Origin of the sequence: Sporosarcina aquimarina (assembly GCF_019748715.1) — a bacterium.
Taxonomy (GTDB): Bacteria; Bacillota; Bacilli; order Bacillales_A; family Planococcaceae; genus Sporosarcina; species Sporosarcina newyorkensis.
The window spans coordinates 1-101,601 of sequence record NZ_JACLBZ010000007.1 but is presented as its reverse complement, the minus strand read 5'-3'; the positions used below and the strand labels follow the sequence as shown (position 1 = coordinate 101,601).

Below are 101,601 nucleotides of genomic sequence, written 5' to 3'. Positions count from 1 at the left end.
ATAAAACTCTAACTTTTAGGGGTCACTACACATTCTGTCGGTTTTTTACATTTATTTAGCTTTTGATGATTTTTGCTTAGCTTTTTTTCGTTCATTACGACGCTTGTCCAATTTAGCCTTATCAATATCGGATTGCTTATTGTATTTAGGCAATACTAATAGTTGAAAAGCGTTCACTGCCAGCAAAGGAAACAGAAGGATGGTTACCCATTCGTCTTTATTTCCTGATGTGACCATTAGAGCTGGCAACCATTCAAGTGTTGTGATCACAATCATAAAGAATAGAGCGGAGATCAGTGCATGTTTTTTCGTCCACTGCGCTTTAAAGTATGCAGTTACCGCAGACACTATAACGAGTGTCAAAAGCAAGAAAATATACAAGAACGTTCTTCCTGTATCTTCCTTCGTTAACTGGAAGCGGAAAAAGACTAAATCAAACAACACAACTGCAATGATCAGGACTTGCACCCAGTTCCACAATGTCAGCGTGCGGAACAGATTGACGCCAAATTGGTGAACTGTTAAATAGGCGAAAAAACCCATCTGCGCAATAACACTCATCGTGAAGCCTAAAAAGATCATCCATAAAAAGGCACCAAGAAATTGCCAAATCTCACCTTCCTGTATATACCCAAAAAAGAAGTCCCAACGTACAATTAACCCGACAATGGCTGTGATACCTCCACCAATGGCCATAGCGCGCAAGAAAAATTTTACCCAATTTCGTATTGTCACAACACTGTTCCCCTTTTATCTTTATTCAACAGAAGACTCCCACCTCTATAGATGGCGAGATGAATGCAGTTTTATTTCCTCTTCAGCGGGTATTCAGACGCTCTCTGAAGAAAATAGTGCCTCCGGCAGAAGGTATCATGGATTTTAAAAGGAGTTAATCGAGCTAACTCGTATCAAAATCCAGACGCAATTATGCCATCGCTTAATTGTTTCATGTCTCACTTAGTGTATCAACGTTCGACAAAAAAATCTATTTCATTGAACGAATCATGCATATTCCCTCTAATATTGTGAACAATAAATGAAAATACAAGTGGAAGGTTGATCGGAATGAAAAAATTGGCAGGCATTTTCCTATTCCTTGTATTCCTAGCGGGTTGCAGCAACGGACAACAGTCAGGTCCGAGTTATGATGAAATGAAAAAAATGATGACGGATGCGATCCAAACGGAAGATGGAAAAAAAGCATTACGCAAATTGATGACAGATCCCGAATTTCGGGAGCTTTTAGTATTGGAACAACCAGAAGTGAAAGAAAGCATTGAGAATGTGCTGCTTTCAAAAGAGGGTGAACAGTTTTGGAAAACCGCATTTGAAGATCCGAAATTTACAGAGTCTATCGCCAAAAGTATGAAAAAGCAGCAAGCAGATATTATGAAGGATTTAATGGGAGATGCATCGTTTCAAAAGGAAATGGAAAAGTTTTTTGGACAGCCAGACATGATGAAGCAAATGGAGAAAGTCGTAAATTCCAGTAAAATGAAAAAAGAAATGGAAAAGGCAGTGGAAGACACGATCAACAGCCCTTTAATGCAAGCGAAATGGCAGCAACTGATCATGAAAGCAGGAAAAGGGACAACAGAAGAGGGCGGAAAAGATGAGAAAGGCGGGAAAGAAGAGAGTGGTGGCGGTGGAGCAGAAGAAAAAGCAGGTGAAGGAGGTCCATAAACCCCTCTCGCCTGCCAACTAATTATTTAGTATTTTTTTCAATCACGGTATCGGCAATTTGTAAATAAATCTGACCAATCGGATGGTCTTCCGCATACACAGAAGGAGCAAATTCCGTGTCGTTCCAATCAGGCTGACCCAGTGGTATTTGACCCAATAGCTCGGTGCGAAGCTCTTCTGACAGACGGACGCCGCCACCTTGTCCAAAGACATATTCCTTTTCCCCGGATGCTTTGGATTTGAACCACGCCATATTCTCGATAACGCCAAGCAATTCATGATCCGTCTGCAAAGCCATCGCACCTGCACGCGCAGCTACAAATGCAGCTGTAGGATGCGGTGTTGTGACAACGATTTCTTTAGATGCCGGAATCATTTGATGGATATCAAGCGCTACATCGCCTGTACCCGGCGGCAAATCAAGCAATAAGTAATCAAGCTCGCCCCACTCAACATCGCGGAAAAACTGATCCAGCACTTTACCAAGCATTGGGCCCCGCCATACAACTGGCGCATTATCTTCCACGAAAAAGCCCATTGAGATGACCTTAACACCAAATCGTTCTACCGGAATGATGCGCTCTTCTCTGACCTCAGGCATAGCCGTGATCCCCATCATGTCGGGAACGCTGAATCCATAAATATCCGCATCGATCAAACCAACTTTCTTACCGCGTCTTGCTAAAGCAACAGCCAAATTGACAGATACTGTCGACTTCCCGACCCCACCTTTACCGGACGCAATCGAAATGAATTCGATGTTGGATAGAGGAGATAAAATATCTTGGGTTTCTGCTTCTGTTACAGTTCCGCGGAATTGCTCGAGAACTTCTTTCGGCAGTTCTTCAAAACGAATTCCTACAGAGTCTGCCCCTGCCTCTTTCAAAACGTCCACTACTTTTGATTGAAGCGTCAATTGCTCACCGGTATTTACTTTTGCAATTGCTACTTTGACACTGACATGCTGCTTTTCAGGCTTAATCGTAACGCCTACAATACCATTTGTTTCTGCCAGTGTTCTATGTAAAAACGGATCTTCCAATGCGCCAATCAATTCACGGACTTGCTGTTCATTAATCACATTCGACACTCCTTACTGATATTATCCAATCTCCCCCCAGTATACCATAATCACTACTCTATCAACCGTCTTTTGACTCACTGTTCTTCTGCATGTTCATATTTCACAATTCCATCCACGATGGCGGCCGCCACCTTTTTCTGATAAGCCTTATCCGCCAATAAACCCCGTTCTTCCGGATTGGATAAAAATCCTGTTTCCACTAAAACGGCAGGGACCGGTACTTTCTTCAGCAAATAGACACCTGTAATTTTCATCGCTTCGCGTTCTGTATTTTTCAGCTGATCACGCAGTTCGTCTTGGATAGAAGTCGCCAACTGTTTTCCTGCCGGGTTGCCATCAGGATGGTAGAATACTTGCGCACCTCGCCAACGCTCTTCTGGAATCGCATTAACGTGAACGCTTATGAACATATCCGGCTTCGATTCGATCGCCATACTTTCCCGCAACTTCAAATCTGCGAATTTACGACTTCGATTTGAAGTGAATTTTTCAGATGGGGCATGTTCAGCAATCGCATCTCCATCTTTTTCCCTCGTCATTTTCACAGTCGCACCTTTTTTTTCAAGTAATTTCTTAACTTCATGGGAGATACTTAAGGTTACATCCTTTTCAATGACATCTTCCGCCGAAGCCCCCCCATCCTCACCGCCATGCCCCGGATCGATTAAAATTTTCACACCACCTAGCTCAGCGGGTGTGAAAAATCCCCGATCTGAAGCTTTCACTCCATACCATACACCTCCTATCGAAAAAAATAACAGCAAGCCTGCCGCAAGCCATTTTTTCATCTCTACACCGCCTTTTTCTTTCACTATACGCTTGGACCTTTCCGGTTATGTCTGCGGGTGAAGGAATTGTTCATTCTGAGAAATGGGTTTGGATCGAGGATGTCAACTTCGATGCGAGGAGACTTCGGTGCTTTCCGAGGCGGGTTGGGCTCAGTGTAAAATGTATTTATAGCCAGGAAGCTCTTTCCCTACTGATCAATCGTGCAATTCAAATTAAAACACCGCCGAGAGATGTTCCTCTCGGCGGTGTTCTACTCATTTATTCAGTTTGCCCTTCCCAAGCCAGCATGCCGCCCGCCATGTTCGTCACATCAAAGCCTTCATCTGCCATAATTTCTTGTGCACGTCCACTTCTTCCGCCTGAACGACAGACTAGAATATAAGGTGTTGTTTGGTCCAAATCATGCATTTCAATAGGAAGATTGCCAAGTGCGATATGTGTGGCACCCGGAATCATACCTTGTGCTACTTCGTCGTCTTCGCGGACATCAATAATATGCAGTTCTTTGCCGCTTTCCAGTTGCTCTTGTACTTCTCTTGCAGTTAATTCTTTCAATGTCATGAGTTACATCCTCCAAATTATCTGATTTACCTTCATTATATCGCCTGTGTAATGATTGTCTATCGAAACGGACTGATGATTTACTGCATCAACTCATTCGGCGTATGGCCCCGATTTTCCCACAGTCTCGTAGTATTGGCAATATCGATAATCACTGGAATATAACGCTCAGCTTTTTCCATAGGTAACTTCAGCCGCCCAAGGAACTCTGACAGTTCTTTTGTGAAATCTCCACCGCTCATTTGCAGATCCAGCACAAGTTCTTCCACTTCTTCCTCAATATCGACCGAATCATCAAGATCCTCTAGCATCATCTTTTTCAGTTGCTCTTGCTGAGGGGTCCGCTGAAAATAAGATTGATCTGTAAACAAGAGAAATTCTTCTGGTTTCGGTACATAATAAGGTTTACCCGCGGCTGCTTGCTCCACTACTTCCTTTTCGTCAAATACATGAATGACTTCTGCCACAAATGCATCTGTATTGACATGAACAAAACGTTCTTCCAATTTCTCAATAACTGCTTGGTTATTCACAAAAGCAATCATGATGTTTAATGAAATCTCTTCTTCGTTATGTTCATTGTATATCTCCGTCGCTTTAGCAAACGGGATTACCCCATATAGGTTCGTACTGGCCGCAATATAGTCCAGCAACAATTCTTCATTATCGACTTTCATCAAAGCCACCCCTCATTCATTTGGTAGACATACTTGTCCGTCAATTGTAACAAAACTACGAAGCGAATGCAGAGGCGTGAGTTTGATTGCATTCAGGAAAAATCCATCTCCTGAAGTTCAATATCGATCAGTTTGTTTGTTTTAATAGAATAAGTGACTTTGACAAACACCGCGAATTCTTTGTCACCTTCCCGCAGCCACAATCGAAACTTTTCAACAGTGGACTCTTTCCTGGACTCACTTCCGATATGCAAGTAATCCATAATATTTGCATGAGGATATTTCATTTGCGTCTCTTGAATCGCGATCCTAGACCATTTAGCATATGAAGGAATCGCTGATTGAGCAACGAGTTCAGTAGGCAGATAAGTGAACATTGAGACACTCGCCATTGAAATTCCAATTACCAAGCTTATTTTTCGAATGATGACGCACACCTCCTTTAGGATAGGATGCGTCATTTGATAAGAATCATTCTGCTCGTTATTTCAATTTCTCCACACTCCCGTTTGAATGAATTCCTTTATACATCACGTCACCTAAAGGCTTATCGCTATAATGGTAGTAGAAAAACACGTCATTGCCTACAGATCGATTGAATCCTATTTCTACACCGCCCGGAGAGTAGGCCTTTATTTTATCGAAGTATTCGTCTTGATCCAAAACGAAATTCAAATACAATTTTTCACTTGAATTAAATTGCAAATCCAATTCACCTATCTCATAAAACTCGTTTTCTTTATTGCCAACAAACTCTTCATCTGTGACAGTCCAACCAAAAAAACCTTTAGATACAGCATAGATCTTAAATCCATCTTTAAAGGGTTTTATGGCCAACTCTTGTTTCTTGCTGATGGCATATCCTACTCCCACTTCGCCTTCTCGGCCTTCTAACGCAGCCCGGGCTGTCGAATTGACTATATACTCATCCCAAATGAAGGATTTGAATAACACAATGCCACAGACGACCAGTAATGCACTTACACTAAGTACATTTTTTCTTTCTTGTGGTTTGCGTTTAGTTTTCGGCATGGCAGTCACTCTCATTTCTCGTTATTCTATGTTCATTGTACAAGTTCTGTAAAAAAATGCATGCTTAATAGATACCTGATTACCAGTATAGGACCTCCCATTCACCAAAGTTATGAGTTGGGTCATCTACGCTATACTCTGTCTTTTTGATTCGCAGATAAAGTCCAAGCCAATTTCATTCTAGACCTAGAAAACTCTACATAGGTATATATGTGAACACAAAAATTAAGACGTGAGGATGGGTGATTCAATGGATGGGAAGTCTCCAAAAGACCATAGGGAGAAAAATTTAAAAAATGAACAGCTAGATGAGTTCCGCGTACAAAACACAGGTAAACCACTGACGACCAATCAATCAAAAAAATTATCAAACGATCAGGAACAATTAAAGGCGGGTGACCGTGGTCCTTCACTACGTCAAGATTTTGAATTCTTTGAGAAGATGACTCATTTCGTCCATGAACCAATACCAGAAAGAAAAGTTCATGCTAGAGGTTACGGAGCCCATGGTGAATTTGAATGTTATCAGTCGATGAAACAATTCACAAAAGCTGGATTCTTACAGGAAGCAGGTAAAAAGACTTCTGTTTTCGTCCGATTTTCTACTGTGCAAGGGAGCAGAGGCTCTAAGGATACGGCAAGGGATTTACGCTGCAAAGGTGTGAAATTTTACACCGAAGAAGGAAATTATGATTTAACTACAATCGCTATGCCTGTATTGGTCAATCAGGACGCCATGAAGTTCCCTGATGTAATGCATGCATACCAACCTGAGCCACGTACCGGGATGCCGACAGCTGCTGGGGCGCATGATAATTTTTGGGATTACGTAGCAAATAACCAAGAAAGTTTTCACATGGTATTGTGGATCATGTCGGATCGAGGCATTCTAAGAAGTTATCGCATGATGGAATCATGGTCGATCAATACGTACTTATTTGTTAATGAACAAGGAGTAGCAACTTTTGTGAGATTTACTTGGAAGCCTGTGCTTGGTGTTCATTCCTTGCTTCAAGACGAGGCACAAAAAATTGGCGGGATTGATCCGGATTTTCATCGGCGAGATCTTAGAGAGGCGATTGACCGTGGTGCATACGCAGAATATGAATTAGGTGTCCAGCTGATTGCGATGGAAGATGAATTCAAATTTGATTTTGATGTCTTAGATCCATCAAAATTTTGGCCAGAAGAACTCGTCCCCGTTCAGCCAATTGGAAAGATGACATTAAACCGTAATGTGGATAATGAATTTGCGGAATTGGAGCAAGTGGCATTCAATCCCGCAAATGTCGTTCCGGGAATTGATTTCTCTAATGATCCCGTCCTGCAAGGAAGATTAATCGCTTATCAAAGTGCCCAATACCATCGTCTTGGCAGCGCAAACTTTCAGGACTTACCCATCAACCGGCCAATCTGTCCGTTCCATAATAATACAAGACAAGGCTTTATGAGGTATCGAATCGATGTAGATCAAGTAAACTATCATGAAAACTCATTAGCTGATAATACTCCATATACTACGCCGCCAGAAGAAGGAGGCTACGAATCCTACCCTAAAAAAATCGATGGGCACGCCATACGGGCACGAAGCAAATCGTTCGATGACTTCTTTACTCAGCCAAGAATCTTTTGGAACAGCCTAACCCCAGTTGAAAAGCAACACACGATTGAAGCATTAAGCTATCAACTTGGAAAAGTGAAAAGTGAATCGGTCCGACAGCAAAACGTCGATATGATAGTAAATGTTGACCAAGAACTGGCTATGATCGTTGCGGATAATATAGGTGTTGATCGTCCAAGTGGCACAAATGTCTCTACCTCAACTAGCTACCCTTCACTTAGTCAGACCAATACACCAAGTTATGCTTATTCATTAAAAGTCGGAGTGTTGATCGGCAATGGTTTTAACAGTAATGAAGTAACCAACGTACTGAATACACTCGAAAAATATGGAGTGTTTGTCGACATCGTCAGTGAAAAACTTGGCACTGTCACAGGTACGGATGGTACGAAGCTCAAAGTAGATGATACATTCCTGACCACGAGCCCTTATTTGCTTGACTCGCTCTATGTCGTTGGCGGCAGCTCCAATAATCAGGCAAAATTTAATTCTGATGTTATGAATTTCATACAGGTCGCATACAAACATTATAAGCCGATCGGTATTGCTTCAACCGGACAGTCGCTTCTTCAAACCTCTGAAGAAAATAATTTAGCAGGTGTCGTTTTTGCGACTAACAACCAAAACTTCGGAGAGGAATTTGTTTCCGCTATCGCCCAGCAACGCTTTTGGAATAGAAAATAAAATCGTCGGGCAGGAAAGAGCAAAACAGAAAGCTTCTCTTTCTATTTTCCATTACTCAACTCGTTTTTTTGCGGAGATAGGAATAATTGCAAAAAGAAAAGACGCAGTCTGAGTTAGTATAATAACTCAGACTGCGCACTTCAATTCGTTATTCAAGATGCTCTGTCAATTTCTTTTGAACATCTTCTTCTATTTTTTTTACGCGTTCATCTTTTAGTTTGCGTCTCGGTTTTGGATGAAACCATTCGATCTCGCCGTTAATAAAAGTCCCTTTATACTCTTCACCTTGAATTTTTAACTTAAACATTTGAAGCGGTCGAGTTTGATTATTGCTTAGGGAACGTTCAATCTCAATAGCATCTACTTCATCCCTGATCCCATGTTCGGATAACAGTTCAAGAACTTCATCCTCTACAGCTTTTACTTCTTCTTCGCCGACATCTTGCTTGGGATGCGGATTAAGCCATTGGATCTCGCCATCATGATAGTCGCCTTTATAATTACGACCGTCTATGATGAGCTTAAACTGGATCCGCTCATACGGCCTGTCTTCAAAAACTTTTTCTACTTCAAAGTCGTCAACCACAGGAACACCTCCCAAAATAGTGTCAAGTTCATCAAAAAACTTTCCTCGCTAAATTCGTATTACTACAATTTCAATATTTTTCAATATTCCTTATTGACTAACGAATCCGTCTTTTTAATGAAAATTAAATCCAAGTATAAAACTGTGAAGGATAAATGTCAAACCAACCGATTATTTAGTAATACCGGTAAAAAAATCTCTACCATCTTTGTAAAGAAGCTAAGTGTTCAAAAAGCAACGGTCCGTTTATATAGTGATACCCTAATTTCTATATTTTAAGCAATTGAGACGACGTTAGAAATACTTAGACTTTCTATACCAAGCATAAAAAGAACCGATTCCCCCTCTTCGTTCAAGGAAAAATCAGCCTTATGCTACTGCAATTCTATTTAATCGAATTCTCGACTCTACAATAAAGTAAAAGAAAATCTCAAACCCTCTATTTGTATTAAAAACTTTTCAACTCAACCACTCGGTGGCACAATCGTTGCATCAGCTTTTCTTCATGACTAACGATGATGATACCCATCTTTCTCTTTTTGGCGATTTCGAGAACAGCATACCAAATCTGAGCTTGCGTAATGGCATCAAGCATTGTTGTCATTTCATCTGCAATTAAAAAATGTGGATTGGACCCCAACGCCCTTGCCACACAAAAGCGTTGTAATTCTCCTCCAGATAACTCGTTAGGCCAACGAGTCAACCATTCCTGCTCAATTCCTAATAAATCTAGCAGTTCAGGGTCTGGCTTCTCCCCTTCACTCAAAACCTTTTCCATTTTCCAACGTGGATTGACTGCTTTTTCTGGATGCTGAAATATCAATTGTACAGGATGAAATCCCCTTGTAGGTACCGGCAAACCTTCAATGGTAATGCTTCCTTCCAGAGGCTTTTCATATCCCGCTAAAATCCGGCAAAAAGTTGTTTTACCACGTCCACTAGGTGCTGTAAGCCCAACAATTTCTCCTGGTTTTACAGTGAAATTGACGCCTTGAAACAGCCAAGGTCCATCGCCATAACGAAAACCGATATTTTTTGCTTCAAGTTGCATGGATGCACCTTACCCTTCCATTCCGAAGTTCGCGCATTTCCGGTTGTGCTAGTTCACATTCAAGGGTTGCTATAGGACAACGCGGGGCAAATAAGCAACCGGATGGTAAATTATTTGGGCGGGGCTGCGAGCCTGGAATTGGTATAAATTCATTTTGTGGCAAGGCCCTCCATAACGCTTTGCTATAAGGATGCCGCAACGCTTCACCATCCCCATTAAAGTTCTCTACAGGGGCGATCTCCACGGTTGTACCTGCATAAAACACAGCAATTTTATCTGCAATCGTTAAAGCGGATTCAATATCATGTGTGATGAGCATAACCGCACATCCATTGTCTGCGAATTCCCTGAAGTTTTCTAATGCCTCTTTGATAACGACTGGATCGAGGCCTGGCGTGGGTTCATCCGCAATAATTACCTTTGCACCACTGACAATAGCTGTGGATAAAAGAGTTCTCCTTGCCATGCCTCCAGAAAGCTGAAATGGGTACATATTTTCAACGCCTGACTTCAAGCGAAGCCGTTCAAAAACCTTGCGTTGTGCCGCAACTGCATCTCCAACTTTTACAGAATTGCGAACTTGATTCCCTACTCGCATCAATGGATCTAAATAGTTCACTGATTGTGGAATAAGTGCAATTTCTGTTCCGCGTAACGAAGCTTGCCGTGCAGCCGTAAGAATTTCTCCGTCATAGCTAATCGTTCCACTAATATTTGCGTTGTTTGGCAAGATTCCAAGAATGGCATGCGCAAGCAAGCTCTTCCCAGAACCACTGGCTCCCACAACTGCTAGTATTTCACCTTCTTCAAGCGTGACATTCAAACTTGAAATGACGTTTACATTTTTTTGTTTCAAACTCTCTGTATACTGATTAAAAGATATCGACAAATTTTCCACTACAAGGATAGACATTCGCTACCTCCTTACCAACCAAATAGGACTACTTGCTTTTCATTATCCTACTCATCTTTATTTCTCATTAGCCCTTGTCGGGTCTATCAGCATACGGAAGTTCTCTCCAATCGTCTCGAAAGTCCGTACAATAATTAGTAAGCAAAGCCCTGGGAAAAAGGCAAGCCACCACATACCCGAAGACAAATACTTCATAGATTCTGATAGAATTATCCCAATAGCTGGCTCATGGGGCGATAGCCCTAACCCTAAAAATGTAACTGCTGCTTCATGTAAGATCACATGGGGAAACATCAACATGAAACCAATTAAGAGTTGTGGAATCAAATGAGGAAAAATATGATGTACAGCAATCCACCAACTGGATTTTCCCATCTGTTGAGAAATCTGAACATATTCTGCTGAGCGGATTTGCATAACCTCTGCTCTAATGACTCGTGCAAGGCTTGGCCAATGAGTTAGCATAAGCCCTATAACAATGCCTTTAAATCCTCCGCCCAATGTAAAAGCAATCAAAATTAACGTTACAAGATGTGGAACACTTAGAAAGAGATCGATGAGCCATGTAATTAGACGATCGGCCATTTTCCCCATTGTTGCAGACACCATACCCAAGACAAGAGCAATTGACGTACTGCCAATTGCTCCAATCAACCCTACCCCCATACTTAAGGAAAGCCCCATAATCGTCCGGGTAAACATATCCCTACCCAGCCAATCTGTACCAAAAAGATGCTTAAGAGAGGGGGGCAAATTTCGTTCATTAAGATTCGTAGCAATTCTTTCTTGATCAAGCATTGCGCCACCTACTACAACACTTAGTAAGATAATTGTCGCAACTACGATTGTAAGAAGCGTCTTCTGTCTTCGATTCAGATAAAACCGTTTCACCTTTTCTTCCTTCGTTCCTATTTTGAGGCCTGGAATCATATTGTTCGACTCTCCCTCGTTCTCGGATCTACAACGTAGTAGATCATATCAGCAATTAGATTTCCTGCAAAAACAAAAATCGTACTAAATAGTACTAACCCTAATAAAAGAGGGACGTCTCCCCTTAAGCCTGCCTCTACTGTCGCTTGTCCAAGACCTGGATATGAAAATACTTGCTCAGCAAGCACCGCTCCACCAAACAGTTCACTAAAAGCGGCAAATTGTAAAGTGATTGCAGGCAAGGCAACATTACGCAAGCCGTGTCTCCAAAATAAGAGAAAGCCACGCTCACCTCTCGCCCTCGCAAACAACACGTAATCACTCGCCAGGACATCTATCAGCTTCTGTCGCGTATGTAAGGCTACATTCGCAACTCCAAGAATGCTAAGTGTCATGGCTGGGAGGATAAGATGCTGTAATCGATCTGCTAATGTGACGTCTTCAGCAAGGACCCCTGTTGGAACACCTAATCCAATTGGGAACCACCCGAGCCACACCGCAAAAACAATCAGCATAAGAAGGCCCATCCAAAAAGTCGGAGTTGAGGCCAATGTATAACAATACCACTTTATAATCCGATCAATCCAAGTATCCTTTTTCATGGCTGACACAACGCCCATGACAAAACCGATAACTCCCGACAATATCCAGGCGGTCAGCATCAGGACAAGCGAGTTCCAAAAGCGCTCTCCGATGATTTCAGACACCGGGCGGCGGAAAATCATTGAAGTTCCCAAGTCACCTGAAAGTAAAGCAGAAAGCCAACTAAAAAACTGCACCATTACAGGTTGATCAAGCCCCCAATACTCAGCAATCTTCTCTCGCTGTTCAGGACTTACCTTTATCATATCAGCACCAACATAAGCTTGAATCGGATCAATTGGGGAGTTCTTTATTAATAAAAAGGATATTAAGCAAATCGCAAATAATAAAGTAAGCATTCTTAAACCCTTCATCAACAGAAACTTACTTATCTTTACACCAATATTTTTGCGCACATTATTTACTCCATTTCCAGTCGGCAATGTTGTCTGTTGCCGGCCAACCATGTCCATGTACATGGATTCGTTGATCTCCGATATCAAGACCATCTTTCACCAAATACAAATGGTCGATGTTAACCAACCATGCCCAAGCGGCATCCCCTTTTCCACTTAAACCGGTCGTACCGTCCCATTGTGCTTTTTTCCAAAACTCGATTGCCTCAGCTTCACTTTTCGCATGAAGGGCCTTCTTGAAGTATTCATCTACTTTGTCATTTTTATAGTAGCCTGTATTATAATACTCGATCCCAGCATTATCGCTGCCATAGATGTTGTATAATTCATGCGGGTCGTGACTTCCCCAACCCATAAGTACAGCCTCGGAATACATTTTCTTACCAATAATATCCCAGCTTCCACCCTCTACTTTAATATTAATACCGAGTGGTTTCATCATATCTGCAACTGCAATGGCAAGAGACTGTCTGATTGTGTCATTTGCTAAATAGTAAAGACTAAATTCAGCTTTCAAAGAGCCATTATCAAGTACTCCATCTCCATCAGAATCTTTCCAACCCGCTTCTTCCAATACCTTACGCGCTCCGTCCAAATCACCATCTTCAATGACTGTATCTGGATTCCACCAAGGAAGCCCATCAACAGAAGTATAGGCAGGTGTTCCGTATCCTTCCAACACACCGTCAATTAACGCTTTCCGATCAACTGCCATATCAATTGCATGACGGATGGCTGGATCCGATGTTACGTCATTCCCGATTGGTAAACCATCTTCAGTGAAATCACCTGACTTCACGTAAGGAAATACGATTCCACGATTGTCCACAGTTTTAACTGTTTCAAGTTTCATGCCAGGTACTTCCTTATTACTAAACGCGGCTGGTATATAGGCAAGATCGACTGTTCCCGCTTGGGCAGCTGCATATGCAGCATCCTCATTTAAAAATACAAAAGTCAATTTGTTAAAATATGGTTTTTCTCCATAGTATTCTGGATTCTTTTTCACAATGATCTGTTGTCCCTTGTCCCACTGTACAAGTTGATAGGGGCCTGAACCAATCGGGTTCTCAGCATAGTCTTCACTGTATGCATGTTGTGGGACGATTCCCGTTGCCACTAGATTGTTTATAAATGTGGATTGCACTTCTTTTAATGTGAATTTCACGGTCGTATCATTAACTGCTTCGACTTTATCCAATACGTTCAAATCAACAACCGACCCACTATTGGCTGCTGTTTCAAATGTGAATACCACATCCCTAGCCGTTAGTGGTTTCCCATCAGAAAAATTGACATCATCGCGCAAATGAACAGTCCAAACTTTACCCTCTTCATCTACTTCATAACTTGTTGCAAGATCATTTACAATGTTTAGTTTGTCATCTCTTTTCAACAATGTACTTTGAAATAGCGGTGAACCATAACGTCCCCAACCGGTTGTCGGATCAAATCCTGTTGCCGGCTCAGAATCAAATGCAAGCACAAGCTCGTCCTTCGGCTTCCCCTCATTCTTCTTATTTTTATCATCCGATTTAGATGAAGAGCAGCCTGCTAACATAAGCGAAATAGATACAGTGGCTATTACGATGAGACTCAAGAATTTCTTTGTCATTTAGTACACTCCTTCTACACGTATTATTTATCTACAATCCTTCATAAAATTGCACATCTGCATTAGGGTTTTATAATTTCAGATCCTATCGAAACCGTAAAATATGATTGTGAACAATTAAATCTGCTCCACAGGAGCCACTGTGAAATTCCCATATGATACACCTTTCAAACTCGTCAGTTTATGACTTAGTTCCTGAATTTCTTTTGCTTTTCCTTTTACAACAATTAGTTCAAGGCAACTATCATGATTCAAATGGAAGTGTGTTGTCGCAAGGATTACATCGTGCACACTATGTTGAATCCTTGTCATCTCTTCAAGTAGATTGCGTTGATGATGGTCATAAAATAATAGTATACTTCCTGCAATTATCTGTTCTCCATCTTCCCATGCTTGCTGAATAATTGCCTCTCGAACAAGATCCCGAACCGCTTCCGAGCGATTTTCATATCCTTTTTTTTTAACTAAATCATCAAACCTCCTAAGTAAGCCCCCTTCCATTGAGATTCCAAATCTCTTTAACGTTGAGTCCTGCATACTGCAACCACCTCTTTTTATTACTATTTTTAACGCAGTAACACATTTATATAGAATCGTAACACGATGATACATAACTGACCATTACTTGGAAGTTTATGTTCTTCTAAATAACCCAATTTAAACCTTTTGTAGAAATCGAATTAAATTTACTTTCTAGGGAATCATTAACGATGTATAGCACGCAAAACGCAACTTTTCATTTACAACAACCAAACAAATAGTTATCCATCATTGTGCTACTTTTCTTTTGTTACGTAACACCTACATGCCTACTAATGTACTCGCTATACACTTTATGTATGTCTCGATGATTGATAATTAATTGCGAATAATTGGGCATGCAATAAATAGAAATCCAACTGCACCCATCTCACAATCTATAAAGTATAGAGTGTTCTGTTGAATAGAGACATAAATCGCAGTAAATCGCCCGACAACTCTTTTCGAATTGTCGGGCATTTTTCTAATACTTCCGTAAAAAACTTGGTTTCGTCTGATACCATTTGTCGCTGATTACATGATGGCAGGCAGAGATGATCCGCTCAATAACTTGTGTATAATTTGCCATTATTCGGATAGTAAAGCCAGGAACAGCAAGCTTGGATAATCCAAATGCAAAATCTCCAGCCTCTTTCTGAATCGTTTCATGCAGGCGATCCAATAAATCATCGTTCGTCTTTTCTCCAACGACAATAAACGAACCTAAATGTGTGTACCCTTCCATAAAACCTAACCCATTCATATGCTGAGATGCCGGATGAAGTTTAATATGATCAAAGACAACTAGCTCGTCTTCCATATATATTTCTGTTTTCAGACGAAGCATATCGTAACTGAACTTTTCCCCTTCTGGCGACCAGCCAGGAGTCAATATATCGGAATACAGCAATGTCGCTCCTTTTTCCATATGTACAATATTTTTTTGATAGTATTTGGCATCTTTATATGCTATCAATGCATCCGGCAAATACTCCAGATAACTACCTTTTTTCATATGAAAGACCGACTCTTGATATACTTGTCTGGTTGGCGTTTTGTATACTTTTGTTGCCGACTGGGTCGTCAATGTCAGTTGCGCCTGTTCATCGAGCGTTATTTCCATGCGGTACCGGTCTCCGTCTAGATAGCCTCCGCCTGGATTCAATAAGTAGTAGCATGGATAACTATAATTATTCAAATAGACAGGGCGCATCACTTTAAACGCACCCTGAAAGTAGACACTTTTCGCCACGGAACGTCCTTGACGATTTTCCATGGCAAGGTCAAGAACGCCTGTCCATTCAGACATCTTGCCCTAGTCCCTTTAATAACGCATGTTTTTTTATCCAATCTACCACTTCAGCCAGTCCTTCATCATCTTTTAAATTGGTGAAGAAGAATGGTTTGTTTCCGCGGAACACTTTTGTATCAGACTCCATTACTTCAAGACTCGCTCCAACATATGGCGCCAAATCTGTTTTATTAATTATAAACAAGTCAGATTTTATCATTCCCTGGCCGCCTTTGCGTGGGATTTTTTCCCCCTGCGCCACGTCGATTATATAGATGGAGAAATCCACAAGCTCTGGGCTGAATGTAGCTGCTAAGTTGTCGCCGCCGCTTTCTACAAAAATCAGTTCAACATCCGGATGATTTTCCTTCAACTCATTAATCGCCGCAAAGTTCATTGACGCATCTTCTCGAATAGCCGTATGCGGACAACCACCTGTTTCTACACCGACGATGCGATCTTCCGGAAGGATGCCGTTTGCAACTAAAAACTTAGCATCTTCTTTCGTATAAATGTCATTCGTGATGACTGCCATACTCACTTCCCCGTTTAAAGCACGGGTGATTTTTTCAACTAACATCGTTTTACCGGCACCAACGGGTCCGCCAACACCTATTTTAATTGGTTCCATTCTAAGCACATCCTTATTCTCAATTAATTTCACGTTTTTCACGAGCTGAAAATACGTATCCCAACTCGCTCGTGCTGCATTTGTGAAAGTTCGAGCCCTGGTGATACGACTCCAAACTCTTCTTCATCTAACTTCATAATTTTATCTGTTGCCTGCTGAAGCTGTTGTTGAAATGCATAAATAATTTTCTGTCCTGCAGTTTGTCCGAGCGGGATTGCCCGCACAGCATTTTGTACGAGACTAACGACTGTCGAATACAAATAATATAAAATCGTCGTTTCCTTCTCTACTTGCAGATGATGCCCTACCATCGTAAAAACAATAGCGGGATGGCCAAAAGCTTGTTTATCACGTATTTTTCGCATGTAGGTGGACAACATCGGTATTTCATAAATTGATTGTGCAATATCCAACATACGGTCACCCATGCGCTGTGTACCATCGCGTGATTCCCGTGCTAAGTTCTGCACAGTCAAAATGCGATCCAATTCCCAAATATCTTCAAGTTCTTCCGCTTCAAGTGCATCATAAGCCAGCCTTACTGCCAAGCCGTCTGCATAAGCGAGCTGTTCATGCACATAAACGTTCAGCCATTCGAAAAATGATTTCGCATCTGTGACAATGTCTTTTTGAATATACGTTTCCAAGCCGAAAGAATGGCTAAAAGAGCCGGTTGGAAAATTGGAGTCGCACAGCTGAAACAAAGACAATGCGTGATTAGTCATGACTATGCCCGATATGACGGAATGCTTTTGCTACTTTTCGTTCTTCTCGCTTGAATGGAATGTCCATTTCTTGCAACAATTCCTCAACCAAATAATCATACTGAACAAGCATATCCTTATCCTCAAACTGAGCTGGCAAATGACGATTTCCAAGCTGATGAGCAATCGTTCCCATTTCAAGCATCGTACGTGGACTGATGACAATTAAATCATCGGAAAGTACGTCGATCAAAATTATATTTTTATCATCCATAAAGAGAATGTCGCCAGCTTCCAAATCACGCGGGTCTTTCAATCGGATGCCGATTTCACGTCCGTGATCTGTTTCTACACGTTGAATTCTTTTCATTAAATGCGCGCTCTCTAGATACACTTTCTCTTTATGTCGTTTTTCAAATTCGTTCGAGTCTAAATCTCTTACGTTCATTACGACTTCTTCTACAATCATTTTCTTCACCTCAAAATAAGAAATAGCGCTGCCCCATCGGCACAACGTCAATCGGATCGCATGTAATAGGTTTTCCATCGATTCTCACTTCGTACGTTTGCGGATCCACGTCAATATGAGGAGTAGCAGTATTCAATTTCATATCTTTTTTCGTAAGATCGCGCATATTGCGTACAGGAAGTACCACTTTTTCGAGTCCAAGCTTTTCTTTAATACCGTTATCGTATGCAACTTGGGAAACAAATGTAATAGAACTTTGCGACAATGCCTTTCCTAGCGTTGCATACATTGGTCGGTAAATCATTGGCTGTGGTGTCGGAATCGTCGCATTGGCATCTCCCATTAAGCTAAAGACCGCCATTCCATTTTTCAAAATCATTTCCGGTTTGACGCCAAAGAATTTCGGATCCCATAGTACAAGGTCGGCCATTTTTCCAACTTCAATTGAGCCAATATACTCGGAAATCCCGTGAGTAATTGCAGGGTTGATCGTATATTTGGCTATATAGCGTTTTACCCGATTATTATCCGAGTACTGACTATCCCCTTCCATAATTCCAAGCTGTTTTTTCATTTTATGGGCTACTTGCCATGTCCGAAGTGCAACTTCACCCACACGCCCCATCGCTTGCGAATCGGAGCTCGTCATGCTGAAGACACCCATATCTTGTAAGACATCTTCCGCCGCAATTGTCTCGTTGCGAATGCGTGAATCAGCAAATGCAATATCTTCTGGAACAGAAGGATTTAAGTTATGAGCAACCATCACCATGTCCAGATGCTCGTCAATCGTGTTGATTGTGTATGGCAATGTTGGATTTGTGGACGCCGGCAATACATTCATCATACCGGCGGATTTGATCAAGTCTGGCGCATGTCCGCCGCCTGCACCTTCTGTATGGTACATATGGATGACACGGCCGTTGATCGCCTTCATCGTATCTTCAAAAAATCCAGCTTCATTTAACGTATCTGCGTGAAGCGCAATTTGCACATCATATTCATCAGCAATCCGTAATGAATGATCAAGTACGGATGGTGTCGCACCCCAATCTTCATGGACTTTCAAACCGATCGCACCAGCGAGTATTTGCTCCGCTAAAGGTCCGCCGGCTGCTGCATGCCCTTTCCCTGTTAAACCGATATTGATTGGTTGCCCCTCTAAAGCCTTGAGCATCGAGTGAAGATGCCAGGCGCCCGGTGTAGCAGTCGTTGCTCTAGATCCATCGCCCGGTCCTGCCCCACCGCCAATCAATGTCGTCGTTCCAGCAGTGAGCGCAACATCAACTTGTCCTGGATTTATAAAATGCACGTGCGTATCAATCGCGCCTGCAGTAATAATTTTACCTTCCCCGGAAATAATTTCCGTGGATGCTCCGATAATAATGTCAACTTTGTCCTGCACGAGCGGGTTACCAGCTTTTCCAATACCAGAAATTTTACCGTCACGAATCGCTAAATCCGCTTTATAAATTCCCGTATAATCAAGGACAACGACATTTGTGATGACCGTATCGGGTACTCGTTCGTCTTCTTCGCGCGTAATGAACGGATGCTGTCCCATTCCATCACGAATGACTTTCCCGCCGCCAAATACAACTTCTTCGCCGTATTTTGTATGATCTTTTTCGATTTGAATGAACAAATCTGTATCTGCCAGGCGGATGGAGTCTCCTGTTGTCGGTCCGTACATTTGTGCATATTGCTCTCTATCCATTTTAAAACTCATTTAACATTCCCGCCTTCCAATGGTCCGTCCACTTCATTATGAAATCCGTAAACTTCTCTTTTTCCAGCATAGTCAATTAATTGCACTTCTTTTTCATCGCCTGGTTCAAAGCGGACAGCAGCGCCGGCTGGAATATTTAATCGTTTGCCGTATGTCTCTTCCCGTCTAAACCTCAGCGCACCATTTACCTCATAAAAATGATAATGAGAACCGACTTGTATTGGCCTGTCCCCTTCATTCACAACGTGAACACGTGTACTTTCTGCCCCTTCATTACAATTAATTGGTTCATCTTTTAAAATATACTCACCTGGGATCATCGCTTCGTCTCCTCTCCATTTCATTAGCAAGTTATCGGATGGGGTTATGCACAGTAACTAGTTTTGTACCATCCGGAAACGTTGCTTCCACTTGAATGTCGTCAATCATCTCGGGAATACCATCCATCACGTCTTCACGAGTTAATATCGTCGCTCCGTAAGCCATAAGATCTGCGACAGTTTTGCCATCTCTAGCGCCTTCCATCACCTCGTATGTAATAAGCGCCATTGCTTCTGGATGATTCAATTTAAGACCTCGTTCTTTACGTCTTCTGGCGACATCGGCAGCCACAACAATCATTAACTTGTCGATTTCACGCGGTAGTAATTGCATCGTTCAACCTCCTGAAATATATGATAGTTTGTAATAGAACTCTTCTCCCTAAATACACTTTAGCAAAAAGCATGAAATATTCCGAATAGTCCGTAAGGCGTTAATAGGCCATACTACTTCTATCGATAAACTTGAACTGTTCCCTTTAAAAGCTCAATTCAGTCAATCTAAAGCAATTAAGTACAGAAAAATTCATTATAACGACAGTATCCCCTTAAGCAAGTTAGCGTAAACGTTGCCACGCTTTAACTTTTAGCTTTAAAAAGACTAATGAGCAGCCATGGAACAGCCGGCCTAGCCGTGAATACAAGTTCGAACTATAAATGTGTTGTAACAAAGTGTTTTATTTAATGGTTTGATCGCAAGTTGATTCGGTTTTGATTCATACATCCGGGAAGGATCGGTGAATCTCTTAGGTATTCGAAACAACTGGAATGGGGGGGATTGTGTCCATTTTCCTCGTCTTAAAAACATGGGAAAGCGGCTTGGAGTTACTGCTACTAATTTATTGTACAGCTTTGCGGCGAAGAATCAAGTGTTCCTGCTTATGAGGGAACCAGTCCGATCGACTACTTGCAGAAGTGGTAAGTAAGGCCGACAAAACAGAATGATCATTCATTTGAATATATACATTAAAAACCCCTCCCAATCATCTCGGGAAGGGCTGCAGAAAATCACTATTAATTTTTTGAGAATATCAAATTCACTTTAAACCTAAAGGAATGTCATACCTTGAAAACATTTTTTCTGACCTGCCCTCTATTGCTCGGAAGGGTTCTATGATGAATCGCTGGCTCATTACTAGCTATAAAATGAAGACCATTCATCCTATCGACCGTTCAATTTCATGGCCATTTTATTTTATACTAGAAGTTTTGTGACCCATCAAAATTTTACTCGTTGAAGCCTTAACGCGTTCAAAACGACAGACACTGAACTAAATGCCATAGCTGCTCCGGCTACCCAAGGGGCTAACAATCCGAGTGCAGCAACCGGAATACCGATTGTATTATAGAAAAAAGCAAAGAATAGATTCTGTTTAATGTTGCGCATTGTTTTCCGGCTCATAATGATAGCGTCTGCAACGCTATTTAAGTCGCCGCGCATGAGGGTGATATCAGCTGCTTCGATTGCAATATCTGTTCCAGTACCAATCGCCATTCCGATATCCGCAAGCGCAAGTGCAGGAGCATCATTGATACCGTCTCCGACCATTGCCACTTTCTTTCCTTGCATCTGTAATTTCTTAATCTCATCGCTTTTCTGCTCTGGAAGGACTTCTGCGATGATATGGCTCAACCCGACTTGTCGTCCGATTGCTTCTGCAGTATGTTGGTTGTCACCCGTTAGCATAATGACATCCAACCCAAGTTCAAGCATTCTTTCAATTGCCTGTTTAGATGTTTTTTTCACAGTATCCGCAACTGCCACGACACCCGCAAGTTTCCCATCAATCGCGATGAGCATCGCTGTCTTTCCTTCTTTCTCCATGTTCTCCATTGTGGATTCCACATCTTGAAGAGCCACATCCCGGCTGTGCATTAACTTTCGTGTCCCGGCAAGCACTTGCTTTCCGGAGACTTTCGCTTCAATTCCATACCCTGGGAGCGTATTGAACCCTTCTGGTTCGATCAATTCGATTCCTTTTTCTTTGATTCCCATTACGATCGCTTGCGCCAATGGGTGTTCGGATTGATTCTCAGCTGATGCAACCAATTGAAGGACTTCCTCTTCTGCAAAGTCTTTCAACACGATGACATCTGTCAACGCTGGCTCGCCTTTCGTCACTGTACCTGTTTTATCCAATACAACTGTGTCGATGAAACGTGTGTTTTCAAGATGTTCTCCGCCTTTGAAAAGCATACCCATTTCAGCTGCTCTACCCGATCCAGCCATAATGGAGGTTGGTGTGGCCAACCCTAACGCACATGGACATGCAATGACCAATATGGAAATGGTCGGAATTAGTGAAGATCTGAAATCGCCAGGCGTTACGACAAAATACCAAATGAAGAATGTCAAAATCGCAATTCCAACGACTATAGGAACGAAGATGCCTGATATTTTATCCGCCAACCGTTGAATTTCCGCCTTTGAGCCTTGTGCTTCTTCAACGACTTTGACGATTTGAGATAATGCACTGTCTTTCCCAACTTTCGTCGCTTTGACCTGTAATGACCCGTTTTTATTGATCGTTGCACCAATGACCGAGTTTCCTGGCACTTTATCGACAGGGATACTTTCACCGGTGATCATTGATTCATCAATTGCCGATTGTCCAGAAATGATTTCTCCGTCGACAGGAATCTTTTCCCCCGGTTTGACGAGGATGATATCGCCAGCTACTACTTCTTCAATCGGCAGTTCTTTTTCAACGCCGTCTTTTAAGACACGTGCTGTTTTTGCTTGCAATCCTAGTAGTTTTTGAATGGCTTGGCTCGTTTTTCCTTTTGCCCTCACTTCGAATAACTTACCTAGGACGATTAGCGTAATAATGACGGCAGATGCTTCAAAATATAGTTCTGGTTCTCCGACACTGCCCCCATTCATCCATTCAAAAGACAAATATAAACTGTAGAAATAAGCTGCACTAGTACCTAATGCCACTAAAACATCCATATTGGCGCTTCTATTTCTTAAGGAAGTAAATGCCCCTTTATAGAATTGAGCACCGACGATAAATTGGACAGGCGTTGCCAAGATCAATTGCACCCAAGGATTCATTAAAAAAGTAGGCAAGTATAGAAAAGATAAAAACTCAAAGTGCGCTACCATTGTCCATAACAGCGGGAGTGTCAGGATTGCCGAAAATATGAATTTCCGGTATTGCTTTTTTATCTCCTGCTCCTTATGATCCAACTTTTCCTTGCCGTTAGATTTTGGAATCAATTCATAGCCCATTTTTTTCACAATTGCCATCATCTCGTTCGGACTTGTTTGACCACCATCATAATCTACAGTCAGTGTTTCAATCGCGAAATTGACAGTCGCCTTAGAAACACCATCCATTTTATTAATCCGTTTTTCTATTTTCGTCGCACAAGCAGCACATGTCATGCCCGAAATATCGAATTCAACTTTGTCTTGAATGATACCATAACCTAATTTTTCGATCCTTGACGTAAAATCATCAATATTTGTTTTTTCCGGATCGTAAACGATTGTCGAACTTTCCAAAGCAAAGTTTACATTCGCCTTTTCGACACCTTCTATTTTGGATAACCCTTTTTCAATCCGGTTTGCGCAAGCTGCACATGTCATCCCATTGATCTTTAAGGTTTTTTCCGTTGTTGCCATTTGTATCCCTCCGATACTTCGTGGGGGTATATAGTTTTGAAAAAAGAAGGATTATACGGTTGTCGTATAATCACTTCTACAGCCGCTTGTACCCCCACATGGTCTAAGCGGAAGACGTTTTATGCCTATTGTTTAAGCAACTTCATAGCCTTGGTCTTCAATCGTCTCTTTGATTTGATTTAAATTCACTTCGTTATCATACTCAACTGTCACTTCTTTATTCGCAAGGTCCACTTTTACTGATGAAACACCGTTCAGTTCACCTACACTTGACTCAATTGAATTCACGCAATGTCCACAAGACATACCTTCTACTTTTAATACTTCTTTCATAATGAAAAACCTCCTGTTTTGTTGTTAATATCAGTACTCCATACTCTGTTCCAGTCTACAATGCTAAATGATTACTTAGTCATCGTTTTCATGACACTCATAAGCTCCTGAATAGCCGCTTCACCATCTTGCCCTTTAATGGCATTGACAACACAATGATGCGTATGGTCTTCCAGTAAAGCTAAGGATACTTTGTTCATTGCCGATTGAATCGCGCTTATCTGATGGAGAATATCCACACAATAACGGTCATTTTCAATCATTTGATGAACACCTCTTACCTGCCCTTCAATACGCTTTAAACGATTTAATAACTGCTGTTTATTCGGCTGTACAGTCTTCTTTGTTGTTTCTGACATACCATCACTCCTCAGAGTTTACTATATACCCCTTACCCCTATATTAACACGCATTTCATGAGAGAGCAATGATATTGTTTTGTTCAATTACATCAATCACTATACTGCTAACAGTTTTTTAATCTCTTCTTCATTCCGTTCGAAACCGATCAGCACTTTCGGTTTGCTTCCAAATCCTATAAAAGACTTTTTCTTGAAAACGAAAGCCGGTACTACCCTCGAGCCACTTAACTTAATAAGTTCTTTCTCCCTTTCCGGTTCTATCGATAAATCATAGTCGATATATGGAATATTGTTTTTCAAAAGAAACGCTTTCGCTTCTTGGCAGTCCGAACATGTCGGTCTTGTATAAAGTTTTAATGTCTTCCCCTCCATAGATCGTTACCTCCTATTATGAGAATCCCTGTCAAGATCATTCATCTTATCTCTATGACATACGCATATACATAAACTTCGCCGTCAAATTGAAACTCTGCCCAAAGTTTGTATTTCCCTGCCTCTGTTAAAACTGTTTTGAATTGAGTTTTGTCATCAGATACTGGATGCACATGGATAAAATGTTCTGCATTTTCATCTAAAATGACAACATGGCCTAATGCGCCTAAATACGGTTCAGGTGTTGCTCCTCTTAAGTCGAATAACAATGAAATATCCTGCCCGGCTTCAATATTATTAGCTTTTAATTCCACTGATTATCCATCTACCATTTTGACAAAGTCTGTGTCAACCTTGAGTTCATTGCCATGGTTTGGATGATACGCGTGCCCGACATGGAGCGTGATTGGCGAAACTGTATAAGATAAGTTTTTTGGAGCGATATCAACAAATACCTTGTAGTCGTTGTCCCTCAATTCTCTTTGCAACATATATACACCGTCTGCTTGCTTCTCGGGGTGCCCATGAATATATTCTTTCAAATCTGCGCTCACAACGATCAAATGCATTTCCTTTTCATGGGAAACACCTAATTCAGGTGCCTTTCCATGTTTGTCTTTCAATTCAATTGTAATGATAGCGTCTCTGTAAGTGACATTTGCTGTCACTTCACTTTCTCCTTGAGCTTTGTATTGGTAGTGGTGATGTTCTGCATGTTGGTCCATCTCGTAGTCCTCCTTGTAAGTTAGTTTCCTGCATCACTCCTTAATATACATACAGTATAGGGGTATACAGTTTATAAAAATATATTACACGATATTCCTTTTTTCAATCACACAAAACTTGGGTGTCAGTTATGAAAAGGAATAGTAGTGTATAGCCACACATTAGTATACCGGTGTAGGGTATGTAAAGTGTTTTGTTTCATTCCCAAAAAAATAGTGACCAGCGCATTACTTCTGGTCACTGATCACATTAATGATGTTGGTGATGGTGGTCTGCTGATACTTCTGGTTTTACCTTACATAAAATTGAATCATCATGCTGATGGGCAGACGTTTCCCACTGAATCGTTACATGATGAATATTTTGGTGTAAAAGATCGTGCTCGATACTACGCAGAAGTTGCTCACTTTCCGCAATGGACATCTGATCATCTACAACTGCGTGACAGGAAAGTGCATTCAGTCCGCTTGTAATGGACCAAACATGCAAATCGTGAGCACTTTGGACGCCTTCCGCACTTTGAATTGTACGGATGACATTATCTATATCTACATTTTGAGGGACGCCTTCCATTAATACATGTAATCCAGACTTTGATACATAGTATCCGCTACGCAAAACGAGTATAGCGACAATGACACTAGCTAACGGATCTGCCCAGCCCCAGCCGAAAAACATCATAAGCAAAGCCGCAGCGATCGCCCCAATAGAGCCTAGCATGTCACTAATAACATGAAGGTAAGCGCCTTTCATGTTCAAATTTCCTTCAACATCGCTGCCGCGCATCATAATCCATGCAACTAAGATATTTATCGCCAAACCGATGCTGCTAACGATTAACATACCTGTCGTCGCAACATCAGGCGGGTTTGCAAAGCGTTTCACCGCTTCAATAAAAATGAACAATGCGATGACAATCAAAGTTGCCCCATTTAATACAGCGGCCAAAATTTCAAATCGCTTATAGCCATACGTTTTGCTTTTATTTGCGACCTTTTCTCCTAACTTAAATGCAATCAGTGCAATCGCTAGTGAAATTGAGTCGCTCAACATATGACCAGCATCTGCCAACAAGGCAAGACTATTCGTCAAAAATCCGCCGATCACTTCCACTATCATATATAAAGTAATGATTAGGAAGGAAATCAATAATACTTTCTTATTTGCACCATGCGTATGGTCGTGTCCATGTTCATGCCCCATTCGATTACCCCCTTCGTGTAATTAATTATGCGTTGCGTGCTCTATCGCCTGTTTCAATAAATTCATAACATGATAATCATCTTCCGAATAGTAAAGTGTTGTTCCTTCCCTCCTGAACTTCACCAGACGTAAATTTTTCAAAAAACGCAATTGATGAGAGACGGATGACTGGCTTAAATTCAGTGTTTCCGCAATATCATTCACTGAATGCTCTTCCTTGCATAATAAATTTAAAATCCGGATTCTTGTTGGATCACTCAATGCCTTAAATGTTTGGGACACGACGAAAAGTGTTTCCTCATCCAAAAGCTGTGTGTCTTCTCTCAAAAACTGTTCTCTATTTTCTTCTTTGTTCAATTTAAATTCCCCCTAACTTTCAATAATTAATTGCTTATATGAGCATATATTCATATATTATGTATAATTTAGTATAGTGTCAATGGAAATACATATTACCCCCTATTTTTATATACCCCAAAAAATAATTTTTTACACTTCAATAAGTTTTAAAGCAGGGTTTAATTGAATAATAATTATTGAATTTTTATACCCAACCGCTGTATTGTATTAATTCATTGTTGGTTATTTAAAAGAAAGATGTGTACAAGCAACATGCATATAGAAGAAAGTGAAATTAGCAGTTGACGGCGGGATATTGCTTGGAGCTAACAATAGGGGAAGGTACCAGGTCTACAAACAATTAGGGGGAACCTGATACCTTTTAGTGTTCATATTTCTACCAGCAGTAAAATCATTAATTTTCAAATGCTTCGGGATAAAATGATTTCGCAAGCATTTCAATTGTAGTGGGGATTCGCACGCCCTCGAAAGTATAATCAAGTGGCATGACCGCAACTCGATCATTTTTGATCGCGTCAATACCCGCTAAGGCAGGGTTGCTAAACAGAACATCTTTCTTTTGCTCGGCCGTCATTTCTCCATAATCCATGATGACGATCACTTTTGGATTCCGTTCAACAACGTCTTCCCAATTAACGGTTGTCCAGTTTTTCGGAATATCACCAAATATATTTTCTCCTCCTGCCAGTCGTATCATTTCGGTCAAAATTGTTTGAGTTGCTGTAAAAGGTATGTCTGTTCCACTGTCATAGATAAAAACACTAACTGGTTCTTCGACTGTTCCAATCTGCTCATCAATCTGTTTACCTACATCTCGAATAGAATGTTGAAGAGACTCGATCAATTCGTCTGCTCTGTCCTCTACCTTAAAAATAAGACCGATATTACGGATATCCTGATAAACATCGTCAAGCGTCGGACCTATGATGTTGGACGACTCGTGAGTATATGTCTTAATACCAAGTTCGTTCAGTTTTTTCACTGAGCCTAGACGCTCTTCTTGGAATAGTGTATCCCAGCCAGCATAGACGAAGTCAGGATCCACTTCCAATAGCACTTCCTTAGAGGGTTGCATCCCACGCGAAACAACAGGAATCCTTGAAAATGCTTCCTCGAATTCGGGTAATACATGATCTGGATTTGCACCAACCGTTCCTGCAATATGTTCTTCCAGTCCCAGTGTCAACATGAGTTCCAGTGTGTGTAAGTCTTGCGTAACCACACGACGAGGCATCTCTTCGTATTGGATCGGCCCATTTTTCGTTTTAACGGAAACGGGTTCATAAACCCCTTCGTTCTTCGATTTGTCTCCATCCGCTTTCGAAGCGGAGGTCTCCATCGTACTGTCGGATTCACCACAAGCTGTCAAGATTGCCATTACCATGATTAAAAACAGCAGCATGTATTTTTTACTCATTGGACGAACTCCTATTCATATTGGTTTTTGTATTACGGCATCCCATGCTTATACCTTGATTGCCTAGTTTTAAGAATCAATAAAACCTCTACTCTCTAACTAAAAAAGCCCAGATATAAAAATCGATTATATCTAGACTTTCCAGTTCTGCTACATCATCTTTAAAAGCTCATTCAAAGCGTTCTGGATAAAAACCTTTCGCCAATGTCTCTAGTCCACTTGGAATTCGAACCGACTGTTCTACATCGGCGTGCTCGATAGTGACATACCGCTTATTTTTGACTGCTGTAACGTCCTGAAGCGATGGATTATTAGAGATCGCATCCATTAACTGCTCAGGTGTCGTTCCGCAACAATAAGCTAACACAATCACCTCGGGATCACGCTCAATTACCTCTTCCCAACTAACTTCTGGCATCCATCCTGTTGACTCACTGAAAATATTTTCTCCGCCTGCTAAACCGACGACATGGGATCGTATCATATCTCCTCCAGTAGTGATAGCAGACCCGCTATCGCCGCCGCCCATATAGAAAACTCTCACAGGCTCTTCGTCACTTATTTTTTCTTGTATCCCCATTACAGTCTCTTTTATTGACTGGATTAATTCATCTCCACGACTTTCAACGCCAAAAATACGGGATACTTCACTAATCTCCTTGTATACCATATTTTCCAAAGTTGCCGGTTTTCCAGCCGCCTCAGGTATATAGGACTTCACCCCACGTTTTTCAAGTTCAGCAGTCGTACCGATTACACTGTCAACAAAAAAGTCGTCTGATCCCATGACAAAATCAGGTTCCTTACTTAGTAACACTTCTTTTGAAGGATACATTTCAGATAAAAGCGGAACTTTCTTCACTTTCTCTTCCAATCCGGGTGCTGCTTTATCCCGTGGAAACGAGTAGCCTACAAGATACTCATCTAATCCGAGTGCCAGCATTAATTCAGCATTATCTTGCATCAACCCAACCGTTCGTTTTGGCGGTTCCGTAAACGTTACCTCCCGACCGAAATTATCTAGCGTTACAGGCTCGTAAGTTTCAGCGCTGTCTGCCTCATTTGTCTGATCATCAGAAGAACCATATTCTATTTTATTGTCCGATTGACCGCATGCAGATAGGATGGCTATCACCATCAGTACACTTAACAATTTCGAATACTTTTTCATCATATGTACACCTCTTCATGTCTTTTAATAGCAGGAGCCGCGTCAGAAAGAAAGGTAATATGTGTCTTTCCGGTTATCGGATGCTGGATGATATGAGTATTTACCCGGAATATTTCTTGTAGTATTGTCTCCGTTAAAACTTCTTCTGGCTGACCTGCAACAGCCAGCTGTCCTTGATTCAACACATATATATGATCGCAATAGACCGAAGCGATATTTAGATCATGAAGAGCCGCTATGACCGTGATATTTAATTTCTTAACCAAGTCCATTAGCTGAAGTTGATGATGAATGTCCAAATGGTTCGTAGGTTCATCCAGTACCAAATATTTCGCTTGCTGGGCGAGAGCTCTCGCTACCATAACTCTTTGTTTTTCCCCGCCGGATAGCGTAGAAATCAGACGATCTCCATAGCTTTCCAGTCCTACTTTTTCAAGCGCCTCTTCTGCAATACGCATGTCTTCAACTGTGTCCGTTTCCATCATCTTCTTATGCGGAGCTCGTCCCATCAGCACGATTTCCATTACTGAAAACTCAAATGTATGCTGCGATTCCTGACTGACTACCGCCATTTTTTGAGCCGTTTTTTTTGCTGATATTTCGTACAGATTTTCACTATCCAATGTAATTTTTCCGCAATCCGGCTTGTTGATCCGGTAAATGCTTTTTAACAGCGTGGATTTTCCGCTTCCGTTCGGACCAATCAGTCCAACAAACTGCCCAGGCTTCACCCGCAAATGAATGTCGGAGATAATCTTCTTTTCCTGTATGCTGGCTGATATGCCTTCAACTGTTATACCCATCGTCAACGACCTCCGAATGAATAGGAACTTCTTCGTAATAACCAAATGAAAAATGGTCCACCGCACAATGCTGTCACCACTCCTATTGGCAGTTCTTCAGGAGCCACTACGAGCCTGGCTACAATATCTGCCCAGATCATAAAGACAGCACCGAATAACGCACTAATCGGCAGCACTCTTTTATGATCTGAACCTACGAGTAGGCGGATCATATGCGGGATCATCAATCCAACAAAGCCGATAGCTCCACTCACTGCAACAAGAACCCCAGTTAGAAGAGAAGTGACGACGATTAATAACTTTCGGAATGCGTCGACGTTAATGCCTAACGTTGCGGCTGTATCTTCTCCCATCAATATGAGGTTTAAAGTACGAGATTGGTACAGCAAAAATGCGAAAACCAACACTACGGCTGTTGCCGGTATAGGCAGAACTGTCCAATTTGCTCCCGCTAAGCTTCCCATCATCCAATACATCGCACTTCGAATACCTTCTTCTTCAGGCGCAGAAAGAACAATGACATTTGTGACAGCGCCTAGGATCATAGATATTGCAATCCCTGCAAGCAACAGGCGTATTGTCGAAATCTGACCACCTACCCGTGCGAATGTATAAACAAAAACAACGGATAAAAATGCTCCTAGAAAAGCAGCAATCGATAGGGCGTATTGACCAAAAAATTGCAACGCTCCAAACAAAATGACGAGTGTCGCACCAACGGAAGCTCCGGATGATACCCCAAGGATGTACGGATCTGCTAAGGAGTTTCTGACAAGCGCCTGAATTCCTACTCCTGCGATAGCCAAACCAGCACCTACTATTCCTCCCAATAAAGCACGAGGAAATCGCAATTCCCATATGATGTTTTGTTGGGCAGTCGACCAGTATGCTGTAACTCCATCCCCTATATAAGGTATATTGGACAACACGATTTTCCAAACCGTTACCATATCAATTGTCACAGGGCCAAGCATAACAGACAGCGTCAGTGACAAGAAAAGACCGAGAGGCAAGATGAACAACAAAATTTTAAAACGTCTTTGATGCTTGTTTTTTTCTTTTTCACTACTATCTATTTTTCTTACCGGTGGTGATTCTATTAATTCACCGTCCCCTTTTGTAGCAGCGAGATTCTTCACTCCCATTACCCCTTCCTACTAACAGGTGTATTGAAAAATTTCCGGTTAACTACTTAATGTTGATGCTCGTGCACATATCCATGCTCTTCCACGTATATACGGAAATTCTCTAAATCCTGCATTCCTGTCGAAGTACCGTCCAAAGCTTGATTCATCCGTTCCAGCAATACTGTCTGTAACTTCGGATGGTAGCCAAAATACTTGGCAATCTCAATTTCCGTTTGTGGATAATACTGCCTAAACTGTTCCGCGTTTCCTTTCATTCGTTCCATTAAGATCCCCGTGAATAAAAAGTACGGCAGCATAATTACTTTTTTTGCACCTAATTCTATACAACGCTCCATTCCTTCCTGCACTGTGGGCGTTGTAACCCCCATAAAAGCATTTTCAATGATTGGTACATTTACTTTCTTTTGTAACAATCCACTAATTTTATAAAAATCCTCTTTCGCATCCAAATCACTGCTACCTCGCCCAATAAAGAGGATAGCTGTATCCTCGTGCTTCTGACTAATATCAAAACCAACTTCAGTAAGTCGTGTCGTTAAGATTTCAATAACCTCATCATGAATACCGATCGTTTGACCATACGTGAACCGAATATCCGGAAACTGCTCTCTTGCATGTTCAATTTCAGCTGGAATATGCAATTTAGAGTGACCTGCATGCAATAATATGATCGGGATCACATGGACTTCACCTGCACCCTTTTCAATACACAGTTGAATTCCATCTTCGATATTCGGCGACGCAAATTCTAAAAAACATGTTTCTACAAGTAAGGATGAATCGATACGCTCTTTCATTTGTTCAACAAATTGGCGGACCTCTTCATTTCCTGCCTCCAACCTACTGCCATGCCCGACAAACAATACAGCTTTTTTCACCGTTCCTCTAGCTTTTCTGTATTTATTTATCCCTTTAAAACGAGATTCACCACGTTTTCGTTCGCCGTGCTCCATTGAATAAATGATCGACTCTTCCTTCACAGTTTCATGAACAATTGCCCGTGCCGTTTCTTCTTTTTGCACGGAATACCATGTTCCTTTTGGATAATCGATGACAACACATTTATCCTTGCAGCGTCCATTACAGCGGGTGCGCGATGTGTGGATATGTTCATCTAAACGATTGGTTCGGATCTCATCACGGATTTGTTGCGTGACCTCTTCAGCCCCGGCGCCCATACATGTATCGCCATTGCAAATGAGTACATGACGTTGCATCTGCGTTAAATTCCATGTTGTCATAAAATATGACCTCCCACTCTCTTAAGATTTTAATAAGCGTCTGGATAGAAACCTTTTGCCAAAATTTCAACTGCTTCTGCTACACGAACACCTTCGGAAGCTGCTGATAATGGCAACGTAACAAATTTCTCATTTTGTACGGCAGGTGTTTGACTTAGTGCTGGATCTGATTTAAGGAAATTAATTTTCTGTTCTACTGTAGTTGAACCATAATCAATTACAACGATCACTTCCGGCTGACGTTCTACCGCATCTTCCTTTGAAACCGTAGCCCAGTTTCCTTCAACATCACCAAAGACGTTATTTCCACCAGCCATTGCTACAAGTGTATTCATGAAGTTCTGCGTTGCTGTAGTCAAATCTGTTTCTCCGCTGTCAAATACCAAAACTTCCAAAGGATCTTTCACTTCTGGCAATTTAGCTGTAATCTCTTCAATGTCTTGATTCATTTGAGTAATTAGTTCTTCACCGCGATCTTCTATACGGAAAACCTTTGCGATATTACGAATGTCTGTATAGATATCTTCCAATGTTGGTGCCACTTTAGTAGAGGACATCTGTAAATAGCTATCAATACCTAACTCTTTTAATTCTTCACGCGTAGCAATACCTTTTTCATTGAATGCACTTGACCAACCACCATATAGAAAGTCTGCTTCTGCTTCGATCACTTGCTCTTTTGATGGATATTGTTCAGCTAATACCGGTACTTTCTCATATGCTTCCTGTAACGGTTCGTAAATTTTATCATCTAAGTAAGCGGTACCGACCATGGATTCTTCCAGACCAAGCGCTAGCATAATTTCTGTTACATGTTGGTTTAATGAAATCGCACTTTTTGGAGCTTCATCGTATTCGATGACAAAATCATCATTGTCGATTACAACCTTATCCGTCTGCTCTGTTTCTCCACTTTTTGCATCGTCTTTCTTTCCTTCTTTTCCTGTATCACTGCTTGAGCATGCTACCAATAAAAGCAACGCTGTTAAAAACATTAGTACACCGATTAATTTCTTTTTCATTTGTCTTCACTTCTCCCAACGTTTTCTGCGTAAAAAAACAAATGCAATTTTTGTGTAAACGGGTTCTTTGAAATACCAGCTTGTACATGGAATACTTGTTTTATGGTTTCTTCTGTCAGTACCTGTTCGGGAGTTCCCTTCATATGGAGGTTCCCTTCATCCATTAAAAGCAATTCATCACAATAGCTAGCCGCTAAATTCAAGTCATGCAATGCTGCTATAATTGTAATGGGTAGCTCTTTCACCAAATCCATTAATTGAAGTTGGTGTTCAATATCAAGATGATTGGTGGGCTCATCTAGAATTAAGATGTTTGCCTGTTGCGCGAGTGCACGCGCGAGCATTACCCGTTTCTTCTCACCGCCGGATAACTGACCGAGCGTTCGGTCTTTTAAGTACAGCACGTCGGCAAGCTTCATGCTTTCTTCAACAATAGCAAAATCTTCTTTGCTGTCCTGTGCAAGCCATTGTTTATACGGCGTTCGCCCCATCATGACTAAATCCTTTACGGTAAAATCAAAGAGTACAGGGGTTTCTTGGCTCACAACCGCCATTTCTTGAGCGATCTTTTTTCGAGTCATCTGCTCCATGTCATTTTCATATAACATCACCTGTCCGCTTGATTGTTTCAAATAGCGGTAGATAATTTTTAACATCGTCGATTTCCCGCTGCCATTCGGACCAATAATCCCAATAAATTTGCCTTGATCCATTGAAAATGAAATGTCATGCAAAATCTGTTTTTCCGGCACAGAGAATGAAATATTTTTCACTTGCAACATCTTTATTCACCATCCCCAAAAGAGTATCGACGGCGTCTAAGCATCCAAATAAAGAAGGGTCCTCCACAAACAGCAGTAATGATTCCAATCGGCATTTCTTCAGGTGCTATCGCCATCCGTGCAACCATATCCGCCCAGACTAAGAAGACGGCACCCATTAATGCACTGATCGGCAGGACGAATTTATAATTTGAACCTACTATCATTCGCACAAGATGAGGAATAATCAATCCGACAAAACCAATACTTCCACTGCTGGCAACTACAACACCTGTTAGCAACGAGACAACCAGGATAATAAAAATTCGAAAACGGTCTAAGTTGATACCAAGTGTCGTAGCTAGTTCTTCACCAAGAAGCAACGCATTCAGTTGGCGATAATTCAATAAAAGCAACAGGAAAACCAAAAGGAACGTAAAAAACGGTATTCCGATCGTTGACCATTTTGCGCCTGCTAAACTGCCAAGCATCCAATGCATAACAGCTTGAATACCGCCTTGTTGTTTTGATGTCACAAGCATGAAGTTTGTAATAGCGGAAAACACCATCGATATCGCAATCCCTGCTAAAAGCAGGCGTATAACAGACGTTCGGCCGTTGACACGAGCCAATAAAAATACGATCACAACAGCGAGGATAGCCCCTAAAAAGGCAGCAAAAGATAACGCATAAGTCCCTAAAAAACTAAATGCGCCAAGTAAAATAACCATTGTTGCACCAACTGATGCTCCAGAAGATACCCCCAAAATATAAGGATCTGCAATAGGGTTCCTAACTAATGCTTGAATCGCCGCGCCACTGATTGCCAGGGCCGCGCCAACAATTGCAGCAAGTATAATTCGAGGTAAGCGGATTTCCCAAATGATAATGTTCTGTGCTTTTGAAGCCGTAGCTTCCACTGGTAAACCAATTTTTGAAAAAAGCACTTCCCAAATAATGCTTGGTGTTATACCAACGGAGCCCACCATCACTGCAAAAGTCATGGAAACAAGCAATCCCGCCAGCAACGCTCCAATTAATAATGTAAATCGTAACCTAGTCATGTGAATTCGAAGGTTCCCAACTAATTATTGCTGCATAGAACGGATGACGGTACACATATTGACCTTCCTCTAGTGTAATAAAAGGTTCAAGTGAGGCTCTCACATGTATCAATTCAAATTGAGGCGATAAGATTTTTTTACTTTGCGCCTCATATAGTTGTTCTAACGTATCGTAACGATAGGTGCGTTCCAGCTTAGTCATTTCACAATCAGCATAAATGCCTAATTGATACAGGATGTTAAGAATGGCAATGTAATCACGACGCGGATATTTAATTTCATAGCCATACTGCTCATCTAAAATGACATAATGCGGCTGAATTGGACCTGTCGTTAAGCCGATGATGGCGCGTTTTTGTGCAAGTGCGTCCATCTTTTTCAATGCTGCTTTCATTTCATACATACGGTAAAAGCAGTTCACTCCAACAACGACATCATGCGGTTCAATTTGCGCTTCTTCCCATTTACTATAAACAAACTGAACAGATGCATCGCTTTCGTAGTATTGTTTTAAATATGCAAGTACGCTTTCAGAACCATCGACAAGCGTTAAACTTTTAACGTCTTCATCTAGTTGGAATGTATAGTTGCCCCAACCCGGTCCAATTTCAATGCAACTGGCGTCTTGTGGAATATGCGGCTTCATTTTTTTATAGATTTTCTTCGCGTAGTCATCTGTTTGCTTATATGTTTTTTTCTTCATGGACTGTGCCCAAAAAGCTTCTTCCAGTTCGTCATCCACCATGCGCTCTGGCATCTTGCCATGCCAATCCAGCATGCCTTCTTTCCAGAACTTTTCGAAATCGATTTGTAAAGGAGACTTCCCCAACTCAAGCTTCGTTCCCGACTCATTCTTCATTGAACCTTCTCCTCAATGCTTCTGTAATCCTGTTGTTACGTTGATTCATCTAGTAATTCATAAACTTTTTCCATATTCAAATGCTTGCGCACATGATGATCCAACATTTCATACGCTTGCTCCCGTCGCTCATAATCAGAAAGTATTTCACCAGAGACTTCTTCTAAGCCTTTTTCCACCCGTATTTGATTGAAATAGTTACGTGTGAACATGCGATTTTGAAAAACTCCGTGTAAATACGTGCCCATCACTTGGTCTGTATAGACGCCATCTTGCCTTCCATTGTCCAGGCAAATGAAGCTTTGTATCGGTCGAGTTGGTGTACTGCGCCCCAAATGAAGCTCAAAGCCTGTCATCTCCTGACCCGCATAGTTCGTACCCTTGACAACTGTTGTTTGTTTTTCATCAACTAACACAGTTTCAATTGGTAACAAGCCTAGCGTGACATACGTCTTGGTCTCATCCTTAATTGCTTGGTTGTCTAAAACCGTTTCGCCAAGCATTTGATAACCTCCGCAAATACCGATAATCTTTTTTCCTTTTCGGGAAAGCTGTATAATCGCTTGCGCCAAACCCGTTTCTTGCAACCATACATAATCACTAACTGTATTCTTCGTCCCAGGTAATATGATGACATCAGGATTTTTTAAATCTTTTAAAGTAGAAACAAAACGCACACCTACATCGGGCTCTTCAAATAATGGATCAAGGTCCGTAAAATTGGAGATTAGAGGAAGTCTAATGACCGCCACATCAATTTCAAACTCTTGATGTTGAGGTTTTTTTAAACGTAAACTTGAAAGAGCCATCGAGTCTTCCGCTTCTATTTGCACATCGAAATATGGAATGACACCAAGTACTTGAATCCCTGTATACTCCTCAAGCCAATCGATGCCGTTTTCGAGTAACTCTTTCATGCCGCGGAACTTATTAATAATGATCCCTTTAACACGTGCACGTTCTTCGTCATCCAATAACATTAAAGTACCGACAAGTGATGCAAATACTCCACCACGTTCTATGTCTGCTACTAAAATAACGGCTGCATCCGTTTCATGTGCCATGCGCATATTGGCGATGTCCCGGCTCTTTAAATTAATTTCGGCCGGGCTTCCAGCGCCTTCCAGTACAAGTACATCATATTCCGCCTCTAAGCGTCGCAACGACTTTCGTACCTCAGGCATCACTTGTTCAACAAACTTTTCGCGATACGACACCGCATCCATGTCGGCAAATGGTTTACCATGTAAAATTACTTCCGACACCATATTGCCTGTCGGTTTCAGTAAAATAGGATTCATGTCAGTCGTGGCATCAATCTTTGCAGCCTCTGCTTGGACACCCTGTGCCCGACCGATTTCTCCGCCGTCTTTCGTGATGTAGGAATTGAGTGCCATATTTTGTGATTTAAATGGTGCGATCCGATATCCGTCGTTCACTAGGATACGGCAGAGAGCAGTACATAAAACACTTTTTCCTACATCTGAAGCAGTCCCTTGAATCATGATGGCTTTCATTAAAATTCAAGACCTTTCATCGCTTGGACATCTTGCTCCGTATAATAATGCTTAGTTGCATCGATTGTTGATACTAAATCGGCTAATGCGAGGAGGGATGGATGTGCAGAGCGACCTGTAATGACTAAGTGCATAGTTTTCGGTCGGTTCTCTATTGCTTCTAGCACTTCTGCTAGAGGTAATACATCGTTCACTGGAAAACGTGTGATGGCTAATGCATTATTCAACTCATCCAGCACCAATACATCTGTCGTTTCGTCTTGGAGCTCTTTTTTTACGGTTTGCCAAGCTTTTGCAAGTGCTTCGCGATGCTCTTCCGGTGTTTTTGTCCATGTGAATCCGATGCCTAATTGCACGGTTTCAACACCAAGTTTCCGCAAAGCAATTTGTTCACCATATGTACGTTCGGGTGATTTAATAAATTGAAAATACTTCACCTTCATACCGCGACCAATTGCACGCAAAGTGACTCCAAGTGAAGCAGTAGTTTTTCCTTTGCCCTCACCTGTATATACTAACAACATTCCTTGTCGTGCCATTTTCAATTCCCCCTTATAGCCAAGTTGTTTTCTCAGCAAATGGTGTACGTTTTTTCGCAGTGATGATTTCTTCTGCCGGGTACCCTATGCAAAGCGTCCCTATTAATTGCTCTTTATCCGATGCACCGATAAACGTATGCAATGCGGTATCATGCACAAGACCAACGCCACGTGTGCGCCATACCATACCTAAACCTAGCTGTTCCGCCATTAACCACATCGACATGATAGCACCACTGACTGCAAAGGTATTATCTTTTGTCGCGCCTTCATCTCCATCCACAATGGCCGAAGTTACTACGATGATAAGCGGCGTTTTGGTGATCGCTTCCATTGAACTTTCCACTAAGTGTGGTTTTGTCGGAAAGCGTTTTTGTAAATAATCAAGTGCTACTTGTTCATAACGTTTTAAGCTGTCGCCTTGCAATACATAAAAATGCCATGGCTCCCGCAGTCGGTCATTTGGTGCATACGTAGCTGCTTCTAGTAATGTCTCGATTTTCTCTCGTTCTACTTCACGTGTTTTAAATTGGCGAATCGCACGGCGTTTCTTTAATGCTTCTAACATTGGTTACGCTCCTTTTCTTCAAACCAGGAAATTTCTTCACGAACATTCACTACATCCCCAACTAAAATCATCGATGGATTCGAAATCTGATGTGCTTGGATTTCTTGTGCAATCGTCGCGAGATTACCTGTGATTGTACGTTGGTTTTCAGTGGTTCCCCATTCAATAACCGCCACAGGGGTTGTTTCACTTTTACCGTTTTTAATTAAGCTTTTTGTAATATGATCAATGTTACCTACACTCATATAAAATGCCACCGTATCAATTTGAGCAAGTGCTGACCAATTTAAAAAGTCCTGCCCTTTTTCAGCACGGCCATGACCAGGAACAATCGCAAAGCTTGCCGCATAGTCACGATGGGTAACCGGTATCCCCGCATATGCTGGTGCAGCAATTCCTGCCGAAATGCCAGGGACGATTTCAAATGGTATATTAGCTTGTCGTAACACTGCAGCTTCCTCCGCACCTCGCCCAAAAACAAACGGATCGCCGCCTTTTAGACGAAGCACCTGCTTGCCTAAATTTGCCTGTTCTACTAACACCCGATGAATTTCATCTTGAATCATTCCATGCTTGCCTGGCTCTTTACCACAATAAATCAGCTCAGCATCCGCTTTCGCATGTTGTAATAATTCAATATTCACTAGACGGTCATACAAAATCACATCTGCTTGTTGAATGCACTCTAATCCTCTAATTGTCAATAGTTTCGGGTCACCAGGACCAGCCCCTACAATATATACAGATCCGCTCACTGTTGTTCTCCTATCCGTTGTTGTAGCCACTCTTCACACTTTTGGTTTTCACCTTGCTCCATCCACTGCAAAAGTTTTGGATCCAGAAGTTCAGCCAGAACTTGTTTTTTTGCGTCTACGCTAAACACTTGTAAGATCTGCTGACGAGCCTCTCTTAAAAAAGACACATACGCTGCGTAGTGGCCTCCGAATTGTTCTGCCAAATCCGTCTTTACTTTACGCGTTAGACCTGGACTGGCCCCAGACGTTGATACGGTCACGACAAATTCTCCACGCCGCACGACTGCCGGATTGATAAAATCTACACGTCCTTTTGCATCCGCACGACTGAGCAATTGCCAATGCTGTGTCGCTTCTTCCACCGCATTGTTTACTTCTTCATCATTTGTAACGGCAAAAACCAATGTAGCATCATCCAAATCAGCTGATTCAAATGCTTTTTCTTTCCATGTCACAAACCCTTCACTAACATACTGTTGAACCGTCTCTGTCACCGATGGGCTAACTACGGTTATCATTGCTTTTGTTGGAAGTAAGGCTTCTATTTTTTGACGTGCTACATGTCCGCCTCCAACAATGACAACCTTTTTATAATCCACATTCATTAACAGCGGAAAATAGTTCATTGCTCTCCCTCCAAACATGCTTTCAACCAATTTTCCACAAGTTGTGGATTTGAAGCAAAATGAAAATGTGTGAAGCCTGCTACAAGATTTTTATGTAAATAGCCTTCTTGCTGAGCGCGAAAACGACCTTTACTAAAATAAGCAGGCGTAGTATGCTCTCCCTCGTATTTCGAGTAGTGGAACTCATGCCCTTTCGCCTGCTCTTCTTCACCAATCAGGAAATTCCCTGAAACACCTGTAATTTCCCTATAACCAAGTGCCGCTCGCTTATCTTGCATACGTACACGTCCTGGAATCACTCCAAGCATGGGAAACACATTTGCCTGGCGATCCACTATTTCTTCTGTTAAGTATATATATCCGCCACATTCGGCTAGAGTCGGCAGTCCACGATTGATTGCGTTTCTTATGGATTCTTTCGCTTGCTCGTTTGCTGACAGTTGCTCTGCAAACTCTTCCGGGAAGCCACCGCCGATATACAACCCTTGCGCTTCATTTGGAACTTCTTCATTTTGTAATGGTGAAAAGAAATGAAGCTTTGCACCATGCGCACGCAATAACTCTAAATTCTCTTCATAATAGAAGTTAAAAGCTGCATCTTTAGCTACTGCAATATGAACCTCTTCTTTTTCAGGTTGAATATCAAAAATCGATGAAGACACTTCTATTCGTTGTGCTTTGGTAATTTCCATCAGTTGATCAATGTCGACAGTTTCCTCAATAGCTGTTGCCAGGCTATCAAAATAGGAATCCAGATCTCCACGTTCAATAGCCGGTACTAAACCTAAATGACGGCTCGGCATAGCTGGAACCGCATCCTTCGGCAAATAGCCGATGACAGGAATTCCACACTCTTTTTCAATCGCTGTTTTGACAATATCAAAATGACTCTTGCTACCTAATTGATTCGCAATTACGCCAACAATATTGGAGCTTTCATCCAACAGTTGGAATCCTTTAACGATCGCTGCCACACTTCTTGCCATACTTGCCGCATTAACGATTAAAATGACAGGACTTTTTGTAATCTCACTTATATCGGCAGCCGATCCTTCATTTGATAATGGGGATTTGCCATCGTAAAAGCCCATCACGCCTTCGATGATCGCTACATCCGCGCCTTGACTCGCTCTTGCGACAATGGCACGAATAACTTCATGTTCCATCATGAAACTATCAATATTTCGAGAGGGGCGTTTGGTGACAGCTGTATGGTACGTCGGGTCAATATAATCGGGACCGCATTTAAAACCTTGTACAGTTAAACCGCGCTTCATCAATGCACGCATAATGCCAATCGTGAATGTCGTTTTTCCTACACCGCTTCCTGTACCGGCCAACACAAATCGATTCATTGTCCTCGCTCCTCAAAATTAACGCGCGCAATGGAGACCGTCACATTGCCACTTTTCTTTTTCTCCAATACCAATTCTTCTGTATTTGCATAGCGTAATGCTGCCGGCTCACTCACACCATACGAACCTGTATACTTAAATACCGTTTCTGATGGATTACGGAGCGGCATTTCATTGAGCTGTTCAGGCGTGTACGTAATAAAAGGCCAATTGTGTTTGGCAGTGAGTGCAAGCAAGCCTTCTTCATCTTTCTTTAAATTGATGGTCGCTACTGCTTTAACGCTTTTCTTACTCAAACGCAACTCAGCTAAGGTTTCGTCTATGACTTGCTCGATCTCTTCGAGTGCCGTCCCGCGATTACAGCCAATACCGAGTACGATGGATTTCGGGCGGTAGATCACTCCATTTTCAAGCAGTACTTCTTCGTCGGAATCGATCAAACGGTCTGTTATAAGTAAAGTTGCATGTGGCTTCGCTTGAATTACTTCTGCTGTCGATGAATAGATTTTCAAGTTCTCTGGCATAGAACGATCATGCATCCACCAATCTTTTTCTCCCGTTTCCTGTACAATTGCGACATGCTCTTCATTGACCACTGATGCACTGACAGGCAGCAATTTTTCTTCACTATCCCACATCCATCCAAACTGAGCGCCGAATAAATCGACAGGAATGGTCTTTTGCACATCGGAAGCCGTCGTCACAACAGGTGTTGCACCGATCGCTTTTGCAAATTCATACGTCAACGCATTGGCGCCACCAATATGTCCTGATAACACGCTTATTACATATTGACCAAGATCGTCGACAACCAATACAGCAGGGTCTGTCATTTTATCCACCATGATAGGAGCAATCATTCGTACGACCGCGCCAAGTGAAATTACACAAATAACTCCTTTATATTGCTGGAACAAAGCAGGCAATAATAAGCGTACCGTACCGTCAAATAGTTGAATTTGGCGTGCTTCTTCATCACCTCTTGCAAACTTCTTCATATAATAAAGATCTGCATATGGGAATTTTTCCGTATAGCTTCTTGCATTGGCAACCCCGTGTTTCGTAATGGCGACGAGAGCATACGGTTTACGTTTGTCAACTTCAGGAATTTCGCCTTCACGTAAATTAATCATCCGCCTTCACGCCTTTTCGGAAACCATGGGTAAATGTTTTGTCATACAGCTTGGAGCGATAGTCTTTTTCATGGATATTCGGATCCAATGCCCAGCCTGCCAAAATCATCGCATGCTTACGAATACCATTGACACGCATCGCTTCATCTAATTCAATCAATGTTGTCTGAACAATTTTTTCATCCGGCCATGTAGCACGCTGCACGACCGCTACTGGCGTATCATCTGCCCAGCCTGCCGCTTGTAATTCTTTTACTATTTTCTTTGTTAAAGTGGCACTTAAAAACATAGCGATTGTGCAATGATGACTTGCGAGCTCCTTCAATTTTTCGCGTTCAGGTACAGGCGTCCGCCCTTCCGCTCTAGTTAAAATAAGTGTTTGTGTTAAATCAGGAACCGTGAGCTCTGCACCGACTGCCGCAGCAGCTGCAAAAACGGAACTGACACCCGGCACGACTTCATAACCGATATCATGTTGCTTCAGTAACGCCACTTGTTCCATTGTTGCGCCATACATCGCCGGATCTCCTGTATGTAAACGTACAACCGTTTTACCTGCATTGACACGTTCAACAATGCAATCTACCATTTCCTGCAAATGCATCCCTGCCGTACGGATAACTTCTGCTGATTCCTTCGCTTCCTCCACTAACGTTTCGCTTACGAGTGAATCGGTGTACATGACGACATCCGCTTGTTGTAATAACTTCAAACCTTTTACTGTAATTAGATCGGGATCCCCTGGACCTGCACCGATAATCCAAATCTTTTTCATTTGCGCACCACCATACATGATAAGTAATTTAAATCCGCGCCTCGAAGTTCATCCGTATTCCAAATCACTTCTTCGTCAGAAGTAACTTTTGTGACGACATGCGTTTTCTCCAATAAGTTCAGTTCTTCCAATAAATCCAACATTTCATCTATCACTTTGGCTACTTTAATAAAGACGATGGCATCGTGACTTTCAATGACTTGACGCATCTGTTCCATATCGTCTGTCGCTGGAATCATAGCGACATGGTCATCCCCTTCAGCTAGCGGAATCCCTAAACGATTGGCAGAACCATTAAATGATGAAATACCGGCCACCGTTTCAATTGGTACTTCTGGATGCTTCGTTTTCATTAAGCCTAAAAGATGAATGAATGTACTGAACAGCATCGGATCGCCTTCGGTCACAAACGCCACATCTTTCCCTTGGACTAAATAGCCATAAATCTCTTCTGCCGCTTTTTCCCAAGCTTCACGCAAGATTGCTTCGTCTTTGGTCATAGGGAATACCAAACCGAGCATTTCTTTTTCAGCTGGGTTGATATACACATCCACAATACGATGGGCATACGATTTACTACCTCTTAATTTTTTCGGATACGCAATGACCGGGCATTCTTGTAATTTACGAAATGCCTTTACAGTAATTAATTCAGGATCCCCCGGGCCAACGCCTAGTCCATATAATTTTCCTATTGTCATTATTCTTGTCCTTTCTGTGCTGTCACTATGTAGATAGGGTTTAACGGTTCAAAACGCGTTAAATGTAAAATTGGTTTACTCTTTGAAAGTTGTGCCTGCAATATGGATACTTCACAGCCCAACGCTTTTAAATGGTTCATTGCTTCAGCTAAATTTTCTATCGTAGCGATATTCATGACAAGTCGGCCATTTGGCTGTAAGCGTGAAATACAGGTTTGCAGTAAATGCTCCATATTCCCACCGTTACCGCCAATAAAAATAGCATGGGGGTCCGGGAACTCTTCAAGACGATCAGGAGCTTTTCCTAACACGGCAACAAAGTCTGTCCGATGTTTCAATTGATTTTCCAAGCAATTTTCAAGGTCTCCCTCATTTTTTTCAATGGCATATACTGCCCCTTCACGCGCTATCTTGGAAGCTTCAATCGCAACCGATCCCGTGCAAGTTCCAATGTCCCAGACTGTACTGCTCTCTTTCAGTCTCAGTTCCTGCAGGCAAAGCGTGCGGATTTCCCGTTTGGTAATCAAGCCTTTATCCGGTTTCCGCTGCAAAAATGCATCATCAGGAATGCCAATCGAGGCACGCTCTACTGCATGGTGCTGCTTTAATATGACAACATTTAAAGAAGAGAAAGAAGTCTGCTCCATTTCGTCCAATGAAAGGAAGCGGCAACGTTCATTTTCACCTTCCAAGTTCTCAGCAACAAAGGCATCATATTCCGTCATGTTGAAACGCTTTAAATACGTTGCAATCGCTTGAGGTGAATTCGTTTCATCTGTTAACACAGCTATTTTTTTACGCCCGTCTATTTTCTGCGCAAAGCCTTTTATAGAACGACCGTGTAAGCTGACAATGTATGCATCTTGCCAACTCTCCTGCATTCTTGAAAAAGCCTGCTGGACCGAGCTGGTATATGGATAGATCTCAAGCGGCAGCTTTTTCGCAAGCACGCCTCCCAGTCCATAAAACAACGGATCGCCAGACACTAAAATTACGACATTGCGTGTTTCCTCTTGTAATTCCGCTGTTAATGCAGACAAACCACCCTTGATTACTTTCTTCTCTTTTTCGAATGAAGGGAAGAATTGAAGATGGCGTTCTCCACCTACAAGAACATCACATTCATTGATCCACTCTATATATTGAGGAAGCAATCCTGCCGCGCCATTATCCCCTATACCAATCATTTTCATCCAATTTGTCAATATTCTCAGCCTTTCCTAAACAGTCTCCGTTCATGGCATATAACGACGTCGACACTTCAATTTCGGCATTCATATGATTTAGTGCATAGTAACAACAGTTTTTACTAAGCGCTTCAAAGAATGCATCGTTTCCTTGAAGTATCTCACCGACTTGTGAAGCTGTATTCGCTTCTAAAATTTCTTTTTGTACAGCTTCATCAACACCTACTCGATTTGCCATTTCTGCTAAAAACTCGAAGCTTATAGGTGCACTTTTTGAGTGAACCATCATTACGCCACGTGCCAGTTTTGAAAACTTCCCCATCATCCCGACCATAGAAACTTTAGGAATCTGCTTGCGTGCGATGTGTTTAAGCGTAAAACCGATAAAATCGCCCATCTCTATAAACGCCTCTTCTGGTAGGTCTGGATATTGCTTCAAAGCAAACTTTTCACTGCGCCCACCGGTTGTGATCACTAAGTGATCACAACCGGCTTCTTTGGCTACACTGATCGCTTGCTCAATACTTGCCATGTAAGCAGAGCTTGAAAATGGCACCACTGTCCCACGGGTTCCTAAAATCGAAATTCCCCCGATGATGCCCAGTCGTCCATTTAACGTTTTTTTAGCGATTTCTTCCCCATCCGGAACGGAAATCACTACGTCGATGCCTTGTTTTAATTGATACTCTTCATACCCTTCTTGCGCCACACCCATTATCATTTTATACGGCACCGGGTTAATGGCTGCTCGACCAACCGGGACGGGAAGCCCCGCTTTTGTTACTCGACCTACCCCAACCCCGCCATCCAAATGAATGCCTTCTTTTTTTGAATAGTAAACGGTGCTCTGGATACGCGCTTTATGTGTGGCATCCGGGTCATCCCCAGCATCTTTGATCGTCTCACACATTACTCCGTCCTCTAATACTTCAAATGACGATACTTTGAATGTGGCGTATCGGCCAACCGGTAGATAAATGGTGACTTCTTCCGGCACTTTTCCCGTCACCAAACCTTGCAATGCCGCTTTTGTCATCGCCGTTGCACAAGAACCTGTTGTATAGCCATGACGCATTTGGGATGGATCTTTTTTAGTTCGTTTGCTTTGCGCGCTCATCTGCCATGATCGAAATGGCATTCAGTGCGGCTACCGTCACTGTACTGCCACCCTTTCTCCCCTTGTTTGTAATAAATGGAATCCCTTCGAGTACTGCTAACTCGTCCTTTGATTCTGCTGCCGAAACAAAGCCTACTGGCATTCCAATAATCAAGTCTGGTTTAGCGACGCCATCCTTAATTAAACGAATCAACTCTAGCAACGCTGTTGGCGCATTACCGATAGCATAAATTCCACCTTCATGCAGACGTGTTGCTTTTTGCATTGAAATGATCGCGCGTGTTGTTCCTTCGGCTTTCGCTTCCTTCGCGACATCCTCGTCCGCAATATAACAATGCAAGTCACTGTTATGTTTCTGGAAACGTTTGCGACCTGAACCACTCTCAATCATCTGCACGTCCACCACTACATGACGGCCTGCTAAAATTGATTCAATTCCTGCTTCAAGAGCATCCGGTGTAAAAATCATGCTGCGTCCTAATTCAAAATCTGCTGAAGCGTGGATTACTCGGCGAACAACCATCCATTGTTCATCTGTAAACGGGTGATCTCCCATTTCTTCTTTGATAATCGCGAAACTATGGTCGTAAATTTTATCTGGATCTACAGTCAGTGGCGTGAATTTTGTATTAAAGTTCATGTTTGGATTTTTCATCAATAAAACCTCCTAATAGTTGAGTAACTTTTTCGAAAGATGTACAGAAATTTTCATATTGAACCTTTGGTCGTTTAATCAGAATGACAGGGATCTCTAAGTCCAGAGCCGCCGTTATTTTTTCATCGACAGAACCTACTTTACCGCTTTCTTTTGTGATCATTAACGTCACGTCATACTGCTCGCATAAAGATTTATTGAGTGATTCGGAAAAAGGTCCTTGAATCGCGATGATATCTTTTTGTTTAATTCCTAACTTATCGCATTTCTCCATATTCCCTACATTCGGCAGCATTCTGCAAAGCATCCGAATTTCGTCACGCAATAAATACTTCGCAAATACTTCCAATGTCTTACTGCCTGTCGTTAACATAACTGTCCCTTTATGCGTTTGAGCAAGTTTAGCAGCGTCTTCATAACTCTCAACCTCGGTAATCAGAGGAGAAACAAACTCCTCTTTTGGCCGCTCATAGCGAATATATGGAATCCCGCATACTCTTGCTGCCTCCATTGCGGTTTTCGATGCTTCTTCTGCGTAAGGATGGCTGGCATCGACGACACAAGTCATCTCATGCTTCTGGATTAGCGCGATCATGTCCTCCACTGTTAGTCTTCCTACCAGATAGGAAAGATCATTTGCTTTTAAACTTTCAGCTGCAGATTCGGTAACGACCGTGGCGATTAAAGGATAGCCAAGACCCTGTAAATGAATGGCTAGAGCTCTAGCATCGCTAGTGCCTGCTAAAAATAAAATCATAGTTTCCTCCTAGTCCCCGCAAGGTGCTGGCTCTACTTCAATCTTGCAGCTCATATCGTAATAGTCATAATTCAAAACTTTTTTAACACGTTTGAAATACTTGAAGAAACGTTCGTTAGGATGCGCATTTTGTTCGTATTCTTCTATAATTTTTGTTACTAGCGGAATTAAATCTTCCGGTTCAATTCCCTCTGCAACCGGCTGAGCCGCATGAGCAGTACGACCAACCGGCTTCGCTCCAATAAATAAATCGAATTTTTTCTTCCGATAAACGATGCCGATATCATCGAACACCGGGCGATAACACGCCATCCCGCATCCATTGAATCCGACATGCAACTGCTTCGGAAGCTTCATCCCTTCAAACTTCGCTGCGATTTCTTCCGCGTATGGGATAGAATCCGCCTTTTCCCCATAGCAAAAATCACAAGCTTTGACTTTTAAGACTTCCCCTGCCGGCATAACAGTCAAGTTAATGTGTTCTAGCTTTTCAACAATCGCTTCAGGGTCATCTGTCGTAACCTTTACTACAAAATGATGGTTTGGAGTATATTCCAAGGTACCTTTCTCACCAACGACTTCAGCCAATACACGCATTTGTTCTGCTGTAATCAGTTTGTTGGCAACGCCTGGTGAAACGGAAAACTCAAAGATATCTTCAATCGGCTGTCTCACCAAAAAAGGGTTTTCCACTTCCTCTTTCGTCACCATAGATAGTGCTTTTAAAGCCATATCCAATGACTGAACCTTTTGTTCCGGTGCTGGTTCTGACCGTTCCACTTCTGCCTGTTTTGGCATTGGTGTGTGCTCTGGTTTCTTACTTATAATTTCTTCATGACCGGACTGCGCCTCCCCAGTTTCTTGATCAAGCGCCCATGGTTCCGCTTCCTTTTTCAAACGCTGGTGCGGTTTTAAACTTTGTTTACCTTCCCCTAATGTATACTTACGTTGATATCCTCTCGGAGTAATAATTTTATTATCATAAAAGAAAGTCGAAGAGTTACCGATAATAACAGTAGTCAACATCCCGATATCATGCTCTAGCATTTCCGCTAATGTTGTCAGGACAATATGTTGATTTTCACGATAAGCACTTTTCACTAGCCCTACAGGTGTATCAGGGGAACGATATTTCAGTAAAATCCTTTGTGCCTCTACAATTTGACGCGTCCGACGTCCACTTTTCGGATTGTATAAAGCTACTACAAAATCCGCCATCCCCGCTGCTTCAATACGTTTTTCGATAACAGTCCAAGGTGTTAAATGGTCACTTAAACTGATCGTACAAGCATCATGCATGACAGGTGCGCCCAGTAAGCTCGCACATGAATTGATCGCCGAAATACCTGGCACAATTTCCACTTCAATTCCTTCTGCTTCAGTCCAACCTTTTTCAATCAGCACTTCATAAACTAATCCAGCCATACCGTATGCACCTGAATCACCGCTCGAGATCACTGAAACAATACCGCCAGCCTCCGCTTTCTTAACAGCATCTTGTGCACGTGACACTTCTTCAGTCATGCCTGTACTAACAATGGACTTCGCTGTTACTAAATGCTTAATCAACTCTACGTACGTTTTATAACCAATAATATAATTACTTTCTTGCAGCGCCTCTAATGCTCGTCCTGTTATATGTTCAGTAGCTCCGGGACCGAATCCAACGACGAAAATTTTTCCCTTTTTCATGGTTTCCCTCCAAATAAAAAATGCCTACACTCCTTTTCAAAGGAATGTAGGCATGTGAAAGTATAATAGAAATCATACTGAAACATAAAACAATTAATTTTATTGTCCCGCCTATACTTCTCCCTCCGAAAAGTATGTGTCGTTTAAATAAGCAGGTTTCCTGACTCAAGCTTCATTTTACTCTTACACCTTCCCGATTTCTCAGTGGTATTGTAATTTCATCAGCTTTACAGTAGCGGGGGCTGTACTAGACTTTCACTAGTTTCCCTTTTACCTCACTATGTGAGCACTTATTTAAATTAGTTTATTTAATTTTCATAAATATAACATACAATCTCTAAATCTACAAACTTCCTTTAGATTTATTTATGAATCCATAAACTAGATTCTGGAAACGCTTTGGATAATTGTAATTTCTATTCCTATACAAAACTTATCATGAGCGCAATCATGAGCAAGGTGGATACGTACAGGATAACTTTGTTATATTTTAGAATCATCCCATCAAAGTCAAGCATATTTATACATTTCGTAAACTATTCACACTCTTTAATTACAAGGTTGTGAACTTTTTGGATAGGCATTAAGTTGTAGTGTAAACTGTTCATTGGAGGTGGTTATTATGAAGAAAAATAAAGCAATCCTAATACCAGAGAACCCCATTTCACAGTTTTTATTCAACGATTCTCGCTCCGGACTTATTTGGTTAGTCATTCGGGTTTATGTCGGATTTGCTTGGTTGAAGGCCGGCTGGGGAAAAGCAATGAGCGATGCATGGACCGGTGAAAATGCAGGTGTCGCCATCCATGGATTTGTAAGCGGCGCTCTTAAAAAATCGACTGAAGGCGGAGATGTGACCAACTGGTATGCATCATTTCTGGAAAATGTCGTCTTGCCGAACGCCAAGGTATTCGGTTTCATAGTTGCCTATGGGGAGATGCTTGTTGGTCTCGGTTTGATCTTCGGATTGTTGACAGGAATTGCTGCTTTCTTCGGTGCATTCATGAATGTCAGTTTTCTGTTTGCAGGTACTCTTAGCACGAACCCCCTATTGTTCATTCTCGCAACTTGGCTCGTACTCGCATGGAAAGTAGCAGGCTGGTATGGCCTCGACCGCTGGGCATTGCCGATGCTTGGTACGCCTTGGATGAAGAATGACAAAGTATAAAGGAAGATCTGGCAATCGCACTGTTGCAATTGCCCGGATTTTCTTATTCAAGATTCCTTTCAGAGTCCCATTCTTTAGTCTTCTACGGTTCGCATGTGACTCTGAAAGCCATGTTGTCCGTTCACCTGAATCGTTAGCTGCACATCGATATGCGAAATAATAAAATCATATTCTCAATTTCAAATTCGCCGTGGCACTTCAAAATAGTACCCTAAATAATTAATTGAATATACTCACTACTCCTTAAAGTTTGTATATTGCACAGTTGTACAGTGCAAAATGGAAGTACATAGTATTGCAAGCAAACTTGGCGTTGCAAGTTTACATGGAGTGGTGGGCATGATAGTCTTTGCAGGCAAAGCCAGCCCTTGATACAGTTGGCTTCTTAGCTTGGTACTCATGCCCGCAGAGGTTCCATGTCAAGTTGCAACATTGTGTATTATGATTTTGCAAAATACAACAGTTTTTGATTTCTTGCCTTACTGCTTTTTGATTCCCTCTACTGTCTGGGCAAGGAGTTTAAGAATGTAAAAAACCCCTCCCCGAAAACTCGCGAAGAGGCTGTAAAAATTGGTGTAAAAACCAATATTAACGCTTTGAGAACGGAGGTGCATGACGAGAGTCACGAGGACCTAATTTTTTACTTTCTTTCATACGAGGGTCACGTGTTAGAAGTCCTGCAGATTATTTGTTTCGTCTTTCTCCTATCAAGTAATAGCATTTAATCATTCAATTGTTATTTATCTCGTGTCTTTCTGAACTCCATTTAATAGTATTTGCAAATCCCACTATTCTGTGTGCCACTATATCAGGATTATCTTTATAAATCATGTGGCCAACGTCCTTTATTCGCTCGGCCTTCAATAAAGGATTTAAGTCTTTAATTAATTCTAATTCGTTCTCTCGAATGGTGTCGCCTAATTCTGCTGCTAATAATAACATTGGTACGTTCACATTTTTCAATTGTGCATGAAAGGGTTCGTAAAGCAGAGATTGATAAGATTCAATGATTGCATTCCTTGAATTATTGCGATATTCATTTGCTCTCTGGAGAATTTGTCGTTCAGTCCATCCTTCAGGCATAAGCTTTCTGAATAAATCCATTTTCCCTTCATCCACAGCAGACTTTTGTTTTAGAAACATTTCATCTAGCGGGTTGGGATATACATCTCTCTGCCCAGGCCCGTTTATAGGTGGATCAATTAATACCATTCCAGAAATTAAATTAGAATATTGGCTGGCGAAAGCAACTCCTATTCTAGCTCCCATAGAATGTCCGATAATAATAGGATTATGCTGATTTCCTATAATATAATTTATTACATTTAATAAGTCATCTACGTAATTGTGTAATTTATAACCTTTTTCCGGCCATGAAGATTGTCCTCGTCCCCGAACATCTAAAGATAAACAATAAAATTCGTGTGGGATCTTACGTAACAATTCTGCAAAGGAATACGAGTAACTGGTGATACCAGGTATAAATATTAACGGTATACCATTCTTATCTCCTTTTGTGATCAGGTGTAAATCAATATTCATTCCCTTGATATATATATCTTCAAATTCGGGACTCTCCAAGAAAATATTCATCGTTAGTTAGCCCTCCTTATTTACACTACTTTGGCTGCTGTTAGTTGGAAAATAATTTCTTCTGTTTTTTTAACATCTGCATATTTTTGTTGCATGTCGATTAAAGACTGTTCATGAGTTTTTTGCTCCCTATCTCCAACTGCATCCTCTGCAACAATAGGAGTAAAGCCATACTGTATTGCGTCTACTGCTGTAGCTCTGATACAACCACTCGTGGTAGCGCCTGTGATAATAATAGTATCAACTCTGTTTTTAATTAATCGGGAGACTAGGTCTGTACCAAAGAAAGAAGAGGCATATTTCTTAACGATTAAACCGTCTCCCTTACGAAGATCTAAAGAAGGATCTACTTTGACAGCGTCTGTTCCCGCTAATAAGGTTGTTAATCCTTCTATCTTTTTCGACCATATTCCAGCATCATTTACATCTTCCTCATCATAAGAAATAGTTGTAAAGTAGATGGGGATATTATTTTCTCTTGAAACCTTGATTAGTTTATTAGTCTTTTCAATCTGTTGAGTTAAGTCCGATCCCATCGGCATATCTGGACTTGTAAAACCTAAAATTAAGTCGACTACTACCAATGCTGCCTGTTTACCAATACCCAACGATTTACCAAAACCTCTTACTTCAAAAATGTTTTCATCATCTCCGTGTGAATTCAACATAGTCTTCGTCTCCTTTTAACTCTAAAAGTAATTTCACTACTTTCAGTTAGCTTTTAATTCACAGCTATCGTAATGTCTCCTGAAAGTAGTTTACCTGCATTTGGTACAATGGGGTCTAAATTCAATTCAGTCAAGATTTTATATACCGTTGAGGTAGCTGCAGATAATACAGGAAGCCCTAAACGATTTTCCACTTCTTGTATCGATGGAAGTGAAGGCATTTGTACACAAGCTGATAAAACAATTGCATCTGCTTCCTCTATATTCAGCTTCTCGGCATGCTTAATAAGGTTTTTAGGATCTAACCTGCCAACCTCTAAGTTGTCAGCTACCTCCAAACTAATAGAATCAACAACTTCAATACCGCTCCCGTTCAAATATTCAATTACTTGATCTGTAAGACTTCTCATGTACGGAGTAATAATCGCCACCTTTTTTGCTCCAATTAGTTCTATACCCTCAATTAAAGCACCAGCACTGCTAACAATTGGCGCTTTTCCACCATTTTCTTCAACAGCATTGCCCAGTCGTTTCTCCGAGACATTATGATAGCCCGCGCCCTGGCACATAATTGCTACGAGGCATGCGTAGGCAAGAACATCGCATTTTGCATCAGATAATTCCAAAGCGCAACGATCACTATCAATATCCATTTTTTTCAACTCTTCTGGAGTAACATTTTTCATACGCATACGTGCTGAATGAAATGTAAACGTCTCAGGTTTAACTTTCATTCTTTCTTGCAGCATCGCAGGTATTTCAGTTTCCATTGTAGTATTCGAACTTGGAACTATTAAACCAACTCTATAATTATTATCCATATTTATCCTCCTGTTATGTTTACAATTCAGTTTTAGCTGTATATTAATTCATTTTAAAGGCTTCCAAAAGCCATCTCGCTCACTTATGGAAGCCTATATTGGATATTTCTCAAGGATTTTTATTGTTATGTTAAAGATGTAACTTTTTCTTCAACAGGCTTCATCTCATCGATAACGATATCTCCATCTTTAACAATTAATTTACCATCTAGATAAAGAGTGCAGTTTGACATAGGTAGGTCTAAGTGACACTCAGTGTCATTATCTCCTCCTAACTCGGAGTTCGGTCCTAATGAAAATAGAACATTTCCATAAAAGGCTCTTCCATCCATTCCAAAAACTTGGTCATCTAATGCCAAACTATGCCATTTAGCTCTTTCATTCAATCCCCAACCAATATGAGATACAGCGTATGCCCTAGGGTCTTCAAAACTTTCCATATAATCCTTCATGAGCATGGCATCAAATCCACCTTCAATATTAATAACATAGCCATCCTTAATAGTTAAAGTGACCGGTTCTTGAAAGTAACGATTGAAAGGGAAAAAAATATCTCCCTTATCTAATACTACAGTGCCGTTCACACCTCTATCATTTGATGTTGCAGCTGCAAAACAACTCGGTAAGTGGTCCCATCTTCCAGGCTCATCAGCGTATGCATATTCTGTGAGAATTGGGTATTGGCCTAATTGATATGTGACATCTGTTCCCGCCTTACTTGTAAAACGTAATTCTTTTGCCTCTTTCAATAATTCCGTTGCATGAAGTACTCTCTCTTTATCACTCTCTTTAGGGAACATTCTTTTTATCACATGGAAAGGCTCAACTACCATTAAAATTCTAACTCCAGATTCTTGTAACTCTAATTGCTCTTTTGAAAACAAAAGAAGAACTAAGTCAATTACAAGGTCTGCCTTTTTTAACACTTCTACCGCTACTCGATTATCTGTCAAAGGTGTTACACCAAATGAACCCGATATACCATCCTTAACCGGAGGTAACTTTAATTCAAATGAGTTTGCACCAATTTCATTTGCAGCGGTTAGAAAGGCTTTTGCATAATCTGCACGAACATCACCTGAGGTTAATACAGCCATAGTCTCTGTAGGCTTTAACATACATAGTTCGAGTTCCTTTTTAAATAAATCTACCATTTCATCCATTTCAACTGTCATATAAAAGCACCTCTTTATATATGATTTTTTTAATCTATACCTTAATTTTAGTAACGCTTATTCTTATCAATATTTAATACAAGATTTACACTGATGCTTTTGACTTATCGAATCGCTCGCGACATTTTGTCGCATCATATTCATAGACCCATTCTGAATTAATCCCTACCGCATTTGGATTTTCTTTTTGTCTTTCCTGAATCTCCTGATCTCGTTTTTGTTGCTCTTCAGAGGATTCCAAATGATAAGTACGACCTCTTTCACGAGATTCCAATTGAACCCTTCTTGTTCTTGGGCGCCTCTCTTCTTCGTATGCCTGTAAGGCTGAATTGATTTCTCCCTCGTAATACTCTAAAGCCTCGGCAAGAACAAATGCATCCTCAATTGCCATTGCTGCGCCTTGAGATAGATATGGCAGCATTGGATGTGCTGAATCTCCAAGAAGCGTTATGTTTTCTTTTGACCACTGGTCCATAGGATCTCGGTCAAATAATCCCCATTTAAAAACTTGCAGATTATCAGTCTTTTTAAACAGATTGACCAAGTCAGAATTCCATCCTTCATACGCCTCAAGTAATTCACTAGTAGAACTTGGTTCTGTCCATGATTCTTTTACCCAGCCATCTGTCTCTTTAATAGCAACAATATTTACTGCATTACCACCTTTTACATAGTAGGTAACTACGTGAGCTTGTGGTCCGAACCAGAAAGATGCAGCCGGCTTAACAAATGATAATGGATATTCCTCAACAGGAACTAATGCACGCCAACACATATCCCCTGTGAATTTCGGATCATCTTTACCCCATAATGCCTCCCTGACAACTGATCGAATACCATCTGCACCAACAATTAGATCGGCTTCAAAGCTTTCTCCGTTATCAAAATAAGCGATTGCTTTATCACCAGATTGTTTGACATCCTGACATTTAATATTAAATGTGATTTTTTCTTTTGGAATGTCCTTTGTTAAAATCTCATGCAAGTCCGCCCGATGTAAATGGTAATATTCAGCCCCAAATATTCTTTTGAATTCTTTTTTTATGGGGGTACTAAACAATTCCTTTCCTGTATCCCAACTGTGACCATCCATTGACTCAGGAAGAAAGCCTACGCTATCAATTTCATCTGCCAAACCCAAAGCATTTAAAACCTTTACAGCATTTGGAGTCATTTGGATCCCTGCCCCTACCTCACCAAAAGCTGGCGCCTGTTCGAATAAGTGATAGGGAATGCCCCGTTGTTCTAAAGATCTTGCTAATGCAACTCCGCCAATACCTGCACCAATAATACCTATAACACTTTTTTCTTTCATCTCTTTCATCTCCTTATTTCTGCTAAAAAGCTAAAAAATACCTACAATAAAAAAGTCGAGATTAATTTTTAAGTATCTATCATACTTAACCAAACCTTTCAAACTTACCAATAACTTTATTATAAACGCTGAAAATGGCAACGTCAATCATTTTTTTCTAAAGTATTGAAATAGTTAGTCAATTAAATATAAATTTTTATTTAAACCTTTCTATTTTTAGTATTCAACATGCTCTTATTAATGAAGCTATATATGTTTGAATACCATGACAGGCAGCAAATGAATTATTTTTCTATCGATTTAACCAAGTTTCAACTGTTAAAAAGCAGCTTTCATTTTTCTAGCATTTTTTCATTTGAGAGACGTTACCTATAAATTTCAAACAGCCTGTCCTAAGGGCAGGCTGTTTGTCAGTTGTTTGTTCTGAAGGTTATTTACCCATCAGATCAGGTAAAAATAGTACTACATTTGGGAATATAATAACTACGAAGGTAAAAACAATCATAGTAACCAATATCGGAATAACACCTTTAAAAATGGTAGGTATCGGTATGGTCTTATCTACTCCATTTATAATAAAAACACTTATTCCTAATGGTGGTGTAATTAATCCCATATTGATAACCATTACCATAATGATGCCAAACCAGACACCATTAAAACCAAGTTCCATGATTAAAGGATAGATAATTGGCAGTGTTAGTACCAATATAGCTATTCCTTCCATGAATAATCCTAAAATAAATAACACAAATAGAATTCCAAGCAGGATCAAATATGATGATACATCTAAAGAGCCAACAAATTGAGTAATTGTAGACGGAATCCTAGACTTAGCTAGAAATTGAGCAAATAAATTTGCACCTATAAGTATTAGAAATATCATCGCTGTTAAACGGACACATTCTTCTAAAGACTCAATAAAACTTTTCCAATTCAATCTTTTTGTAAAAACAGAAATCAGCAGTGCCCCGAATGCCCCAACACCGCCTGCTTCAGTTGGGGTAAAGAAACCTAGATAAATTCCACCTATACTGAGTAAGAAGATTAGGATGAAAGGCCATACCGTTTTTAATGCCTTTATTCTATCTATAAATGGCAAAGCCTCGGTATTAACAGGAGCTAAAGAAGGGTTTCGTCGAATCTGAATATAAATTGTCAGCATAAACATTAAAGCCATCAAGATTCCAGGAACTAATCCAGCAATTAATAGTGGACCGATCGGCTCATGCGTTAATACTCCATAAAGGATTAGGATAACACTGGGTGGAATTAGAAAACCTAGTGTTCCCCCTGCTGCCACAGTGGCCGAAGACAGCCTGGGATGATAGTTATACTGGTTCATCTCAGGAATTGCAACACGAGCTAATGTTGCTGTCGTAGCACTTGAGGACCCAGATATAGAAGAAAATATAGCCGCTGCACCAATTGTGGCCATTCCTAATCCACCTCTAAAGTGTCCGACCCAACTATCAACTGCTTTAAATAGATCTGTAGCTAACCCGCTAAAAGATAAAAATAATCCCATTAAGATAAACATTGGCATGACACTTAAACTATGACTGCTAGCTGTTCCAAATCCACTTATCCCAAGTTGAGCATTTGCAACACCAATATTTGAAATGCCGATATATCCCAAAAATCCCACTAATAATAGAGACATCCCAACAGGTACTCTTAGCAAGAGAAGCACAAATAGTAGAATAATTCCTATTAGTCCAATCATTTCAGATGTCATAATTATTACTCACCACCTTTTGTATCGCTTTAATTAGATCTATTAATATGGCCAAGGCAAATAGAAGTATGCCAATGCCTCCAATAATGATAAAGAGATATACGGGAATACCTAGTTCTCCTGTTACATTATTAATACTTCTCTGTGCGTAAATAAATGTTTGTTGTGTCATTAAAATAAGTGTGAACAAAACTACAATATAGGTGACTACATCAATAATCGCCTGAATTCTTGGGGGAAATTTTTCAACAAGAATACCTATTGAAATATGACCTTTTTTGATTTGAGTATATCCCAAACTTAAAAATACTATGAGTGACAAAAATATACCTGTCAGCTCATATGTACCTGTAACAGGTCGAATTAAATATCGACCTGTTACATCACTAAAAGTCAAAAACATTAAACAGAAAACTAAGAAGCAAGCTATATAGAATGCAAGTTTATTGATCGATTCAATAATTCTCTCTAAGCGGGTGATTATACTTATCAAGTGTAATCACTCCTTTCATTTTTTTTTGCAGCTTATTGCTCACTAAGTAGTTTCACTGCTGTTTCGTAAATTTCTTCAGCTGGAAGTCCTTTACTTTTGTTAGCATCAATCCACTCCTGGACCATCGGTTCTAGAGCAACTTTCCATTCATCCATTTCCTCAGCACTTAACTCAATAATCTCTACACCATCTTCTTTAGCTCGTTTCCAACCAACTTGTCCATCAGCATCATAGACTTGTCCAGCTTTGATGGCCATTTGTTCACCAATCATACTTTCAATTTTCTCTTGATCTTGTGTAGAAATATCATTCCAAGTTGTAGGGTTAAATACTGCATAAAAACTTTGTGTCCAAAAATCTCCTTTTGTAATGTAATTCGTCACATCAGATAATTGGAAATTCTCAATCACTGATGCTGGTGCTAGGGCACCGTCAATAACTCCACGTTGCATACCTTCATATACATCTCCCATTGGCATATTAACAGGCGTGGCCCCTACCAACTCCAATAATCTATTGCCTGCCGGAGATGGCGTTCTAATTCTCAGTCCTTTTAGATCTTCTGGAGTTCTAATGGGCTTGTCAGAAGTGAAGATCTGATAAGTATCTGTTTTAAAAATCCAACCAATCTTTGTTTCATCATGTTCCTCTGCTATTTCAGGAAACTGATCTTGTAACTTCCATAAAACTGTTGATGCATCTTCAGCAGAATTACCCATAAATGGCAAGTCTCCAATACCCATTAATGGAAATTTCCCTGGTGAATACCCATGGTTACTAAGAACAAAGTCTGCCACTCCAGTTACGGCCATATCATACTGAGCATCTGCTGCACCCAGCGCATTTGATGGGTAATATTCAGCTGTCACTCTACCTTCTGTTTCTTTTTCAACATCATTAAAAAACGGTTCTAAAACATCTGTCACCTGTCCGTGCCCCGCAGAAAGATAGGTAGAAACAGATAAGTTTACTTTTTTGTTCTCATCTTTAGTAGCTGCTTTTCCTGTATTTCCGCCACCTCCTTCACTACATGCACCTAACAAAAGTAGCGAACTAATTGCTAATCCATTTACCAAGTACTTCAGACCATTTTTCATAAAAATCTCCCCTTTTCTTAAAATTTGTTTACAAGGTTACAATAATTATACGGTTATACAAATACGGTTAAATATAGTAGTATAGAATTTCTCTCCTTTCTTATCCTGAAATGTAAGCGCTTAAACGGATTATAATAAACCAATCAAAGTTATACAAACTTACCAAAGTTGACAAAACTTCTTATCTATTAGTTTAATGAGTTTTCATATTACTGTCAATATAAATTTTTAAAACTTTCAGATAACATTTTTCTTCTGGAAATATCACTCCTAATATAATTAAAAATTTAACACGGTAAATTGGCTTTCGCATCTTTCGACCTCAATGCATAAATGCATAGCAAACTAAACATAGAAAAAGGACCCGTCTTGGAAATATGGACAATAATTCCGTAGACTGATCCTTATTTAATATTGTTTAGTGTTAATAGACTTATAATAAGTTAGTATATCTTTTACATTTTTTACGTCAGCATATCTGGCATTTAAGTCAATTAAAGCAGATGTGTGAATTGATTTATTCCTGTCTCCTACCGCTTCCTTGGCCACTATCATTTTATATCCCTGTTGAAGACCTTCCACAGCATTTGCTCTTACACTACCACTGGTCGTAACTCCCGCCAAAACAATCGTATCAATTTCCCTATCCTTCAAAAAGCTGTTAAGTGAAGAGTTGTGAAAGTCTGTTATATACGGCGTTTCATTTATCATATCAAAATTGTATTTGCTTATTTCAGGAAGGGGTATTACCCATGGGCTTTCTACTTTCAATATTTCCAACGAAGGAAACTTACTGCCCCATAACTTTGATATTTCCTCCTCGGGCTTATAGACGGTTTTACTAAAAATCACAGGAATATTACTTTCTTTCGCAGCTTCTATTAATTCTATTGTTGAAGAAACCTGATCATTTACCGAAATTGAAAATAGTGAGTGTGGCTCAAAGAAGGCAGTTGTGAAATCTCTAACCAATAAAGCCGGCTTTATACCGAAGCCTACTTTTCCAGAAAATCCTTGGCTGGTATAAAGTTGTTGAATTTCGTCCAGTAAGTATCTTCTCTGTCCCCCAGGAGTATAAATTACTTTAAGTCCATAACCTTCGACAACACCATTTTCTTTCTCAAGCCTTCTTAATGTACTTGTTGATATTCCTAAAATTTTTGCTGCTTCTGATATGGTTAGGAGCTTATCGTAGAACAATGTATCACCTGCTAACTATTATTTTGTAGTATAGTAAAATAATTGGATTTTCAAAAATCATTTATGAAATTAACCACTAAGGGACTTCATAACTAAGTAATACAGTTATAAAGTTTTTAGGAAATATTTTTATTCTCGTCAAATTAAAAGGAGTCATTTATAGTGTAGGGTAAAGCTAAAATGGTAAGTTAATTTCCATCATAACACACACTTATTAAATTATCCGTAACTAAACTCAACAAAAAGGCTATCTCGTTAAGATGAGATAGCCTTTGGAAGTTAAGTTGATATAATATTAACGTTTTGAGAACTGAGGTGCACGACGAGCGCCACGAAGACCGTATTTTTTACGTTCTTTCATACGTGGGTCACGCGTTAGAAGTCCTGCAGATTTAAGTGCTGGACGGAAATCAGGGTCTACAGTAAGCAATGCACGTGCAACGCCGTGACGGATTGCGCCTGCTTGACCTGTGTAGCCACCACCGTGAACGTTCACATGGATATCGTAGCTTCCAAGTGTTTCAGTTACATTTAATGGTTGTTTGATGATTTCACGAAGTGTTTCGAATGGTACGTAGTCTTCTACGTCACGATTGTTAACGACGATTTTGCCTTCGCCGGGAACTAGACGTACACGAGCTACTGAACTTTTACGACGGCCAGTGCCGATATATTGTACTTGTGCCAAGTGTGTTTCCTCCTCTTAATTATCCGCGAAGCTCATATGCTTCTGGTTTTTGTGCTGCATGCTGATGTTCTGCTCCAGCGTATACGTGTAGTTTCTTGATTGTTTGACGACCTAGAGGACCTTTTGGAAGCATTCCTTTGATCGCAAGTTCAAGCATTTTAACAGGATAGTTTGTACGCATTTCAAGAGCTGTACGCTGCTTGATGCTGCCTGTATATCCTGAGTGACGGTAGTAAATTTTATCTTTCAATTTGTTACCTGTTAATTCGATTTTCTCTGCATTGATGATGATGACATGGTCACCTGTATCAACATGTGGTGTGAACGTTGGTTTATGTTTACCACGTAAAAGTGATGCAACTTCTGAAGCAAGACGTCCAAGCGTTTGTCCTTCAGCGTCGACAACAAGCCATTTACGTTCTACTTCGTGACCTTTAGCCATGAATGTTGTACGCATAGTGTAATCCTCCTAAAAATATCAATCTGTTCCGTTGTTTTCTCTATCCCTAAACACAAATAAACTTTCCGGGGCTTATTGTGGGGTTATTGAAATACCATTTATCATGTTAACCTGAAATCCAATTAAAGTCAAGCGTTTTTATGAAAACGCCAGGATTAGTTGCCATGAGCTCAATAGGTCACTTCCATAAGGTACAAACCGTGTGCCGGCGCTGTTTTTCCGGCCATTTTCCGATCTTTTGCGTCACGTATTTTCCTGACGTCTTCAGGCTCGTCCCAACCAATGCCCACCGCCAGCAAAACACCCGCAATTGTACGCACCATATTGTAAAGAAACCCATCACCTTCCACTTCAAGTACAAGATGATCCCCTTGCCGCTCGAGCGACAATTTCCGAATGGTTCGGACTTTGTTTGTTGTAGCTGTCTTCGCTGAACAGAAGCTCGTGAAATCGTGAGTCCCGATTAAATGCTGAGCTCCTTCTTGCATCCGTTCTACATTGGGATTCCATCTGCCTAAATGGACTGCGAAATTCCGTTCAAATGGGCTTTGCACTTCACTGTAAGACCATCTGTACACATAGGTCTTACCTGTCGCTCCATAACGCGCGTGAAAATCAACAGCCACTTCTTCTACTTCAACTACCCGCACATCTTTCGGCAACAATACATTTAGAGCCATCTTCCAACGATCTGCTAAGTCCAGTGGTGTATCAAAATGAATGACTTGCCCGAGCGCATGGACGCCCGCATCAGTTCGTCCGCTTGCTACAGAGTAAACCGAGGAATCTTTATGCAACTTGACTAACGCTTTGTCAATTTCGGATTGCACTGTTCGCATATTCGGCTGAGATTGATAGCCTGCAAAATTCGTGCCGTCATATGCAATCGTTGCTTTCATCCGTTTCATTCTATTCACTTCCTTACCCAAGCCAACACGGCCACTAATATAACAAACGCAATCAGGACACCGGTATCCCTCGTTTGCCAGGACAGCTGACGAAATCTTGTCCGTCCTTCGCCTCCACGATAACCGCGCACTTCCATAGCGACCGCTAAATCCTCTGCACGTTTGAACGCACTGACAAACAATGGTACCAGCAATGGGATGACTGCCTGCACCCGTTCTTTTATCGAGCCAGTACTCAAATCAGACCCTCTTGCCAATTGGGCTTTTAAGATTTTATCTGTCTCATCCATTAATGTCGGAATGAAACGCAAGGAGATTGACATCATCAAAGCTAATTCATGCACAGGTAGCTTCAGCTTCTTGAAGGGATTCAGTAGCGTTTCCAATCCATCGGTAATCGATATTGGAGAAGTAGTCAGTGTCAGTATCGTAGTGATTAAAACTAACACCAAAAAACGGATAGAAATAAAAATCCCCATTCGCAAACCTTCTTCATAAATTTTGATGAACTTCCATTCAAATAGGATGGCGCCTTCGCGTGTAAAGAATAAATGCAGTAAAAGCGTGAAAGCAATCAAAAAGATGACCGGTTTTAAGCCATTGACCAAAAAGTACGGACGTATCCTTGCTAAAGCTATAACGAATACTGTAAAGCCAAGCAATACTGCATAAGATGCAACATTATTTGCAAGAAATACAGCAATGATGAATAGAAAGACAAAAAGCAGTTTCGAACGCGGGTCCATTCGGTGGACGATCGAATTTCCTGGAATATAACGGCCAATGATCATTTTTTCTAACATGGCCGCTCTCCCTTCCTTTCGATAGCAACAGACAGCTCCTGCGCTAGCATCTCTTCCGTCAAAGCTATACGTCCAAAGCGTTGACCAATCATATTTTCCACTTTTCTCTGGAAATGAACGGAACGAGGAATACCAAGCCTATATGAATGTAGCTGTTCCTCCTGCTCGAATATCTCTTCGGGTGGTCCTTCCATGACCGATGTACCCTCATGCATGACAAGAATCCGATCACTATAGCGTGCCGCGTCTTCCATACTATGCGTCACTAATATCGTCGTCAGATTTTCCGTTTCATGCAACCTATGAAACAGTTCCATGATTTCTTTACGACCCCTTGGGTCTAAGCCTGCTGTCGGTTCATCTAGCACGAGTATCGATGGCTTGAATGCCAATACCCCGGCAATCGCAACACGCCGCATTTGGCCGCCTGACAGCTCAAAAGGAGACTTCTGCAGGACATCCTCAGGCAATCCCAACAATTTCACCAATTCATGCGCCCGATCACGAGCAATTTCTTTAGGAACACCGAAATTGAGTGGTCCAAACATAATATCTTTTTCAACTGTTTCTTCAAACAACTGATGCTCAGGAAACTGGAATACAATACCGACTCGATGACGAATATCCTTTAGTTGCTTTCCCTTTGTTTGAGATGTAATCATCGTATCTCCAATTTTAACGACGCCTTCCGATGGTTTTAGAAGGCCATTCAAATGAAGGAGAAGTGTCGATTTTCCCGAACCTGTATGCCCGATGATCGAAGTATAAGATCCCGATGGAATAGCGGCTGTAACATTTTGCAATGCGCGCTTCTCAAATGGGGAATCCTTCGCATATAAATAACCTACTTGCTGAAGTGAAATGTCCACAATTCATTCACCAACTCTTCTTCTGTCATATGGTTACCCTGCAACTCGACACCCGTATCTCTTAATAGTTCCGAAACACGCAGCGCAAACGGCAAGTCGAGCCCGATTGACTCCAATTCAGTCCCTTGCTGGAATATTTCATGTGGTGTCCCTGTCATGAGTACTTTCCCTTCATTCATCACAAGAACCCGATCCGCAAGCAAAACTTCTTCTAAGTCGTGCGTGATCGATACAACTGTCAAACCAATTTCCGTGCGTAGTTTCTTTACAATCTCAATAACTTCTTCTCTACCTTGAGGGTCGAGCATGGAAGTCGCCTCGTCCAAAATCAACAGCTCCGGCTGCAATGCCAACGCGCCTGCAATGGCCACACGCTGCTTTTGCCCGCCAGATAGATGATGTGGCTCATGATTGACATAATCCGTCATCTTCACTTGCTCGAGCGCTTCATGCACTCGTTTCACCATCATCTCGTGAGGTACGCCGTTGTTTTCCAAGGCAAACGCCACATCATCCTGCACTGTTGAACCAACGAATTGGTTATCGGGATTTTGAAAAACAATCCCCATCTTTGAACGCATTTCCCATAAATTCTCCTCAGATAGCGACTCCAAAAAGAGGTTTACTTCACCTGACGAAGGAAACATTAAACCGATCAGCAGTTTAGCCAACGTAGATTTACCAGAACCATTATGACCTACAATTGCCAGCCACTGCCCTTCATACAAAGTGAAGGACACATCATCCAACGCCTTATTTGAAATAAGCGAAGACCCTTCCTCTTCCGTGTCATATGAAAACGTAACATGATGCATCGATGCAATTTCCTTCATTCGGATTCCTCCTTTTGCTATGTGTATGCCATTCTTATGTATAAAAAAAAAGCGCGTACCTCATCTAAGGAATGCGCCTTTTCATAACGTAAATGCCGGGTGCTCATGCCGACATCTCAGATGAGGTACGTAGAGCTAGACCAGTCGATTGCTCGCTGATCATAACACTCAGCTTTTAAGTCGTATAAATCTAATATGTGTTCCAATCTGTAATATCAGCCAAAAGCTTAATCCAGATTAAGATAAAAGGGTGTGGCTGTGCGTGACAGACACACCCTCAAAGTGTATGGAATTACACCAATTCAATAATAACTACTGGTGCACCATCGCCGCGGCGAGGGCCCATTTTCATTATACGTGTATAACCGCCTTGGCGATCTGCATAACGAGGTGCCACTGTATCAAAGAGTTTTTGAAGTGCAAACACTGTTGCTTCTTCGCCCTCTTCATTTTCAACAGTCACCGTTTCACGACGAATATATTCAGCAGCTTGACGACGTGCATGTAGATCTCCACGTTTACCAAGAGTAATCATCTTTTCTACTACTGAACGCAATTCTTTCGCACGCGCTTCAGTTGTTTGGATGCGCTCATGGACGATTAAATCTGTCGTAAGGTCGCGTAGCATTGCTTTACGTTGTGAACTTGTGCGTCCAAGTTTTCTGTATCCCATTTGAAGTTTCCCTCCTTCAAGTATATGTCAGTTATTCTTCAGAGCGTAACTCAAGGTTTAGCTCATCCAATTTAGCCTTCACTTCTTCAAGTGATTTGCGGCCTAGGTTTCGCACTTTCATCATTTCGTCTTCGGACTTGTTCGCAAGTTCCAAAACGGTATTGATGCCTGCACGCTTCAAGCAGTTATAAGATCGGACAGAAAGGTCAAGTTCTTCAATCGTCATCTCAAGAACCTTCTCTTTTTGGTCTTCTTCTTTCTCTACCATGATTTCTGCAGTTTGTGCTTCGTCGGTCATACCAACGAATATATTTAAGTGTTCCGTTAAAATTTTAGCTCCAAGTGAAACAGCTTCTTTAGGGCCGATGCTGCCATCTGTCCACACATCGAGTGTCAACTTATCAAAGTTGGTACTTTGACCGACGCGAGTGTTCTCTACTTGAAAATTAACACGTGATACTGGAGTGTAAATTGAGTCGATCGGAATTACACCAATCGCTAGATCCTCACGTTTGTTTTGATCGGAAGGAACATATCCACGTCCACGTACAGCATACATACGCATACGTAAATGTCCATTTTTACCGAGAGTAGCAATCGGGAGATCTGGATTCAATACTTCGACATCACTATCATGTGTGATATCCGCAGCCGTCACGACGCCTTCACCTTTCACATCGATCTCAATAACTTTCTCATCATCTGAGTAAATCTTGAGAGCGAGCTTCTTCACGTTCAAAATAACTGTCGATACGTCTTCAACGACACCTTCAATTGTTGAGAATTCATGAAGCACTCCATCGATTTGAATAGATGTCACAGCCGCTCCTGGTAATGAAGACAAGAGTATGCGACGCAAGGAATTCCCTAGGGTGTTTCCGTATCCACGCTCCAGCGGTTCGATAATAAACTTACCAAACTGTGAATCTTCACCGATCGTAACTGTTTCAATCTTTGGTTTCTCAATCTCGATCATTTATTTACCCTCCTCAAAACGTCTTCTGTATTGGTTTAACCATATTGAATTCACTGATAATAGGTATCCTATTTCAACAGTATTAACAAAAATTGTCTTTCTTAATCCAATAGATTCAAACCGATTATACGCGACGACGTTTTGGCGGGCGGCAACCATTGTGCGGAACCGGAGTTACGTCTCTGATCGCAGTAACTTCAAGACCTGCAGCTTGTAGTGAACGGATAGCCGCTTCACGACCAGCACCTGGTCCTTTAACTGTTACTTCCAATGATTTTAAACCATGTTCCATTGCTGTTTTCGCTGCAGTTTCAGCAGCCATTTGTGCAGCAAATGGAGTGGATTTACGAGAACCTCTGAAGCCAAGTGCACCAGCACTAGACCATGAAAGTGCATTACCGTGGCTATCTGTAATAGTAACGATAGTATTATTGAACGTCGAACGGATATGTGCAATACCAGTTTCAATATTCTTTTTCACACGACGTTTACGAGTTTGTTGTTTACGTGCCATGTTGGAAAGAGCCCTCCTTTACCTATTATTTTTTCTTGTTTGCGATTGTACGTTTTGGACCTTTACGAGTACGTGCATTGTTTTTCGTGTTTTGTCCACGAACAGGCAATCCACGACGGTGACGGATTCCACGGTTACTACCGATTTCCATCAAACGCTTGATGTTAAGAGAAGTTTCACGACGTAGATCCCCTTCTACTTTCAAGCTGTCAATTTCCTCACGAATTTTGTCAAGCTCTGCATCCGTTAGATCACGAACTCGTGTCTCTTCAGATATGTTAGTTGCATTCAAAATATTTTTCGCAGTTGTTTTACCGATTCCAAAAATATATGTCAATGAAATGACAACGCGCTTATCGCGCGGAACGTCTACACCAGCAATACGTGCCATATAAGTTGTGCACCTCCTTGTGTTTTAACCTTGTCTTTGTTTGTGTTTTGGATTTTCACAGATTACCATTACTCGGCCGCGTCTACGAATAACTTTACATTTTTCGCAGATCGGTTTTACAGATGGTCTTACTTTCATCCTACCCAACCTCCTTCAATATTCCGGAGTGCAAAAGTTTTATTTAAAACGGTATGTGATACGACCACGTGTCAAATCATAAGGCGAAAGTTCCATTGTCACTTTGTCGCCAGGCAGAATACGAATAAAGTGCATACGAATTTTACCTGATACGTGTGCTAGCACCGTATGTCCGTTTTCCAACTCCACTTTAAACATCGCATTTGGCAACGTTTCAAGAACAGTTCCTTCTACCTCAATTACGTCGTCCTTCGCCATCAATCCTGTCTCCCTTCTATATCCAATAAAGGCTTTCACCATCGAGCGGCATCAGTCGCCTTCAAAAAGCTTCCTTCAACATATGTCCAGTTTGCATGAGTGATGTTCGAAAGACGTCTGCCACATTTCGCTGTTTCGCATTTCTGCGAGTGAGTTCCTTTATTGTTCTCACAGCGGTTACCAATTAAACATTATAACGCGGTTTACGCGATAATGCATGTAGGAACTACTGAAGAATCAATCGAAAAACTCTCATTGTCCTATACCGGGCACCCTATGCTTTTGCAGCTCGTTTTCAACCATTACTTTCCGAACAGTGATGCAGTTGTGCCCGAAAAGGATTGATTACTTCGTGTTTCCTTGCAATACTGTATCCAAATCCTTGAATACAAGATCAATGTCTTGTTGACCATTAATTTTTGTCAGCACACCTTTTTCGCCATAAAAGTCGAGTAAAGGAGCTGTCTGATTCATATTTACTTCCAAACGATTCATGACAGTCTCGGGATTGTCATCTGCGCGTTGGTAAAGCTCGCCACCGTCTTTATCACAAATACCTTCTACCTTTGGCGGGTTGAAGATCAAGTGATAGGACGTGCCGCACACTTTACAAATACGACGTCCAGATAATCTTGCAACTAATTCTTCTGTATCGACTTCAATGTCTAATACATACTCGATTTGCTTACCTAAGTCTTCAAGCAATGCATCTAATGCTTCTGCCTGAGCAACTGTTCTAGGAAATCCATCAAGAAGAAAACCTTTGTCACAATCCGATTTGCTCAACCGCTCACGTACAATACCAATAGTAACTTCATCAGGAACCAATGCTCCTTGATCCATGAACGATTTTGCTTTAACTCCAAGTTCCGTGCCATCTTTGATGGCAGCACGGAACATATCGCCTGTAGAAATATGAGGGATTCCGTACTTTTCGACAATTTTATCTGCTTGCGTACCTTTACCAGCACCCGGCAGACCCATTAATACGATATTCATACGTCCTTGCCCTCCATTTAGTTACACAATAGGTCAGGCTATTGCTTTTTATTTCATAAAGCCTCTGTAATGTCTCTTCACTAACTGAGATTCCAATTGCTTCATTGTTTCAAGGGCAACCCCTACTACGATGAGCAAGCTCGTTCCGCCGATTTGAGCGGATTGAGGCAGATTCGCCAAGTTGATGAAGAAAATAGGCATGACAGCAACAACGGCAAGGAAGATCGAGCCGACGAATGTCAGTCTATACAGAGTACTAGTTAAATACTTTTGAGTATTTGCACCCGGACGAATTCCTGGAATATACGCACCTTGTTTTTTCAGGTTTTCAGCCATATTCTCCGGATTCACTTGAATGAATGCATAGAAATAGGTGAACGCGACAATGAGTGTTACATATAAAATCATCCCGATCGGATTTGTATAATCGAAAATCCGAACGATTGTTTTAGTTACACTATTCTCACCGAAAAATGGAGCGATTTGTTGTGGTGTGATGAAAAATGCCACAGCAAAGATTACTGGAATAACACCCGCAGCATTTAATTTCAAAGGTAAATGTGTTTGTTGGCTTGCAACCGACTGATTACGTCCTGAAACGCGTTTCGCATATTGAATCGGAATCTTCCGCAAAGCTTCTTGGAAGTAAATAACTCCAACTACAATCGCTACGATTACAATCAGCAGTAATATCATCGTTGCAATCCGGATAAATAGTGCATCTCCAGCGTCTTGGATTTGAGTTACATACAACTGGTTTACAGCATTCGGAATACCGGCGACAATCCCTGCAAAAATAATGATGGAAATACCATTTCCGACACCTTTCGCAGTAATTTGTTCACCAAGCCATAGTAGGAAAGATGTTCCTGCAGTCAACACAATCGCAATTACGACATATGTAGACACACTATTATCCGCTATCAGCTGACCACCAAACGTTTGGTTAAAACCAAAGGACATGGCAATTGCTTGGATAAAAGCCAGAACAATTGTGAAGTATCTTGTGAACTGTGCAAGTTTACGTCTTCCAACGTCCCCTTGTTTTGACCACTCAGTAAACTTCGGCACAACATCCATTTGCAATAACTGCACAATGATGGAAGCCGTGATATACGGCATGATCCCCATTGCGAAGATTGAAAAGTTTGAAAGTGCTCCTCCACCGAAAGTGTTCAAAAAACCGATAAACTGGTTATTTGATTGTTGTAAAGCAGTTGCATCAACGTTTGGAACCGGAACAAATGTCCCTAGTCTAAACACGATGAGCACTAGGAGGGTAAAAATTATTTTAGACCGGATCTCTTTCACACGCATGAAGTTAGAGATTGTCTGAAACATTATACCACCTCAGTTTGCCCGCCCGCTTTTTCGATTGCTTCTTTTGCAGAAGCGGAGAATTTATTAGCTTTAACAGTAATCTTTTTCTCAAGTGTTCCGTTTCCAAGAATCTTGATACCAGATTTTGCGTTACTAACAACTCCAGTTTCAATTAGCAGTTCCGGCGTTACTTCCGTGCCTTCTTCGAAACGATTTAATGTGTCAAGGTTAACGATCGCATAATCTTTACGATTGATGTTCGTGAACCCACGCTTAGGAAGTCGTTGGAAAAGAGGAATTTGTCCACCTTCGAAACCAAGACGTACACCGCCGCCTGAACGTGCGTTTTGACCTTTGTGACCTTTACCGGAAGTTTTACCTGTTCCAGAACCAATCCCACGACCAATACGTTTACGGTTTCTACGAGATCCCTCAGCTGGTTTTAACTCGTGTAATTTCATCTTATCGGCACCTCCTTATTCTAAAATAACACTTAGATTTCCTTAACGGTTACCAAGTGACTGACCTTTGTGATCATACCACGGATTGCATCATTGTTTTGATGCTCAACTGTTTGATTTAACTTTCGAAGACCTAGCGCTTCAATTGTTTTACGTTGTGTCGGCTTAGAACCGATAACACTTTTCGTAAGGGTGACTTCAAGTTTGTTCGCCATTGTATTTCCCCCCTTAACCTAACAGTTCTTCCACGGATTTACCACGCAATTTTGCTACATCTTCTGCGCGTTTCAAATTCTGCAATCCTTCGATTGTCGCACGTACCATGTTGATTGGTGTGCTTGATCCAAGAGATTTTGAAAGAATATCCGTGATGCCTGCAAGTTCAAGTACCGCACGAACTGGTCCGCCCGCAATTACTCCAGTACCTGGAGCAGCTGGTTTGATAAGGATCTGTCCTGCACCAAAGCGTCCTAGCACTTCATGTGGAGTTGTACCTTTAACCATTGGCACTTCAATCAAGTTTTTCTTCGCATCTTCAATCGCTTTACGGATTGCGTCTGGAACTTCTTGTGCTTTACCAGTTCCAAAACCGACACGGCCGTTTTTATCACCGACAACGACAAGTGCAGTAAAGCGGAAACGACGTCCACCTTTCACCACTTTCGCAACTCGGTTGATCGTTACTACGCGTTCTTCAAACTCACTTTTGTTTTGATCATTACGACGCATGAAATATGTCCCTCCTTCTTAATTAAAATTCCAGTCCATTTTCGCGTGCTGCATCAGCAAGAGCTTTAACACGGCCATGGAAAAGATATCCGCCACGGTCGAAAACAACCGACTTGACGTCTTTTTCAACAGCTTTTTTCGCAATAAGCTCGCCGACTTTAGCTGCAGATGCAGCGTTCCCTGTAGATCCAGCCTCAACTTCTTTATCCATTGTAGAAGCACTAACGATTGTTACACCATTCATGTCGTCAATCAATTGTGCATAGATATGTTTGTTTGAACGGTAAACGTTTAGACGTGGACGCTCTGCAGTTCCGCTGATTTTCGTACGCACACGTGCGTGACGCTTTTTACGGACAGCGTTTTTATCTTGTTTCGTGATCATCGTGGTCACTCCTTCCAAATACCTCAGGCGGTATTATTTACCTGTTTTACCTTCTTTACGACGAACGATTTCGCCTTCATATCGAATACCTTTACCTTTATAAGGCTCTGGTGGACGTACTTGACGGATGTTAGAAGCAAGAGCACCTACGTGTTCTTTGTTGTAGCCGCGGACAATAATTTTCGTGTTCGCCGGCACTTCAACTTCTACACCTTCTTCTGGTGTGAATTCAACAGGATGTGAATACCCAACATTCAATACAAGTTTCTTACCTTGCATTTGTGCACGATATCCAACCCCGATCAATTCTAGCGTGCGTTCAAATCCAGTTGATACACCAACCACCATGTTGTTAAGCACAGAGCGTGTTGTACCGTGGATTGAACGATGATCTTTAGAATCAGAAGGACGAGTCAATGTAATGACATTACCTTCCTGGTTGATAGTGATTTCTTGATCTAATTGTCTTGAAAGTTCACCTTTCGGACCTTTAACAGTTGCGAAGTTATCAGCTGAAATTGTTACCGTAACGTTTTCAGGAACTTCGATCTGACGATTACCAATACGGGACATTCTATTGCACCTCCATTCATTTGTCGCAAATTACCAAACGTAAGCGACGACTTCTCCACCGATTTGTTTAGCGCGGGCTTCTTTGTCTGTTACTACACCGTTTGATGTAGAAACTAGTGCAACACCTAAGCCATTAAGCACTTTAGGTACTTCATTTGATTTTGCATACACACGAAGTCCTGGTTTAGAAATACGTTTCAAGCCGTTGATTACGCGCTCGTTATCTTGGCCGTATTTAAGGAAAATGCGGATGATGCCTTGTTTGTTATCTTCCACGTATTCCACATCACGAACGAAACCTTCTCGTTTTAAGATTTCAGCGATTTCTTTCTTTACGTTTGAAGCAGGTACCTCAAGCTTCTCGTGGCGAACCATGTTCGCGTTACGGATGCGTGTAAGCATATCTGCAATCGGATCACTCATTGTCATTGAATTAACCTCCTTCCCTAATTAGGGGATTACCAGCTGGCTTTTTTGACGCCAGGAATTTGTCCCTTATATGCAAGTTCGCGGAAACAAATACGGCAAAGTTTAAATTTGCGATATACTGAATGTGGGCGACCACAACGTTCGCAACGTGTATATTCTTGTACTTTGTACTTTGGCGTACGTTTCTGTTTAGCGATCATTGATTTCTTAGCCACGTTTTCGCCTCCCTATTATTTTACTTTTGGAACGGCATGCCACACTGTGTAAGCAGTTCACGTGCTTCTTCGTCAGTGTTTGCAGTCGTCACGATGACGATGTCCATTCCGCGTACTTTTGATACTTTATCGTAGTCAATTTCAGGGAAAATAAGTTGCTCTTTCACACCTAATGTGTAGTTTCCGCGACCATCGAACGCTTTTTTAGAAACGCCACGGAAGTCACGTACACGTGGTAGTGAGACAGACACTAATTTATCGAGAAACTCATACATGCGTTCACCGCGAAGCGTTACTTTTGCTCCGATCGGCATACCTTCACGTAGACGGAAACCAGCGATAGACTTCTTCGCTTTTGTTACGACTGGTTTTTGACCTGAGATAATTGTTAGATCTTCAACAGCTGCGTCAAGTGCTTTCGCGTTTTGAACAGCATCACCAACACCCATGTTGATAACGATTTTATCAACTTTAGGGACTTGCATTACAGATGTATATTCAAACTTGCTCATAAGAGCAGGAGTGATTTCTTTAGTAAATTTCTCTTTCAAACGACTCATCAGTCGGACCTCCTTTCATGCCTTACTTACTTATCCAGTGCTTCACCGGATTTTTTCGCAATACGTACTTTCTTACCGTCTTCCACTTTATAACCTACACGAGTCGGCTCGCCTGATTTAGGATCGATGACCATCACGTTTGAGACATGAATAGCAGCTTCTTGGCTTACAATTCCGCCTTGAGGGTTTTCTTGGTTCGGTTTCGTATGTTTCTTGACGATATTAATACCTTCAACAAGCACACGGTCTTTTTTCGGATAAGCAGTTAGGATCACACCTGTTTTACCTTTATCTTTACCAGAGATCACCATAACTTTGTCGCCTTTTTTAACGTGCATCTATCGCACCTCCTTGACTGGCTCTGTCATTAGAATTAAAGAACTTCTGGAGCGAGTGAAATGATTTTCATGAAGTTGCTGTCACGAAGTTCGCGAGCAACTGGTCCGAAAATACGTGTTCCACGTGGTCCCTTGTCATCACGGATGATAACGCAAGCATTTTCGTCAAACGTAATGTAAGAACCGTCTTTACGACGAACTCCACTTTTCGTACGAACGATGACCGCTTTTACAACGTCACCCTTCTTAACAACGCCACCTGGTGTTGCTTTCTTCACTGTACAAACAACGATATCACCGATATTAGCTACTTTACGGCCTGTGCCACCTAGCACTTTGATCGTAAGTACTTCACGAGCACCAGAGTTGTCAGCAACTTTCATACGAGTTTCTTGTTGAATCATCGAGGCTACCTCCTTCCAAAATCTGAGTTAAAAACCGATTAGATGATGACCGCTTTTTCAACGACTTCTAGAAGACGGAAACGCTTAGTTGCGGATAATGGACGAGTTTCCATAATACGAACTACATCGCCAATTTTCGCTTCGTTTAGCTCATCATGTGCTTTGAACTTTTTAGAATACTTTACACGCTTACCGTATAAAGAATGTTTTTTATGTGTTTCTACCATTACCGTAACGGTTTTATCCATTTTATCGGAAACGACACGGCCTGTGTATACTTTGCGCTGGTTACGCTCAGTCATGGCTGCAACCTCCTTCATCAGTTATTTGCACTGATTTCTCTTTGACGTATTACAGTTTTCATGCGCGCAATCGATTTGCGTACTTCACGGATGCGTGCAGTGTTTTCTAATTGACCTGTCGCTAACTGGAAGCGAAGGTTGAAAAGCTCTTCTTTCAGTGATTTCACTTTTTGCTCGATTTCTGCAGTTGTTAAGTCACGAATTTCTTTAGCTTTCATTAGACTCACCACCAATTTCTTCACGTTTTACAAACTTGCTTGTTACAGGAAGTTTGTGCGATGCGAGTCGAAGCGCTTCACGAGCTACCTCTTCTGGAACACCTGCAATTTCAAACATTACTCTACCGGGCTTCACAACTGCAACCCAGCCTTCTACAGCACCCTTACCGGAACCCATCCGGACTTCTAGAGGCTTTTTAGTATATGGTTTATGCGGGAAAATATTGATCCAAACTTTACCGCCACGTTTCATATAACGAGTCATAGCGATACGCGCAGATTCAATTTGACGGTTCGTGATCCAACCTGATTCTGTAGCTTGAAGACCAAACTCACCAAATTGTACAGTAGCGCCACCTTTTGTTTCACCACGCATTTTCCCACGGAATACACGACGATGTTTAACACGTTTAGGCATTAACATGATTATTTGCCTCCTTCCCCAGAGTTCTTCTTGACTGGAAGGACTTCACCACGATAAATCCATACTTTAACGCCAAGCTTACCATAAGTAGTATCAGCTTCAGCATGTGCATAGTCTATATCAGCACGTAATGTATGAAGAGGGACAGTTCCTTCACTATAGTGTTCTGCACGCGCAATATCGGCACCGCCGAGACGTCCAGAAACTTGTGTTTTGATACCTTTAGCGCCTGCACGGATCGTACGTTGAATTGCTTGTTTTTGTGCACGACGGAAAGATACACGGCTTTCCAATTGACGAGCGATTGATTCTGCGACTAGTTTCGCATCCAAATCAGCACGTTTTACTTCTACGATATTGATGTGTACACGCTTGCCTGTGATTTCGTTAAGTTGTTTACGAAGTGCTTCGACTTCGGAACCACCTTTACCGATAACCATACCTGGCTTTGCAGTGTGGATTGTAATGTTTACACGCTTAGCAGCACGCTCAATTTCAACTTTAGAAACTGATGCATCTACAAGACGCTTTTCAATATATTCACGAATCTTTAAGTCTTCGTGTAGTAAGGACGCATAATCTTTTTCCGCGTACCATTTTGAGTCCCAGTCACGGATGACACCGACACGCAGTCCATTAGGATGTACTTTTTGGCCCACTAATTACCCCTCCTTCTTTTCGGATACCACTAACGTGATGTGGCTCGTACGTTTGTTAATCGCACTTGCACGACCTTGTGCACGTGGACGGAAACGTTTCATTGTTGGTCCTTCATCTACGAATACTTCACTGACGATCAAGTCTTCAGTGTTCATTTCGTAATTGTGTTCAGCATTTGCAATCGCTGATTTCAAAAGTTTTTCTACAACCGGAGATGCCGCTTTAGGCGTAAGTCGTAGAATCGCGACAGCTTCACCGATTTTCTTGCCCCGAATAAGATCAACGACCAAACGGACTTTGCGAGGAGCAATACGGACTGTGCGTACAGATGCTTTAGCTTGTTGCATCAGGATAACCTCCTCTCAATTAGCGTTTTGTTTTCTTATCGTCGGCACCATGGCCTTTGTATGTGCGCGTAGGTACGAATTCACCTAGTTTGTGTCCTACCATATCTTCTGTTACATAAACAGGAACATGTTTGCGTCCATCATATACTGCAATCGTCATACCGATGAATGACGGGAAGATTGTTGAACGGCGTGACCAAGTTTTAATTACCTGTTTCTTTTCTGAATCTTTTTGTGCGTCAACCTTTTTTAGTAAATGGTCATCTGCAAAAGGTCCTTTTTTCAAGCTGCGGCCCATTCTGGAACCTCCTTCCGAGTTTGTACTACGGTCCATCTTCTGAACCGCAGTGCAATCACATTATTTTTTACGACGGCGAACGATAAGTTTATCTGATTTATTGTTCTTAGAACGAGTTTTGTATCCAAGAGTTGGTTTACCCCAAGGAGTAACAGGACTCGGACGGCCGATTGGTGTACGTCCTTCACCACCACCGTGTGGGTGATCGTTAGGGTTCATAACAGATCCACGAACAGTTGGACGCTTGCCTAACCAACGTGAACGACCTGCTTTACCAATGTTAATCAATTCGTGCTGTTCGTTACCGACTTGACCGATTGTTGCACGGCAAGTAGAAAGAATCATACGCACTTCACCTGATTGTAGACGAATGATGACATATTTGCCTTCACGTCCAAGTAGTTGAGCTGAAGTTCCTGCAGAACGAACAAGTTGTCCACCCTTGCCTGGCTTCATTTCAATGTTGTGAATAGTAGAACCCATCGGAATGTTTTCTAGTGGTAGTGCATTCCCTACACGGATATCTGCTTCAGGTCCTGACATGATTGTGGAACCTACTTGCAATCCTTTTGGTGCAAGGATATATTTTTTCTCTCCATCAGCATAATTGATTAATGCGATGTTTGCAGAACGGTTTGGATCGTATTCGATCGTAGCAACGCGTCCTGGTATGCCATCTTTCCGGCGTTGGAAATCGATGACGCGGTATTGGCGCTTATGTCCTCCACCATGGTGACGAACTGTCATTCTACCTTGGTTGTTACGTCCGCCGTTACGCTTGATTGGTTCAAGCAATGATTTTTCTGGTTTATCTGTAGTAATTTCAGAGAAATCAGAAGAAGTCATGTTACGACGCCCGTTGGAGGTAGCTTTGTACTTCTTGATCGCCATTTGTGTTCCCTCCTTCATTATTTGTGCGTTAATTACATTTCAAAAAGTTCGATATCTTTGGAATCAGCTGTAAGTGTAACAATCGCTTTGCGGCGTTTGTTTGTATAGCCAGCATGTTTCCCCATACGTTTGAACTTACCTTTGTAGTTCTGAACGTTTACTTTTTCAACTTCTACACCGAAAATTTCTTCGATAGCTTGTTTAACATGCGTTTTGTTCGCGCGTGTATCCACTTCGAATGTATATTTTCTAAGATCCATTTGCTCAGAAGAACGCTCGGTAATGACCGGACGTTTCAAAATATCACGTGCTTCCATTAACCAAGCACCTCCTCTACTTTTTCAACTGCTGCTTTAGTCATAACGAGTTGATCATGTCCGACTAGGTCAAGAACATTGATGCCGTTCGCTGTAACTACGCTAACGCCAGGAATATTACGTGCAGACAAAGCTACTGTTTCTTCCAGGTCAGCTGTAACAAATAGTGCTTTCTTTGTAATTGAAAGATCTTCAAGTACTTTAACAAAGCCTTTTGTCTTTGGTGCATCAAACGCCAAGTTGTCCACAACGATTAGTTCTTCTGCGCGAACTTTCGTTGAAAGTGCAGAAAGAAGTGCTAAACGACGAACTTTCTTAGGCATTTTATAGCTATAGCTACGTGGTGTTGGACCGAATACGATACCGCCCCCGCGCCATTGTGGTGATCTGATTGAACCTTGACGTGCACGGCCTGTGCCTTTTTGGCGCCATGGTTTACGACCGCCGCCTGCAACTTCTGCGCGAGTTTTAACCTTATGGTTACCTTGGCGCAAAGAAGCTTGTTGTTGAACGATTGCTTCATATAATACTGCTTCGTTCGGCTCGATTCCAAAAATCGCATCGTTTAATTCGATGTCGCCGACTGCAGAACCTGTTTGACTTACTACAGATACTTTAGGCATTCCTATTTCCTCCTTCCTGTTTTACTCAGTTCCCTTTAATTGCGCTTTTCACTTGAACAAGTGATTTGCGAGCTCCAGGAACGTTACCTTTTACTAGCAACAAGTTGCGTTCTTCGTCAACTCGTACGATTTCAACGTTTTGGATCGTTACTGTTTTGCCACCAGTACGTCCAGGTAGTTTCTTCCCTTTGAATACACGTTGTCCATCAACCGCTCCAAGAGAACCTGGTGCGCGGTGGAAACGAGATCCGTGAGTCATTGGTCCACGTGAGAAACCGTGACGCTTAATGACACCTTGGAATCCTTTACCTTTTGATACTCCTGTAATGTCTACTACATCGCCTGCTGCAAATGTATCGACTTTGACTTCCTGACCAACTTCGTATGCACTAACGTCTGCTCCGCGAATTTCGCGAATGAAGCGCTTAGGTGCCGTGTTTGCTTTTGCTACGTGGCCTTGCTCAGGCTTGTTTGAAAGCTTTTCACGTTTATCGTCAAATCCAAGTTGGATTGATTCGTAGCCGTCTGTATCAACTGTCTTCTTTTGAAGAACAACGTTTGGAGCAGCTTCAATCACTGTTACTGGGATTAAATCGCCGTTTTCAGCAAATACTTGCGTCATACCGACTTTTCTTCCTAAGATTCCTTTGGTCATTAGTCACACCTCCTGTAATATTCATTGTTTTATTTTTTATAGTTTGATTTCGATGTCGACGCCTGATGGTAAATCAAGCTTCATTAACGCATCCACAGTTTGTGGAGTCGGATTCACGATATCGATTAAACGTTTGTGTGTACGCATTTCAAATTGCTCACGTGAATCTTTGTAAATGTGAACTGAACGCAATACCGTGTAAACTGATCTTTCAGTTGGCAACGGAATTGGACCTGAAACACTTGCACCAGAACGTTTAGCCGTTTCAACAATCTTCTCAGCTGACTGATCCAACATTCTGTGATCATAAGCTTTCAAACGAATACGAATCTTTTGTTTTGCCATTACTTTCCCTCCCTTTCGCCTATTTTCTAGACAATTCTCCACGAAAATTTCCCATACACGCGCCATGGCAAAGCGGCCGGGTGTATCGGCAACCTCTCGCTTCATCGCAGTCAAAGACCAACATTCAACATTATACATAACTTAAGAGGATCGCGCAACCCTTTTGAAGAAATTAGTCTATTTTTTAATCCGTTTATTATTTTAACAGGTTTTACAGCGAGATGCACGTATTTAGAAAGCACTTTTTTCTTTTAAACCATGTAAATTATAATCAAATGCAAGTGATTTAGATTAGGCAGATGTAGCGCATCACTACTGCTTAATATTTCTTTTGATAAACATAAAAAAATCCCGCCGTTAAGGCGGGATTCAATCGAATTATTTTGTGATTGTAGCTACAACGCCAGCTCCAACTGTACGTCCACCTTCACGGATTGAGAATTTAGTACCTTCTTCAATCGCGATTGGAGAGATCAGTTCAACTGTCATTTCAACGTTATCCCCAGGCATAACCATTTCTACGCCTTCAGGAAGTTGGATAATACCTGTTACGTCAGTTGTACGGAAGTAGAACTGAGGACGGTAGTTAGAGAAGAATGGAGTATGACGTCCACCCTCTTCTTTTGAAAGAACATACACTTCAGATTTGAACTGAGTGTGTGGTGTGATTGAACCTGGCTTAGCAAGAACTTGTCCACGCTCGATGTCTTCACGAGATACTCCACGAAGAAGTGCACCGATGTTGTCTCCAGCTTCTGCATAGTCAAGAAGTTTACGGAACATTTCTACACCTGTTACAGTAGTAGATTTTGGTTCTTCAGTAAGACCGATGATGTCAACAACATCTCCGACTTTAACTACTCCACGCTCAACACGTCCTGTTGCAACTGTACCACGACCTGTGATTGAGAATACGTCCTCAACAGGCATCATGAATGGCTTGTCAGTATCACGTTCTGGAGTTGGGATATAATCATCAACAGCTTGCATCAATTCAATGATTTTAGCTTCCCAATCTGCTTCTCCTTCAAGAGCTTTAAGAGCAGATCCACGGATTACTGGAATATCATCGCCAGGGAAGTCATATTCAGATAGAAGTTCACGGATTTCCATTTCTACTAGTTCAAGTAGTTCTTCATCGTCTACCATGTCACATTTGTTCATGAAGACAACTAGGTAAGGAACACCTACTTGACGTGAAAGAAGGATGTGCTCACGAGTTTGTGGCATTGGGCCGTCAGCAGCAGATACTACTAGGATTCCGCCGTCCATTTGTGCAGCACCAGTGATCATGTTTTTAACATAGTCAGCGTGACCTGGGCAGTCAACGTGTGCATAGTGACGCTTTTCAGTTTCATACTCAACGTGTGAAGTACTGATTGTGATTCCACGCTCTTTTTCTTCAGGTGCGTTATCAACGTCAGCGTATGATTTCGCTTCTCCACCCATTGCTTTAGATAGAACTGTTGCAATAGCTGCAGTCAAAGTTGTTTTACCATGGTCAACGTGACCAATTGTTCCTACGTTTGCGTGCTCCTTGGAGCGGTCGAATTTTTCTTTACCCATTTTAGAGGTCCTCCCTTAAATTCAAAAGTTTAGTTTTTATAGCATGGAAGCCGAAAGCGTACCCTCGACTATCCATATCTTACAAGTATTCACTGTCAGAAACAAGGATGAACTTTATTATTCACCTTTGTTTTTCTTGATTACTTCTTCAGCAACTGACTTTGGAACTTCTTCATAGTGATCGAACACCATGGAGAATACTCCGCGGCCTTGCGTATTAGAACGAAGTGCTGTTGCATAACCGAACATTTCAGCAAGTGGAACCATTGCACGAACAACTTGTGCGTTACCACGAGCTTCCATACCTTCTACACGTCCACGACGGGATGTAATGTCACCCATAATGTCGCCCATGTATTCTTCTGGAATGATTACTTCTACTTTCATTGTTGGTTCAAGAAGTACTGGTGAACATTTAGATGCTGCATTTTTCAAAGCCATGGATGCAGCGATCTTGAATGCCATTTCGTTGGAGTCAACGTCATGGTAAGATCCATCATATAGACGTGCTTTGATATCGATTAATGGATATCCAGCCAAAATACCGTTGTCTAATGAATCACGAAGTCCTGCTTCAACTGCTGGGATATATTCACGAGGAACAGTACCACCAACAATATTGTTTTGGAATTCGAATCCTTTTCCTTCTTCATTTGGACCAAACTCGATCCAAACGTGACCAAATTGTCCACGTCCACCTGATTGACGTACGAATTTACCTTCGACTTCAGCAGACTGACGGAATGTTTCGCGGTAAGAAACTTGTGGCGCGCCCACGTTTGCTTCCACTTTGAATTCACGCTTCAGACGGTCAACGATGATGTCCAAGTGAAGTTCACCCATACCTGCGATGATAACTTCGCCTGTTTCTTGATCCGTATGTGCACGGAACGTTGGATCTTCTTCTTGTAACTTAGCAAGAGCTTGACCCATTTTATCTTGGTCCGCTTTTGTTTTTGGCTCGATCGCTACGGAAATAACAGGTTCAGGGAATTCCATTGATTCTAAGATAATCAAGGCTTTCTCATCACAAAGTGTGTCGCCTGTTCCCGTATCTTTCAAACCTACAGCAGCAGCAATTTCACCCGCATGCACTTCAGAAATTTCTTCACGGCTGTTCGCGTGCATCTGCAGGATACGTCCTACGCGTTCACGTTTGCCTTTTGAAGAGTTTGTAACATAAGAACCTGCTTGAAGTACGCCTGAATAAATACGGAAGAATGTAAGTTTCCCTACATAAGGATCCGTCATTACTTTAAATGCAAGTGCAGAGAATGGCTCTTCATCGCTAGAATGACGCTCTTCCTCTTCTTCAGTATCAGGATTTGTTCCTACCATTGGAGGAATATCAAGTGGTGATGGCAAGTAGTCGACTACTGCATCCAACACTAATTGTACTCCCTTGTTTTTGAAAGCTGTTCCGCAAACTACAGGATAGAATTCAACCGCTAATGTAGCTCTACGAATAGCTGTTTTGATTTCTTCTACTGTTAGTTCTTCGCCGCCGAGATACTTTTCCATTAAGTCTTCGTCAAAGTCTACGATTGCTTCAATTAGCTTTTCACGGTACTCATTCGCTTGCTCTAAATATTCAGCAGGGATATCTTCCACTGTCACATCAGTGCCTAGGTCATTCGGATACAATGTCGCTTTCATTTCGATCAAGTCGATAATTCCAGAGAATTGATCTTCTGCACCGATCGGCAATTGGATAGGATGCGCATTCGCTTGTAGGCGATCGCGAAGAGTTCCGATAGAGTAAAGGAAATCTGCACCTGTTTTATCCATTTTGTTTACGAATACAAGACGTGGTACTTTGTAGTTTGTCGCTTGACGCCAAACTGTTTCCGTTTGTGGCTCAACACCTGATTGAGCATCAAGTACTGTAACGGCACCATCTAGTACACGCAATGAACGTTCAACTTCCACTGTGAAGTCTACGTGTCCCGGTGTATCGATGATGTTTACGCGGTGACCTTTCCATGCAGCTGTTGTAGCAGCAGATGTAATCGTAATTCCACGTTCTTGTTCTTGCTCCATCCAGTCCATTTGTGAAGCACCTTCGTGTGTTTCACCAATTTTGTGGATTTTACCTGTGTAAAAAAGGATCCGCTCAGTTGTCGTTGTCTTACCAGCGTCAATGTGAGCCATGATACCAATGTTACGAGTATTCTCTAAGGAGAACTCTCTAGCCATATTGTAAACTCCTTCCGTTTCGGATTACTGCTGTAGTTTATCCGGACTTACCAACGATAGTGAGCGAATGCTCTGTTGGCTTCAGCCATTTTATGCATTTCTTCACGGCGTTTTACAGAAGCACCTGTGTTGTTAGAAGCATCAAGAATTTCGTTCGCTAGACGTTCTTCCATTGTTTTCTCTCCACGAGTACGTGAATAGTTAACAAGGTAACGAAGACCTAGCGTAGTACGACGTTCAGGACGCACTTCAACTGGCACTTGATAGTTCGCTCCACCAACACGGCGAGCACGCACTTCAAGAACTGGCATTACATTATTTAAAGCTGCTTCAAATACTTCAATTGGTTCTTTACCAGAACGTTCTTTAACAATTTCGAACGCTCCATAAAGGATTTTTTGAGAAGTACCTTTCTTACCGTCTACCATCATTTTGTTGATAAGGCGGCTTACAAGCTTGGAATTATAAATCGGATCAGGTAATACATCGCGTTTTGCAACTGGACCTTTACGAGGCATAATTAGTTCCTCCTTTCGATATCATTAGATTATATTATTTCTTTTCTTTTGGTTTCTTTGCGCCGTATTGAGAACGGCTTTGCATACGGCCAGTAACTCCAGCTGTATCAAGCGCACCACGTACGATATGGTAACGAACACCCGGTAAGTCTTTTACACGACCTCCGCGGATTAGTACCACACTGTGTTCTTGCAAGTTGTGGCCTTCACCTGGGATATACGCGTTAACTTCCAAAGTATTTGTCAAACGAACACGAGCATATTTACGTAGCGCCGAGTTCGGTTTCTTAGGAGTCATAGTACCAACACGTGTACAAACACCTCTTTTTTGTGGTGAGTTCACGTTTGTCATTGACTTTTTAAAGCTGTTGTAGCTTTTTCCTAGAGCCGGTGATTTAGAATTCTCCGATTTCGACTTACGAGGATTACGGACTAATTGGTTAATTGTAGGCATCAGGTTGTTCCTCCTTCCGAGCTTTTTGTAATACCACACATCCAGGTGGTTCATTTTTAGGTAAAAACAAAGTTCTTGTGCGTGCACACACAAAAACGGAATTCAGTAAACTCCAGAGATCTCTGTTCACTGTTGTTTTATAATGATGATTGCTTCTCGCCGTCACTTATAAAAGTTTCGACCAACAACTATCAACCTTTTGTATATTATCATCTGCAGAAAGACTTGTCAACAAGTTTGAGAAAATCAATTTTGCTTAATAAAGATAAACGGGACCGAGGTCCCGTTTATTCTTAATCTACTGTAATTGTTTCTTCTTGTTCTTCATGTTCCATCTTGATCTGACGGTATCTTTGCATACCAGTTCCTGCAGGCACTAATTTCCCGATAATGACGTTTTCTTTCAGACCTAGCAACTCATCTGTTTTACCTTTGATGGCCGCATCTGTAAGAACTCTCGTCGTTTCCTGGAACGAAGCCGCTGATAAGAAGGACTCTGTTTCAAGCGAGGCTTTAGTAATTCCAAGAATAACTGGACGTGAAGTCGCTGGCGCTTTGCCTGACAACAACACTTTCGCATTCGCTTCAGCAAACTGATGAATATCCAATAAAGAACCTGGCAGAAGATCTGTATCTCCAGCTTCGATTATCCGAACTTTGCGCAACATTTGACGAACCATTACTTCTACGTGCTTATCGCCAATTTCTACCCCTTGCATTCGGTAAACCTTCTGTACTTCTTTTAATAAATACTCTTGTACAGTTGCTACATCTTTGACCACGATCAATTCTTTCGGATCGATGGAACCTTCTGTAATACTTTCGCCTCGTTCAATCACGTCGCCTTCTTCTACTTTCAAGCGCGCATTATACGGAGCCAAATATTTACGTGTTTCCACTTCACCTTGGATGGTAATCTCTTTTTGACCTTCACGGATTTCGTCGATATCCACAACTGTTCCGGCAATCTCTGAAATGACCGCCTGCCCTTTCGGATTCCGAGATTCGAATATCTCCTGAATCCGCGGAAGACCTTGTGTAATATCGTCTCCAGCTACCCCACCTGTGTGGAATGTCCGCATCGTCAACTGCGTACCAGGTTCACCAATAGATTGAGCCGCAATAATACCTACTGCTTCTCCTACTTCCACTGCTTCACCTGTAGCCAAGTTAATTCCGTAACATTTTTTACAAACACCATGCTTTGTATTACAAGTAAATGCCGAACGAATCGTCACCTGTTCAATACCTGCCTGAATGATTGTAGTAGCAGCATCAGCTGTAATTAAACCATTCTTCTCCAGAATCACTTCGCCTGTTTCCGGATGGAAAATAGTCTTTTTCGTATGACGGCCTTCAATACGCTCTTGAAGAGTTTCAATCATTTCATTTCCTTCTGTCAAAGCAGCGATTTCAAGACCACGGTCTGTACCACAGTCGTCTTCGCGCACTATGACATCTTGTGCAACGTCTACTAGACGACGCGTCAAGTAACCTGAGTCAGCTGTTTTCAAGGCTGTATCTGCAAGACCTTTACGCGCACCGTGAGTAGAGATAAAGTATTCGAGTACCGTCAGTCCTTCACGGAAAGAGGATTTGATCGGAAGTTCGATAATCCGTCCAGCCGGGTTGGCCATCAGTCCCCGCATACCTGCGAGTTGCGTAAAGTTCGATGCATTACCACGTGCCCCGGAGTCACTCATCATGTAAATCGGGTTTTCATTATCCAATGAATCCATCAATTTATTCTGAATAACATCTTTCGCATGGCTCCAGTAAGAAATAACACGGTCATAACGTTCTTCTTCGGTAATTAAACCACGGCGGAACTGTTGAGTGACCTTATCCACTTTCTCCTGTGCATCATGTAAAATATCCGCTTTGTTCGGCAAGACAACGATATCCGAAATACCAATTGTAATACCAGCACGAGTAGAATATTTGAATCCGAGGTTTTTCATTCGGTCCAGCATCCTTGACGTTTCCGTAATATGGAATCGTTTGAAGATCTCCGCGATGATGTCTCCTAAGATCCCCTTTTTGAAAGGCGATACAAGCTCTGCATTCTCCAAGTGTTCTTTCACATTTACCGTTCCATCTACGAAATACTTATCAGGCGTCTCCACTTGCAAGTTGTTGTCGGTCGGTTCGTTGATGTAAGGGAACGACTCAGGCAGAATCTCGTTGAAAATTATTTTACCTACAGTAGTCAGTAAAAGCTGTTTATTCTGCTCTTCTGTAAATGTAGGATTATTTATGCTACCCGCTTGGATTGCAATACGGGTGTGCAAGTGAACGTGTCCGGTTTGATAAGCAATTAATGCCTCATTCGGATCACTGAATACTGAACCTTCCCCAGCTGAATCTTTGCGTTCCAATGTTAAATAATAATTCCCGAGAACCATATCCTGTGAAGGAGTAACAACCGGCTTCCCGTCTTTCGGATTCAAAATGTTTTGAGCAGCTAGCATCAACAGACGCGCTTCTGCTTGTGCTTCCGCAGAAAGAGGAACGTGGACTGCCATTTGGTCACCGTCAAAGTCAGCGTTATATGCCGTACAGACGAGTGGATGCAATGTAATCGCCCGACCTTCTACGAGCATCGGTTCAAATGCCTGGATTCCCAGACGGTGAAGCGTCGGTGCTCGGTTAAGAAGTACTGGATGTTCTTTAATTACATCTTCAAGTACATCCCATACTTCGGAATGCAAACGCTCAATCTTTCTTTTCGCACTCTTGATATTATGGGCTAAATTACGTTCCACCAATTCTTTCATAACGAATGGCTTGAATAGCTCAATAGCCATTTCTTTCGGCAGTCCGCATTGATACATTTTCAGACTAGGTCCTACTACGATTACAGAACGACCTGAATAGTCTACTCGTTTACCTAGTAAGTTCTGACGGAAACGGCCTTGTTTCCCTTTCAACATATGAGAAAGAGATTTCAAAGGACGATTACCAGGACCTGTAACCGGTCTACCGCGACGTCCATTATCTACAAGCGCATCTACTGCTTCTTGCAACATACGTTTTTCGTTCTGGACAATGATGCCAGGTGCACCTAAATCTAATAGTCGTTTCAGTCGGTTATTCCGGTTAATGACACGACGGTACAGATCATTCAAGTCAGAAGTCGCGAAACGTCCGCCGTCTAGCTGTACCATTGGTCGCAACTCTGGAGGGATAACAGGGAGAACTTCCAAAACCATCCACTCTGGGCGGTTTCCTGAGTTACGGAATGACTCCACAACTTCCAGGCGTCTGATCGCTCTTGTACGACGTTGACCTTGGACCGTTTTCAACTCTTCTTTTAAGGAATCTGTTTCTTTGTCTAAATCAATTGCACGCAGCAGTTGCTCAATCGCTTCTGCTCCCATGGCTGCTTGGAATTTAGAACCGTATTTTTCACGATAAATCCGGTATTCTTTTTCCGAAAGTAACTGCTTCCGCTCAAGTGGTGTATCGGCGGGATCAACTACTACGTAAGAAGCGAAATAAATAATTTCTTCTAATGCACGTGGTGTCATGTCTAGAATCAAGCCCATACGGCTAGGAATTCCTTTGAAATACCAAATGTGCGTGACAGGTGCTGCAAGCTCAATGTGACCCATTCGTTCACGGCGCACTTTTTGACGCGTTACTTCTACGCCACAACGGTCACAGACGACGCCTTTGTAACGAACCCGCTTATACTTACCGCAATGACATTCCCAGTCTTTTGTCGGTCCGAAAATTCTTTCGCAGAACAATCCGTCCTTCTCAGGTTTCAACGTACGGTAGTTGATAGTTTCAGGTTTTTTTACTTCTCCATATGACCAAGACCGTATCTTGTCTGGTGAAGCCAGGCCAATTTTCATATACTCAAAATTATTAACATCGATCAAGGAGCCTACCTCCCTTTAGTCTAATCGCCGCAATGGCTTGTCAGGCAACTTTACTTGTAGTGTCGCATTCAGCCAGAAATATTTCTTAAGCTGAATAGAATAGAAGAGGGTGCTCGAAGCCCTCTTCTATTCGGTTGTGATTTTCTTATTTATGTTAGTTCAGATCAGCGCTTTCCACTTTAGGATATCGTCCAGCTGCAAGCGCCAGCCTCTCGGGTCGTTTCGAACTTACTTTAAAAGGCAAAGTTCAGCCTTTGAAAGTATGCCCTCCAACGCCTGTCGAGGCTAAACGGCGCTTTCCGCTTTAGGATATCGGTTGATCTTCTTTCATCAAGTTCAGTGCGTCAGTTGGCTGCAAGTCTTCTTCGTCCTCTAAGTCTCGCAACTCTATTTCTTCCAGGTCTTCGGTCAGCATTTTGACATCCAACCCAAGACTTTGCAGTTCTTTGATAAGAACTTTAAACGATTCCGGTACACCTGGTTGAGGCACACTGTCTCCTTTGACAATCGCTTCGTATGTTTTCACACGGCCTACGACATCATCGGATTTGACTGTTAAGATTTCTTGCAAGGTATAAGCTGCACCATATGCCTCAAGTGCCCATACTTCCATCTCACCGAAACGCTGTCCACCGAACTGCGCTTTACCACCAAGTGGTTGCTGTGTAACGAGAGAGTATGGACCAGTGGAACGTGCGTGCAACTTGTCATCAACCATGTGCGCCAGCTTAATCAAGTACATGACACCGACAGATACGCGGTTATCAAATGGTTCACCTGAACGGCCATCATACAAGACAGTTTTACCGTCTCGGTTCATGCCTGCCTCTTCCATAGTAGACCACACATCTTCTTCGTTCGCCCCGTCAAATACAGGGGATGCCATGTGCGTCCCTAGGCTGCGTGCCGCCATACCCAAGTGCATTTCAAGAACCTGTCCGATGTTCATCCGTGACGGAACACCTAGCGGATTCAACATGACATCAATCGGTGTGCCATCCGGCAAGTAAGGCATTTCAGATTCTGGTAAGATTCTAGAAATAACCCCTTTGTTTCCGTGACGTCCAGCCATTTTGTCTCCGACAGAGATTTTACGTTTTTGTACAATGTATACTCGGACTAACTGGTTAACACCTGGAGATAGTTCATCGCCGTCTTCACGGTTGAATACTTTCACGTCAAGCACGATTCCACCGGCACCGTGTGGAACACGCAGTGATGTATCGCGGACTTCACGTGCTTTTTCTCCAAAGATCGCGTGTAGAAGACGTTCTTCGGCAGTCAATTCCGTTACCCCTTTAGGAGTTACCTTACCGACCAAGATATCGCCGTCCCGAACTTCTGCACCGACTCGGATAATTCCTCTATCGTCAAGATTACGCAATGCATCTTCTCCGACATTCGGAATGTCACGAGTGATTTCTTCCGGTCCAAGCTTCGTATCACGCGCTTCTGACTCATATTCTTCAATATGGACAGATGTGAAGACATCGTCTTTTACTAGACGTTCACTCATGATAATAGCATCCTCGTAGTTATAACCATCCCATGTCATGAACGCAGTCAGAACATTACGACCGAGCGCAAGCTCTCCTTGTTCCATAGACGGGCCGTCTGCTAATATATCAAGCGGTTTTACACGGTCGCCCACTTGGACGATCGGACGTTGGTTATAGCAAGTCCCTTGGTTGGAACGAATGAATTTAGACAAACGATAAATTGCAAGGTCACCCTTCACTTCTTTACCGTCAATTTCTTCAATTCTGCGAATGCGTACTTCTTTCGCTTCCACATGCTCCACGATTCCGTAATGCTTGGAAACAACTGCTGCGCCTGAATCACGCGCTGAGATATGCTCCATACCCGTTCCTACGAAAGGCGCTTCCGGGTTCAATAGAGGAACCGCTTGACGTTGCATGTTCGCCCCCATCAACGCACGGTTGGAGTCATCATTCTCTAGGAATGGGATACATGCAGTCGCTGCAGAAACAACCTGTTTAGGAGAAACGTCCATATAGTCAATTTGGTCCCGTTTGAAGACTGTGTTGTCCCCTTGGAAACGTCCTACGACTTCATCATTGACAAATGAACCGTCCTCGCCAAGTGGCGCGTTTGCTTGTGCTACTACGTAATTATCCTCAATATCCGCTGTCAGATAATCGATTTGCGCTGTTACACGGCCTGTTTCAGGATCTACCTTCCGATAAGGTGTCTCAATAAAACCAAAACGATTTACTTTAGCAAATGTAGATAATGAGTTAATCAGCCCAATGTTCGGACCCTCCGGCGTTTCAATCGGACACATACGGCCGTAGTGTGAGTAATGCACGTCACGAACTTCCATCCCTGCACGTTCACGAGTCAAACCACCTGGTCCGAGTGCAGATAAACGACGTTTGTGCGTCAATTCAGCAAGCGGATTCGTTTGGTCCATGAACTGAGACAGCTGGGAACTTCCGAAGAACTCTTTTATAGACGCGATAACTGGACGTATATTGATCAATTGTTGCGGTACGATGGATTGTGTATCGTTGATGGACATACGTTCTTTAACAACACGCTCCATCCGGGATAGTCCGATACGGAATTGGTTTTGAAGCAACTCACCAACAGAACGCAAACGACGATTTCCAAGGTGATCTATATCATCTGTATTTCCCACGCCATGTAAGAGGTTAAAGAAATAGCTGATAGAAGCTACAATATCTGAAGGGGTAATATGTTTAACAGACTCGTCTACTTCAGCATTAGAAATGACATTGAGTACTTGTTTTTCTTCACTTTTCGGTGCGTAAATTTTTAGCGTTTGAATCGTCATTGGCTCTTCCAAAACCGATCCGACATGTTCAATTGACTGCGTGTTAATACCTTCGGATAAAAACGGAAGCAGTCGATCTAGAGTACGTCGGTCAATCAACTGATCTTTCTCCACTAGAATTTCTCCAGTTTCTGGGTCAACAAGCGTTTCCGCGGCAGTTTGATTGAATAGTCGGTTTTGCAGATGAAGCTTTTTATTCATTTTATAACGTCCGACATTCGCCAAATCATAACGTTTCGGATCAAAGAAACGAGAATAAAGCAAACTTCTTGCGCTATCTAGCGTTGGTGGTTCACCCGGCCGTAAGCGCTCGTAAATTTCAAGCATAGCTTTTTCCGAAGTCTCGGTGTTATCTTTTTCAAGTGAATTACGTAAGTATTCATTATCACCGATCAAATCGATAATTTCTTGGTCAGTCGAGAAGCCTAATGCACGTAGTAAGACAGTAATTGGCAATTTACGCGTACGATCGATTCGTACATGTACAACGTCCTTTGCATCTGTCTCGTATTCAAGCCATGCACCACGGTTCGGAATAACAGTAGCGCCAAAACCGCGTTTACCGTTTTTGTCCGTTTTATCATTGTAATAGACACTTGGCGAACGAACGAGCTGAGAAACGATAACTCGTTCTGCTCCATTAATAATGAATGTGCCGTTTTCGGTCATAAGCGGGAAATCTCCCATGAAAACGTCTTGTTCTTTTACATCGCCAGTTTCTTTATTGTGAAGACGTACTTTTACACGAAGCGGTGCTGCGTATGTCACATCGCGCTCCTTCGATTCGTCTACCGGGTATTTTGGTTCACCCAGTTGGTAGTCGATAAATTCCAAGGATAGGTTTCCAGTGAAATCTTGGATAGGAGAAATATCTCGGAACATTTCTCGCAAACCTTCCTCCAAGAACCACTCATACGATGCCGTTTGAATTTCAATCAAATTTGGCAGATCGAGCACTTCGTTGATTCGCGCAAAACTTCTACGCTGACGATGTTGACCATACTGAACTAAATGACCTGTCAACTCATTCACCCCTCATTAAGACAATATTAGTTTTTGCAAAATCAGAATTTCAGCTGTGACTTCGAAAAAACAAAAAGAAAACGAGTTCCGGCAAGAGCTCATTTTCGATTTCACAATCTTTTATCCAAACATCAGTATGCCTCTTTCTTTTCCAATTCACACAAAAGGGCATACAGCTGCAATATAATTATTTATGCATTCAATAATGCTACTACAATTAAACCGTACTGTCAACCTTTTTTTGCTAGTAAAATGAAATACCCTTTTTTCTTCGCAACCGTCTCAACATTACCAAATAAGTCCTGTAAATACCCTACAGTGGAAGGAGCCCCTTGTTTCTTTTGGATAACTACCCATAGCTCTCCGCCTGAAATCAGTTTTTCATAGGCACCTTTATAGAATGAAAAGACCGTTTGCTTACCCGCACGTATAGGCGGATTCGTCAGAACAGCCGCAAAGTGACCAGACTCCACCTGCTCCACGCCGCTGCTTTCGTAAACCTTTACATTCTGAATATTATTCTTCTCAGCATTCTGCTTAGAAAGAGTTAATGCACGTTCATTAACGTCGACCATATGGATAATTCGGTCTGGAAAAGCAGAGGCGATCGACAACGCAATCGGTCCATAACCGCAGCCAATTTCCAACAAGTCTCCCCTAACGTCCGGCTCTTTAAACGTTTCAGCTAATAATTTTGAACCTTCGTCAATTCCACTTTTGCTGAACACGCCTGCATCAGTCGTAAATGTGAAAACTTTATTCCGAATTTCTGCTTTCCATTGCTTCGGCGCACTAGAAACTTGAGGGTTTTTAGAATAATAATGCTCTCCCATGTTCATGCCTCCTGCTTTGGTTTACCGTAAATAACTGTAGATGAAGAAAAAAAGCCCGTCAAATAGACGGGCTTTTCTCAGATAAGTAGAAATTACTTAACTTCTACAGATGCGCCAACTTCTTCAAGTTTAGCTTTCATTTCTTCAGCTTCTTCTTTAGATACGCCTTCTTTTAGAGCTTTTGGTGCTTCGTCTACAAGTGCTTTAGCTTCTTTCAAGCCTAGGCCTGTGATTTCACGAACAGCTTTGATTACTTTAATCTTTTCAGCGCCTGCGCCTGCAAGAATTACGTCAAATTCTGTTTTCTCTTCAGCTGCTTCGCCGCCGCCCGCTGCTGCTGCTGCAACTGGTGCTGCTGCTGTTACGCCGAATTCGTCTTCGATTGCTGTAACAAGGTCGTTTAGTTCAAGAACTGTCATTTCTTTAATTGCGTCTAGGATTTGTTCTTTAGTCATTTTAAGTTCCTCCTGGAAATTTGTATTAACCGGTTTGTTCTATCCGGCGGTAGTTAAGATGCGTAATTATGCACCTTGTTCTTCTTTTTGTTCTGCAACTGCTTTTGTAGCAAGTGCGAAGTTGCGCACTGGTGCTTGAAGAACGCTGAGTAGCATGGATAGTAGACCTTCGCGTGAAGGTAGAGTTGCCAATGCTTTTACGTCTTCTGCCGATGCGACTGTTCCTTCGATTACGCCTGCTTTGATTTCAAGTTGTTCGTTCTTTTTAGCGAAATCATGCATGATTTTCGCAGGAGCCACTACGTCTTCTGTTGAGAAGGCAATAGCATTCGGGCCTGTAAGGTGTTCATTCAAGCCTTCAAGTCCTGCTACTTCTGTTGCACGACGTGCCATAGAGTTCTTGTAAACTTTAAATTCAACGCCTGCTTCACGAAGTTGTTTACGCAATTCTGTTACTTGTGAAACCGTTAAACCACGGTAATCCACAACTACTACAGAAGCTGCTTCTTTCAACTTGTCAGCGATTTCTGTTACAACCGCCTGTTTAGCTTCTAAAACTTTGCTCATGTTGACACCTCCTGAAAATTAGGGTCACTTATACCGATATAAAAAGCCCTCTCTGTCTAAGACATAGAGGGCTGAAAAGTCGTCATCTTTTAAAAAAGAGCGTCTTGTCCTCGGCAGGAACATTAAGTGGCAAGCCACACCTGCTGTCTTCGGTACAAATGGTTATCATCATAACAAGCGTAATCTTATCAGATCACTGTACACTTGTCAATATATTATTTTACAGTTACGCTAGACGGATCTACTTTTACAGCAGGACCCATAGTTGTCGTAACGTTTACTGATTTCATGTATGTTCCTTTTGCTGCAGCAGGTTTTGCTTTTTGAATCGTATCAAAGATCGTCAAGAAGTTTTCTTCCAACTTCTCATTCTCAAAAGAAGCTTTCCCGATTGGCGCGTGGATGATTCCAGCTTTATCCGCACGGTATTCAACTTTACCAGCTTTGATTTCTTCAACAGCTTTCGCTACGTCAAATGTTACAGTGCCTGTTTTAGGGTTCGGCATAAGGCCTTTTGGTCCGAGAACACGACCGATTTTACCAACTTCACCCATCATGTCAGGAGTTGCAACGATTACATCAAAATCGAACCAACCTTGTTGGATTTTAGCGATATATTCTGCATCGCCTACATAATCTGCACCTGCCGCTTCTGCTTCTTTTAACTTTTCACCTTTAGCGAATACCAAAACGCGTTGAGTTTTACCAGTACCATTTGGAAGCACTACAGCTCCACGGATTTGCTGGTCATTCTTACGAGTGTCGATACCAAGACGGAAAGCCACTTCAACTGTTGCGTCGAAGTTTGTCGTAGTAGTTTTTTTAGCAAGTTCAATTGCTTCTTTCACAGAGTACGCAGCTGTACGATCTACAAGCTTCGCCGCTTCTGTAAACTTTTTACCTCTTTTAGTCATCTGAATTTTCCTCCTCATTTGTGGTTTTAACGGATTAAACCTCCCACTTAATGAAGGCTGCGCATCTCATACGACCGCAGCCTTCACCTTGAACCATTGCTTTATCAAGAAGATACGAAATCAGTCTTCGATCTTGAATCCCATACTGCGAGCAGTACCTTCGACCATTGCCATCGCCGCTTCAACTGACGCCGCATTTAAGTCTGGCATCTTTTGTTCAGCGATTTCTCTAACTTTATCACGTTTAACTGTAGCAACTTTGTTCTTGTTCGGCTCACCAGAACCCTTCTGAACGTTTGCTGCAACCTTTAGCAATACTGCTGCCGGTGGAGTTTTTGTGATGAATGTAAATGAACGGTCTTCGAATACAGAGATTTCAACAGGAATAATCAAACCTGCTTGATCAGCTGTACGCGCGTTAAATTCTTTACAGAATCCCATGATGTTAACACCTGCTTGACCTAATGCCGGTCCTACTGGTGGTGCTGGGTTTGCTTTACCAGCTGGAATTTGCAACTTCACTACTTTAGTAACTTTTTTAGCCACGAGACACACCTCCTTAAGTCCGTGATGTGGTAATTGGGTTGCCCCTCCCACTCAAATATGTGCCTGCCGACAATGTCGGTAGAATTGGTTTATCCGTACAGACTACGTCTGACCTTTGAAATGATATCACCATTACACAGATTTTGCAAGTAGAAATAAACCAATTACACATCAATCCATTTTTTCAACTTGATCAAATGACAGCTCCATCTTCGTTTCGCGTCCAAACATATCGACAGTTACGACAACTTTTCCTTTGTCCAATTCGATCTCTTCCACTTTACCTTCAAAATGAGCAAACGGGCCTTCCAATACAGTCACGCTTTCGCCAACTTCGAAATCCACGTCCACTCGCTGTTCCTTCATTCCCATTTGTTTCAGGATGAATTCGACCTCTTCTGGTAATAGCGGAGTTGGTTTCGCCCCACCACCTGAAGATCCGATAAAGCCTGTTACGCCCGGCGTATTTCGGACAACGTACCAAGAATCGTCCGTCATAATCAATTCCACAAGCACATAACCAGGGAACGTTTTTCGCATGACGGTTTTCTTTTTACCTTCTTTAATATCTGTTTCTTCTTCTTCCGGAATGACGACACGGAAAATCTTATCTTGCATGCCCATTGTTTCGACACGCTTTTCAAGATTGGCTTTTACTTTATTTTCATATCCTGAGTATGTATGAACTACATACCAATTTTTCTCCATCTCCATCACATTGAGGACTACGCGTCCGTCCCTCCTTTAATTAAACTGAAAAAACCCGTTTATTCATCAAAACGGGATATTCTCAAGCTATTCATACTTTCTTTATCATAAACCAGTATACCATTTCATGACCTCTGAAATACCCATATCTACCAGCCCAAAATAAACAGCCATAAAAATGACAGTTGAAATAACAACTACCGTGTACTTCGTCAGTTCCTTACGCTTCGGCCAACTGACTTTCCGCATCTCTGAAACAACTTTTTTCAAAAAATCGCTGATCTTGCTCATTCTTCTCCAACCCTTCCGAATGACATAGCGCCCAACATTGAACTCTATGTAACTGGTCAAATGGTTTGCTTATGCAACGTATGCGCGTTGCAATGACTGCAAAACTTTTTGATGACGATTCTTCCGTCACGGCCCTGATTACCAGCCGGCAAAGTATAGTTTCGCGAACCACAATTTTCACAGCATATAATTATTTTTTTAACCATTTGGATTCACCTATTCAAGACAATAGTCTTGCTAAAGAGTACCATCTTACCAACGACATGTCAATTTACTTTCGACGTGATCACCGTACCAAATCCATCGCCATAGAGTGCTCCAACTTACGTTTGATGCGCTGAAGTGCATTATCAATCGACTTCACTTGCCGGTTCAACACTTCTGATATTTCGCGATAGGATTGTCCTTCCAAATAGAGCGTCAGTACCTCTTTCTCCAAAGCGCTAAGTACCTTGTTCATCTCTTCTTCCATGAACGAAAAGTTCTCTTTATGAATCATTAAATCTTCAGGATCATCTAATGTAGATCCTGCAATGATGTCGAGCAACGTACGCTCTTGTTCCTCATCATACATGGGCTTGTCCAGTGAAACCGAGGTATTGAGCGGAATATGCTTTTGGCGAGTTGCTGTTTTGATGGCTGTGATAATCTGTCTCGTTATACAAAGTTCAGCAAATACCTTGAATGAACTCAACCGATCCGGTCGATAATCACGAATCGCCTTATACAGTCCGATCATTCCTTCTTGTACAATATCTTCCCGATCTCCACCAATGATAAAATATGTCCTGGCCTTCATGCGGACAATCGGCTGAAATTTTGTAATTAAAAAATCTAGTATATCTGAGTTTCCTTGATGAATTCGTTCAATCATCTCTTCATCTGAAAGTGTAGAAAAATCATTTTTACTGTTCCCATTTTTCATATTCCGCACCAACCTCTCCACCCCAGAGTTCTATTGGTTTAATAAAGTTAGTATAGACGTGGAAATTTTTTACGTCAACTGCTCATTGCCCACGTCTCAACTTTTCAAAGACCGCCGCAACCTCATCTGTTAGCGGGATCTTCGAAAAAGGACGATTCTCTTGAATCTTTCTGACTCTCAGGGCAATCATCCGATCAACTTCTTTCATTTCCAACTCCAACTCCCGTGCCGACACACGAAGCGCTCCTTGTGCGAACACGACCCATTGTTCCACAAGGTCTGAAGTCGCTACATGAATTTGCGTCAATCGATTCGATAGTTCAGACACAAGTTTTTCAATCCGCTCATCTGCCGTTTCATTCTCTCGAGTAAAGACTACATCCACGCGGTATTGCTTCTTACGTTTTTCGATACCCGGCACTAGATGCGCATCAAAAACTACGATCACACGCCAGCCTTTATGCGCTTGGTATTCAGCCATTCGCTCAATCAGGCGATCTCGCGCCTGCGCAAAGTCCTCTTTTTTTAACGCTTGCAGTTCAGGCCATGCCCCGATGACGTTGTAGCCATCAACGAGCAGTACATCTTTTTTCATGATGTCGCCTGGGCAGATTGGCGCTTTCTTAAAACTTCATACATCAGCAATGCTGCTGCCACAGAAGCATTTAAAGAGGTCACTCGGCCCACCATTGGCAAGCTATAAAGAAAGTCGCATCGTTCGCGTAAAATTCTCGACATTCCCTTACCTTCACTGCCGATAATGACAGCAAGAGGGAGCGTCGCATCCATGTGGCGATAATCTGTAGAATTTGATGCATCCGTTCCGGCAATCCAAACTCCACGTTTTTTCAGGTCATCCACAGTTTGCGACAAATTGTTGACTCGCACAACTGGAATATGTTCAATTGCACCTGTCGATGCTTTTGCCACAACCCCAGTCAATCCAACAGACCGTCTCTTCGGAATAATGATTCCATGGACACCAGATGCATCCGCAGTCCGCAAAATCGACCCTAAATTATGAGGGTCTTCCAACTCATCAAGGATGATAAAAAAAGGATCCTCTTTCCTATCACGTGCTATTTCAAACAAATCGTCTAGCTCCGCATAGTCATAGGCAGCAACTGACGCAAGAATCCCTTGGTGGCTCAACTCCGTCATCCCGTCCAATTTCTGTTTAGGCGCCGTCTGGATGACTATTCCTGCCTCTTTTGCCAGCTTCATTATTTCTCCTATGCTTTTCTTATTGACACCTTCTGCTACCCAGATCTTATTTAGCTGTCTTCCGGAACGCAATGCTTCCACTACAGGGTTCCTTCCGCCGATCAGCTCAATTTCTTGTTCCGTCATGCCATTTCCTCCTCAGGATGTTCCACAAAATGAATCGCCTTCGCCATCAGCTCTGTCAAGCGTTCCTGTCGGCCTAATAAATAAACATAACCGAGGACCGCTTCAAATGCAGAGCTATAATTATACGTGGTGACATCAGTGTTTTTAGGGACAGAGCCCGACTTCGCATTACGTCCGCGACGCATGACGGCCTCTTCTTCCTCTGTCAGCAGTTGTTGTTCTCTCATCGTCCGGATAATTTGTGCCTGAGCTTTCGCAGAGACATATCGCGTAGCTTCTTTATGAAGCACTTGAGGCTTCACACGGCCGCTCCGCAATAAATGTTCTCTGACTGCCTGCTCGTAAACCGCATCGCCCATATAGGCGAGAGCAAGTGCGTTAAGCTGTTTGACGTCTATATCTCGCAAATTCCCCACGCTGTTACCCTCTTTTCCAGCGAGTGCCTTGCGCTGTATCTTCTAATACAATGCCTTTCGCCTTCAATTGATCTCGAATTTCGTCCGCTCTTGCAAAGTCTCGATTTTTACGTGCATCTAGACGTTCCTGTATGAGTGCATCCACTTCTTCATCCACTAACTCATCGACACTCTCAAACGGTAAGCCAAGGACTCCCATCAACTGGTCGAACGCTTCTAAGAATCGTTCCAGCACCTGACGATCCGTATTTTTCTCCAATAAATAGACATTCGCCTGCTTTGCTAATTCAAAGATTGCAGCGATGGCATTGGCTGTATTAAAGTCATCATCCATCGCATTTTCAAATGAAGTAATCTGCTCATCAATACGATCCAACCACGACTGCGGATCTTCCGCCAAGTCAGCAGACATTGAAAGTCGATGTTGCACATTATGATACGCCGTCCTGATCCGCTCAAGCCCATTTGCCGCATTCTCCACCAAATCTTGCGCAAAGTTCACGGGGTGACGGTAATGTACGGAAAGCATGAAGAAACGAAGCACCTGCGGATCGATCTGCTTACGAATATCATGAACCAAAATGAAATTTCCGAGTGATTTGGACATTTTTTCATTGTCAATATTAATATAGCCATTATGCATCCAATAGTTCGCAAAGGTTTTACCAGTCGCCGCTTCAGATTGTGCAATTTCATTCTCATGATGCGGGAAGGTCAAGTCTTGCCCACCTGCGTGGATGTCAATCGTGTCGCCAAGGAGTTCTCTCGCCATGACGGAACACTCAATATGCCAGCCCGGCCGACCTTTCCCCCACGGACTATCCCAGGAAATCTCGCCTTCCTTCGCTGCTTTCCATAGCGCGAAATCAAGAGGATCTGATTTGATTGCATTCTCCTCAATTCGTGCACCAACCTTCAATTCATCGATTGATTGGTGTGAAAGTTTTCCGTATCCGTCAAATTCACGCGTATGGAAATAGACGTCTCCATTTGATTCGTATGCGTACCCTTTCTCAATCAACAGCTGAATAAACTGTACAATATCACCAATGTGCTCCGTTACACGAGGATGAGCTGTTGCTTTTTCACAACCAAGCGCGCCCACGTCCTCAAAATATGCTTCAATAAAACGATTCGTCAATTCTCCGACTTCCTCGTTCAATTCGTTTGCCGCTTTAATGATTTTATCATCTACATCCGTGAAATTCGAAACGTAATTCACTTCATATCCGCGATATTCCAAGTAGCGGCGGACGGTGTCGAAAGCGATGACAGGTCGCGCATTTCCGATATGAATATAATTATAGACAGTCGGGCCGCAGACATACATCTTGACTTTTCCTTCTTCTATCGGAATGAATTTCTCTTTTTTACGCGTTAATGTATTATAGAGTTGAATGCTCATGTAAATCTCCCTTTTTTCCATTCGTTGATTCTAGCTGTTGTGTCCGCAGCTGCAATTCTTGAATTTTTCCTTCCAGACGTTTTATTTCATCTGCTATCGGATCAGGCAGTGTGTGATCCAATCGATCTTTCACTCGGACACCATTTGAAATGACAATTTTACCAGGAATTCCGACTACTGTGGAATTGGGCGGTACTTCTTTCAAGATTACCGAGCCTGCTCCCACCTTACTATTTTCTCCGATCGTAATAGAGCCGAGGACTTTGGCTCCCGATGCAACCAACACGTTATTATGCAGGGTCGGATGGCGCTTTCCGCCTTCTTTCCCAGTCCCCCCAAGAGTCACGCCTTGATACAGCGTAACGTCATCTCCGATTTCACAAGTTTCTCCAATGACTACACCCATTCCATGATCAATAAAGAGACGTCTGCCAATTACTGCGCCAGGATGAATTTCAATCCCTGTGAAAAATCTACTGACCTGCGATACCACACGCGCCAGAAAACGAAGATTCCGCTTATAGAAGGCGTGTGCTATGCGGTGCGCCCATATGGCATGCAATCCCGAATATGTCAATATCACTTCAAATGAACTACGAGCTGCCGGATCCTGTTCAAAAATGCAATGGATATCTTCTTTCATACGTTTGAACACTGAACTTCCCCCTTTTTTTCAGTTAAACCAGATGGCACTTTCCGCTTTTGGTGACAGCCAGCTTC

General features: G+C 41.9%; 119 protein-coding genes, 1 pseudogene, 1 riboswitch and 1 other annotated feature. Of the genes and pseudogenes, 3 read left to right on the top strand and 117 right to left on the bottom strand.

Annotated elements, in window-relative coordinates; translation table 11 throughout:
- Nucleotides 1-51 precede the first annotated feature (51 nt).
- Nucleotides 52-735 (bottom strand): KinB-signaling pathway activation protein, encoded by a 684-nt coding sequence (locus H7J92_RS03490; protein ID WP_040759914.1) that lies wholly within the window; start codon nt 733-735, stop codon nt 52-54.
- Nucleotides 736-1,065: 330 nt separating this feature from the next.
- Here H7J92_RS03490 and gerD point away from each other — a divergent pair, with 330 nt between their 5' ends.
- On the top strand, nt 1,066-1,683 hold the full coding sequence (gene gerD, locus H7J92_RS03485) for a spore germination lipoprotein GerD (RefSeq protein WP_009498962.1): 618 nt from the start codon (nt 1,066-1,068) through the stop codon (nt 1,681-1,683).
- Between the two features lie 22 nt (nt 1,684-1,705).
- Here the strand turns inward: gerD and H7J92_RS03480 are convergent, their stop codons facing one another.
- The 6 genes from H7J92_RS03480 to H7J92_RS03455 all read right to left on the bottom strand — a co-directional run bounded on the left by H7J92_RS03480 (nt 1,706) and on the right by H7J92_RS03455 (nt 5,826).
- Nucleotides 1,706-2,764, bottom strand: coding sequence for a P-loop NTPase (locus H7J92_RS03480; protein ID WP_221835362.1), 1,059 nt, complete (start codon nt 2,762-2,764; stop codon nt 1,706-1,708).
- 77 nt (nt 2,765-2,841) lie between these two features.
- Complete coding sequence (cwlD, locus tag H7J92_RS03475) at nt 2,842-3,555, bottom strand: N-acetylmuramoyl-L-alanine amidase CwlD (RefSeq protein ID WP_078818305.1); 714 nt, start codon at nt 3,553-3,555, stop codon at nt 2,842-2,844.
- 259 nt (nt 3,556-3,814) lie between these two features.
- Complete coding sequence (locus H7J92_RS03470; protein WP_078818306.1) at nt 3,815-4,117, bottom strand: rhodanese-like domain-containing protein; 303 nt, start codon at nt 4,115-4,117, stop codon at nt 3,815-3,817.
- A gap of 80 nt (nt 4,118-4,197) precedes the next feature.
- Entirely contained in the window at nt 4,198-4,794 is a 597-nt protein-coding gene (locus H7J92_RS03465; protein ID WP_221835360.1) for a hypothetical protein, read from the bottom strand.
- A 92-nt stretch (nt 4,795-4,886) separates the two neighbouring features.
- Complete coding sequence (locus tag H7J92_RS03460) at nt 4,887-5,171, bottom strand: DUF3889 domain-containing protein (RefSeq protein WP_078818372.1); 285 nt, start codon at nt 5,169-5,171, stop codon at nt 4,887-4,889.
- A gap of 106 nt (nt 5,172-5,277) precedes the next feature.
- Nucleotides 5,278-5,826 carry a hypothetical protein gene (locus H7J92_RS03455; protein WP_221835358.1) on the bottom strand — a complete coding sequence of 183 codons (549 nt, stop codon included), beginning with the start codon at nt 5,824-5,826 and terminating at the stop codon, nt 5,278-5,280.
- Nucleotides 5,827-6,076: 250 nt separating this feature from the next.
- On the opposite strand from H7J92_RS03455, the gene H7J92_RS03450 reads away from it, so the two are divergent.
- On the top strand, nt 6,077-8,131 hold the full coding sequence (locus H7J92_RS03450; protein ID WP_221835356.1) for a catalase: 2,055 nt from the start codon (nt 6,077-6,079) through the stop codon (nt 8,129-8,131).
- Nucleotides 8,132-8,279: 148 nt separating this feature from the next.
- Here the strand turns inward: H7J92_RS03450 and H7J92_RS03445 are convergent, their stop codons facing one another.
- From H7J92_RS03445 to cobJ, 45 genes are all read right to left on the bottom strand, one after another.
- Nucleotides 8,280-8,717 (bottom strand): HicA family toxin-antitoxin system, encoded by a 438-nt coding sequence (locus H7J92_RS03445; RefSeq protein WP_139366024.1) that lies wholly within the window; start codon nt 8,715-8,717, stop codon nt 8,280-8,282.
- Nucleotides 8,718-9,165: 448 nt separating this feature from the next.
- On the bottom strand, nt 9,166-9,768 hold the full coding sequence (locus H7J92_RS03440) for an ABC transporter ATP-binding protein (RefSeq protein ID WP_221835354.1): 603 nt from the start codon (nt 9,766-9,768) through the stop codon (nt 9,166-9,168).
- Nucleotides 9,758-10,681 carry an ABC transporter ATP-binding protein gene (locus tag H7J92_RS03435; protein ID WP_221835350.1) on the bottom strand — a complete coding sequence of 308 codons (924 nt, stop codon included), beginning with the start codon at nt 10,679-10,681 and terminating at the stop codon, nt 9,758-9,760. The genes H7J92_RS03440 and H7J92_RS03435 overlap by 11 nt, the downstream gene beginning before the upstream one ends.
- A gap of 57 nt (nt 10,682-10,738) precedes the next feature.
- Entirely contained in the window at nt 10,739-11,611 is an 873-nt protein-coding gene (locus H7J92_RS03430) for an ABC transporter permease (protein ID WP_221835349.1), read from the bottom strand.
- Nucleotides 11,608-12,567 carry an ABC transporter permease gene (locus H7J92_RS03425; protein ID WP_221835372.1) on the bottom strand — a complete coding sequence of 320 codons (960 nt, stop codon included), beginning with the start codon at nt 12,565-12,567 and terminating at the stop codon, nt 11,608-11,610. Before H7J92_RS03425 ends, H7J92_RS03430 begins: the two co-directional genes overlap by 4 nt.
- 43 nt (nt 12,568-12,610) lie before the next feature.
- Entirely contained in the window at nt 12,611-14,224 is a 1,614-nt protein-coding gene (locus H7J92_RS03420; RefSeq protein WP_221835348.1) for an ABC transporter substrate-binding protein, read from the bottom strand.
- 117 nt (nt 14,225-14,341) lie between these two features.
- Nucleotides 14,342-14,761, bottom strand: a complete 420-nt coding sequence (gene nikR / locus H7J92_RS03415; RefSeq protein ID WP_078818313.1) for a nickel-responsive transcriptional regulator NikR — start codon at nt 14,759-14,761, stop codon at nt 14,342-14,344.
- A 466-nt stretch (nt 14,762-15,227) separates the two neighbouring features.
- Nucleotides 15,228-16,052, bottom strand: coding sequence for an urease accessory protein UreD (locus H7J92_RS03410; protein WP_221835347.1), 825 nt, complete (start codon nt 16,050-16,052; stop codon nt 15,228-15,230).
- Nucleotides 16,045-16,665 carry an urease accessory protein UreG gene (ureG, locus tag H7J92_RS03405; RefSeq protein WP_221835345.1) on the bottom strand — a complete coding sequence of 207 codons (621 nt, stop codon included), beginning with the start codon at nt 16,663-16,665 and terminating at the stop codon, nt 16,045-16,047. Before ureG ends, H7J92_RS03410 begins: the two co-directional genes overlap by 8 nt.
- 38 nt (nt 16,666-16,703) lie before the next feature.
- Nucleotides 16,704-17,390, bottom strand: coding sequence for an urease accessory protein UreF (locus tag H7J92_RS03400; protein WP_221835343.1), 687 nt, complete (start codon nt 17,388-17,390; stop codon nt 16,704-16,706).
- Complete coding sequence (gene ureE, locus H7J92_RS03395; protein ID WP_078818317.1) at nt 17,383-17,838, bottom strand: urease accessory protein UreE; 456 nt, start codon at nt 17,836-17,838, stop codon at nt 17,383-17,385. Before ureE ends, H7J92_RS03400 begins: the two co-directional genes overlap by 8 nt.
- Before the next feature lie 10 nt (nt 17,839-17,848).
- Nucleotides 17,849-19,567 carry an urease subunit alpha gene (gene ureC, locus H7J92_RS03390; protein WP_078818318.1) on the bottom strand — a complete coding sequence of 573 codons (1,719 nt, stop codon included), beginning with the start codon at nt 19,565-19,567 and terminating at the stop codon, nt 17,849-17,851.
- Nucleotides 19,564-19,887 carry an urease subunit beta gene (locus H7J92_RS03385; protein WP_078818319.1) on the bottom strand — a complete coding sequence of 108 codons (324 nt, stop codon included), beginning with the start codon at nt 19,885-19,887 and terminating at the stop codon, nt 19,564-19,566. Before H7J92_RS03385 ends, ureC begins: the two co-directional genes overlap by 4 nt.
- Nucleotides 19,888-19,918: 31 nt before the next feature.
- Entirely contained in the window at nt 19,919-20,221 is a 303-nt protein-coding gene (locus tag H7J92_RS03380) for an urease subunit gamma (RefSeq protein ID WP_009498990.1), read from the bottom strand.
- Between the two features lie 885 nt (nt 20,222-21,106).
- Nucleotides 21,107-23,518, bottom strand: a complete 2,412-nt coding sequence (locus H7J92_RS03375) for a heavy metal translocating P-type ATPase (RefSeq protein ID WP_009498991.1) — start codon at nt 23,516-23,518, stop codon at nt 21,107-21,109.
- 132 nt (nt 23,519-23,650) lie between these two features.
- Nucleotides 23,651-23,851: a copper chaperone CopZ gene (gene copZ / locus H7J92_RS03370; RefSeq protein ID WP_221835342.1), complete on the bottom strand. Its 201-nt coding sequence runs from the start codon at nt 23,849-23,851 to the stop codon at nt 23,651-23,653.
- Nucleotides 23,852-23,922: 71 nt separating this feature from the next.
- Nucleotides 23,923-24,210, bottom strand: coding sequence for a metal-sensitive transcriptional regulator (locus H7J92_RS03365; RefSeq protein WP_041072599.1), 288 nt, complete (start codon nt 24,208-24,210; stop codon nt 23,923-23,925).
- 99 nt (nt 24,211-24,309) lie between these two features.
- Entirely contained in the window at nt 24,310-24,585 is a 276-nt protein-coding gene (locus H7J92_RS03360) for a glutaredoxin family protein (RefSeq protein ID WP_009498995.1), read from the bottom strand.
- A gap of 41 nt (nt 24,586-24,626) precedes the next feature.
- On the bottom strand, nt 24,627-24,899 hold the full coding sequence (locus H7J92_RS03355; protein WP_221835341.1) for a hypothetical protein: 273 nt from the start codon (nt 24,897-24,899) through the stop codon (nt 24,627-24,629).
- A 3-nt stretch (nt 24,900-24,902) separates the two neighbouring features.
- Complete coding sequence (locus tag H7J92_RS03350) at nt 24,903-25,310, bottom strand: hypothetical protein (RefSeq protein WP_221835339.1); 408 nt, start codon at nt 25,308-25,310, stop codon at nt 24,903-24,905.
- Nucleotides 25,311-25,560: 250 nt separating this feature from the next.
- Nucleotides 25,561-26,514: a cation diffusion facilitator family transporter gene (locus H7J92_RS03345; protein WP_078818326.1), complete on the bottom strand. Its 954-nt coding sequence runs from the start codon at nt 26,512-26,514 to the stop codon at nt 25,561-25,563.
- 21 nt (nt 26,515-26,535) lie between these two features.
- A complete protein-coding gene (locus H7J92_RS03340; protein ID WP_281422254.1) occupies nt 26,536-26,871 on the bottom strand; it encodes an ArsR/SmtB family transcription factor in 336 nt (111 codons plus the stop codon).
- Between the two features lie 397 nt (nt 26,872-27,268).
- Complete coding sequence (locus H7J92_RS03335; protein WP_221835337.1) at nt 27,269-28,291, bottom strand: ABC transporter substrate-binding protein; 1,023 nt, start codon at nt 28,289-28,291, stop codon at nt 27,269-27,271.
- 169 nt (nt 28,292-28,460) lie between these two features.
- Complete coding sequence (locus tag H7J92_RS03330) at nt 28,461-29,465, bottom strand: ABC transporter substrate-binding protein (RefSeq protein WP_078818329.1); 1,005 nt, start codon at nt 29,463-29,465, stop codon at nt 28,461-28,463.
- Entirely contained in the window at nt 29,462-30,265 is an 804-nt protein-coding gene (locus H7J92_RS03325; RefSeq protein ID WP_078818330.1) for an ABC transporter ATP-binding protein, read from the bottom strand. Before H7J92_RS03325 ends, H7J92_RS03330 begins: the two co-directional genes overlap by 4 nt.
- Before the next feature lie 2 nt (nt 30,266-30,267).
- Entirely contained in the window at nt 30,268-31,410 is a 1,143-nt protein-coding gene (locus H7J92_RS03320) for a FecCD family ABC transporter permease (protein WP_078818331.1), read from the bottom strand.
- A 47-nt stretch (nt 31,411-31,457) separates the two neighbouring features.
- On the bottom strand, nt 31,458-32,654 hold the full coding sequence (locus H7J92_RS03315) for a CbiX/SirB N-terminal domain-containing protein (RefSeq protein WP_221835334.1): 1,197 nt from the start codon (nt 32,652-32,654) through the stop codon (nt 31,458-31,460).
- A gap of 29 nt (nt 32,655-32,683) precedes the next feature.
- A complete protein-coding gene (locus H7J92_RS03310) occupies nt 32,684-33,676 on the bottom strand; it encodes an ABC transporter substrate-binding protein (RefSeq protein ID WP_221835332.1) in 993 nt (330 codons plus the stop codon).
- Nucleotides 33,673-34,458, bottom strand: a complete 786-nt coding sequence (locus tag H7J92_RS03305) for an ABC transporter ATP-binding protein (RefSeq protein WP_221835330.1) — start codon at nt 34,456-34,458, stop codon at nt 33,673-33,675. The genes H7J92_RS03310 and H7J92_RS03305 overlap by 4 nt, the downstream gene beginning before the upstream one ends.
- 2 nt (nt 34,459-34,460) lie before the next feature.
- Complete coding sequence (locus H7J92_RS03300; protein WP_221835328.1) at nt 34,461-35,501, bottom strand: FecCD family ABC transporter permease; 1,041 nt, start codon at nt 35,499-35,501, stop codon at nt 34,461-34,463.
- On the bottom strand, nt 35,494-36,360 hold the full coding sequence (locus H7J92_RS03295; RefSeq protein WP_221835325.1) for a methyltransferase domain-containing protein: 867 nt from the start codon (nt 36,358-36,360) through the stop codon (nt 35,494-35,496). The genes H7J92_RS03300 and H7J92_RS03295 overlap by 8 nt, the downstream gene beginning before the upstream one ends.
- Nucleotides 36,361-36,395: 35 nt before the next feature.
- Nucleotides 36,396-37,877 (bottom strand): cobyric acid synthase, encoded by a 1,482-nt coding sequence (locus H7J92_RS03290; protein WP_078818337.1) that lies wholly within the window; start codon nt 37,875-37,877, stop codon nt 36,396-36,398.
- On the bottom strand, nt 37,877-38,416 hold the full coding sequence (locus H7J92_RS03285; protein WP_078818338.1) for a cob(I)yrinic acid a,c-diamide adenosyltransferase: 540 nt from the start codon (nt 38,414-38,416) through the stop codon (nt 37,877-37,879). Before H7J92_RS03285 ends, H7J92_RS03290 begins: the two co-directional genes overlap by 1 nt.
- Nucleotides 38,417-38,429: 13 nt before the next feature.
- The gene (locus tag H7J92_RS03280; RefSeq protein ID WP_221835323.1) at nt 38,430-38,984 is read right to left on the bottom strand and encodes a nitroreductase family protein; all 555 of its coding nucleotides are present in this window, start codon (nt 38,982-38,984) and stop codon (nt 38,430-38,432) included.
- The gene (gene cobA / locus H7J92_RS03275) at nt 38,978-39,739 is read right to left on the bottom strand and encodes a uroporphyrinogen-III C-methyltransferase (RefSeq protein ID WP_221835322.1); all 762 of its coding nucleotides are present in this window, start codon (nt 39,737-39,739) and stop codon (nt 38,978-38,980) included. Before cobA ends, H7J92_RS03280 begins: the two co-directional genes overlap by 7 nt.
- Nucleotides 39,736-40,365 (bottom strand): precorrin-2 dehydrogenase/sirohydrochlorin ferrochelatase family protein, encoded by a 630-nt coding sequence (locus H7J92_RS03270; protein ID WP_221835318.1) that lies wholly within the window; start codon nt 40,363-40,365, stop codon nt 39,736-39,738. Before H7J92_RS03270 ends, cobA begins: the two co-directional genes overlap by 4 nt.
- On the bottom strand, nt 40,362-41,720 hold the full coding sequence (locus H7J92_RS03265; protein ID WP_221835316.1) for a cobyrinic acid a,c-diamide synthase CobB: 1,359 nt from the start codon (nt 41,718-41,720) through the stop codon (nt 40,362-40,364). The genes H7J92_RS03270 and H7J92_RS03265 overlap by 4 nt, the downstream gene beginning before the upstream one ends.
- A complete protein-coding gene (locus H7J92_RS03260) occupies nt 41,717-42,853 on the bottom strand; it encodes a cobalt-precorrin 5A hydrolase (RefSeq protein ID WP_221835314.1) in 1,137 nt (378 codons plus the stop codon). The genes H7J92_RS03265 and H7J92_RS03260 overlap by 4 nt, the downstream gene beginning before the upstream one ends.
- A complete protein-coding gene (cobM, locus tag H7J92_RS03255; protein WP_040760191.1) occupies nt 42,846-43,628 on the bottom strand; it encodes a precorrin-4 C(11)-methyltransferase in 783 nt (260 codons plus the stop codon). The genes H7J92_RS03260 and cobM overlap by 8 nt, the downstream gene beginning before the upstream one ends.
- Nucleotides 43,625-44,329, bottom strand: a complete 705-nt coding sequence (cobI, locus tag H7J92_RS03250) for a precorrin-2 C(20)-methyltransferase (RefSeq protein ID WP_078818344.1) — start codon at nt 44,327-44,329, stop codon at nt 43,625-43,627. Before cobI ends, cobM begins: the two co-directional genes overlap by 4 nt.
- Nucleotides 44,329-45,522 carry a precorrin-6y C5,15-methyltransferase (decarboxylating) subunit CbiE gene (gene cbiE, locus H7J92_RS03245; protein ID WP_221835370.1) on the bottom strand — a complete coding sequence of 398 codons (1,194 nt, stop codon included), beginning with the start codon at nt 45,520-45,522 and terminating at the stop codon, nt 44,329-44,331. Before cbiE ends, cobI begins: the two co-directional genes overlap by 1 nt.
- Nucleotides 45,497-46,591, bottom strand: coding sequence for a cobalt-precorrin-5B (C(1))-methyltransferase (locus tag H7J92_RS03240; protein ID WP_425516838.1), 1,095 nt, complete (start codon nt 46,589-46,591; stop codon nt 45,497-45,499). The genes cbiE and H7J92_RS03240 overlap by 26 nt, the downstream gene beginning before the upstream one ends.
- Before the next feature lie 16 nt (nt 46,592-46,607).
- Entirely contained in the window at nt 46,608-47,273 is a 666-nt protein-coding gene (locus tag H7J92_RS03235; protein ID WP_078818376.1) for a precorrin-8X methylmutase, read from the bottom strand.
- Complete coding sequence (gene cobK, locus H7J92_RS03230) at nt 47,263-48,045, bottom strand: precorrin-6A reductase (RefSeq protein WP_221835312.1); 783 nt, start codon at nt 48,043-48,045, stop codon at nt 47,263-47,265. Before cobK ends, H7J92_RS03235 begins: the two co-directional genes overlap by 11 nt.
- Nucleotides 48,046-48,054: 9 nt before the next feature.
- Nucleotides 48,055-49,737 carry a precorrin-3B C(17)-methyltransferase gene (cobJ, locus tag H7J92_RS03225; RefSeq protein WP_221835310.1) on the bottom strand — a complete coding sequence of 561 codons (1,683 nt, stop codon included), beginning with the start codon at nt 49,735-49,737 and terminating at the stop codon, nt 48,055-48,057.
- Nucleotides 49,738-49,870: 133 nt separating this feature from the next.
- Nucleotides 49,871-50,046, bottom strand: a riboswitch (cobalamin riboswitch).
- Nucleotides 50,047-50,359: 313 nt separating this feature from the next.
- Between cobJ and H7J92_RS03220 the strand changes: the two genes are divergently transcribed.
- A complete protein-coding gene (locus H7J92_RS03220) occupies nt 50,360-50,905 on the top strand; it encodes a DoxX family protein (protein WP_221835308.1) in 546 nt (181 codons plus the stop codon).
- A gap of 588 nt (nt 50,906-51,493) precedes the next feature.
- Here the strand turns inward: H7J92_RS03220 and rpsI (H7J92_RS03215) are convergent.
- The 65 genes and pseudogenes from rpsI (H7J92_RS03215) to cysE form a co-directional block, all read right to left on the bottom strand.
- Nucleotides 51,494-51,586 (bottom strand): annotated as a pseudogene (gene rpsI / locus H7J92_RS03215) (30S ribosomal protein S9); the annotation flags it as partial.
- A 48-nt stretch (nt 51,587-51,634) separates the two neighbouring features.
- Nucleotides 51,635-52,498, bottom strand: a complete 864-nt coding sequence (locus H7J92_RS03210; RefSeq protein ID WP_221835307.1) for an alpha/beta fold hydrolase — start codon at nt 52,496-52,498, stop codon at nt 51,635-51,637.
- 20 nt (nt 52,499-52,518) lie between these two features.
- The gene (locus H7J92_RS03205) at nt 52,519-53,166 is read right to left on the bottom strand and encodes an isochorismatase family protein (RefSeq protein ID WP_221835306.1); all 648 of its coding nucleotides are present in this window, start codon (nt 53,164-53,166) and stop codon (nt 52,519-52,521) included.
- 53 nt (nt 53,167-53,219) lie between these two features.
- Nucleotides 53,220-53,987 (bottom strand): maleate cis-trans isomerase family protein, encoded by a 768-nt coding sequence (locus tag H7J92_RS03200; protein WP_281422252.1) that lies wholly within the window; start codon nt 53,985-53,987, stop codon nt 53,220-53,222.
- Nucleotides 53,988-54,112: 125 nt separating this feature from the next.
- Nucleotides 54,113-55,162, bottom strand: a complete 1,050-nt coding sequence (locus tag H7J92_RS03195) for a 2,5-dihydroxypyridine 5,6-dioxygenase NicX family protein (protein WP_221835304.1) — start codon at nt 55,160-55,162, stop codon at nt 54,113-54,115.
- Nucleotides 55,163-55,247: 85 nt separating this feature from the next.
- Nucleotides 55,248-56,477, bottom strand: a complete 1,230-nt coding sequence (locus tag H7J92_RS03190) for an FAD-dependent monooxygenase (protein WP_221835303.1) — start codon at nt 56,475-56,477, stop codon at nt 55,248-55,250.
- Between the two features lie 430 nt (nt 56,478-56,907).
- Nucleotides 56,908-58,215: a TRAP transporter large permease gene (locus H7J92_RS03185; RefSeq protein WP_221835300.1), complete on the bottom strand. Its 1,308-nt coding sequence runs from the start codon at nt 58,213-58,215 to the stop codon at nt 56,908-56,910.
- Nucleotides 58,205-58,708: a TRAP transporter small permease subunit gene (locus tag H7J92_RS03180; protein WP_221835298.1), complete on the bottom strand. Its 504-nt coding sequence runs from the start codon at nt 58,706-58,708 to the stop codon at nt 58,205-58,207. The genes H7J92_RS03185 and H7J92_RS03180 overlap by 11 nt, the downstream gene beginning before the upstream one ends.
- A gap of 32 nt (nt 58,709-58,740) precedes the next feature.
- The gene (locus H7J92_RS03175; protein ID WP_221835296.1) at nt 58,741-59,805 is read right to left on the bottom strand and encodes a TRAP transporter substrate-binding protein; all 1,065 of its coding nucleotides are present in this window, start codon (nt 59,803-59,805) and stop codon (nt 58,741-58,743) included.
- A 408-nt stretch (nt 59,806-60,213) separates the two neighbouring features.
- On the bottom strand, nt 60,214-61,005 hold the full coding sequence (locus H7J92_RS03170) for an isochorismatase family protein (protein WP_221835293.1): 792 nt from the start codon (nt 61,003-61,005) through the stop codon (nt 60,214-60,216).
- Nucleotides 61,006-61,300: 295 nt separating this feature from the next.
- Nucleotides 61,301-61,693 carry a 30S ribosomal protein S9 gene (gene rpsI, locus H7J92_RS03165; protein ID WP_009499023.1) on the bottom strand — a complete coding sequence of 131 codons (393 nt, stop codon included), beginning with the start codon at nt 61,691-61,693 and terminating at the stop codon, nt 61,301-61,303.
- Between the two features lie 19 nt (nt 61,694-61,712).
- Nucleotides 61,713-62,150, bottom strand: coding sequence for a 50S ribosomal protein L13 (rplM, locus tag H7J92_RS03160; protein WP_009499024.1), 438 nt, complete (start codon nt 62,148-62,150; stop codon nt 61,713-61,715).
- A 173-nt stretch (nt 62,151-62,323) separates the two neighbouring features.
- A complete protein-coding gene (truA, locus tag H7J92_RS03155; protein WP_221835285.1) occupies nt 62,324-63,061 on the bottom strand; it encodes a tRNA pseudouridine(38-40) synthase TruA in 738 nt (245 codons plus the stop codon).
- A gap of 5 nt (nt 63,062-63,066) precedes the next feature.
- A complete protein-coding gene (locus H7J92_RS03150) occupies nt 63,067-63,864 on the bottom strand; it encodes an energy-coupling factor transporter transmembrane component T family protein (protein ID WP_221835284.1) in 798 nt (265 codons plus the stop codon).
- The gene (locus tag H7J92_RS03145; RefSeq protein WP_221835282.1) at nt 63,858-64,733 is read right to left on the bottom strand and encodes an energy-coupling factor ABC transporter ATP-binding protein; all 876 of its coding nucleotides are present in this window, start codon (nt 64,731-64,733) and stop codon (nt 63,858-63,860) included. The genes H7J92_RS03150 and H7J92_RS03145 overlap by 7 nt, the downstream gene beginning before the upstream one ends.
- Nucleotides 64,709-65,566 (bottom strand): energy-coupling factor ABC transporter ATP-binding protein, encoded by an 858-nt coding sequence (locus tag H7J92_RS03140; RefSeq protein ID WP_009499028.1) that lies wholly within the window; start codon nt 65,564-65,566, stop codon nt 64,709-64,711. The genes H7J92_RS03145 and H7J92_RS03140 overlap by 25 nt, the downstream gene beginning before the upstream one ends.
- Nucleotides 65,567-65,858: 292 nt before the next feature.
- A complete protein-coding gene (gene rplQ / locus H7J92_RS03135; RefSeq protein ID WP_009499029.1) occupies nt 65,859-66,239 on the bottom strand; it encodes a 50S ribosomal protein L17 in 381 nt (126 codons plus the stop codon).
- A 31-nt stretch (nt 66,240-66,270) separates the two neighbouring features.
- Complete coding sequence (locus H7J92_RS03130) at nt 66,271-67,215, bottom strand: DNA-directed RNA polymerase subunit alpha (protein ID WP_009499030.1); 945 nt, start codon at nt 67,213-67,215, stop codon at nt 66,271-66,273.
- Nucleotides 67,216-67,339: 124 nt separating this feature from the next.
- Nucleotides 67,340-67,729: a 30S ribosomal protein S11 gene (rpsK, locus tag H7J92_RS03125; RefSeq protein ID WP_009499031.1), complete on the bottom strand. Its 390-nt coding sequence runs from the start codon at nt 67,727-67,729 to the stop codon at nt 67,340-67,342.
- Nucleotides 67,730-67,754: 25 nt separating this feature from the next.
- Nucleotides 67,755-68,120, bottom strand: coding sequence for a 30S ribosomal protein S13 (gene rpsM / locus H7J92_RS03120; RefSeq protein WP_009499032.1), 366 nt, complete (start codon nt 68,118-68,120; stop codon nt 67,755-67,757).
- Nucleotides 68,121-68,144: 24 nt separating this feature from the next.
- Nucleotides 68,145-68,258 carry a 50S ribosomal protein L36 gene (gene rpmJ, locus H7J92_RS03115; RefSeq protein ID WP_076758849.1) on the bottom strand — a complete coding sequence of 38 codons (114 nt, stop codon included), beginning with the start codon at nt 68,256-68,258 and terminating at the stop codon, nt 68,145-68,147.
- A gap of 39 nt (nt 68,259-68,297) precedes the next feature.
- On the bottom strand, nt 68,298-68,516 hold the full coding sequence (infA, locus tag H7J92_RS03110) for a translation initiation factor IF-1 (RefSeq protein WP_040759924.1): 219 nt from the start codon (nt 68,514-68,516) through the stop codon (nt 68,298-68,300).
- A gap of 345 nt (nt 68,517-68,861) precedes the next feature.
- Complete coding sequence (locus H7J92_RS03105; protein WP_009499036.1) at nt 68,862-69,515, bottom strand: adenylate kinase; 654 nt, start codon at nt 69,513-69,515, stop codon at nt 68,862-68,864.
- A 48-nt stretch (nt 69,516-69,563) separates the two neighbouring features.
- Nucleotides 69,564-70,856, bottom strand: coding sequence for a preprotein translocase subunit SecY (gene secY, locus H7J92_RS03100; RefSeq protein WP_009499037.1), 1,293 nt, complete (start codon nt 70,854-70,856; stop codon nt 69,564-69,566).
- Nucleotides 70,856-71,296 carry a 50S ribosomal protein L15 gene (gene rplO, locus H7J92_RS03095; protein ID WP_009499038.1) on the bottom strand — a complete coding sequence of 147 codons (441 nt, stop codon included), beginning with the start codon at nt 71,294-71,296 and terminating at the stop codon, nt 70,856-70,858. Before rplO ends, secY begins: the two co-directional genes overlap by 1 nt.
- Nucleotides 71,297-71,328: 32 nt before the next feature.
- Nucleotides 71,329-71,511 carry a 50S ribosomal protein L30 gene (rpmD, locus tag H7J92_RS03090; protein WP_009499039.1) on the bottom strand — a complete coding sequence of 61 codons (183 nt, stop codon included), beginning with the start codon at nt 71,509-71,511 and terminating at the stop codon, nt 71,329-71,331.
- A 13-nt stretch (nt 71,512-71,524) separates the two neighbouring features.
- Nucleotides 71,525-72,025 (bottom strand): 30S ribosomal protein S5, encoded by a 501-nt coding sequence (gene rpsE / locus H7J92_RS03085; RefSeq protein WP_009499040.1) that lies wholly within the window; start codon nt 72,023-72,025, stop codon nt 71,525-71,527.
- 22 nt (nt 72,026-72,047) lie between these two features.
- Nucleotides 72,048-72,410 (bottom strand): 50S ribosomal protein L18, encoded by a 363-nt coding sequence (gene rplR, locus H7J92_RS03080; RefSeq protein ID WP_078818360.1) that lies wholly within the window; start codon nt 72,408-72,410, stop codon nt 72,048-72,050.
- Nucleotides 72,411-72,443: 33 nt separating this feature from the next.
- Nucleotides 72,444-72,983: a 50S ribosomal protein L6 gene (gene rplF, locus H7J92_RS03075; RefSeq protein WP_009499042.1), complete on the bottom strand. Its 540-nt coding sequence runs from the start codon at nt 72,981-72,983 to the stop codon at nt 72,444-72,446.
- Nucleotides 72,984-73,013: 30 nt separating this feature from the next.
- A complete protein-coding gene (rpsH, locus tag H7J92_RS03070; protein ID WP_009499043.1) occupies nt 73,014-73,412 on the bottom strand; it encodes a 30S ribosomal protein S8 in 399 nt (132 codons plus the stop codon).
- A 29-nt stretch (nt 73,413-73,441) separates the two neighbouring features.
- Nucleotides 73,442-73,627 (bottom strand): 30S ribosomal protein S14, encoded by a 186-nt coding sequence (gene rpsN / locus H7J92_RS03065; protein ID WP_009499044.1) that lies wholly within the window; start codon nt 73,625-73,627, stop codon nt 73,442-73,444.
- Nucleotides 73,628-73,647: 20 nt separating this feature from the next.
- Nucleotides 73,648-74,187 carry a 50S ribosomal protein L5 gene (gene rplE, locus H7J92_RS03060; RefSeq protein ID WP_009499045.1) on the bottom strand — a complete coding sequence of 180 codons (540 nt, stop codon included), beginning with the start codon at nt 74,185-74,187 and terminating at the stop codon, nt 73,648-73,650.
- Nucleotides 74,188-74,213: 26 nt separating this feature from the next.
- On the bottom strand, nt 74,214-74,525 hold the full coding sequence (gene rplX, locus H7J92_RS03055) for a 50S ribosomal protein L24 (protein WP_009499046.1): 312 nt from the start codon (nt 74,523-74,525) through the stop codon (nt 74,214-74,216).
- Between the two features lie 35 nt (nt 74,526-74,560).
- A complete protein-coding gene (rplN, locus tag H7J92_RS03050; RefSeq protein WP_009499047.1) occupies nt 74,561-74,929 on the bottom strand; it encodes a 50S ribosomal protein L14 in 369 nt (122 codons plus the stop codon).
- A gap of 38 nt (nt 74,930-74,967) precedes the next feature.
- Nucleotides 74,968-75,231: a 30S ribosomal protein S17 gene (gene rpsQ, locus H7J92_RS03045; protein WP_040759927.1), complete on the bottom strand. Its 264-nt coding sequence runs from the start codon at nt 75,229-75,231 to the stop codon at nt 74,968-74,970.
- Between the two features lie 17 nt (nt 75,232-75,248).
- Complete coding sequence (gene rpmC, locus H7J92_RS03040; RefSeq protein ID WP_009499049.1) at nt 75,249-75,449, bottom strand: 50S ribosomal protein L29; 201 nt, start codon at nt 75,447-75,449, stop codon at nt 75,249-75,251.
- Entirely contained in the window at nt 75,439-75,873 is a 435-nt protein-coding gene (rplP, locus tag H7J92_RS03035; protein WP_009499050.1) for a 50S ribosomal protein L16, read from the bottom strand. The genes rpmC and rplP overlap by 11 nt, the downstream gene beginning before the upstream one ends.
- Before the next feature lie 2 nt (nt 75,874-75,875).
- Nucleotides 75,876-76,532 (bottom strand): 30S ribosomal protein S3, encoded by a 657-nt coding sequence (gene rpsC / locus H7J92_RS03030; protein WP_009499051.1) that lies wholly within the window; start codon nt 76,530-76,532, stop codon nt 75,876-75,878.
- A gap of 3 nt (nt 76,533-76,535) precedes the next feature.
- On the bottom strand, nt 76,536-76,880 hold the full coding sequence (rplV, locus tag H7J92_RS03025) for a 50S ribosomal protein L22 (protein WP_009499052.1): 345 nt from the start codon (nt 76,878-76,880) through the stop codon (nt 76,536-76,538).
- Between the two features lie 19 nt (nt 76,881-76,899).
- Nucleotides 76,900-77,178, bottom strand: coding sequence for a 30S ribosomal protein S19 (gene rpsS, locus H7J92_RS03020; protein WP_009499053.1), 279 nt, complete (start codon nt 77,176-77,178; stop codon nt 76,900-76,902).
- Nucleotides 77,179-77,238: 60 nt separating this feature from the next.
- Nucleotides 77,239-78,069, bottom strand: coding sequence for a 50S ribosomal protein L2 (gene rplB / locus H7J92_RS03015; RefSeq protein ID WP_040759928.1), 831 nt, complete (start codon nt 78,067-78,069; stop codon nt 77,239-77,241).
- A gap of 32 nt (nt 78,070-78,101) precedes the next feature.
- Nucleotides 78,102-78,386, bottom strand: a complete 285-nt coding sequence (gene rplW, locus H7J92_RS03010; protein WP_009499055.1) for a 50S ribosomal protein L23 — start codon at nt 78,384-78,386, stop codon at nt 78,102-78,104.
- Nucleotides 78,386-79,009: a 50S ribosomal protein L4 gene (gene rplD / locus H7J92_RS03005; protein WP_009499056.1), complete on the bottom strand. Its 624-nt coding sequence runs from the start codon at nt 79,007-79,009 to the stop codon at nt 78,386-78,388. The genes rplW and rplD overlap by 1 nt, the downstream gene beginning before the upstream one ends.
- 25 nt (nt 79,010-79,034) lie before the next feature.
- The gene (rplC, locus tag H7J92_RS03000) at nt 79,035-79,664 is read right to left on the bottom strand and encodes a 50S ribosomal protein L3 (RefSeq protein WP_009499057.1); all 630 of its coding nucleotides are present in this window, start codon (nt 79,662-79,664) and stop codon (nt 79,035-79,037) included.
- 36 nt (nt 79,665-79,700) lie between these two features.
- Entirely contained in the window at nt 79,701-80,009 is a 309-nt protein-coding gene (rpsJ, locus tag H7J92_RS02995; RefSeq protein ID WP_040759929.1) for a 30S ribosomal protein S10, read from the bottom strand.
- Between the two features lie 378 nt (nt 80,010-80,387).
- Entirely contained in the window at nt 80,388-81,575 is a 1,188-nt protein-coding gene (gene tuf, locus H7J92_RS02990) for an elongation factor Tu (protein WP_009499059.1), read from the bottom strand.
- 117 nt (nt 81,576-81,692) lie between these two features.
- Entirely contained in the window at nt 81,693-83,771 is a 2,079-nt protein-coding gene (fusA, locus tag H7J92_RS02985; protein WP_009499060.1) for an elongation factor G, read from the bottom strand.
- Nucleotides 83,772-83,818: 47 nt separating this feature from the next.
- Entirely contained in the window at nt 83,819-84,289 is a 471-nt protein-coding gene (rpsG, locus tag H7J92_RS02980) for a 30S ribosomal protein S7 (RefSeq protein WP_009499061.1), read from the bottom strand.
- A gap of 34 nt (nt 84,290-84,323) precedes the next feature.
- A complete protein-coding gene (rpsL, locus tag H7J92_RS02975; RefSeq protein ID WP_009499062.1) occupies nt 84,324-84,743 on the bottom strand; it encodes a 30S ribosomal protein S12 in 420 nt (139 codons plus the stop codon).
- A gap of 293 nt (nt 84,744-85,036) precedes the next feature.
- A complete protein-coding gene (gene rpoC / locus H7J92_RS02970) occupies nt 85,037-88,630 on the bottom strand; it encodes a DNA-directed RNA polymerase subunit beta' (protein ID WP_009499063.1) in 3,594 nt (1,197 codons plus the stop codon).
- Between the two features lie 304 nt (nt 88,631-88,934).
- Nucleotides 88,935-92,480, bottom strand: a complete 3,546-nt coding sequence (gene rpoB / locus H7J92_RS02965) for a DNA-directed RNA polymerase subunit beta (RefSeq protein ID WP_009499064.1) — start codon at nt 92,478-92,480, stop codon at nt 88,935-88,937.
- 221 nt (nt 92,481-92,701) lie between these two features.
- Nucleotides 92,702-93,304 (bottom strand): class I SAM-dependent methyltransferase, encoded by a 603-nt coding sequence (locus H7J92_RS02960; RefSeq protein ID WP_040759933.1) that lies wholly within the window; start codon nt 93,302-93,304, stop codon nt 92,702-92,704.
- Nucleotides 93,305-93,396: 92 nt separating this feature from the next.
- The gene (gene rplL / locus H7J92_RS02955; RefSeq protein ID WP_009499067.1) at nt 93,397-93,759 is read right to left on the bottom strand and encodes a 50S ribosomal protein L7/L12; all 363 of its coding nucleotides are present in this window, start codon (nt 93,757-93,759) and stop codon (nt 93,397-93,399) included.
- Nucleotides 93,760-93,825: 66 nt separating this feature from the next.
- The gene (gene rplJ, locus H7J92_RS02950; protein WP_009499068.1) at nt 93,826-94,326 is read right to left on the bottom strand and encodes a 50S ribosomal protein L10; all 501 of its coding nucleotides are present in this window, start codon (nt 94,324-94,326) and stop codon (nt 93,826-93,828) included.
- Nucleotides 94,327-94,356: 30 nt separating this feature from the next.
- Nucleotides 94,357-94,497: a sequence feature (ribosomal protein L10 leader region), on the bottom strand.
- A gap of 44 nt (nt 94,498-94,541) precedes the next feature.
- On the bottom strand, nt 94,542-95,240 hold the full coding sequence (gene rplA, locus H7J92_RS02945) for a 50S ribosomal protein L1 (protein ID WP_040759935.1): 699 nt from the start codon (nt 95,238-95,240) through the stop codon (nt 94,542-94,544).
- A 120-nt stretch (nt 95,241-95,360) separates the two neighbouring features.
- Nucleotides 95,361-95,786 (bottom strand): 50S ribosomal protein L11, encoded by a 426-nt coding sequence (rplK, locus tag H7J92_RS02940; RefSeq protein ID WP_029053289.1) that lies wholly within the window; start codon nt 95,784-95,786, stop codon nt 95,361-95,363.
- A 171-nt stretch (nt 95,787-95,957) separates the two neighbouring features.
- Nucleotides 95,958-96,494, bottom strand: a complete 537-nt coding sequence (gene nusG, locus H7J92_RS02935) for a transcription termination/antitermination protein NusG (RefSeq protein ID WP_040760196.1) — start codon at nt 96,492-96,494, stop codon at nt 95,958-95,960.
- Nucleotides 96,495-96,599: 105 nt separating this feature from the next.
- On the bottom strand, nt 96,600-96,785 hold the full coding sequence (gene secE / locus H7J92_RS02930; protein ID WP_009499072.1) for a preprotein translocase subunit SecE: 186 nt from the start codon (nt 96,783-96,785) through the stop codon (nt 96,600-96,602).
- A gap of 56 nt (nt 96,786-96,841) precedes the next feature.
- The gene (gene rpmG, locus H7J92_RS02925; protein WP_078818361.1) at nt 96,842-96,991 is read right to left on the bottom strand and encodes a 50S ribosomal protein L33; all 150 of its coding nucleotides are present in this window, start codon (nt 96,989-96,991) and stop codon (nt 96,842-96,844) included.
- An 80-nt stretch (nt 96,992-97,071) separates the two neighbouring features.
- Nucleotides 97,072-97,710, bottom strand: coding sequence for an RNA polymerase sporulation sigma factor SigH (gene sigH / locus H7J92_RS02920; RefSeq protein ID WP_078818379.1), 639 nt, complete (start codon nt 97,708-97,710; stop codon nt 97,072-97,074).
- A gap of 82 nt (nt 97,711-97,792) precedes the next feature.
- A complete protein-coding gene (locus H7J92_RS02915) occupies nt 97,793-98,305 on the bottom strand; it encodes an NYN domain-containing protein (RefSeq protein ID WP_009499074.1) in 513 nt (170 codons plus the stop codon).
- Complete coding sequence (gene rlmB / locus H7J92_RS02910) at nt 98,302-99,060, bottom strand: 23S rRNA (guanosine(2251)-2'-O)-methyltransferase RlmB (RefSeq protein WP_009499075.1); 759 nt, start codon at nt 99,058-99,060, stop codon at nt 98,302-98,304. Before rlmB ends, H7J92_RS02915 begins: the two co-directional genes overlap by 4 nt.
- Complete coding sequence (locus H7J92_RS02905; protein ID WP_009499076.1) at nt 99,057-99,476, bottom strand: Mini-ribonuclease 3; 420 nt, start codon at nt 99,474-99,476, stop codon at nt 99,057-99,059. Before H7J92_RS02905 ends, rlmB begins: the two co-directional genes overlap by 4 nt.
- 4 nt (nt 99,477-99,480) lie before the next feature.
- Complete coding sequence (gene cysS / locus H7J92_RS02900; protein WP_078818362.1) at nt 99,481-100,881, bottom strand: cysteine--tRNA ligase; 1,401 nt, start codon at nt 100,879-100,881, stop codon at nt 99,481-99,483.
- Entirely contained in the window at nt 100,862-101,536 is a 675-nt protein-coding gene (cysE, locus tag H7J92_RS02895) for a serine O-acetyltransferase (protein ID WP_078818363.1), read from the bottom strand. Before cysE ends, cysS begins: the two co-directional genes overlap by 20 nt.
- Nucleotides 101,537-101,601: the final 65 nt, after the last annotated feature.

Coding starts and splice junctions, on each gene's coding strand:
- gerD (WP_009498962.1), top strand. CDS start 1,066: ATGAAAAAATTGGCAGGCATTTTCCTATTCCTTGTATTCCTAGCGGGT.
- cwlD (WP_078818305.1), bottom strand. CDS start 3,555: ATGAAAAAATGGCTTGCGGCAGGCTTGCTGTTATTTTTTTCGATAGGA.
- H7J92_RS03470 (WP_078818306.1), bottom strand. CDS start 4,117: ATGACATTGAAAGAATTAACTGCAAGAGAAGTACAAGAGCAACTGGAA.
- H7J92_RS03465 (WP_221835360.1), bottom strand. CDS start 4,794: ATGAAAGTCGATAATGAAGAATTGTTGCTGGACTATATTGCGGCCAGT.
- H7J92_RS03460 (WP_078818372.1), bottom strand. CDS start 5,171: ATGTTCACTTATCTGCCTACTGAACTCGTTGCTCAATCAGCGATTCCT.
- H7J92_RS03455 (WP_221835358.1), bottom strand. CDS start 5,826: ATGCCGAAAACTAAACGCAAACCACAAGAAAGAAAAAATGTACTTAGT.
- H7J92_RS03450 (WP_221835356.1), top strand. CDS start 6,077: ATGGATGGGAAGTCTCCAAAAGACCATAGGGAGAAAAATTTAAAAAAT.
- H7J92_RS03440 (WP_221835354.1), bottom strand. CDS start 9,768: ATGCAACTTGAAGCAAAAAATATCGGTTTTCGTTATGGCGATGGACCT.
- H7J92_RS03435 (WP_221835350.1), bottom strand. CDS start 10,681: ATGTCTATCCTTGTAGTGGAAAATTTGTCGATATCTTTTAATCAGTAT.
- H7J92_RS03430 (WP_221835349.1), bottom strand. CDS start 11,611: ATGATTCCAGGCCTCAAAATAGGAACGAAGGAAGAAAAGGTGAAACGG.
- H7J92_RS03425 (WP_221835372.1), bottom strand. CDS start 12,567: ATGAAGGGTTTAAGAATGCTTACTTTATTATTTGCGATTTGCTTAATA.
- H7J92_RS03420 (WP_221835348.1), bottom strand. CDS start 14,224: ATGACAAAGAAATTCTTGAGTCTCATCGTAATAGCCACTGTATCTATT.
- nikR (WP_078818313.1), bottom strand. CDS start 14,761: ATGCAGGACTCAACGTTAAAGAGATTTGGAATCTCAATGGAAGGGGGC.
- H7J92_RS03410 (WP_221835347.1), bottom strand. CDS start 16,052: ATGTCTGAATGGACAGGCGTTCTTGACCTTGCCATGGAAAATCGTCAA.
- ureG (WP_221835345.1), bottom strand. CDS start 16,665: ATGGAACCAATTAAAATAGGTGTTGGCGGACCCGTTGGTGCCGGTAAA.
- H7J92_RS03400 (WP_221835343.1), bottom strand. CDS start 17,390: ATGACTAATCACGCATTGTCTTTGTTTCAGCTGTGCGACTCCAATTTT.
- ureE (WP_078818317.1), bottom strand. CDS start 17,838: ATGATTGTAGAAGAAGTCGTAATGAACGTAAGAGATTTAGACTCGAAC.
- ureC (WP_078818318.1), bottom strand. CDS start 19,567: ATGAGTTTTAAAATGGATAGAGAGCAATATGCACAAATGTACGGACCG.
- H7J92_RS03385 (WP_078818319.1), bottom strand. CDS start 19,887: ATGATCCCAGGTGAGTATATTTTAAAAGATGAACCAATTAATTGTAAT.
- H7J92_RS03380 (WP_009498990.1), bottom strand. CDS start 20,221: ATGCAATTACTACCGCGTGAAATCGACAAGTTAATGATTGTTGTGGCT.
- H7J92_RS03375 (WP_009498991.1), bottom strand. CDS start 23,518: ATGGCAACAACGGAAAAAACCTTAAAGATCAATGGGATGACATGTGCA.
- copZ (WP_221835342.1), bottom strand. CDS start 23,851: ATGAAAGAAGTATTAAAAGTAGAAGGTATGTCTTGTGGACATTGCGTG.
- H7J92_RS03365 (WP_041072599.1), bottom strand. CDS start 24,210: ATGTCAGAAACAACAAAGAAGACTGTACAGCCGAATAAACAGCAGTTA.
- H7J92_RS03360 (WP_009498995.1), bottom strand. CDS start 24,585: ATGGAGGGGAAGACATTAAAACTTTATACAAGACCGACATGTTCGGAC.
- H7J92_RS03350 (WP_221835339.1), bottom strand. CDS start 25,310: ATGGACCAACATGCAGAACATCACCACTACCAATACAAAGCTCAAGGA.
- H7J92_RS03345 (WP_078818326.1), bottom strand. CDS start 26,514: ATGGGGCATGAACATGGACACGACCATACGCATGGTGCAAATAAGAAA.
- H7J92_RS03335 (WP_221835337.1), bottom strand. CDS start 28,291: ATGAGTAAAAAATACATGCTGCTGTTTTTAATCATGGTAATGGCAATC.
- H7J92_RS03330 (WP_078818329.1), bottom strand. CDS start 29,465: ATGATGAAAAAGTATTCGAAATTGTTAAGTGTACTGATGGTGATAGCC.
- H7J92_RS03325 (WP_078818330.1), bottom strand. CDS start 30,265: ATGGGTATAACAGTTGAAGGCATATCAGCCAGCATACAGGAAAAGAAG.
- H7J92_RS03320 (WP_078818331.1), bottom strand. CDS start 31,410: ATGGGAGTGAAGAATCTCGCTGCTACAAAAGGGGACGGTGAATTAATA.
- H7J92_RS03315 (WP_221835334.1), bottom strand. CDS start 32,654: ATGACAACATGGAATTTAACGCAGATGCAACGTCATGTACTCATTTGC.
- H7J92_RS03310 (WP_221835332.1), bottom strand. CDS start 33,676: ATGAAAAAGAAATTAATCGGTGTACTAATGTTTTTAACAGCGTTGCTT.
- H7J92_RS03305 (WP_221835330.1), bottom strand. CDS start 34,458: ATGTTGCAAGTGAAAAATATTTCATTCTCTGTGCCGGAAAAACAGATT.
- H7J92_RS03300 (WP_221835328.1), bottom strand. CDS start 35,501: ATGACTAGGTTACGATTTACATTATTAATTGGAGCGTTGCTGGCGGGA.
- H7J92_RS03295 (WP_221835325.1), bottom strand. CDS start 36,360: ATGAAGAATGAGTCGGGAACGAAGCTTGAGTTGGGGAAGTCTCCTTTA.
- H7J92_RS03290 (WP_078818337.1), bottom strand. CDS start 37,877: ATGAAAGCCATCATGATTCAAGGGACTGCTTCAGATGTAGGAAAAAGT.
- H7J92_RS03285 (WP_078818338.1), bottom strand. CDS start 38,416: ATGGCACGACAAGGAATGTTGTTAGTATATACAGGTGAGGGCAAAGGA.
- H7J92_RS03280 (WP_221835323.1), bottom strand. CDS start 38,984: ATGTTAGAAGCATTAAAGAAACGCCGTGCGATTCGCCAATTTAAAACA.
- H7J92_RS03270 (WP_221835318.1), bottom strand. CDS start 40,365: ATGAACTATTTTCCGCTGTTAATGAATGTGGATTATAAAAAGGTTGTC.
- H7J92_RS03265 (WP_221835316.1), bottom strand. CDS start 41,720: ATGAATCGATTTGTGTTGGCCGGTACAGGAAGCGGTGTAGGAAAAACG.
- H7J92_RS03260 (WP_221835314.1), bottom strand. CDS start 42,853: ATGATTAATTTACGTGAAGGCGAAATTCCTGAAGTTGACAAACGTAAA.
- cobM (WP_040760191.1), bottom strand. CDS start 43,628: ATGAAAAAGATTTGGATTATCGGTGCAGGTCCAGGGGATCCCGATCTA.
- cobI (WP_078818344.1), bottom strand. CDS start 44,329: ATGACAATAGGAAAATTATATGGACTAGGCGTTGGCCCGGGGGATCCT.
- cbiE (WP_221835370.1), bottom strand. CDS start 45,522: ATGAAAATGATTGGTATAGGGGATAATGGCGCGGCAGGATTGCTTCCT.
- H7J92_RS03240 (WP_425516838.1), bottom strand. CDS start 46,591: ATGCGTCATGGCTATACAACAGGTTCTTGTGCAACGGCGATGACAAAA.
- H7J92_RS03235 (WP_078818376.1), bottom strand. CDS start 47,273: ATGAACTTTAATACAAAATTCACGCCACTGACTGTAGATCCAGATAAA.
- cobK (WP_221835312.1), bottom strand. CDS start 48,045: ATGATTTTATTTTTAGCAGGCACTAGCGATGCTAGAGCTCTAGCCATT.
- cobJ (WP_221835310.1), bottom strand. CDS start 49,737: ATGAAAAAGGGAAAAATTTTCGTCGTTGGATTCGGTCCCGGAGCTACT.
- H7J92_RS03220 (WP_221835308.1), top strand. CDS start 50,360: ATGAAGAAAAATAAAGCAATCCTAATACCAGAGAACCCCATTTCACAG.
- H7J92_RS03210 (WP_221835307.1), bottom strand. CDS start 52,498: ATGAATATTTTCTTGGAGAGTCCCGAATTTGAAGATATATATATCAAG.
- H7J92_RS03205 (WP_221835306.1), bottom strand. CDS start 53,166: ATGTTGAATTCACACGGAGATGATGAAAACATTTTTGAAGTAAGAGGT.
- H7J92_RS03200 (WP_281422252.1), bottom strand. CDS start 53,987: ATGGATAATAATTATAGAGTTGGTTTAATAGTTCCAAGTTCGAATACT.
- H7J92_RS03195 (WP_221835304.1), bottom strand. CDS start 55,162: ATGACAGTTGAAATGGATGAAATGGTAGATTTATTTAAAAAGGAACTC.
- H7J92_RS03190 (WP_221835303.1), bottom strand. CDS start 56,477: ATGAAAGAAAAAAGTGTTATAGGTATTATTGGTGCAGGTATTGGCGGA.
- H7J92_RS03185 (WP_221835300.1), bottom strand. CDS start 58,215: ATGACATCTGAAATGATTGGACTAATAGGAATTATTCTACTATTTGTG.
- H7J92_RS03175 (WP_221835296.1), bottom strand. CDS start 59,805: ATGAAAAATGGTCTGAAGTACTTGGTAAATGGATTAGCAATTAGTTCG.
- rplM (WP_009499024.1), bottom strand. CDS start 62,150: ATGCGTACAACATTCATGGCTAAAGGTCACGAAGTAGAACGTAAATGG.
- truA (WP_221835285.1), bottom strand. CDS start 63,061: ATGAAACGGATGAAAGCAACGATTGCATATGACGGCACGAATTTTGCA.
- H7J92_RS03150 (WP_221835284.1), bottom strand. CDS start 63,864: ATGTTAGAAAAAATGATCATTGGCCGTTATATTCCAGGAAATTCGATC.
- H7J92_RS03140 (WP_009499028.1), bottom strand. CDS start 65,566: ATGAAGGAAATTGCATCGATGCATCATGTTACGTTTTCATATGACACG.
- rplQ (WP_009499029.1), bottom strand. CDS start 66,239: ATGGGATACAGAAAACTTGGACGCACAAGTTCACAACGTAAAGCAATG.
- H7J92_RS03130 (WP_009499030.1), bottom strand. CDS start 67,215: ATGATCGAGATTGAGAAACCAAAGATTGAAACAGTTACGATCGGTGAA.
- rpsK (WP_009499031.1), bottom strand. CDS start 67,729: ATGGCACGTAAACAACAAACTCGTAAACGTCGTGTGAAAAAGAATATT.
- rpsM (WP_009499032.1), bottom strand. CDS start 68,120: ATGGCACGTATTGCTGGTGTAGACGTTCCGCGCGATAAGCGCGTTGTC.
- rpmJ (WP_076758849.1), bottom strand. CDS start 68,258: ATGAAAGTAAGACCATCTGTAAAACCGATCTGCGAAAAATGTAAAGTT.
- infA (WP_040759924.1), bottom strand. CDS start 68,516: ATGGCGAAGGACGACGTAATTGAGGTAGAAGGAACTGTTCTTGAAACG.
- H7J92_RS03105 (WP_009499036.1), bottom strand. CDS start 69,515: ATGAATATCGTATTAATGGGTCTGCCGGGTGCTGGTAAAGGTACGCAA.
- secY (WP_009499037.1), bottom strand. CDS start 70,856: ATGTTTCAGACAATCTCTAACTTCATGCGTGTGAAAGAGATCCGGTCT.
- rplO (WP_009499038.1), bottom strand. CDS start 71,296: ATGAAATTACACGAGTTAAAACCAGCTGAGGGATCTCGTAGAAACCGT.
- rpmD (WP_009499039.1), bottom strand. CDS start 71,511: ATGGCGAACAAACTTGAAGTCACCCTTACGAAAAGTGTTATCGGTTCT.
- rpsE (WP_009499040.1), bottom strand. CDS start 72,025: ATGCGTCGTAATGATCAAAACAAAAGTGAGTTTGAAGAACGCGTAGTA.
- rplR (WP_078818360.1), bottom strand. CDS start 72,410: ATGATCACGAAACAAGATAAAAACGCTGTCCGTAAAAAGCGTCACGCA.
- rplF (WP_009499042.1), bottom strand. CDS start 72,983: ATGTCCCGTATTGGTAATCGTCAGATCGAAGTTCCTGAAAACGTTACG.
- rpsH (WP_009499043.1), bottom strand. CDS start 73,412: ATGACAATGAGTGATCCGATTGCAGATATGCTTACACGCATCCGTAAC.
- rplE (WP_009499045.1), bottom strand. CDS start 74,187: ATGAGTCGTTTGAAAGAGAAATTTACTAAAGAAATCACTCCTGCTCTT.
- rplX (WP_009499046.1), bottom strand. CDS start 74,525: ATGCACGTTAAAAAAGGCGACAAAGTTATGGTGATCTCTGGTAAAGAT.
- rplN (WP_009499047.1), bottom strand. CDS start 74,929: ATGATTCAACAAGAAACTCGTATGAAAGTTGCTGACAACTCTGGTGCT.
- rpsQ (WP_040759927.1), bottom strand. CDS start 75,231: ATGACTGAGCGTAACCAGCGCAAAGTATACACAGGCCGTGTCGTTTCC.
- rpmC (WP_009499049.1), bottom strand. CDS start 75,449: ATGAAAGCTAAAGAAATTCGTGACTTAACAACTGCAGAAATCGAGCAA.
- rplP (WP_009499050.1), bottom strand. CDS start 75,873: ATGTTAATGCCTAAACGTGTTAAACATCGTCGTGTATTCCGTGGGAAA.
- rplV (WP_009499052.1), bottom strand. CDS start 76,880: ATGCAACAAGCTAAAGCATCTGTACGCACAGTCCGTATTGCTCCTCGC.
- rpsS (WP_009499053.1), bottom strand. CDS start 77,178: ATGGGCCGCAGCTTGAAAAAAGGACCTTTTGCAGATGACCATTTACTA.
- rplB (WP_040759928.1), bottom strand. CDS start 78,069: ATGGCGATCAAGAAGTACAAAGCTACCTCCAACGGGCGTCGTAACATG.
- rplW (WP_009499055.1), bottom strand. CDS start 78,386: ATGGAAGCACGTGATATTTTGAAACGTCCGGTCATTACCGAGCGTTCT.
- rplD (WP_009499056.1), bottom strand. CDS start 79,009: ATGCCTAAAGTATCTGTAGTAAGTCAAACAGGTTCTGCAGTCGGCGAC.
- rplC (WP_009499057.1), bottom strand. CDS start 79,664: ATGACCAAAGGAATCTTAGGAAGAAAAGTCGGTATGACGCAAGTATTT.
- rpsJ (WP_040759929.1), bottom strand. CDS start 80,009: ATGGCAAAACAAAAGATTCGTATTCGTTTGAAAGCTTATGATCACAGA.
- tuf (WP_009499059.1), bottom strand. CDS start 81,575: ATGGGTAAAGAAAAATTCGACCGCTCCAAGGAGCACGCAAACGTAGGA.
- fusA (WP_009499060.1), bottom strand. CDS start 83,771: ATGGCTAGAGAGTTCTCCTTAGAGAATACTCGTAACATTGGTATCATG.
- rpsG (WP_009499061.1), bottom strand. CDS start 84,289: ATGCCTCGTAAAGGTCCAGTTGCAAAACGCGATGTATTACCTGATCCG.
- rpsL (WP_009499062.1), bottom strand. CDS start 84,743: ATGCCTACAATTAACCAATTAGTCCGTAATCCTCGTAAGTCGAAATCG.
- H7J92_RS02960 (WP_040759933.1), bottom strand. CDS start 93,304: ATGGGAGAGCATTATTATTCTAAAAACCCTCAAGTTTCTAGTGCGCCG.
- rplL (WP_009499067.1), bottom strand. CDS start 93,759: ATGACTAAAGAACAAATCCTAGACGCAATTAAAGAAATGACAGTTCTT.
- rplJ (WP_009499068.1), bottom strand. CDS start 94,326: ATGAGCAAAGTTTTAGAAGCTAAACAGGCGGTTGTAACAGAAATCGCT.
- rplA (WP_040759935.1), bottom strand. CDS start 95,240: ATGACTAAAAGAGGTAAAAAGTTTACAGAAGCGGCGAAGCTTGTAGAT.
- nusG (WP_040760196.1), bottom strand. CDS start 96,494: ATGGAGAAAAATTGGTATGTAGTTCATACATACTCAGGATATGAAAAT.
- secE (WP_009499072.1), bottom strand. CDS start 96,785: ATGAGCAAGATCAGCGATTTTTTGAAAAAAGTTGTTTCAGAGATGCGG.
- rpmG (WP_078818361.1), bottom strand. CDS start 96,991: ATGGTTAAAAAAATAATTATATGCTGTGAAAATTGTGGTTCGCGAAAC.
- sigH (WP_078818379.1), bottom strand. CDS start 97,710: ATGAAAAATGGGAACAGTAAAAATGATTTTTCTACACTTTCAGATGAA.
- H7J92_RS02915 (WP_009499074.1), bottom strand. CDS start 98,305: ATGAAAAAAGATGTACTGCTCGTTGATGGCTACAACGTCATCGGGGCA.
- rlmB (WP_009499075.1), bottom strand. CDS start 99,060: ATGACGGAACAAGAAATTGAGCTGATCGGCGGAAGGAACCCTGTAGTG.
- cysS (WP_078818362.1), bottom strand. CDS start 100,881: ATGAGCATTCAACTCTATAATACATTAACGCGTAAAAAAGAGAAATTC.